Genomic DNA, 115,343 nt, shown 5'->3' with positions numbered 1-115,343 from the left:
CTGCTTCCCCGACCCCCGAGCCAGCAGCAACGGCGCAGCCGCGAGAAGGCCATCCGTATCTGCAATGCCGTCTGCGAATCCATCGAACGGAGAACGGCAGCGCACGAGGAAGCGCCTCGCAAGGAGGCCATCAGGGAAGTCGCCCCGCACTTCCATCTGGGTGTGCGTGCTGTTGAAAAGGCTTACGACGAGAACCGGCAGGCCGTCGAACTGATGCGGCAACTGGCTCGCGCTTACAGCGGTCATCAGGGATAACCCCACGAAAAATTCAAGGCACGCAGATTTTGCGTGGCCCTTCGTGTTCGTTTTCAGACGCTTCATCCCCGTCTAGATTTCCACTGATCGCGGTTCATTCGGAGCCGCCTGATATCAGGGAGATCGGGAATGGAACAGGAGCGCAATCTCAACGTCGCCGAAATCACCGAACTGACGCGCAATCTCACCATCCGTGAGTTCTGCGAGCTGATGCGTCAGTCGAGAACCAGCTATTTCAACAACCGCCGGCTTGGTCTCGGCCCTGACGAGGTGCGCGTCGGACGTCACGTTATCATCATCACGCCGCAAGCCGTGCGCGAGTGGCTGGAGCGGCACACGGTGCGCGCCGCCGAAGCGAAGCCCACGACCGAAGAAGAACCGGCCTGAGCGGGGGCTGCCATGGGACGCGGACTCTCACCCGAACAGCGGGCCATCCTCGGCCTTGCCTGCGCCGTCAATCGCGCGACGCAGACCGGCTCGCTGCGCGTACAGATGGGCGAGTGGTACTCGTTCGAAGGCAAGCCGTATCTTACGTGGCCGCGCGGCTGCGATGTCTGCGCGCCGCTCGCGATATGGGCCGTCCACGGCATCGCGCCCGACCCGTTCATGCGGCGCGGGGCGTTCTACCATTCGGCCGCCTACCTGTCCGCGAAGGCGTCAACGCTGCGCGCGCTCAAGCGCCTTGTTCAGCGAGGGCTGCTGACGGTTCCACTCGAAGGCTTCTACCTGCTCACCGGTGCCGGTATCGACGTGGGCGCTGCCTGCGAGTTCGCGCCTGCCGGCCTCGACATCGCGCTCGACGTGTTCTGCGTTCGACCCGGCGAGCGCCGCAGTCTGGACAGGGTGCGCGATCTGCTCGCGCTGTCGCTGCCGGCGCACGCCATCGAATGGCTCGACCGCATCCCGACATGGCGGCGTCCTGACGCAATCGACCGCTACGGCATGAGCGAGTGGCGCAGCGACTGGCCGAATGCAAACCGGAAAATAAAGTTTCCCCGGATAACCGTTAGCGCATCAAGAGAGCGCCAATTGTTGGTGCGGATAGCCGATAGCGGACCAGCGGAATTCCGGACACGGATAGCCGTTAGCAACGTCGCCGGAATGTCCACTTTGGTCGACACTGATAACCGTTATCGCGACGGAGGCCCGTCATGAGCGGCCGCGAATTCAGCGAACGCGCGAAGGCGCGCAAGTGGGCACGGGAACATCCACTGCGCGGTCCGGTGCGCCGCGCCCTGTTCGAGATTCTCTGCGAGATCATCGATGGGGACCGCGTGTTCCATGCTGGCGTGCGCTGGCTCGCGTGGCGCATCGGTAGCAATCACACCTCGGTCCAGAACCAGATCAACGAATTCCGCGACCGCGAACTGATCGTGTTCATCGACCGCAAAGGGCGCGGCGGCACGAAGCGTTATCGCCTCGACTATGAACGCTCGGTCGAACTCTATCCCGATAGCGTGACGCTCGAACAGTTCCGGCTGATGAACCCGGCCGAGCCGGAAGTGTTCAGCGAGATTGAACACTTCGAGCAAGCCGAAGTGTTCAGCGAGGTTGAATACTTCGACGCGCCGAAGTGTTCAACTTCGGGCACCGAAGTATTCAACCTGATGGGTCCGAAGTGTTCAACTTCAGGCACCGAAGTGTTCAACTTTTCGGGTCGAAGTGTTCAGCGAGACTGTACAAAGGGTTTTGAGGTTAACACGCAGTGTGAAACGCAGGGAAAAACAGAGAGGCCCTCAGTCGCCGGGCGGGCTGTCGGCTTTGCTTCGCAAAGCTCGACCTCTCACTCGCCACCCGCCGGGCACGAACACGAAGCGGACAAGGCGGACGGCATCGCCGCACTCGCGCAGGCGATGATCGACCAGTTCGACACGTACTGCGAAGCGAAGGATCACGACGCGGTCGAGGACGCGTTCATGCACTTCGCCAGGCGCGGCGCGCGTGTGGATGACCTGCACGAGGCGATCAGCACGGCGCAACGCCAGTGCAGCGACGGTCGCAAGCCGAGGCTGACAGCGGTGCGCAATGCGCTCGACATCCTGCTCGGGACGCGCGAGTCGGTCATCGACCACAGCTGCCGGTACGACGAGGAAACCAGACAGACGGCGCAGCAACTCGAAGCGATCTTCGCACGCTACCTCGACAAGCCCTCGCGCAATGCCGGATCGTCACGGGTGCATATGGCCGAGTGGCTTTGCTGGTGTGTCTCGAACGACAACGTGGACGAGGTCACGTTCGAGGCCGCGTGCCGCGAAGCGGCGAAAAAGATCAACAGCAAGACGCCTCAGTGGAAGACCGCGAGAGCCGCGCTCGATGCACGGGTCCGGGCTCGCGATGACGGCAAGGATTTTTTGACCGGCCCGCCCGCGCGGCGGGCACCTGCATGCCGGGTAACGACACGCGGCACTAACCCAAGGGAGGGAAGCCATGAACGACCTGATGACCGGCAGTACGGCACAACCGACGATGAGCAGCCGCGAGATCGCGGAGCTGACCGGCAAGCGCCACGACAACGTGAAGCGCCTGATCGAAACGATGGCCGAGCGCGGTACCATCACATTCCCTCAAATTGAGGAAATCTCCACGGCGACGAAGCCGCTCACGCAGTACGTGTTCGAAGGCGAGCGCGGCAAGCGCGACAGCATCATCGTCGTGGCGCAACTCTCGCCCGAGTTCACCGCCGCGCTGGTGGATCGGTGGCAGCAACTCGAAGCACAGACGGCAACGCATCCGGCGCTCCCCGACTTCACCGATCCGGCTGCATCGGCGGAAGCGTGGGCGCAACAGTATCGTCAGCGCGTCGCGGCGGAACGCGATGTCTCCGCGCTGGAACACCAGGTCGACGACTTGCAGCCGAAGGCCGACGCGCTCGATCACATCGCCAGTCTCGAAGGCTCGATGTGCATCACCGACGCGGCGAAGAATCTCGCCATGAAGCCGAAGCAGCTGTTCGAGTGGCTTTTCCTGCACGAATGGATTTACAAACGCGTCGGCAACCGCGACTACCTCGCGTACCAGACGAAGCTGCAGGCCGGGTTGCTGGTCCACAAGGTTCACGAGTACACCGGCACCGATGGCGAACTCCATTACGCGACACGGGTCTGCGTCACGCCGCTCGGCCTCACGCGTCTCGCCACGGCCATCAGGGCAGATATCGCCATCGCATCAGACGTCGACACCGAGTGAGCAGCGCCAACCGTGACCGGTGAAGCCGAACTCGCCGCGCGCATCGCTCAAACGGCGTGCCAGATACGCGAATGGTGTCAGCGCAACGACTACGCCATCACGATCGATGACTGCATCCCCGAGCGCGCAGCAGCGAGGGTACTCGGCTATCGCTCGCCCGATGCGTTGAGAAAGCAGGTCAGCGACGGCCGCAACCTGATGAACTACCGCCTGCGCGGCAACGTGCGCCACTACCCGGTGCTCGACGTGGCTCGCATCATCGAGGCAGGCTGGAACCGCAACGGCAAATAGTGCGGATAGCGCGGAAATGTCGGCATCGACTTCCGGCCTGCCCACGACGATCATCTGAAGCATTCCGAGCGTACCGGGAGCGCGTCATGATCGCTGGAAACAGCTTTGTCAAATTCATTCGCTGCATGGCAAAGGCGAACGGCGATCCGTTGCAGGCCGCCGAACTCTGCCGCAAGGATTACAGCGACGGTGCAGCGCTGTCGTTATGCCAGAAGGCGATCATCAGCACCGGTGACCTCGGCGGCGATGCCGCGTGGCGCGCGTCGATGGCGGAATTCATGGCCGGCGTGGCCACCTACGATCTGCTGCCGCGCGTCGGCGCAGTCAGTCCGCTACACATCATCCCGCTGCGCACGCGCGTGCTCGTTCAGGACGAGGACCCGGTCGCGATCTGGACGGGTGAAGGCGAGCCGGTCGTGGTGAGCGGCGCGTCGTTCACGGAAACGAAGGTCGAGCCGCAGAAGGCTGCAGGCCTGATCGTCGTGACGAAGGAAGTCGTTGCGCTCGCCAGCGACGCTGCCGAGACAGCACTGACCCGCTCGCTGCAACGCGCGGTTGCACGGATCACGTCAGCGGCCGCGTTCGCCGCGGCGCCGGTCGCTGGCGCGCCTGCCAGCCTCCTTGTGGACGCAACCGAAGTGCCGTCGACCGGCGACGTGAAGGCTGACATGGCCGCGCTGACCGCAGCGTTCAAAGGTGACATCGAGCGCGCGGTGCTGGTCATGTCTTCGAACACCGCGCTGTCGTTGTGCCTGCAGCCGTCGCTGGTGGGCAGCGCGGGCGGGCTCGGCGTGAAGGGTGGCGTGTTCTGCGGTCTGCCGGTCGTCGCATCGTCGGCGGTCGCTGACGATGTCGTGGCGCTGGTCGATGCTGGTGGCGTGACCTATGGCGATGACGGCGTGGAACTCGACGTGGCCACGCAGGCGGATGTCACCATCGATGGTGTCATGCACTCGTTGTGGGCCGAGAATCTGGTCGGCTATCTGGCGCGCCGTTTCGTGGCGTGGCAGGCCGCACCCGGCTCGATTGCCTATCTGTCGGATGCGGCATGGGCGACGACCGCTGCCGCAACGAAACGCAAGGGGCACACATCATGAGACAGGCCGACATCCAGCACGCCAGCACGCTGCTGGTCATCCGCAGCGCCAACGAGGACCTGCGCGAGATCAGCGGGACTGCCTCGACGCCGACCCCGGACCGTTATGGCGACGTGATCGTATCGAGTGGCGTGAAGTTCTCGACGCCGCTGCCATTGTTGATCGCACACGATCACACCAAAAGCGTCGGGTCCGTGATCCTCGGCGCGGCGTCGGAACTCGGCGTTCACTTCAAGGCCGTGATTGCGAAGATCGAGCAGGACGGGCCGCTGAAATGCCTGTGTGACGACGCATGGGCCAGCGTGAAGGCCGGTCTGTTGCGCTCGGTCTCGATCGGCTTCCGGCCGCTCGAATCGGAGTCGATGCAGGGCGGCGGCGTGCGGTTCACGAAATGGGAGTGGCTGGAACTGTCGCTATGTGCGGTGCCGGCGCAGCCCGAAGCCACGATCACCGACATGCGCAGCCTCACGCCCGCCGAAGCGCTGGTCGAACGTCAGCTGGCCGAAGATCGCGCGCAACGCCGGCAGGCCGGACTCACCGGGACCACGGCGTCATCGGTCGATACCGTGTTCGAGGCGCGGCTGGCCGAATATCGCAGGCGCTATCCGCGCGGAGTGCGCGTGCGCGACGACTAGAACACCACCGGCGCGGCGGTGGCTAATATCCGCGCATCCGCGAGTAGTCGGCTCTGGCCGTGCGGCGTCTCCTGAGTCGCACGGCTTTTTGTTGCGCCTGCCGTGAGTCCGGGTCCAGAATCCGTTGCAGGTGCAACCTGTCGGAGGCGATCATGGCGGATATCGGCGAGCAGGTGATACGGCAGGTTGTCGAGGCTATCGTAGCGGGTCGCATGCGCTGGGTGCCGCTGCCACGTGAGCGGTATGAAACCGCGGTTGCTGCCCCGGGTCTGACGCGTCGCGAACGCGACAGGCTGCGCAAACGCGGGCAGCGCAGTCGCCGCAGCGGGCGGCCGTCATGAGCGCCGACCGGCGTGAACCGACCCACAAGGGACAATCATGTCGCTCGATAACGGACAATCGATGCAGCCAAATGCAACTGCTTACATAGCGCCTCAAGTACCGAGCGCTTTTTTCAAAAAGGGTTTTAGAGTGGCCCACCGGAAAACCAGGGAATTCGCCGATTGGACATAGCCAGGCCGTTCGTAAAAGGACCTTGCCTGAAAATCATCCGTGTCGAGCGATACGTCATGACATCCACGTGCCAGCGCCTCCTCCTCGGCCAATTGCATGAGACGTTTGCCCACACCTTGGCCGCCCCCCTTTCCTGTTGCCGATAGGCCTTTCAATGAATACCAGGCTTACATCGGCGCGAACAGGTTACTGCCCGAGTCAATCCGTGTCGTGGGCACCTTCACGTTCTGTCCGAGACAATCGGCACGGTATTTCAACCTGAGGCGCGCCTGCGCCAACTGGATGTCCGATGGATAGTTGTTTTCGTCGCGAGCCGACGGCTCGTAGCCGACCGATTCCAGTTCGCTGAGTTCTTGCATCAGTTGAGCATGCGTGACCGGTTTGCTCAACGGTTGGAAAGGATAGTCAGTGCATTCGGCCGGCGTCAGCTTGCCGGCTGCCGACGCCACGCCGCTTGCCAGCAGAATGCAAAGCGCTACTGCGGATTTTCTCCAGAAGGGTTTCATGTCGTCGGTTCCTTGCGCGCTGTTGTGATGGTGCGATGTTGCGCTGCGCGACGTATCGAACTGCAATGAAACTGATGAACATTTTTCTAACTGGATCGTGACACTGGGGGTACTTCCAATGTCGACGATCCAGGCGACGTGGCCGAATGACCGAACCTGGCCGATTACTGCCCGATCAGCATCGGTTGCGGTTGGCATGCCGGTGGCGTGCGCCGCGGGTGGCGGGCGGTTCGCCCCCCGGTTGTCGAAGTGCGCACATGAGAGAAAAACTTTTTCGGGGGTTTCCGACCAGACCGGAGAAACTTTGGAGATACCCCCCACGGACCGGCCCCGGACTGACAAAGGACGGCGATGCCAGCGTCATGCGACAAGTGTCATCAGAGCATCGCCTGTCTTTTCAACTATCGGAATGTCGCTTAATACAGGCGAGCATCTCGGAAGCAACGAGGCGGCAGTCGTGAACTTCTCGCGAGATAGCGAGCGCTGTGAAGCCGAAGACGGATGCTGCCATTAAGCAAATGAGATTGGCGTCCTGCACACAGCCTTCTAGGGCTTCGGCCTGGGCGAACTCGGACATTTCAATCTCAGCGTATGGACCGCCATGTACGAACGACGACAGAAGCGCGTAGGCCGGAACGATTTGGGCGAGGAACGGCTGCTCTTTTGCAATCATGCCGGGCGCGGTTTCAGCTAGGAATCGAAGTATTGCGCGATACTTGAATTTGCCGGATTCGGCTTCGATCTGGCGCGCGCTCATTCCCTCAGTACGTGGGTATAGCTGGGTGAGCGCGTTCCGCACGTCTCCAACCAAGGTGTTCCCAAGCAACGCCTCTGCAGCCTTGACAGCAGACGCGTAGTCCATCGCCTCAGCAGCTCCGCAAAAGGAGTAGTAGTCATCGCCTGCCGCATCTGTCTTCTCGCTCAAGAATCGGACGAACACGTATGTGAAGCGCAGGTAATGCTCACTGAAACATCGGAATAGCAATTTGAAAGCATACGGGTTGTTCGAATCTACCATGTCGAACATCGCCGTCTTAAGGCTATTTATCTTGATGGCAAACGTTAACATCGCGCGGTACGTGTGAGGGAACTTCGTTTTCCCCAACGTCCCGATCAGTCGCGGCACGTGTTTTTCGATCAACGCAAAGAACTCTGTGTCCGCTTCGGCATAAGTCATGGCAGGTGATGTGTTTATAGGAGGCTAGACGTTCATTCGTCCCGGCTGGCTGCTTGCCGGCAACGGGAGACGTGAATGCTGGTCAAAACCATCCTACCATTAGCGACCGACCGCAGACCGACCGTTGAATTGCTGACGACGAAGCTCGAGCGCGCGAAGGTGATGTGGCTGAGAAGGCCCGCAGCCGGCGCCAAATTCGGTTCGTGGTGGCGCTGGCGCGCGCGAGCCGTGTGTCACAGCTATCTGCGAGCGCGGGACGTCCAGAAGGCCGCTATGCGCGCCGCGTTCGCTGAAACCCCGTCCAGCAGGGGACTCCGGCGATTCTGGCGGTCGCGCTGTGAACGCGCGGCAATAGTCCCCACGTAGTCCCCGCGCCGTAATTTTGCCCCTCGCCAACCGGCTATAATCGCCGTCGAGGCCTTGATGGATAAGGGTTCTGGCGATTTTCGCGTGAGACTCGACGTTTTCCCTGTGCGGGGCGGCACTCACTTTCTTTGCTGCTGCAAAGAAAGTAAGCAAAGAAGACAGCTCACACCGCCAATTCTTAAGCGGGTCCCTCGGTCCGCCTCCGGCAGTGGTGCATCTGGAATCCGTGCTCCCGCACATTCGGCGGTAGTGACAAAGCAGTCATTCTTCCGGCGGCGCTGCGCGCGCCGAAACCTCGTTCCAAAACCATCGGTCGGTTTCCCTGGCAGCCCCGTCCGCGACGCACGCAGTGCGGAGTGGGAAGGATGACGGCTTTGTCACCAGGGTGAAATGTGCGGGGGCACCGACTGCGGAGGCGAAATGGCAACAGAAAGACCGGAACCCGACCGGGCACACGGGGACGACGAATACGCGGGGGCGGGAAAAAAGAAAATCACCATCACTGGCGACCGCGATCTGCTCAGACGCATCGACACGCATGCCCGGCGGCACGGGCTCACGCGTTCAGCACTGTTTTCGGTCGGCGCCAGTCTGTTCGTGGACGATCTGTTGCGAAGGCGGGAATGAACGGCCGGAGCGTGATGACGGCCGATCTGATGCCCCGGCATGGCGGGCCCCTGCAAGCACCCGACGCACGATTCCGGCGGCGATGACACGGGACCAGGAGGCCGGCACCGCCGCGTGCTTACCGCAGGCGGCGACCCGGCTGCGAGGCATCGGAACCATCCGTGCGCAGGCGACGCAAAGGGAGGGCGAGCGTCATGATCGGGCAGCCGCAGTGCGAAAAGCGCGGACACCGTCCAGCGAGCCGTGCGGGCAGGCTCGTGACCGGCTCGCTTACCTGGCTGGTCGACCAGCTCCGCCCTTCACGCGAATACGATCTGGACCTGTGGCTTGCGTTGCACCACTCGGGCACGGGCGAGAGCATACGGCTGTACAGGATCAGGCGGGTCCAGTAATTCGCAGCGCCCCGCCGCACCGCGCGGGTCAGAACTGCGCCGTCAGGTGGAAACCGAGCGTCACGCGCGCAGTGGGAAAATCTGACGGCTCGTAGATCGGCGTCCCGGCGAACAGGGTCTCGGCAGATAGTTCTACTGCTGATCATCCGACAATGCTCGCCACAAAGTCCACTGTCGATTCCACCATCCGTGCGAAAAGCCCAGAATGACGGATGAAGAAAAACACCACCATCAAAAGAATGGTGCCGCACGTGACAAGGGTGTCCGTCGAACTCCAGCCCTTTTCCGGTGACAGCAGCATGCTGACCATCCAGAACGACGCGAGCGCGCCGACTTCAGGACCCAATAGCGGCCTGTAGCCGTATTCATCCTTCCATGACACGTCCACCGGAGCCGGTTCCTTCGCCACCAGATTCAGCGCGACACCCTGCGCGTGGCGCAACGCAATGAGCTGTGGCCCCTGGCCGAATTGCGCCATCTTCGCGGCCAGCGCCTGAATCACCCAGCGCGCCACGGGAGCCTGCGGACCGATGGCCGGCTCGAGCGCGTGCGCCTCTATCTTCAGGCCGGACTCCCTGACAGCGCCAAGGGTCGCATGCTGTGCCAGCCCCTTGAGTCCACTGTGCCAGAAGTGACGGATACTATCGGGGGGCACCTGTCCCGCTTTCAGCAGCAAGGCTAGCAGGCGGTCTGCCTGGTCGGCGTCGCCGTCAATCTGGCGCAGCAGCCACGCCTGGCGTTTCAGGTCTGGCTTGTCGCGCATGAGTGCGGGCGACCCCAGCAGCAGGGCCACCGCCGCTTCAGAATCGGTGCGCCCAACGTCTGGCCCGCTCTTGTTCAGATGCCAGGCGAGCACGAGGCGATACTTCGGCGTTGTGTCCTGCGAATGATAGGGCCAGTAACTGGCCTTGCTTTCGAACCACGTGTCCGCAAAGCCAACGTCGCGGCGGTTATCAAGCCACCGTACAACAGGCTTGCCCGGAAGCGTCAGCCTGGCCCACGCTTCCAGAACCTCGTTCGACAGTACCTGGTGGTCGCACTGCACCACGATCTCGAACGATCCGCCTTTCGCCGCCGACGCGAGCTTCGCGGCCAGCGGCGTAAGCAGGGCATCCAGCAGGCTGTTCAAACGCGAGCCGTCATCTGCTGCCTCTATGTCTGCCAGCGCCATGACCTTGCCGGGATTCTCGGGCGGCGAGCCTTCGAGCGACAGCATGCGCTCGGCCAGGTCCGGCTCGGGCGTGAGGATCACGCTGTCGAGCACCGCCACGCCCGAGCGGCTTTGCCGCTGCCAGCCGGTCATCTGGTGCCAGCGTGCCGAGTTGTGTTCTGCGGCCTGCGTCGCCGGGATGTCATACGATAACCAGTACACCGTACAACTTAGTGCCAGCCAGCAGAAAAACGGCACCGCGACCGCGTAATGCAGGACCGTGTCCCAAGGGATCGCCCCTCTTGGGAGGCCAGGCACCACCAGGGCGAGTGCGACACCCTCGACAATCAGGTACAGCAGCAGATAGAACCAGAGGGGCAGCGGCTTAAAGGTCGCCCGCTCGGACGGAAACTGCGGGTTCCAGCGAAAACTCATCCAGCCTCCTGTCAGTCAGCCGTCCACTCGTGCTGCGAGGCAAGCAGCCTGGGTTTCGGGTTACAGGCGCACAGGCAGAAGTCGTTCTCCAGCGCGGGCACCTTGCCGTACCAGTCCTGTTCGAAGCGCTCACCGTTACGGCCTATCCTTCCGGTAGTGCCGCAAGCAGGGCAGATTACCGGCGCGCCGATATAGCCCATCCTGCGTCCGTTGTAGCCGGTGCCATCGATACCATCGGCGACGGTTCCGCCAGCGGTGCTGCGGTCGCCTTCGAAAATATGGGCGCGTGCTCCCATCTCAGGCTCCCACCCATTCCCAATCGGCCCGCTCGCCCGCACCCTTGATCGAGGGCATCGGCTGGCCGCGCCGCAGCGTCACGAGGCTCGACAGGTCATGGCGGTATTCCGGGCGCAAGAAATCCGATCCCGTCGGGATGCGCGCCACCCAGCGCCCGCTGCGCGGACAGGTCGAACCCGCCCCGCAGAACTGCACGGTATCCTCGATCATGTCAAACGACCACTGCTTGACCGGTGTCGGCGCGGTAGCTTCCCACTCCCATTGCGCCGGCCCGTTGATGTTGACGCCGTTCCCGTTCTCCATCGGCATCTTCACGTTCTCGGTGGTGGCGACGTCCCCAGCCTTGAACGGCTTGACCTGGAGACTGCAATAACGGCCACCGTGAATCAGCGTCACCGCGCGATACAGACCGTCCTCCGCGAAAGTCTCGCCAGGCTTGACCGGCCGAAACGACATCTCGGCGCGTCGCGTCGCTTCCCACTGTTCGCGTTCCTCGGGTGTCGAAGGATAGTCGCGGTCGAACGTGATCCGGGTCGGCTTCTTGTAGTCTGAATGGAAATCGACACGCAACAGGCTGGACTGGATTCCGACGACCTCTATGTCCATGAATGCACCCGCGTTTAAATTGTATTCGCCAGCAGAAAATTTTTCGATGGAATTAGTCTTTAGCTTCACCACTATGAAGCTATGGGGGGCAAGTTCAATCTCTCCACTAGGAAATTGTGCTGAATCGACAAGAGGCTGGCCCGCCAACGCAAGGGCAAACTTATCTTTCCGAGAATTTACCTGCGCACCATTTACACCCAAAATAGCCATACGCTTCCCCATTCGAGTATCCCATTTATCTGGCGTCTTGAACTTGATAAGGTAGTCGCCGCTATTGCTAAAACTAACGGAAACCAGAAATCCATCTCTAGCACGCTCGATTGAAACAAGTGAAACGTCGAGTTTCACAACCTTTGTCCCTTGGACCCCCGCATTTGTAAGCGAGTCCACCAGATCAGCAATCTTGCTCACGACATCGCGATTAAAATCTCTCACGTAACTGCTTCTCATCTCCCCACCACATTTCGCGATGTAAAGATCGGGAATCGTCACATCGCTTTTCGGGTCTTTCGGCGAGCATAGCAATTCCGCAAGTTTCTTGGCATCTTCCAGATTCTGGTTCAACAGTTTCAACTCAAATATTCCGACCCCATTGATATTTCGATCCAGCGAGGAGTTACCAATCTGAACCCTTAAGGTATCGCCCGAAACTGATATTGAATTGTTCCCATAGGTGTTAATGCTGCCATCCGCAGCGCCATTTGTCGTATAGCTAAATTGCATCGATTGATTCTCCGCGTTTACTGCCTCAGCGTGTGCATTGCTTCCAAGCATATACAAGGCGAGAGCCGCATGCCCCAAATGCCTGATCCATGAATTATGATTCATAGCCAACCCTCCACAACTTGTTCGTCGCAAGCGAATACTGACGCCGCACATATTCCAGGTAATATGGCTTGATCGTCGCGCGACCCTTCTGCAACGGCAGGTTGGCGCCATAGCCCATCAGATTTGTCTGCGAACGCCCTTGCCACGCCAGGGTTCCTGCTTTTGCATCGACCAGTGAAAAATCGATCCGCCCATCCTTGATATAGGTTTCGTGAAGCCAACCGCCCTGGTCGTAGTATTCATCGGGGAAATTGAAATAATGGCCGCACTCATGCGCTTCGACATTCGCAATTGGATAATCATGTATTACCTGATTCTGGTCTTGCCATTTATGCTGCTCCCCCCATGAGGATGTATCCGCCCGAAGGACGGAGGGGTACAGATGGAGGGAGACGTGCTCCTTGAATCCGCTGACCGGCGCACCTCTGATCGATAAGCGGAAATCAACCTTGAAGTTGACCTTCACCCGGCATCCGCATGCCGCCCCCTTGGAGCAACCGTCCAGGATCAGCTTGTAGCCGCCCTGATTCAGCACCGCTTCGATACGACTTTTCAGCGCGATGAGATCGTATTTATCTCCCACCGAATCGCGATAGTCCATTTTGACACCCTTGCGTATAGAGCCAAGCGTCATTGTCGAATGAGCGGAAAAATTGTACGGAATCGTCTGATCGTCAGCCGTAAGATCACGCTTTCCAGTTCCATCAACCGGAAACAGATCCATCGGAATCAGCATCACACGAACGGTGCAGGTAATCGCCTTGTCCTGCTCGCTGTACGCAAATTCGAAATTTGAATCTCTCGAACCACCGCCCCGGTACTGCGTCGTTTTATCGTCGCTCATCCAAGGCGTCCGGTTATCCAGCATGCCCAAATACGATTTAGCTTCGACATGCTGCTCGACATCAGCTTTCAAATCCGTGCTTTTCCAGTCACAGGGAACAGCGTTCACCAGCTTGATGGGATCAGGCGCAACAGCAGCCTTCGGCTGATCGTCGGGACTATTCAGTGTGGTCTTGGCTTTAGGAATCCCTGAATCCACATTTGAGGGCTTCCCGTCAAACGGCGAATAAGCAGACGCGCCTGGCGGCAGAGCATCACTGGATTTACGCGAGAAAAAGTCGCCAAGCGGTGATGGTGCCACCCCGCCCGCATCGGGTGCAGGCGCAACCATGTTCTCCGCTGTGTCCATCTCGGGCGCAGGTGCGGGCGGAGGAACGAAAGCCGGGTTGGTGCGCCACACTTCACACGCTGTCGTGTACGGCACGAACGCAGGAGCGAACGCCGCGCCGCCCAGGTCCATCTGCGCGGGCCCGCTCCCCTTCACGCCAGCCGTGCGGAACAGCACGCCGCCGCGCGAACCGATCTCGACGCCGCCCCCGCTGATCTTCACGTAGGTGCCGTTCACGTTCAGGATGATTTCCTTCGCTGCCTTCACATGAACCACGCCGTTGACGGACTCGAAGGACATGTCTTCCTGCGAAGCAAGCTGCATGCGGCCACGCTGCGCCTGCGCGACGAAATCCCCCGCCGACGTTATGAGGCTCATGCCCTTCTGCGCGAACATCGACAGCACATCTCCGGCTGCGGCGGTGATACGCCTGAGCGTACTGAAATGCACGCCTTTCTTCGCGGTGCCGATGATAGGGCCGTCTGCGGCAAGGTGCATCCCGCCCCCCGAAACGACGCCAGCCGGCCCTGGACCCGTGACCAGGACGCCAGGCTTCTTCAGTTCCTTCAGGCCATCATGGATCGCCTGCTGCGCATCCATATCGGCAGGCGACGCCTTCGACGGCGTGGCGGCATCCGCAAGTGACCTGGCGAACACCTGGTGATCCGTCAGTTGCGCATCGGTCTCGTCCATGGCGAGCACCTTGCCGCTGCCACCGGCCTGGTTGTACGCCGTCACCATCACGCCGGCTCCTCCGCGCGTGACCGCGTGACCGGCCGTGCGAAGCTCCGCGCCCGCTCCCCGCTCTTTCAGTTCACCGTCCGGTATGAAACCGAGGTTGAGCTGCGAGCGCCCCGAGTGCTCGGTGCTGAGTTCGATTCCCTGCTGGTTGTCCCAGTCATCCATCCACAGCTTGTTGCCAGACTGCGTACGGATTTCGTTGCGCGACATGCGCCGCCGTGAGGAATTGATGAGGTCGGGACGCTGGCTGTTTGGCATGAAGCCCACCAGGATCGGCTTGTTCGGGTTGCCTTCGCGAAAGCCCACCAGAGCCTCATCGCCTTCCAGCGCGGGCATGTGCATGCCGGTGTTGTTCCTGCCCGAGAATGGCTTCGCCAGCCGCAAGGGAACGCTCTCGGCGCCCTTCGGCCATTGGCCGAAGTCGCAATGAAAGCGCGCAATGTACTCCCCCTTGTCAGTCAGGTAGGCAAACTTGTATTTATCAGGCGAACATATCGTTGCGCCGAGTGTGCCATGTATGCGGGGCCACCGGCTTTCATCGATCACCATCCGGTAGGGGCGGTCGGCGGGAACGGCGGTGAAGCGGTTCATGTAGCTGGCGTCCCGCGCACCACTATGCACGACCTTCGTAACGACCATGCCCGATTTCGTGTCTTCAAGCGCCCGGTCCGAGCGTACGAGGCGACCCGGCCTGAGTTCGAGCACGGTCGATTTGACCTTGTAGCGCACCTGCTGCGCACGCGCCGCCTCATGCCGCAACTGCGCCTCGCGCTTCGCACCTTTGGCGTCTCCGTGATGCGTGCCCCAGACGTACGGCTGGCCGATCATTGTCTGGTCGTCCCGGGCTGGCTCGCTTTCGTCACGAAGAACCTCCCAGGCGTTTTCCGGGTTGTAGTCCGCAACGACAAAGGACTCCGGCACGGTGCGGGTATGCACCCTGAAGGAAAAGATGGACTCCTCGAACGTTGACAACCCGGCAGTTGGACGGTCACGCACAGTGACGTGAGGCCGTTCGTAACCGTCGATATCATCGGCAATGACCAGCACTTCACCATGCTCGCCGGTCTTCGTGAAGCAGAACAGCCCAGCCTGTTCCATTTCCAGCCTGATATAGGCCCAATCGCCCATGTTGTACTGGAAACGGAAGTCATGTCTCCGATGCTCACGTCTCAGGCGAAATTCAACCTGCATCGAGAAGCGGATGTCGTGGCGTTCAAGGATTGACTTGATGATTTCCCACGATGCCATCCGCTGGTAGGTGACGCAGTTGCTCGGGCCGTCGAGCATGGCGAGTCGCTGACGAACCACCACGTGGTAGGTGCAACCATCACGCGATTCCGACACCAGATTAAACCGCGACACAAAGCCGCTAAATCTGCGCAGTCCGCGCCCATCCTCGGGCTGGATCGAGAACTCTGCGAACTGCCCGAGCACCTTCTTTCTGCTGACCGGCTCCGTCGTCGTGATCACGGCCTTGATGCGATACGGCTCACAGATTTCCTCATGCACTTCCCATGACACGACCGACGCAAGCGGCATCGGTTTCGGCTTGCCCGTCTCACGGTCAACCTTCTGCGGCTTGCGCGGCATGAACTTCAGATGCGCCGATTGCCGCCCTGTCAGATAGTTTGTTATTCGATCAGATTCCGCCATATCTAGCCCGTTAAAGCAGTGAGGTATTTACCAAACTCGCTACGTCACCATCTAACGCCTCCCGGGTCAACTGGTTTAAAACGAGATCGCCTGGAATTGACAATCATTGACAGATGCACGATGGAATAGATTCATGAGGCATGTTTCTGCATCGGCAGCGATGAAAAAAAGGCGGCATTGAGCCACCTTCTCCAGCATTGATTGACGCCGGTTAGTGCTTTGTCCATGAAGCGTCCATAGCCGCCAGTTTCCCGTTCGCGCCCTGCGCAGCGTCAGCAAGAATCGCTGCGGCGTCCGCCGGCGTCAGTTGGCGGTGAGGAAGTCCCTTGGCGTCGAGCGCAAGCAGCGTGAACAGTTCCTGATCGCAGCGGTTGGTCGAGTGATAGTTCTCGCCGATCTGGATCATCAGTTCCAGCAGGTTGCGGTGTTCGTGTCTTTCCGCGACAGTCACAGCAGGACTCCTGAACATCGAGGTCGCAAGTGTAATCAGATGTCGGAGTTGCTGCCCCTGCCGGTCGCAAAGATGGAAGGCGGCCAGCGCGAGCTGTTCATACTGGAGAGCGTCTACAGGGGGGCGGGACGGAGATTGCTGCTTTCTGGTGGATTTGGTCATGCGCGGTCCTGGTTATCGTGAAGGATCGCCCGGACACATAGGGAAGCAGGTGAGCGGGCACGTGACAAGGTTGGCAGACCGGCGTGAAAGCCAAAACCGGCAGACCCGAGGGTCTCCTTGCCACGGCCCGCCCATTGACAATGGACGTGCAGAAGCAAACGCAAACCTGCCGAAGCAGGTATGCGGGCTTTCACCTTTCCAGGCTGCCAAGCCTGAGCCGTCATTGTTTCGACGGCATTCCGATTATAAGCGGATGCTGGAGAATTCGCGATTATTGGGATTGTGCGCTGTCGCGAAGGCTCGAAGGGACTTTCACCGTGCCCGTATGACCTTCAATGCCGCTCACGGTGTTTGCATTGCCTTCGATGTGAATCACGGTGCAGCCCGTCAGCATCGGCACTGCGAGAAGGATCAAGGTCATTACAACGTGTAGCATGATGGGATTCTCCTGCGCTACAGGTAGACATCTACCGCGCTGTGTCCTCATCAACTGTATTCACGCATGACCAGCAGTCCGTCGCTGCCTCGGCCAGCCGTGAACGACCCGGAACTACCAAGTCCGCCACCGCCGCCCGCTCCGCGACCCGAGCCATCACGGACCGGCGTCGCCCCTGACGGACCATAGGCGGCGCCCATACCGCCAATGCCGTACATGGATTTCCTCGCCGGGGTGTAGTTCGATAGCGTGGTGCTGACAACGGCAGCGAACCCTCACCGCGCACGTTCAGGTCGCCGTTCACGCCTGTTCCACCCGGCGCACCGAGCAGCGTGGCAATCGTTGCCGAGCCCGCCCCGCCAGCGCCACCGGGTCGCGTAGGCAACGGGTGATAGCGGGCTGCCAAGATACGTATTCGCTCCCTGCCTGCCCGCGTTGCCCGAGTCCGGCACGATGCCACCCGCGCCAATGACGGTTTCAAGCTCGTCGGGCAGGCTCTCCGCATGGCGACGCAGCCACGCATAACCGCCAGCCCCTCCGCCCGTGGCAGTCCCTGTATTCGACGTACGGTTCGCCACGCCACCTGAACCGCCCGCGCCCTGAATGCTGGCTTCGACGATGGCCGAGTTACGGTCCGATTTGCGCCACGGCGGGCTGACAATCGCGTGCGTACCCGTTCCCGCGTCGGTCATCGATATGGGTGCGCCGCCCTGCGTGCCGGAAATCTGGAATGTGTTCTGGTCAGCGGATACCTGAACCACGAAATAGGTCGTGGCTGGCGCAATGCTGCCCGGTAACGCGTCGGTACTACTGAACGTCACCGGTGATCGATACCGGCATGCGCGACAGGGGGCCAGCCGAAGAAGTCAGACGGGAATCCGCGGCGCATGGATCGTCGCGCACAAGCAGCGTCAAGGAGCGCATGAAGAAGAACGCGACTACACGCAATGCAGCGCCGACGCTTGACGAGGTTCTGAAGGCCATTGCGGAAGCGACGAACAGCAGTGAAATGACGGCGGTTGGCGAACTCGCAACGAAGTTGCGCACCGATCAGGAAAAAGACATCGCACGCACAGCATATAGCGACAAGCTCAACGCCGAACGCGCTGCGGCACACGCGCAAGCCGCGCAGGACGATCCTGCTGGCGCAGGCTCGAAAGATGGCGGCGGCGGTGAAGTGGCAGCAATGACGTTCGCCCAGGTCATGGACGCGCTGGAAAAAGCGGAAACGCCCGACGCGCTCGATGTTGCCGCCGCCCTGATACGCACCGTGCAGGACGAAGGCCAGCGCGAAGAACTGGAAGAGTTCTTTGTAGCGAAACGCCACAGGATGGAGAGTGAGCAATGAATGCGGTAACGACTTCCAACTGAGGAGAACGCGATGATGACCTTCGAAAATCATCCTGTCAGGGTTGAGCACATCAACCGCGCACGGAATACCACGGCGATGACGAGGTGCTGGCGCTCGACCTGAAAATCACGACCGACCTTCCGAATACGTCCCTCGACCGCCTGTCGCCAACGCTACGCCGGTCCCTTTACGACGCGGACGGGACCAATGACCTGATCGACCCCGACAACACCCCGCACCTGCGCAATCCGCAGTTAGGCACGCTGCACTGGTCCGGCAGTTTCCCGGCCGACTTAACGTTCCGCGATAGCGGTCACGATGACGATTTGCCGTTTATCGACGCGAAGCTGGACAGAATCACGTTCGTACCCAAGGCCGGCGGGACGGTCCCGTAGACATTCCGCGTCAAGGTCTACCCGGAAGACGAACATGCGTCGGCGCGCGTCCTGTCGCTCCTGCACCGGCCGGACGTGCGCGGCACGCTCGAAGCGCTCGAAGCGACAGCGGACGAAGTTGAATGATCAACCTGTCTCGTCAATGCCTAAAACTGCCGCGCATCAAGGTCCGCTTCAGCGGGCCTTGATGCGCTCTGGCGGGTCTCACGTTACCAATGCCTGAGTAAGAAGCGGACCGAACAATTGCAATACAGATGCGCGGTTCTTGTCGAAGTGCCACTTCGAAAATAATTGAAAGAGTGCCTTTTGCACTTGCACTTCGCTTTCATTCGGCAGCGCCCCCGCAATGTGGCGCACGACTCGCTGCACCGCAGCTTTGCAGGCTCGCCGTTGCTCTCCGCCTGCCGCGGGAGGAATGTCCCCTATGTCTTGGGGACGAACTTGGAGGTGGTGATTGTTAAAGTGCTGCCGAATGTGTAACTGCGCGTCGCCTCCGTTACCCAAGTATTCGACCAGGCCGACTTCTGGCGTCCACGGAAGATAATCAATCGTACGTTCGTGAGCCTGAAACTCTGCCAAAGCAGCGTGGTTTTGTTGTGCTCTCCATCCCGCGATGGTCTCTGTTTTTACGTCGTTGTCGAGCAACGCGACTGAAACTGTCGTAGGAGGTAGGAGCGCTCTACTACGGGCGAGAAACCGCACAACACTGATGAACGGGCCAATGGGGACTACATGCACCGTCGGAAACAGCGACACCTCGTTTCTGAAACGGTGACTAATTGAGAGGCGCGCGAGCGCCTCGGTCGCGTAAAGCGCCGATTCGTCCTCCACGTAGATAACCAAGTCCGGCGCGCGCTCTTCGTCGTACGCAATGTTCCCCAATGCGTACGTCGGATAGCAGCCTTTCACCGTAGTTACCGCTCCGTTGCTTGCCTCCAAAAACAGGATTTGTTCACGCGGGACGCGTTTTAGCAGGCTTACCGAATGCGTCGAAAATATCACTGTGAGTCGCTTCTGCTCTGCCATTTCTTGCAAATAGCGCAACAGCTCAATTTGTGCGCGGGGATGCAGCGCAAGCTCCAGCTCGTCAATAAGTACTAGCGAATTGTTTGCGCAGTACATCAACTCCCGGACCAATTTCAGAATGCAGAGCTCGCCCAAACTGAAGTTCCGCTCAGAAACGTACTTCGCGCCAGGTGCCGGCTTGGACTGAAGGACGAAAGCAGAGTTTCCGCCGCCTCGCGTTAGGTTGATGGTTTTGAGGGCATCGAACTTATTCGTTCCCAAAATCCGATTCGCGGCTTCGCGGAGTTGCAGCGGAGCTTGTGCAACGCGACGAACGTTGAAATCTTCGGGCCGAGGCGTAATCCGGTCTGCCGTCGCGCCAATATAAAAGACTGAGGGATATCCAAACGCCGACAGCAAACGATTGTTCGAGCGAGGCCGGGGAACCCATCGCTCGCCGCCGTATGCATATGTGACCTCACGGCCATTGACGCAGTAAACAATTTCTGCCCCGTCGAAATTATCAAGCGAGTCGGAGTATTGTGAAGCGCGGAAATGCTGGGCGAATGCATTTCCTTGCCCAATGCGCCGCAGGCACGCAAGGACGGAAGTTTTGCCAGCACCGTTAGCGCCGGACAGCAGGTGGACCCCCGGGGGCGGGACATCAAAGGTAAGTTCCCTGATGTGCTTCAGATTGCGAATAGTGATTTTATTTGACATCTGATTGTCTTTTTCTATGGCGTAACCATGGACTTCGTCTAGCGTGTCCAAACTGGCATAGGTCTACTTGCCTATTATGGCATCAATTGTGCTCGGGTCGTCCCGCTGATGGGGTACAGACGCTAGTTATCCGACTGATTCACGCGCCTGTCGGGTGTCGCAAGAAAGCCGCAAATATTGTCCTCAGGCTGTCCTGCTGCAAATAAAAATCTTCTACTTTCGGCGGAAGGAATGCCGGAAAACCTTGCCAGACAAGGCAGAAAGTAGGCAAAGAAGACAGCTCACACCGCAAACTCTTAGGCGTGTCCCTCGGTCTGCCTCCGGCAGTGGTGCATCTGGAATCCGTGCTCCCGCACATTCGGCGCTTGTGACAAGGCAGTCGTTCTTCCGGCGGCGCTGCGCGCGCCGAAACCCTGTTCCAAAGCCATCGGTCGGTTTCCCTGGCAGACCCGTCCGCGACGCACGCAGTGCGGAGTGGGAAGGATGACGGCTTTGTCACTGACGTGGAATGTGCGGGGGCACGGATTCCAGATGCACCACTACCTCCTCCAAGCCAGGGGGCCCGCTTATGAGCTGGCGGTTTGAAGCTGTCTTCTTTGCTTACTTTCTTTGCAGCAGCAAAGAAAGTGAGTGCCGCCCCGCATAGGGGCAACGCCAATAGACCAATAACAAATCAAGGAAAGGCCAACAAAAATTGCCCAAGCCATCCCCGACGCGTACAACAGGCGTCATTCCCACTTACAGATAGCTGCAAACATAGTCCAACGTTTCAACCACATCGATATCGAAGCGGCTTTTGCCCGGCACCGAGAACGACTCGGCGGCACCATAGGTCTTCCACTCGTCGCTGCCGTCGAGGCGGATGCGGCATTGGCCCGCCTGCACTTCCATCAGTTCCGGCGCGTCGGTGCCGAAGTTCAGCGTGCCGGGCAGGATCACGCCGAGCGTCTTGCGCGTGCCGTCGGCGAACAGGACGGTGTGCGACACGCACTTGCCGTCGAAGTACACGTTGGCTCGTTTGACAACAGAAACCTGGTCGAATTGCGTTGCAGCCGTCATGGCGATCTTCCTCTAGGTCATCGTGAAGGGATGTTTTGCGGCCCGGTGGGCGCGGCAGACGGCGTGCGATCCGCGCAAGCCGCCCGCGCGAGGCTTCGGGCCGGGCGCGAGCCCGCCATCATACAGGCTGATTCGCCCAATGCGCTCCCCGCTACCGCAAACGCATCGGCACCGCGACTAGCGGCATGCACTACACTGGCATGCGGCTGCGACGTCCGCGCTGGCCCGACTCCACGTTGATCGCATGCGCGGCATCGTGCGCTAATGGAGAGGCTCGCGCGCGATTCAAACCAGGTGGTACAGGAGGACGTGTGAGAACAGAAAGCGCAAGCACCCTCATCGGCGCGATTGCCGCAGCACTCATTGCGATCGGCACAGCGACCTATGCAAACGCGCAAACCACTGGCGCAATGCCGAACGACGCGTCCGCGCAAAGCCAGTCCATCGCGGCCTCGCCGGCTCGCAACAGACCCGATAGCGAGCTCGCGCGCGAGGTGCGGCGCGCGCTCGCACGCACACCGAACCTGCATTCAACGGCGATTCACGTGCAGGCGCGTCACGGCATCGTGACGCTGACCGGTTGGGTGCCGCAGCGCGCTCAAGTGCAACGCGCCGGCAGCGTCGCCAGATCGGTGCGCGGAGTCAGACAGGTGAATAACCGTCTGAATGTACGCACGAGAGGTGCCGGCGGTCATTAGCGCAAAGCGAATAAATGAAAGTACTCGGCCCGCTACGAGTGCGCCGGGCTGAGTACTTTATATTGGCCGTTCAATCAATGCGTGCGAACCATCGCTGCGGCGCTCCATCGTTGCCGAACGCCGCCACGACTCGAGCCATACCTCAACGCCACGTACGATAGCTGTAGACCGGGGCGCGATACGCATACATGCGCGGCTGCGCCCAATAGACCGGCGGACGATAAACCTGGTAAGCGACAGGCGCGGCCGGTTGAACCACCGTTTCCACGACCGGCGACAGTTCATCGTATTCCGGCTGCGGATAAACCGGCACGTACTGCACGGGCGGCTGCGGATAGCCCTGCCGCACGTACACCGGCTGGTCGTCGGCATAGACCGGCTGGATCTGGGCGTAGGCCGGCGCCTGCTGATATTGCATTGGCGGCGGCGCGTATTGCGGCTGCGGGTACCCCTGCTGATATTGCGGTTGCGGCGGCGGTTGCGGCGCCTGACGTTGCGCGTACTGGACCGGCTGCGGCTTCCGAGGCTGCGGCGGAATGCTCGTGTACTTCGAGTGATCGTCTTCGGGAACGCCCGGTGGCAGCGGCGGCACGTCGACCCGCGCGACCTCGGTCTTCGCGGCTTGCCGCTGGCCGTGATTGTGCGCGTCGATCATGGCCTGGTAATCGGCCTGATCCTGTTTGCCGCGATTGATATAGCCATTGCGATACGCGCGGGCCACGTCCGACATCTTCGCGTTCGGATCTTCCTTCATGCCGTCTGCATTGACCTTGTACTCGTTCGCACTGAGCGAGCCGGCCGGCGCCTCGTCGTCGCTCGCATACGCGGCTTCGGGTCCGTCGGCCCACGCTGGATAACACTGCAGCGTTAGCGCCGAAGCGACCGTCGTCACCCCGAGCCCCCAAAGCTTCATTGTTCTCATGATCTACCTCGCGGCCGATTAAGATTATTGAAAGCCGAATTTTTTACTTGCAGGCGCGGCTATTCCCTGCGCGTGCAACTGTTATTTTTTAGCACAATCTTTTAACGTCGGCGTTATTTTTTCTTTGCAAATGAGCGGCGTAGCGCATGAGTGACACCGCGGATTTCAAGGCGGGAGAGGAGAAACCCTGAGAGTCAAAGTTGCCGAAATGGAGAGCTCGTCCTTAATCCGCTGCCTCTTTGCATGCGGCGTTCGTTCGTCACCCGGGAACGCGCCATGCTAGGGGAGGACAGGAGCTAGCGCGTGTGAGCGCGCCTGCGGTGCATTCACGCGCCAAACGGCGCAGGAGGTCGATGGGATGATCGGCGAAACCTCTTTCGCAACACACTGCCCGACTGAAAACGGACAGCCGATGGAGAACGCCGCATGACGATCGGCTGCCCCGAATGTGGCGCGCTCGAAGACATCCCGCCGCTCACCGCGCATACCTATGCGCGTTGCCGCACCTGTCACTTTCCGCTCGAGCGGCGTAGCGGCCGAAGCCAGGGCGCGGCGCTCGCCTGCGCGACGTCGACCTTCGTGCTGCTGTTTCCTGCCAACCTCGCGCCACTGATGGTCGTGCACATGCTCGGTATCGAGCACTCGTCCGTGCTGTCGTCGGGCATCGTGAAGATGTGGAACGACGGCTGGTTCATCCTTGCGCTGTTGCTCGGCACGTTCGGTATCGTGCTGCCGTTCATCCGTTTTGGCGGCCTCGTGGCCGTGCTGGTCGCGCTACGGCTCGGCAGGCGTACCCGCGGAATCGGCGCGCTGTTTCGCTGGACCACCTCGCTCGATATCTGGACCATGCCCGATGTCTACCTGGTCGGCTGCTTCGTCGGTTACGCGCGGGTGACGCAGAATCTGACCAGCTCGATCGGCCCCGGCGGCTACTGTTTCATCGCCGCGGCGCTGCTGTCGATGCTCACGCGCGCCTCGCTCGATCGACGAACCGTGTGGCGCGCGATCGTCGCCGACAATCCGCTGCCGGAACACGAAACGCCGTTGTGCTGCACGGTTTGCGATCTGGTCGTGCCGATGTCGCAGGAAGGGCGTCCCTGCCCTCGCTGCGGACTGACGTTGCGCGCTCGCAAAACCGACGCCGTCGTACGCGCATCCGCGCTGTCGCTCGCCGCGCTGGTTCTGACTATCCCGGCCAACTTGTTTCCGATGACCAGTTCGATGCAACTCGGGCGAATCCAGTCCCACCGGATCATCGACGGCGTCTACCAGCTGTTTCACGCCGGCCTGTGGCCACTCGGCATTCTGATCACCTGTACGAGCATCGTCATTCCGGTGGCGAAAATTCTCGGCATGGCGTGGTTCGTCGTTTCGGTTCAGCGCCGTTCGCGACGGCATCTGCGAGTCAAGACGCATCTGTATCGCCTGATCGACGAGTTGGGCCGATGGTCGTTCGTCGACGTGTTCACGATCGCGGCGTTCATACCGCTGATCCAGTTCGACGGCATCGCCTCGGCCCGACCGGCCATCGGCGCAACCGCGTTCGCGCTCGTCGTGTTGCTGACGATGGCGGCTTCGCACGCGTTCGACCCGCGCCTGATGTGGGACGTCCATCCGCGGAGCGAGCGATGAGCGGCACCCGCCCCCGTCGCTCGCACGCCCAGGTGCGCCGCAGCGCGTGGCCCGGCTGGATCTGGGCGGTGCCGATCGCAGCCTTCGCGATGGCCGGATGGCTCGGTTTTCGCGCGTTGATGCATCGGGGCGAGACTGTCACGGTCACGTTCGACAACGCGTACGGCATGAAGCCGCAAGACACGATCGTCACGCTGCGCGGCGTGAAGGTCGGCGACGTGTCGGACATTACGCTCGCGCCCGATGGCCAGCATGTGCAAGCCGAACTGAAGATAGATCGCGCCGAAAAAAAATATCTGCGCCGCGAGACAAAGTTTTATCTGCGCGGCGCACACGTGGACCTCAGCGATCCAGCGTCGCTCAAGGGCATGTTGTCCGGCCCCGAGATCGTCATGGAGCCTGGACCCGGCGAACCCGTGTCGCGTTTCGACGGAGTCGACCGCCGCCCGGCGCTCGCGCCGGGACACGGCCCGATCGTCACTTATCTGGTGCGATTCGACGGCGCCGTCGGCGAACTGAAGAACGGTGCCGTCGTGCAATTGCGCGGTTTCGACGTGGGCACCGTCACCAGCGTGCGCCTGAACTACGACGCCCGCACAGGCGCGCTGAGCACCCCGGTGCAGATCGCGCTGAACCCGTCGCAGCTCGGCATCGTCGGCGCGCCGGCGCCGGCCAACGGCGACTGGCGCCCGCTCGTCGACAGCATGCTCACCCGTCTCGTCGCCACGGGGTTGCGCGCGCGCTTGTCGCAAGATCCGCCGGTCGTCGGCGCCGACAAGATCGACCTCGACTTCGTGGCCGGTGCGCCAGTCGCGACGCTCGCGAGCGAGGACGGTCTGCCGGTGATTCCGAGTGTCGCGCCCGCGAATCTCGACACGACGATGGCCAAGGCCAACGAGGTGATCCAGAAAATCGACGATCTGCCGATCAGGCAAACCGGCGAACAGGTCCGCAGTATCGCCGCGCATATCAACGCGCTCAGTTCCTCGCCGCAGATCAAGGACAGCCTGACGCACATCGACCGCTCCGTCGCACAGATCGATCGCACGTTGCAGCAGGTCTCGCCGCAGATCGGTCCGCTCGTCGCGCAACTGCACGAGACCGCTAACGCGGCCGATCGCACGGTGGCCGCTGCGAATCGAACGCTCGGCGGCGACGCGTCGAGCCAGAACGACCTGCCTGCGGCGTTGCGGGAGCTGACCGACACCGCACGCTCGATTCGGGCGCTGGCCGACTATCTCGACCGCCATCCCGAGGCGCTGGTTCGGGGCAGGCAGCAGGAGGCTCAATGACGACGAGGTTCACTTTCTCCGTCAGGCGCGGCGTCGCGGCATCGGTCGGGACGAGCGTCGGGGCTGCGGCGTTGATCGCATCCGTCGCGGCCGTGGTGCTCGCCGGATGCGGGCACAGCATCCCGACGCGCTACGTGACGTTGAACGCGACGCCCGCCGACGCGCCGCCGGCCATGGCGCCGATGAGACCGATCCAACTGACTGCCGTGCATATTCCCGCGGTGCTCGATCGGCTCGAAGTCGTCACGCTGGCTTCGCAGAACCGCCTGACGATCGACGATAGCGAGCGATGGGGCGCACCGCTCGCGGAGATGATGCGCAGAACGCTTGCCCAGGACTTGCTCACGCGCCTGCCGGCCGGAGCGTTCGTCGTGCCGGATGCACCCGCGCCCCCCGGCACGCGCACGCTGGTCGTCACGGTGTTGAACGCCACGGCCGACGCGAGCGGCACGCTGACCCTGCAGGCGGAGTGGACCCTGTTGGCCGGGCATGCGGATCAGGCGACGCTGCGCCAGCAGGTGACGCTCGACTCAGCCATCAACGGACAAGGTGCGCCTGCGCAAGCCGCCGCGTTGAGCCGCGTACTCGGCAAGCTGGCCGACCGGATCGCGGCGTCGGTGGTCACGCACTGACCGAAGGCGCCATCAACCGCTTGACGGCGCTGCTTCGATGCACGCCTTCGACGCCCGACCTTTAGACGGCGTCGGGCACCTGACGGGTCTTCAGAAACGCTTCGAGCGTTTCGCCGCGCATGCTCGCGTACACGCCGAGATTCGTGATCTTCACCACGCGCGCGAACTTCTCCAGCACGAAGAAAGACACCCCGTAACGAATCAGACCGATCCAGTCGGTGTTGTCGACCAGCGTGCGTTCTTCCGGCGTCAGGCCGGCCGCATCGTAAGCGGCAGTGCGGTTTTCGAGCCACAGCGCGCGCGCCGACGCTTCGCGCATCTGCCAGAAAAAGCGGTTCAGGCGCATCGCCTTCATGCTCTGGCGGATATCGAACGGATACGTGCCGGTCAGTTCCTCGACGCCAATCAGTTGCGGATTCATGGGGCCACCTGTTCTTCGTAGATCGTCACGGCCATCGCGGTGCTGGTCGCGAGATAGTAGTTACGATGCAGTTCGCGGACCTTCCGGCCCAGCGCGCCGCGCATCGCGAGCCACATGATCGTCTCGACGCTTTCCGCGCCGCCCAGGCGCACGTAGTCGACGTGTTTCATCGCGGCAAGGCGCTCCGGATCGTTGACGATAAGGTCGAGAAACTCCATGTCCCATTCGGTATTGTTGAAACCACTGCGCTCGCCATGCACCTGGTGCGACAGCCCGCCCGTGCCGACCACCACGACCTTCAGATCCTGCTCGAACGATTCGATCGCGCGACGCAGCGCCTGGCCGAGCCGGTAGCAGCGATTCGCGGTCGGCAGCGGATACTGCAGCACGTTGACTTCGAACGGCACCAGCGACAGCGGCCAGCCGCCCTGATGCGGCAGCATCAGCGACAGCGGCGAATTGCAGCCGTGATCGAGCGCGCGGTCCTGAAAGACGGTCAGATCGAATTCGTCGGCGACCAGTTGCTCGGCCATATGAATCGCGAGATCCGGATGACCGGCGATGTCCGGCAGCGGACGCTTGCCCGCACCCTCATCGGCGAATTCGTGGTTGGCCGACACGCCGAGCGCGAACGTCGGATAGCAGTCGAAGAAGAAGCTGTTCGCGTGGTCGTTGTAGAACATCACCATCACGTCGGGCTTCTGGTCGGCCAGCCACTGCGCCACCGGTTCGTAGCCCTTGAAGAGCGGCGCCCATGCCGGTTCGTTCTGCTTGCCCTTGTCGTACGCCAACCCGATCGTGGGTACATGCGACGTGCCGATACCACCAATGATCCTTGCCATATTCGTTTTCTTCCGTCACTTCGTGCTGCTGCCAATCGGATAGGTCGCCGGATTCGATGCGCTGGTCAACGCGACCGTGTTGGGATACAAAGATAGAAATTTTGCCGTGATTCGGGAAGTCCGGGTATACGTGAGGTGGCGCGGGATTGATTGGTAGGAACGCCATGTTCTGGCGTTCAGCGAGCGGGTAACCCGCGCCGCGATCCGCGCCGCGCAGGGCTTACTCGGTATCCCAAAGCCCGTGCCGCAAGCCTTCCGCCCTGCCCTCGTGAATCGGCATCGATAAATAAAACAGATGGCTCGGAAAACAACTCGCAACGCACTTTTTAAGGCTTGGAGCGGCGCTGCTCGCGTGGCTATACTGCGGTGCTGCCGACGAGCGATGAAACGATGAACGAGACGACCCAGCAAGCGATTGTGCAGACGTTACGCGAAAGGATCCTGTCGGGCGAACTGTCGCCCGGTCAGCGTCTCGTCGAAGCGCAGCTTGCGCAATGGCTCGGCGTGTCGCGCACGCCGCTGCGTTATGCGTTGAGCGTGCTGTCCTCGGAAGGGCTGCTCGATCGCTCGGGCTCGCGCGGTTACGTCGTGCGCCGCTTCAGCGTACGTGACGTCCTCGACGCGATCGATGTGCGCGGCGTGCTCGAAGGACTCGCCGCGCGCTCGGTCGCCGAAAACGGCATGAGCCCCGCGCTTGCCGCCGCGCTCGACGACTGCCTGCGCGAAGGCGACGAGATTTTCGCGCAAAAGCATTTGCAGCCAGGCGACGACGTACGCTACGCGCAGATGAACGGCCGCTTCCATGCGCTGATCGTCGAAGCGGCGCAAAACCACGCGGCCGCGGCCGCGCTCAGTCTCAACGACAAGGTCCCGTTCGTGTCGCCGTTCACGATCGCATTCGACGAATCCGCGCGCGAGCGGCAATTCATGATGCTGCTGTACGCGCATCGCCAGCATCATGCGATCGTCGACGCGCTGAAAAAAGGCGAAGGCGCGCGCGTCGATGCGTTGATGAAAGAGCACACCCATATCTCGAAGGAAAGTCTGAATCTGTCCCTGCCGTCGTTGCATCTGATCGCGGGCGCCGCGTGAGCAAGGGCACGTTTTCCGCCGAAACCCGCCAGGCGGCCGCCAAAGCGCCGCTGTCGATCAGCAGCACGGACCTGCTCAATCTCGCGCAACTGCGCGCGTTCCGGCTCGTCGCCGATCTGGGCAGCGCGACGCGCGCGGCGGCCGCGCTGTTTCGCGCGCAATCGGCGGTCACGCGGTCCGTGCAGGAACTGGAGTCGGCGCTGGACGTCCCGCTGTTCGATCGCGGTCCCTCGGGCATGCTGCCGACCCCGGTCGGCCGCGCGGTGCTGCATCGCTGCGAGCGGATTTTCGCCGAACTCGAAGAGCTCGCCCAATGGTGCGCCGCGCGACAGACGCGCCGCCGGCCCGTCGCGGAAGGCGCATTGCCGGCGTATCTGCTCAACACGCGGCGGCTGCAACTATTCGTGGCGCTCGCGCGGCATCGGCATATGCCGAGCGCGGCGAAAACCTTCGGCATCAGTCAGCCCGCGGTGAGTACGGCGATCCGGGTGCTCGAAAGCGGCGCGGGGCTGAGTCTGTTCCATCGCAGCCCGCGCGGCATTCTGTTGACGGCCGAGGGGGAAACTTTTCTGCTGCACGTACGCCGCGCGCTGAACGAACTGCGGCACGTACCCGACGATGTCGCCGCATTGCACGGCAAGATTCAGGGCTCGGTGACGGTCGGCGCGCTGCCGCTCGGACGCACGCTGATCCTGCCGAAGGCGATCGCGAGGATGACTTCGGAGAATCCGGGCGTGCGCGTGATCACCGACGAAAGCGCGTACGAGACGCTCGTGGCCGGTCTGCGCGCGGGCGACATCGACTTCATTCTCGGCGCGCTGCGCAATAACGACGCGGCGAGCGGCCTGAAAAACGAGCGGCTGATGTCGGAAGACATGGTGGTGCTGGTGCGCCGCGATCATCCGCTGACCCGCGCGCGCAATCTGACCATCATGGGTCTGCGCGACGCGCAATGGATTCTGCCGCGCAGCAACGCGCCGGCGCGGGCGCTGTTCGAAACGCAATTCAAGCGGATGAAGGTGAAGCCGCCCCTGCCGACGGTCGAGACCGCCGACCTCGCGGTGATTCGCGGTCTGTTGCTCGGCACCGACATGGCGGCGGCCTTGTCCGCGCAGCAGTTGCATCACGAGATCCAGTCCGGCCAATTGACGGTGCTCGACGTACCGCTGCACAACACGAGGCGCGACATCGGCCTGACCCTGCGCGCGGCGGGCACGCCGTCGCCCGCCGCGCGGGCGTTGATCGACGCGATCCGGCTGTCGGTCGTCGACGTAACGCGCACGGTCAGCATCGGCCTGTATTGAGTGCTTCGACTTGATCGGTTGACGCGCAAAATGAAGCGTCGCCGTATCACCTGCGCCGACAATTCATCGCGCGCCGCCGAAGCGCTCCACGCACGCCTGCCGCACGCGCTCGACCGAGTTCGACCAGTCCTCGCCCGGCCCGCGCCGGAACAGACGCAGCGTGTGCGGATACCACGGCGAATCGTTGCGCTCGTGCATCCAGCGCCAATCGACGTCCCTGTCGGGCAGCATCACCCAGCACGGCTTACCGAGCGACGCGGCCAGATGCGCGATCGATGTGTCGACGCAGATCACCAGATCGAGCTGCGCGACGATCGCCGCGCTGTCGGCGAAGTCCGTCACGCGCGCGCCGAGGTCGAGCAGCGGCTGCGCGAGCGGCGGATTGCGCGCTTCGTCCTCACCCTGCCCTTTCTGCAAGCTCACGAAGTTCAGACCCGGCACGCGCCACAGCGGCGCGAGCGTGGCGAGCGACGGAATCGAACGATTCGCGTCGTTATGATGCTTCGCGTTGCCCTTCCAGACCAGACCGACTCTGTGGCCGAGCGGAAGCGCGTCGAGCGCGGGGCGCCAGGATTCGACGAGCGCGGCATCGACGCTCAACCGCACCGGGCGCGGAATCGTATCGAGCGTCGTACCCGAATGCAACGGCACGCTAAGAAGACTGGTCCAGTAATCGTAGGCCGCGACGCGCGCGAGCGCGCCGTTGTGATCGAGCACCGCATCGACGCCGTCCACCTTTGCGACCAGCCGATGCAACGCCGGCGCGCACGCAAACGCGATATGGACGGCCCCCAGCGCCTTCAGCAACGGCACATAGCGGCTGAACTGCAGCATGTCGCCGAGGCCGTCTTCCTGCCACAGCAGCAGGGACTTGCCTGCGAGCGGCTCGCCTGTCCATTGCAGACGACCGAGCATCGCCTTCGTCTTTCGATGAATGAAATGGGGCTGCTCATAGCGGCATTCATACAGGCGCCAGCCCTCCTCGAAGCGGCCCAGGGCCAGCAGCAATACGGCGAGGCCGAAACGTGCCTCGCCATAGTCGGGCTTGAAAGCAATCGCCTTTCGATACGCGCCTTCGGCCTCGGCCAGGCGCCCGAGTTGCGTCAGCGCGTTGGCAACGTTCGAGTGCGCCTCGGCGAGTTGCGGCGACAGCGCGAGCGCTTGCCGGAACGCGTCGAGTGCTTCCGCAAAACGCTCACGCACGCGCAGCACGCAGCCGAGATTGTTGTGCGCATGGGCAAGCGCAGGCTGGCAGCGAATCGCGTCGCGGTAGGCCTGCTCGGCCTCTTCGAAACGCTCCTGCCTGAACAGCGCCACGCCGAGGTTGTAATGCGCCTCGGCGTAATCCGCGCGATGCACGAGCGCTTCGCGGTACGCGGCCTCGGCTTCGCTGAGCCGATCGAGATCGACTAGCACCGCGCCGAGATTCAGATGCGCTTGCGCATACTCGGGCCGGATAGCCAGCGCGAGCCGGCAAGCCAGCTCCGCTTCCGCGAGACGCTGGGTCGCCTTCAGCACACTGCCGAGGTTATTGAGCGCTTCCGGATACTGCGGCTTTAAAGTCAGTGCCTCGCGAAACGCGGCGTCGGCTTCCGTGAGACGCCCGAGTTCGATCAGTACACTGCCGTGGTTGCAATGCGCCTCGGCATGCTCGGGGCAAAGCGTCACCGCCTGCCGATACGCCGCCTCCGCTTCAGCGCGGTAGCCGAGCCCGTGCAGCACGTTGCCGAGTTGATGATGGGCGTTCGCGTCGAGCGGGCGCAGCGACACCAGTTGCCGATACGTCGATTTCGCGGCCGACAGGCGGCCGAGCGTTCTGAACAGCGAGCCGAGGCTCGCGTAGACGTCCGCGTAATCGGGCTTCAGATACAGGCACTGACGCCAATAGTTCTCCGCGTCCGTCCACCGAAGCAGCGCGAACGAGCACGTGCCGGCGATGTTCAACGCCTCGGCGCGCTGATCGTTCGGCAAGGTGCCATCTTCGAGCAGCGGCGCGACGAGCGGCAATGCGTCGGCGAACTGTCCGGCCGCACATAACGACACGGCTCGCCGATTAATGTCGGCGATCGGAGAAGCAGACGTCTGCGTGGGTGTCATCTGTCGTGGCGATGTTTCAGCGGCGTGGTTGTGCAGCGGTCGCGCCGCCGTTGCGTTGTTGCGCTGTTGTTCCGATACGCGCAGTTCGGGCGATTTCACAGCATAAGTGATTCGCCTGCGTGTCAGCGCCCCGAAATAAGCGCATTTTCCCCGTCTAATCCGCCGCTATAGCCGTCATGACGAATGAAATGATCGCGCCGTGATGCTAGAATCGCCCCCGCCTTTTCTTCGACGATCATGACTCGACGCTCGCACAACCACTTGACCGCATGGCTTGGCCTCGTCGCCATGTGGCTCGTCGTGTTCGCGCCGCTCGTGAGTCAGTTGCTCGAATCGGGCCGCGCCCACGAGCCGGTTGCCGCGCTCTGTTCGGCGCTTCATCCGGCCGGCGCGAGCGATACGAGCAATGCAAGCGTCGCCGCTCAAACCAGCCCCGCGCCCGTGCACCTGAGCCACGACGATGCATTCGGCGCCTGCGGCTACTGTCATCTGCTCGAACATCACGTCGCGATGCCGATGCTCGCCGTCGTCGACCCCACGGCCGCGCTGCCGCTTGCCGGCACCGCGCCGCCCACGCTGTCCACCCGCTTCACGCCGCTTGGCGCGTTCCCGTCTGGACGTCCACGCGCCCCACCTGTCGTTTCCTGATCGCTGCCGGTCCTGATCGCGGATTCGTCGCTGATGTCGACGAGGCCTGCGATCGCCTGTTCAATGCATCGAGGAAACGCTCATGTTCAACTTCGCGCTGCGAAGGCTGTCTTGCGTCCGTCGTGACGCTGTTTATTGCGCTCATCGCGCGGGTCGTCGTCCCGTTCGTTGGTCCGCGCTCGTGCCGGCTTGCGTGCCGGCTTTCATCGCAAGCTCCGCGCAAGCGGCCGACGCCAACACCGACGCAATCCTGCCCGCCGTCAGCGTCAATGCGAGCGCAAGCAAGAGCGCCGCACCGCGTGCCGTCGACCCGAATCTCCCCGCCTCCGTCGAAACCGTCACGCGCGATCAGTTCGCGAACTGGAACGTCGTCGACAGCGAGGACGTGCTCAAGTACCTGCCGAACCTGGCGGTGCGCAAGCGCTTTATCGGCGACCTGAATTCGATCATCGCGGTACGCGGCACGAGCAATACGCAGAGCGCGCGCGGTCTCGTCTATGCGGACGGCTTGCTGCTGAGCGATCTGCTCGGCAATAGCTATTCGTTTCCGCCGCGCTGGTCGATGGTGGATCCGGACGAAATCCAGCAGGTCGACGTCATCTACGGGCCGTTTTCCGCGCTGTATCCGGGCAATTCGCTCGGCGCGACCGTGCTGATCGGCACGCGCATGCCGAAGCGGTTCGAAGCGAGCGTCGACGTCAAGGCATTCACGCAGCACTTCAGCCTGTTCGGCGTGAACCGGAGTTTCAACGGCAGCGAAGCGAGTGCGTCGATCGGCGACAGGATCGGCAAGTTCTCTTACCGGCTCGGCGTCAATCATCTCGAGAACACGAGTCAGCCGCTGCAATTCGCGACGCTCGCGCAATCGACCACGCCCGCAAAGGCCGGCGACACGCCCGTCACCGGCGCCTATTTCTACCGCAACCAGACCAATACGCCGACGGCCGTGCTCGGCGTGAACGGCGAAGGCATCGAGCACACGGTGCAGGACCAGTTCAAGCTGAAGATGCAGTACGACTTCACGCCGACACTGCAGGCCGGCTTCACGCTCGGCTACTGGCATCAGACGTACAGCAGCGAAACCTCGACGTTCCTGCGCGACGCGGACGGCAACGCCGTGTACAGCGGCAACGTGTCGATCGACGGTAATCACTACACGATTCCGGCGGCCGCGTTTGCGCCGAGTCTCGGGCACAGCGAGAACTGGCTCTACGGCGTATCGCTGAAAACGCGCAACGCGACCGGCTGGAACGGCGAGGCGATCGCATCGTATTACGACATCGGCAATAGCGTCGCACGCACCGCGAATGCCGGCGACCCCGGCCATGGTCCCGGCACCGTGCTGTTCGGCGACGGCACCGGTTGGAAAACGCTGGACCTGCGCGGGACCTATACGCCCACGATCGATCAGGCAGGACCACGCAATCACACACTGAGCTTCGGCTACCACTACGACAACTACTTCGTCGACAACCAGACGTACAACACGCTGGACTGGCGTGACGGCGACCCGACCTCGTTCGCCAACGCATTCACCGGCAAGACCCAGACGCAGGCCCTGTATGCGCAGGACGCGTGGCGCCTGGTGCCGCGCTGGAGGCTCGTCTTCGGCGTGCGCTATGAAGACTGGCAGGCCTACGATGGCGCGCAGTCGCTGCCGGGCACGACCATCGCCTACGGCAACGCCAGTCAGCGTCGCTTTTCGCCGAAGGCGTCGTTATCGTTCGATGTCAGCGACGATCTGACTTTACACGCATCGATCGGTCGCGCTTATCGCTTCCCGACCGCGAGCGAACTGTTCCAGGGGCAAATCAATGGCTCCGCGATCGTCAACAACAATCCGCATCTGCAGCCCGAAGACGACCTGTCGAAAGAGCTGAGCGCCGAATGGGCGCACTGGAATGGCGTGTTCCGCCTGTCGCTGTTTCAGGACGACGTGAAGAACACGATCTTCAGCCAGACCGACACCACCGTGATGCCGAACGTGACGAACTTCCAGAACATCGGCAAGGTCCGCTCGCGCGGCGTCGAAACGAGCTATTCGGGCGAGGACGTGTTCGTGCACAACCTTGATCTGCTGGCGAGCGTCGCCTACACGCAGTCGAAGATTCTCGAGAACGCGCAGAATCCGGCCTCGGTCGGCAAGTACTTTTACCGCATTCCGCTGTGGCGCGCGACGCTCGCCGCGACCTGGCACTTCGACGCGCGCGCCGCGCTGACGCTTGCAGCACGTTACTCGGGTCGCCAGTACAACACGCTGACGAATACCGACACAAATCCCAACGTGTTCGGCGGCACCAGCACCTACACGGTCGCCGACGCGAAGTTCACGTTCAAGCCGACGAAGCTCAGCGAAATCGGCATCGGCGTCGACAACCTGTTCGATGCGCGGTACTTCGTCTACCACCCGTATCCCGGCCGCACGTTTTATGTCGAAGCGAAGCTGCATCTCTGAGCAAGGCGCAACACGCTGCGAACCGCTTGTCGCACACGAACGCATCGCCCCATTTGCCCGACGAGGATTTCATGTCCACGACTCGAACCGCCGAACGCACGCGGCCGCAAAACAGTACGACACTTGCCGCGACGAGCGGCCCCGCACATCCAGGTTATCGAACACTATGGCGCTGGCATTTTTACGCGGGCCTCTTCGTGATGCCATTTCTACTCGTGCTTGCGATCACCGGCACGCTGTACTGCTTTCAGCCGCAGCTCGAACCGCTGCTTTATCGACAGCAAATGATCGTCGCACCGCAAGCAGTGCCGAGGCTGCCCGACAACGTGTTGCTCGCGAAAGCGCGCGCGGCGATGCCGCCCGGCTCGGTCGCGACGACCGCCGTGATCACGCGCGATCCGCAACGCAGCGCCGAATTCGTGTTTCGTCTCGCGGACCGCACGCAGCAGAGCGTCTATCTGAATCCGTACAACGGCGACGTGCTGGGCACGCTGAGCGTCGAGCATCGCTTGATGCAGGTGGATCGCATGCTCCATCGCAAGTTGCTGCTCGGCAAGCCCGGCGAACTGCTGATGGAACTGGCAGCATGCTGGACGCTCGTGATGATCGGCACCGGCATCGCACTGTGGTGGCCGCGCGGCAAGACGACCGCGCCCGCCTCGCTGCTGCCGCGCCTGGCGCTGAGAGGACGCCCGCTGTGGAAAAACCTTCACGCGGTGATCGGCATCTGGCTCGCGCTCGGCGCACTTGCGTTCGTATTGACGGGTCTGCCGTGGACCGGCTCGTGGGGCAAGCAGTTCAAGGCGTTCGCGACCGCGACGAAGCTCGGCGCGCCGCCGGGCGCGTGGGGCGGCTTGCCGTTGCGCTCCAGCGTGCCGGGAGCGCAAGCGGACCACGCCGACATGGACTCGATGCCCGGCATGGTCATGGACGACCTGCCGTTGCCGCTGAAGCCGTGGGCCGCGGGCAACGCGCGTGTGCCGTCTTCCGTCGCCACCGCTGCGGCACGGCCGCTGTCGCTCGGCGCTATCGTCGCGCTCGCCGCGTCGCTCGACCTCACGAACGGCTACAGCATCGTGCTGCCGGATTCGGCAACCGGCGTCTACACGCTTTCCTATTTCCCCGCGAATCCGCAAGATGAACGCACGCTGTACGTCGACCAATACAGCGGCGCAATCCTGCGGGACATTCGCTACGGCGATTACGGCGCGATCGCGAAAGCCGTGTCGTACGGCACGTCGTTGCATATGGGTCGGTTCTTCGGCGTCGCGAACCAGATAGTGTGCGCGGCCATTTCGCTCGGCCTCGCCGCGCTTGCTGTGACCGGCTTCGTGATGTGGTGGAAACGTCGACCGCAACGCTCGCTCGGCGCACCGTCGCGCGAGCGCGGCGCGCCGCCGATGCGCGGCTGGAAGGCCGGCCTCGTGCTGCTCGGCATCCTGTTCCCGCTGATGGGCGCGACGCTCGTCGCGGTATGGCTGCTCGACCGGCTGGTTTTCGCCCGCGGCTCACGACCGGAACTGAACGGCGCCGCGTGAGATCAGGACAGCCGTATCGCGCCGCTTGCATCGTCAGATCGTTTACGCTATGTTTTGCTCGGTTATGATCGGTTTACCCGGAACGGAGACGAGCCCCATGCAGCGAACCCGAGAAGAAGCGATCAACGGGCTACTGCCCGACCAGCGCGAAGCGCTGATTCTGGAGCGATTGCGCACGCATGGTCGCGTGCTCGCAGCCGAGCTTGCCGCCGAGCTGCAGACCTCCGAGCACACGGTGCGCCGTCATCTGCGCGATCTCGCGGACCAGGGCCACTGCAAGCGCGTATACGGCGGTGCATTGCTGATGTCGCCCGCCGACAAACCCGCGGCGGTGCGCATGCACGAAGCCGTCGATCGCAAGGCACGCCTTGCCGCGGCGGCCGTATCGATCGTTCGTCCGAAGCAGATCGTGCTGCTCGACGCCGGCTCGACGAACGTCGCGATCGCGGCAGCGTTACCCGAGAACGCCGGCTTGACCGTCGTCACGAATTCGCCCGAGGCCTGCGCGCGCCTGCTGAATCGCCCGGGGCTCGACGTGATATTGGTCGGCGGCCGCATCGCAAGCGGCGCGGCGGGCTCGCTCGGTGCGACCGCCCTGCTGCAAATCCAGCAGATTCGCGCGGACCTCTGTTTTCTCGGCGCCTGCGCCTTCGATCCCGACGAAGGCGTCGCCGCGTTCGACGCGGAGGATGCCGAACTGAAACGCGCGATGGTCAAAGCGAGTGGCCAGCTCGCCATCGCGCTGACTTCGGAAAAGCTGATGACCGCGGGGCGGTTCGCGGTAGCGCCGGTGTCGGCGGTCGATTATCTGTTCGTCGAAGCGGACGTGCCGGGTGCTCGTGTCGCAAGCCTCCGGGCAGTGTGCGACAACGTGATGGTGGCACGCCCATGAACCCACTCGCCAGGGAACGCATCGCGACGCTCGCCGTCTTTCTCGCCAACGGTTTCGGCATCGGTGCATGGGCGGTCGAGGTGCCCCGCATCAAGGAAAGCCTGGGGCTTGACGATACCTCGCTCGGCATCGCGCTGTTCTGCTTCGCGCTCGGCGCCATCGTGGCGATGCCGCTCGCGGGACAGCTCGCGCCGCGCGTCGGCAGCGGCCGCGCGACCGCGCTACTCGGCGCGGCATTCGCGATCGCGCTGCCCTTGCCCGGCGTCGCGCCCGGCATGCTGATGTTGTGCGTGGTGCTGTTTGCGCTCGGCGCGTCGAACGGCGCGCTCGACGTGTCGATGAACGGACATGCGAGCGCGATCGAAACCCGCTGGCGCGCGCCGATCATGTCGTCGTTTCATGCCGCGTGGAGCGCGGGCGGCCTGCTTGGCGCGGCGAGCGGCGCGGTGCTGCAGAAAGCCGGCATCGGCGTCGTGGGCGGGTTGCTCGCGCCCGATCTGTTCATCGCAGCCCTGCTCGTTGTCGCCGCGTCGTTGGCGTTGCGCGATATCGGTCCGCGCGCGGCCGCCGCGTCGAGCGGCTTCGCATGGCCGGACAGCAGCGTGATGAAATTGGCGCTGCTCGCGTTCATGTGCATGCTCGTCGAAGGCGCGGTGGCCGACTGGAGCGCGGTGTACTTGCGCTCCACCTTGAACCAGCAAGCGAGCGTCGCTGCGATCGGCTACTCCGCGTTCGCGTTTTCGATGGCGGCCTGCCGGATCGCCGGCGATGCGTCGGTGCGACGCTTCGGTTCGAGCAAGGTCGTCGCGCTCGGCGGTCTGATCGCGCTCGCGGGACTCGCGCTCGTGCTGAGTCTGCCCACCGTGCTGACCGCGTGCGTCGGCTTCGCGATGGTCGGCATCGGTCTCGCGAATATCGTGCCGGTGATTTTCAGCGCGGCGGGTCGTTCGAGCGCAACGCCCGCGGTCGGCGTGTCGATGGCGGCCACCTTCGGCTATGCGGGCTTTCTGGTCGGGCCGCCGCTGATCGGTTTCGGCGCTGGCGTGCTCGGCTTGCGCGCGGCGTTGTGCGTGCTCGTGATGGCCACGCTGATCGTGTCGCTCTTGGGCGGCAAGGCGGTGCGTGGCGCACAACCCGCTTAACCAGCGCTATTTCGCTTCCTTGTCGAGCACGGCGACCGGCTTGCGAGCCGGTAACGCATCGCGTCCCGCGTGCTGCCCCAACGGCCAGCTGAACGCGCCGAGCAGCGAGCGCGGTTGCGTGCCATCGTCGAGACCGGTGGGCGGCCATTCGTGCTTCGCGGGCACCCAGCGCGTGCCGAATACGTGATCCCACATCGGCAACAGCTGCGTGAAGTTGTGATTGACATGCTCGCCGCGAATCGAGTGATGCAGACGGTGATACTGCGGATTGTTGACCCATGTGACGTAGCGGCCGAGGTCCACGCGCAGATTCAGATGCGCGAAGTAGTTGCCGAACATGAACACGATCGACGTCGCGCCGACGATCCACGGCTCGACCTTGAACAGTACGCCGACGAGCGGATAAACCAGGCAGCCCTTGAGCAGCACTTCTATCCAATGATGCCGCAACGTGATCGTCACGTTGAAATCCACCGCGCTATGGTGCAGCGAATGCAGCTTCCATAGGATGGGCCACGTGTGCTGCAAGCGATGAAACGCGTATTCGAGGAAATCGATGGTCAGCAGCACGATCACGAACGAAGCGAGCGCGCCCCACCCGCGCGACACCAGCGCGACCATGCCGCCGCCGAGCGCATTCACGATCGCGACGCTCGCGGCCGCGGTCAGCGGCTTGGTGGCTTCCGCCAGCGCCAGATACAGGCCGGCGTACGCCAGGTTCAAACGCTGGTCCGCGCGCGACTGCAGCAACGCGGCCGGCCAGCGACGCTCGAGCAACGCGCAGAGGCCCATCACGACGAGCACCAGTGCATAGCCTTGCAGCCACAGGCTCGCGTGGTGCAGCAATGCGGGAAATGGGCTCGACGCTAACATGGAATTCCCTGGTGCGGCGGACGCGGATCGTCTAGTGCGGATCTGAAACGACAGCGGCGTTAGCGTGATCTTCGCAGCCCGCCAGCCGGCGCGCAAGCGCCCGTTTACGCGGCGCCGCCGCGACTTCGGATTCGCCCGCAAGCACGGGAAAAATGGCGGGGTCACGTCATGCGACGAGTTCGCGCCGAGTCGCGGAGACCGGCGTGTTGCAAAGCCGAAACGGCGAGCGACGTCTTCCGCGGCAGGTCGGATGTTCGACTCTGCCGCCGAAACGTCGACCTGATCAAGACAACGAAGCGAGCATGTTGGACAGGCGCCGGACGTGGGCTTTGAACGCGTCGCTCGTTTCGCGGTTCGTGGTGGAATTCAGAGGCGAGCTTTCGGCGAGTTGCGCCTGCTCGTGAAAATCGTTGGCGATGCTGCGCTTGATATCGTCAGGCAGCGACCGCACGATAGAGACCAGCAAAGCCTCTTCGGCGTGCAACATGCCGAGAATCGAATGGGTGTCCATAGCAGAACCTCCGGGGGAACGTCGGCGGTGCCGGCCGGCGTTCCTCATGTTACCCCGTTGGTTCCGCGTGGTTGGCAGCGCGTGTTACTCCGCGATCGAATAGCGCGACGCACGAGCACGCGGCGGTTTCGCCTCACGCTCGACGCGCGGACTCGCTCCGCGGATCAACAGGACCGCGCAAAGCGCGACCATGGCCCAGATACAAAGAATGACGGTCAAAGCGCTCATGTCGGTTTCCGGAACGTCGGGACGACGGGTGGGTACGGTGATGCTGCCGCGTAGGCAGTCAGTGCAGCGTGGATCGCTCGGGCGCACCGAACAGCAGTTCGTCGATCAGCGCGGTGGTGAAGGTCAGCTGCGTTTCGAGCGATTGGCGCGCGGCCTGCGCGGCCGCTTCGTCGCTGCGGGCGACGGCCGCGTGCGCCTGAGTGGCGAGACGCACGATGGCTTCGGAACCGCGTTGCAGTACGCGCATCGCGTCGTCGTTAGCGCCCGGTGTCGGCTGATCGCCTTCCGAGGTGGTGAATTCCGGCAGGTCGGCGTCGAACCGGCGGCGATTGTTGTGACGGGTAGACATCCGAGGCTCCTGACGGAAAAGCGCGCTATGCGCGACGGGACGAACCGAGTGTGCGCCGGCCTCCCGCGTTTCAATTTGCCGAACAGCGGCCGAATATGAAACCAATCCGACGGTTCGAGAAAAGCAAGGGTTTTTGCCGAGCAACCAGCGCTGATGAGCCACGAATCCGGGTCGGCGGAGGCGTCGGATTCGCGGCAGCGGGAGGGAAAACGTATACCTTGCGAAGCGAAAAAGGCTTTGAGCGGCCTTACGCTGCCGGCACAACGTCGAGGCGCAATGCCTCGCCGCCAGCGGCAATCGCCAGCAGGTGGTCGACGTTCGGATGCGCGCCCGGACGGTTGCGGGCATCGGTCGTATGCTCGGCGAACAGTGCGAGGCCGTATGCGGCCGCCTTCGCGTCGAGCGTGCCGAATGCGCTGCGCAGGTGGTTGTACACCGCGAGCGAGCCTTGCTTGCCCGGTTTGTTCTCGATGCTAGCGACCACGGCACCGTTGCCGTTGACTAGATCGATGCGCGCGATGCCGTCGATCGCCGGCATTCTGGCGAGATTATCCTTGAAAACGTTGCTCGGTTCGATCATTGAAACGACTCCTTCGGTCCTAAAAAATCCATGGCGGGCCGTATCTTATCCGATGGCCGGCGAGCAGGTGAAAATGAGGCGCTCGGCACCGCCGCATCGACCCAGGATTACTAGGACTACGAGCTAAATTTCTGCTCCCGACATCGCGACGATCCGTCGGGAAAACGTTTAACTTGAACGACCCGAAACCACGAAACAGCCCACCGTGTAATCGTTTTTGAAGGAAGCAAGCATGGAGACGAAAGCAATCCTTCGACAGCGCGACCATCAAATGCTTCGTGAATCTAACTAAATTTCAAACAATTAATCGGCTCGATAATCGCCTTGGCATCGCCTCGAGACTCACGCTTCAGGACCATGTTCAAAACGGGAATCACGTAGCCAAATATCCCGCCATTCCAATTTGGCCGCAAGTGGATCGCGATTCGATGGTATTTGACGGCGCTTGCAAAGTGCATTGAGATATGATCTCCTATGTCTTACAGAGCACGTGGCTAAGGCCCACGGCCCCAAAGCTAGCCATTACTTAGGGGGCCGCGGTTCGACGCTGCAGGACCGCGCCTTTCTGGCGGTCTCCGGTTATCTGACGACTGATGTTATCGTCAGTGCCGGATTATCCTTGCGCGTCACGGTTGATTTAATATTGACCCGCTAAAAAGGATAATCACCTACATTCGAAAAAGGTTAATCAGACCGACATTTAAATAAAAATTTCGGAGACAAAAATGCTTTCATCGAAGAAAACTACGCTTGCCTTTGCCCTGAGTGCCGCCACCGCGCTTTTATTCAGCGCCTGCGGCGACGGCGTGAACGACGCCTCGTCCTCTTCCGCCGGCAACTCGCCCACGAACTCACCCGCCCCCACGCCCGATCCTTCGAAAAACGGCGCCATTTCGCTGCACGGAATCGTCTATGGCGCGGCCGATACCAGCGTACCGACCGGCGCGGGCGTTCCGATCACGATGATGGGGCAAATGCGAGCGCTGTTCGATCTGATCAGAAAATCGTCCGATTTCACCCAGGTCGTGATGGATCTCGGCGACGGCAGCCCGGTCCACGTGCTTGATACGAACACCGGCGACAAATTCCTGCCCGGCAAGCTCGCGCTCGGTTTGTCGTGGATCCTGATCGACATGAAAACGAAAGGCGATCCGGCCTACGCCGACTATCTGGCGACGTACCAGAAAATCACGATCGCGATGATGACGCAGATGACCGGCTCCAACTACACGTATGCGAATACGTCCTGGGGCGAGTACTACTACCTGGTCGCGCTCAACAATTTCCAGGCTCACGGCATGCTCAATGAGGTGTTCAGCGACGCGATGCTGAAGACGCTGCAGGCACGACTGAACTTCTGCGACATGTTCGGCGCGGATGCGAGCGGCAAGACCGATACCTGCCCCGCCGCCGGCACGCCGATCGATGTCGCGTCGCTCAATACCGCGCAGAACTACTACGCGGTGTCGTATGGCATCGCGGGGTTGCGGCAGAAGCTCGGCTGGAGCAACCCGACGTTCTCATCGACCACCGACGCGACCGTGGCCACGATGAACGCGCGCGACGCGCTGCTGTACACGCTGACGAAGCACATCCGCAATGACTCGTCGGGCGGCTTCTCCGACGAAGCGTCGAACACCCATACGACCTATTACGACCAGGCACGATACGACCGCTACAGCACGTTGCTGATCGGCGAAGTGACCGAGCGCACGTTGGAAATGGGCAATCAGGCGAACCTGACGCCGGAGTTGAAATCGTATCTGCGCAACTCGGTCAACCTGATTCTTCCGCAGCTCAATACCAACGGCGAGGGCTTCAACTATGGCCGCTCGATCGGCCCGTACGGCGACTCGGCTTTCATGGAAGTGCTGACCGCGGCGGCCAATGCCGGCGTGCTGACTGATCAGGAAATGAAGGTCGCCTATACGTACATCTACAAGTCGGCTCTGCGCTTCAGCAACTTCTGGTACGACCCGACGCTGCCGACGCCGTCGGTCAACATGTGGGTCAAGGGCCGCGGCACCGACTCGTATCGCGGCAAGCCGCGCGTGATGGGCGAAAACTTCAGCCTGCTGCATCAGTACATGTACGTCAACGCGTGGTGGGACAAACTGGGTTTCAACGGCAAGGCGCCGCTGTCGGATACCGACATGCAGGCCTACCTCGACGCGTTGCCGCACTACACGCTGACCTGGTACAACCAGCCGACCGATACCGCGCATCCGTATAGCGCCGCGCTCATCACCGTGCGCGACGGCAAGCGCGTGATCAACCTCAACCTGAGCCAGGCGCCCGATTACAACTCGTACACGCCGTACTATCCGGCGCCGTCCTCGGACAACCTCGCGTACGGCACGACGGACCTCGGCTATGCGCTGCTGATTCCGCAGGTCACCTACAACGGCAAAACCTATATTCCGGTCACGTACTACAAGAACCTGAACGTGCAGGAAACCAATGGCCAGGTGGTCGTCACGTTCGACACCGCGAAGTTCAGACAAGCGGCCAAGAACGCCCTGTACACGACGGATCTCGACCTGCAGGTGCACACGGTGATGACGTTCAGCAAGGGCACGATGACGCGCACCGATACCCTGAGCTCGGGGACGCTGACGGGCAATCTCGCGGTGGAAACCGACTACACGTCGTTCGCGGACTTCCAGAACACGACGGCGAATAGCGACGGCTACTCGGTCAACTACACGAATAGCCCCGCGACGAACTACGCGGCCATGGGTTTCGATAGTTGCGCGCTGTCGCAGTTCGATACGGTGAACGGTGCAACCAACCCGCTGTCGACCACGCCGATTGGGCAGCTGCACTCCAATTTCGCGTGTACGACGAACCCGTTCGCGTTGACGGGCGGCGCCACCCGCAAGCTGTCGTGGACGCTGAAGTACGCTGATCCGGCCTGATAGCGGCAAGCGCCTTCCTTCCTGTTCTCAGGGAGGAAGGCCTCGTTTGCTGGCTGATGGAGGAACGCGGCGGCAGTCTACGCAGCGTGACCGCGCGCAAACCTCTTCACCCCTTCGTCGCGCCGAACGTCAAGCCCGCGACAAAATGCTTCTGCATCGCGAAGAACATCGCGACCGACGGCAGCGCCGCCAGAATCGATCCCGCCGAAACGAGATTCCACGCGGTCGTCCACTGCCCCTTCAGCGCGGCCACGCCGACGGTGATCGGTGCCGCGTCATCGCCTTGCGTCAGACACAACGCCCAGAAATAGTCGTTCCACACGAACGTGAACACCAGGATCGCCAACGCCGCGAGCGCGGGACGAATCAGCGGCAGCACGATCCTGAAGAACACGGTCCACTCGTTCGCGCCTTCGATGCGCGCCGCCTCCACCAGTTCGAACGGCAACTGCTTGATGAAGTTGCGCAGAAACAGTGCGCAAAAGCCGGTCTGAAACGACACATGAAACAGAATCAGCGCGCTCACGGTATTGAACAGCCCGAGTTGCAACGACAGGTCGCGCACGGGAATCATCAGCACCTGGACGGGTACGAAGTTGCCCGCGACGAACGTGGCGAATAGCGTCGAATTGCCCCGAAAGCGATAGACCGCCAACGCGAAGCCCGCCATTGCCGCGAGTGCGATCGAGCCCACCACCGAAGGCAACGTGATCAGCACGCTGTTCCAGAAGTAATGCAGCATCGGCGACGTCGTCAATGCCTCGCGATAATTGTCGAACATCGCGAAGTGCTTCGGCCATCCCCAGTAGTTGCCCTCGCTCAGCTCTTCGGTCGAACGCACGGACGTGACGAGTACCGCGATCATCGGCAGCAGCCAGATCACGAGTGCAATCGGCAGCGTCAGCTTGTACGCACGGCGCGTGGCCGGCTTCCATTTGTCGATCGGAATCGGAAACATCAGCGGCTCCTTATTGCTCGGCGCGCAGCATCCGCCGCAGGTGATAAACGATGTACACGAGCATGATGCCGAACAGCACCACCGCGATCGCCGCCGAATAGCCGATGCGGTAATACTTGATCGCCTGGTCGTACATGAAATAGGCGAGCACCGTCGAGCTTTCGAACGGACCACCGCCCGTCATCACCGAAATCAGATCGAAGCTGCGCAGCGCGCCGATGATCGTCACGACGATCGCCATGAACGTCGTGGGCCGCAATTGCGGCAGAATCACATGCCATAGCATCGACCACCCCTGCGCGCCTTCCATTCGCGCAGCTTCGATCTGCTCGGCGTTTAACGTCGTCAAGCCGGTCAGATACAGAATCATGCAGTACGCGGTTTGCGGCCACAGCGCGGCGAACACGATGCCGAACGTCGCATAGCGCGGGTCCCCGAGCACCGGCACGCCGTGACCGAGGATCATCGCGAGCAGGCCGAAGGTCGGATCGTAGAACCATGAAAATACCAGCCCGACCACGACGCCCGACAACACGAACGGCGCGAAAAACAGCGACTTGACGATACGGATGCCGGCCACCGCCTGATTCAGATACAGCGCGACGCCGAGACCCATTGGCGGTGCGAGCAGGAACAGCACCAGCCAGATCAGGTTGTTCTTCAGCGCCGTATAGAACGTCGGCGTATGGAGCAGCTCGATGTAGTTCGCGAGGCCGATGAAGGTCGGCTCGGTCATCCCATCCCAGTTGAAGAAGCTCAGGCGGATCGTCGAGACGATCGGCCACACCACGTACACCGCCACCATGAAGCAGGCCGGCGCGAGGAACAGGAACGCGGCGCGCCGCTGCCGCCGCGCGGTCGGTGTCGGCCCGCGCCGGCGCGATGGGACGGACGCACCGCCCAGCGCGCCGCCTGACGCCGGCAAGCCTGGTGCGCCCGCTTCAACAGGACCGCCGACGCTATGCCGGCTGACGGAATGCGACACGATCAATCTCCCGATCCGATGCATCGGACAGCGGCCTTGCGGCCGCCGCCGCTCACTTCTTGTAGATACGCTGACGCGTCTGTTCGAGCTGCGCGAGGATGTCGTCGACTTTCGACGGATCGGAGACGAACTGCTGCATCCCCTTCATCCCTTCGTCGGCCATTTCCTTCGTCATGTCGCGATCATAGAACTGCGCGATACCGCCCTTCGTATTCGACAGGATCTGGAAGCCGATTTTCGAAACCGCATCTTCAGGCTCGGGCGACTTGCTGTTCGCGGACAACGAGCCCAGTCCCTTCCCGAGTTGCGCGCCGATCTCGGGCGTCTCGACGAAAGCAAGGAACGTGTGCGCATCGGACTTGTTCTTCGCCTTCGATGGAATATGCAGCGATTCGACCGGCCCATCCTCGGCGGTCGGCACCTTGGCGTCGATGATCGGGAACTGGAAATATCCCATCTGCGGCTTCACGTTGTCGGGGAAACCCGCCGCAATGAAGGTCCCCATCAGCATCATGCCGGCCTTGCCCTGGAACAGGAACGGCTGCACCGCGTCGAGATCGTAGGACAGTGAATTATTGATGAAGTAGCCGTCGTCGATCAGTTGCTTCCACGTCGTATAGACCTTCTTCACGCGCGGATCGGTGTACGGGATCTCGCCGGCCATCAGCTTCTGATGAAACGCGTTGCCGTTCAGGCGCAGATCCAGATAGTCGAACCAGCCGGCAAGCGTCCACGCATCGCGGCCCGCCACCGCGATCGGCGTAATGCCGGCGGCCTTCAGCTTTTTCGAGGCATCGAGAAACTCGTCCCACGTTTTCGGCTCGCCCTTGATGCCGGCCTTCTCAAACAGGTCCTTGCGATAGAACATTCCCCACGAGTAGTACACGGTCGGCGCGGCATACTGCTTGCCCTTGTACGACGATGCTTCTTTCGTCGACGCATACATGTCGTTCCAGCCGTTCTTCTGCCAGTCGCCGGTCAGATCGTCGAACAGGCCGCGCTGCGCGTAATACGCCATGCGTTCGCCGTCATGCCAGTTGACGATATCGGGCGCGACAGTGGAAAGCCAGCCCGGTAACTGAACCTTATAGGCTTCTTCATCGATGAACGACACCTTCACGTCGATTCCGGGGTGCGCTTTCTTGAACTCGTCGACCACCTGCTGCCACACCGCGCGCTGGCCCGCGCCCTTGTAGGCGATGTTCAATGCGAGCGTGCTCGCCTGCGCGGTGCTGGCGACGGAGGTTCCCGCGGCAACCGCGGCCAGCGCGAGCGCCAGCAGAATCTTGCGTGGTTTCAATTTCATTCTGACTGTCTCCTTTCTTTGATGATTTTTGCGTCGTTGTCGCTTCGATGTCGAATCACTGCATGGGATTGCTACGGCCAACTTCTATTGCGAGCGGTAGACCGCCACACCTTGCGGCGCCACCTCGTGCGAACCGATCACGAATGCGTCGTCCGATACGTTGTCGAGCGTGTGGACTTGATCGCCGTAATTGAACACATAGGTCAGTCCGCCGCGACGGCTGATGCGCAGACTATCGCCGAGTGCCTGCGTGTCGAGGCCCGCTTCCTGCGCGATCCGCGCGAACAGGCGCATGGTCAAAGCGTCGTCGAACAGGCTCGCGAAGTAGTGATACGCGCCGCTTCGCACGTACGCCGGATGATCGTCCGCGAAACGCGCGCGCACGTCGAATGAAGCGGGCCCATCGCTGTCGATGAAATCGCGCCAGTGCCGCGCGACACCATCGGCCGTACCGCCTGTCTGTCCGAGCAGCACCGCTTCGGTCACGTTCGGCCGCATCGACTCGACGCGCCATACGCGCAGCGGCAGCACCGACGTCAATGCGCCAGGCGGCAGATTCGCCGGAATCCGCAGCTCGCGCGTCTTCGAACCGGTGCGTGGACCGAGCACGACTTGCGCGCCCGAGCGCGTCAGACGTTCGGCGAAATCGTCAGGCACGACCGGCAGCGGCGGCACGACGATAAGGCTATAGCCATCGAACGATGCATCGACCGGCACGACATCGACGTCGAGTCCTAGCGCGCGCAAAGCCGAGTAGTACTCGAACGCAAACCGCGGATAGTGAAAGTCCGCGCCCTGCGGATGAATCTCGAACAACCACTTCGCTTCGTAGTCGTAGACGAGCGCGACTTTCGAGCGGATCTGCGCGTTGGCATCGGCATGTGCGGCGAGCACCGTGTGGATTTCCGACGCCACCTGGGATGCTTCACTGCCGCCAACGTCGAGCCGGTTGTCGGGCGTATTGAGCCCCGCATGCATCTGCTCCTGCGCGAACGGCGCCTGACGCCAGCGGAAATACGACACACAGCCCGCGCCGTGCGCGAACGCTTCCCAGCTCCACAGCCGCACCATGCCCGGCAGCGGTGCCGGGTTCCACTGAGCCCAGTTCACCGGTCCCGGCTGCTGCTCCATCACCCAGAACGGCAGCTTCGACATGCCGCGATACACATCGTGATTGAACGATGCGAAATCCGGATGACCACTACGCAACCAGCGCGCCTTGACGTCCGGCGCGAACCACTGCTCTTCGAGCCCGCCGAGCGGATAGCTGTCCCACGCCGCGACGTCGAGATCGGCCGCGACCTTGTAATGATCGAACTCGGTGAAGAGCTGCATGAAGTTGTGCGCGACGGGCCGCCCCGGCGAGTGCGCGCGAATGATCTCGACCTGCATGCGGTTGTAGCGCGCCACTTCGTCGGAGGCGAAGCGCCGGTAGTCGAGCCGATGCGACGGATGCGCCTCGGTCACGGTGCCGACAGGCGCGTCGATGTCTTCGAAGCCGCGGTATTCCATGCTCCAGAACACCGTGCCCCATGCCTCGTTCAGCGCCTGGATCGTGCGATAACGCGCCTTGAGCCACTCGCGAAAGCGCGCGACCGCGGCCGGCGAATAACTGACGACGGTGTGATGACAGCCGAATTCGTTATCGGTCTGCCAGTAGGCGACCGCCGGATGCTGACCGTAACGCTCGGCCACCGCGCTGCAGATGCGCCGCGACGCCTCGAAATACGCGGGCGACGAGAAATCGTAATGACGCCGTGAACCGAAACCGCGCGGGCGTCCATCGGCGCCGACCGGCAGGATGTCGGGATGACGATCGATCAGCCACTTCGGCGGCGTCGCGGTCGGCGTGCACATGACGACCTTCAGGCCAGCCGCGCCGAGTACGTCGACGGCGCGATCGAGCCAGCCCCAATCGTATTCGCCAGGCGTCGGCTCGATCCGGCTCCACGCGAATTCCGCGATTCGCACCTGCTCGATGCCGAGCGCTTTCATCCGCCGCGCGTCGTCTTCCCACATCGACTCGGGCCAGTGCTCCGGGTAATAACAGACTCCGATACGCATCCCTATGTCCCCAATGTTCTTCAAGCGTAATGTTCGACGGATTCGAGCGATGCGGCCGCGAAGCCGTCCTCGGTAAACAGATGACAGGCCGTGCGCGACACGCGCAGGCTTGCGCGATCGCCGGGAACCAGGCGCGTGTTGCCGGGCGCCTTGGCGATCAGCACGGCGCCGCCCGGTTGATCGAGGTGAACATAGCTGTGCTCGCCGAGCTGCTCGACGAGCGACACGGTGCGCGCGAGCACGCCGTCTTGCGCGGTCGCCGCGAGCGTGGCTGCCGATGCATCGACGAACTCGAGATGCTCGGGACGCACGCCGAGCGTGACCGGTTGCGCCGGCTGTAATCCCGCGCTGCTCACCGGCACGCGCACGTTCTCGCCAGTGTGATCGAGCGTGATGAGCACAGCTTGCGCATCGAGAGACGTCACCTTGCCCGGCAGGAAATTCATGCGCGGAGAGCCGATAAAGCCGGCTACGAAGCGGCTCCTGGGCCGGTGATACAGCTCGAGCGGCGCGCCGATCTGCGCGATGCTGCCGTAGCGCTCGGTGTCCTTGCCCGAATGCAGCAGCACGATCTTGTCGGCCAGCGTCATCGCTTCGATCTGATCGTGCGTCACGTAGACCACGCTCGCCTTCGCAAACTGCTTATGCAGACGCGCGATTTCCACGCGGGTTTGCCCACGCAAGGTTGCGTCGAGATTGGACAGCGGTTCGTCGAACAGAAACACGCCGGGCTCGCGAACGATCGCGCGGCCGATCGCGACGCGCTGCCGCTGCCCGCCCGACAGCGCCTTCGGCTTGCGCTCGAGCAGCGCTTCGAGTTGCAGGACGCGCGCGGCTTCGCGCACCTTGCGCTCGATTTCATCCTTGGGGGTCTTCGCGAGCTTCAGGCCGAACGCCATGTTCTCGAACACGCTCATGTGCGGAAACAGCGCATAGCTCTGGAACACCATCGCGACGCCGCGCTGCGCGGCCGGCACGTCGTTGACGATGCTCCCGCCGATCGACAGGTCGCCGTCGGTCACATCCTCGAGCCCGGCGATCATGCGCAGCAGCGTGGACTTACCGCAGCCCGACGGACCGAGAAACACGCAGAACTCGTTTTCCCCGATGTCCAGATCGACGTTGCGAATCACCGGTGCACCGTCGCCATACGCCTTCTGCACGCCTCGTAACGAAATGCTCGCCATTGCATCGACTCCGTGATTTAATCGGCGCGAAGTCGGAGATTAAGCGCTTAATCAGCAAGACCAAAAAATCGATCGCAAGGCGATCGATAGGTCTGTCTCCGAGATCGTTTTGTACGTTTGTTCGCCGACAGATGTTGCCGCGCCTCGCGTTGCGATGCAAATGTCGGACAGCCATCCCAACTATTGAGAACATCATGCCCACACTCAGCGAAGTCGCGCGTCATGCCGGCGTCACGCCAGCCACGGTGTCGAACGTGCTGCGCAAGCGCGGCCGGGTTGGCGAAACGACCCGGCAACGCGTGCTCGACGCGGTCGCGGCGCTCGGCTATCGGCCGCATCTTGCAGCGCGTGCGCTTGCCGAGGGCCGCGCGCCGACGCTTGCGCTGATGGTGTCGAGCATCGCCAATCCGTTCTATCCGGAGTTCGCGCTTGCGGTCGAACGTGCCGCGCGCACGAGCGGCCACTTCGTGATCATCTGCAATACCAACGAAGATCCACTGAGCGGCCGCGCGTACCTTGACCAGATCGCCGGCACCTTGTCCGAAGGCGTGCTCGTCACGAACGCGAATCTCGATTTCGCCGATCTGCGCAACACCGAAGCGCGTGGCACGCCGGTCGTGCTGTGCATGTGGGAGCGGCCCAACGAGCCGCCTGGGCTGCCGTGCGTCGCGGTCGATTTCCGGCTGGCCGGCAAATTGGCCGGCGAGCATCTGCTCGAACTCGGGCATCGGCGTTTTGGTGCGATCGTCGGCAGCAAGGCGTCGGGCATTCATGCGGCGCGCTACGAAGGTTTCATCGATGCGTTGCGCGCGGCCGGCGTGACGAAGAATCGCGTGCGGCACGCGGCCGACACGATCCACGGCGGCTACCTCGCGGCGCGCGCGCTGCTCGAAGCCGATCCGCAACTGAGCGCGATCTTCGCGACCAACGACTTGCCCGCGCTCGGCGCGCTGCACGCGGCCGCGGATCTGGGCCTTCACGTGCCGCAGGACCTGTCCGTGATCGGCATCACCGACATCCAGCTCGCGCGCGAGTCGCGCCCCGCGCTGACGACGGTGGCCGTGCCGACGGTCGAGGTCGCCGGACTTGCGGTGGCACTGTTGCGCGAGCTGATCGAGACGTCGTACGGGCAGGCGGGACGCGGCGCGCGGGAGGTGGCGGCGCGCGTGCCGATGCGAATTTCGTCCGAGCCCAAACTGATCGTCCGCGCGTCGACCGCCGTGCCGCGTTCGCGTTGAGGTCGCCGTCACCACTGCGAGCTGACGTTGCGATCGACGGAGTTCGGTCAGCTTGCGGTGCGTCAACTCGCGTGACGCGGCTGGCGCGCACCGACCGCCAACGCAATAAAGGCCAATGCCGCGGAGACCACCGCGAACGCGACGTTCGCCCACAAATGTCCGACCCGGGTCGACAGCAGCGCAATGCCGACCGCCGGCAACGAGTTGCCGGTGTAGCAGCACAGCAGATACGCCGATAGCATTTCGGCGCGTTGGTCCGCGGGCGCGAGCCGGTTGATCTCCTGCAGACTGCCGCGAAACCCGAGCGCGGCTGCGATGCCACACAGCGCCGTCGCCGCGATCAACACCGCGATCGACGCGACCACCTGCGCCCACAGCAGCAACCCGAGGCTCGGGGGCAGCAGCCACAGTCCGGCGAGCATCGCGGTGCGGGCGGTGAGTGTCGGCGTGACGATCACCGTGATCGTGCTCGCGGCGAACAGTTCGGCGACGAGCGCCCCGCTCAGCGCGGGGCTGTGCAGATGCATGCTGTTAGCGATCAGATTGGGCAACAGCGCCGCGAAAAAGCCGAGCAGCGCGAAGGTCGCGAATGCGGTGACCGCGGGCACGACGAATGCCACGCGCAATTGCGCGGGCACACCGATGCGCGGCGCGAACGACACCTGCGCAAACGACCGGGCGCGCGCCTGCACCGTTTCGCACGCGAGCGCCGTCAACGCCGCGGTAAGCAGAAGCGTCAACAGATAAACGGCGAACACGGTGCGCAACGGCCAGGGCGCGAATTGCGCGAGCAGACCGGTCAGCAACGACCCCACTGCGAGCCCGGCCAGATTGACCGCCGCGGCAAGGCGGCTAGCGGGCGCCTTGTCGGCGCCGGGGTGCAATTCCGCGATCCACGCGGTTGCCGTGGCGGCGCCGACGCCGATCGCGAGACCGCTCACGGCGCGGGCGACGAACAGCCACGCCGCATGGGTGGCGAACAGGAAGCACAGCGTGCTCGCGATCGCCGCTGCGAGCACGACCAGACTGACCGATCGGCGCCCGACCTGGTCGGACACGCGACCGAAGAGAAACAACGCGCCGAGATTGCCGATCACGTAAGTCGCGTACACGAGCGTGATGGTCAGCTCGGACAAGCCGAACCGGCGTTGATACAGCGGATAGAGCGGCGTGACCATCGTGCTGCCCGCGTACAGCACGCCAATCACCACGGCGGCGGCGAGCAGTGATCCGCGAGCGCCGAGCCGTCGCTGCGACCCATGCACATCCATGCGCCTCTCCGACAGGTTGACGTTCTGTCGACGCGAGCAAGCGCTATTCCGCCGCGCCGGCTGCTCGGTATTCGGCGCTCAGCGAAAACGCGTGACGCGCCGCAAATTGCGCGGAAAGTCGCCATTAAGCATTCAAACAGCTTTCAATCGAGCCAGGGATTTTCCCGAAGCCGAGGCGCACCGTTGCGCACCGCAAGACGGCGTCAAAGCCTTGCCACACAAGGCTATCAGCCTGCACGTGATCGCCAGCGCGGCAAATTTCCGCGTTTCATATTGCCTTGACGACCGGCCGCGCACCTGCTGTACTAAATCAACCAAAGTGATTTAGGCGATTCCCTTCCGACGAACATTGCGTCGAAGCGTCATCGCCGAGCGCGGAGCACACGGCTTCGCAGCTTCGGTCCATCTGCAGTACCAAAAGTCGTTGCCAATAACCGGAGGAGCGTCTCATGAATCTGAATTCCCGCAGGCGTCCTGTCGCCAGGACAATCGTATCGATGTGCGCCGCGGCAGCGGCGCTGTGGTGCGCGAGCGCGAGCCAGGCCGCCGACCAGCCCGTCATCGGCCTGATCACCAAGACCGATACGAACCCGTTCTTCGTCAAGATGCGCCAGGGCGCGGACGCGGCCGCGTCGAAAGACGGCGCCAAACTGATCACGGCCGCCGGCAAGTTCGACGGCGACAACGCGAGCCAGGTCACCGCGATCGAAAACATGATGACGGCCGGCGCGAAAGCGATCTTGATCACGCCGAGCGACACCAAGGCGATCGTGCCCAGCATCAAAAAGGCGCGCGCGGCCGGCGTGATGGTCGTCGCGCTCGATACGCCGACCGATCCGCAGGATGCGACCGACGCCCTGTTCGCCACCGACAACTTCAAGGCCGGCGTGCTGATCGGCAAATACGCGAAGGCCGCGCTGAACGGCAAGCCCGCGAAGATCGCAACGCTCGATCTCGCGCCGGGCGTGTCGGTCGGCGTGCTGCGTCACAACGGCTTCCTGGAAGGCTTCGGCGTCAAGGAAGGCGATCCGTCGATCGTCTGCAGCCAGGACACGCGCGGCGATCAGGCGAAAGGCCAGACGGCGATGGAAAACTGCCTGCAAAAAGCACCCGGCATCAACGTGGTCTACACGATCAACGAACCGGCCGCGGCCGGCGCGTATCGCGCGCTGAAGGCAGCGGGCAAGGACAAGGACGTGATGATCGTGTCGATCGACGGCGGTTGCGAAGGCGTGCGCAACGTGAAGGCCGGCGCGATCGCGGCGACCTCGCAGCAGTATCCGCTGAAGATGGCCGCGCTCGGCGTCACCGCCGGCGTCGAATACGCGAAAACCGGCAAGAAGGTTTCCGGCTATCAGGACACCGGCGTCACGTTGATCACCGACAAGCCGATGTCCGGCATCGACAGCAAGGACACCAAGTTCGGTCTCGACAACTGCTGGGGCAACAAGTAACGCGCATTGCACAGCGGCCCGTTGCGCGTCGCATCGGGCCGCCATCTGATTTGCCGCGTGACCTTCGCGTCACGCTCATGTATCGAGGACTGCCATCATGTCGACTCCCTCCGCGCCCGCCGGACGGCCGCGCCCGTCTTTCACCGAACATCTGCCGTCGCTTTCCGAGATCGGACCGCTGATCGCGCTGGTACTGGCCTGCGCATTCTTTATCTCGCAGAGCAGCCGCTTTCTATCGTTCCAGAACCTGTCGCTGATCCTGCAACAGACGATGGTCGTCGCGGTCATCGCGATCGGCCAGACCCTGATCGTGCTGACCGGTGGCATCGATTTGTCTTGCGGCATGGTGATGGCCTTCGGCTCGATCATCATGACCAAGTTCGCGGTCGTGCTTGGCGTACCACCCGTACTCGCGATTCTGTGCGGCGTCGCCGGGAGCACGTTGTTCGGTCTGCTGAACGGTGTGCTGATCACGCGCATCAAGCTGCCCGCGTTCATCGTCACGCTCGGCACGCTGAATATCGCGTTCGCGCTCACGCAGATCTACTCGAACGCGGAAAGCGTGTCGAACCTGCCCGACGCGATCATGTTCTTCGGCAACACGTTCAGGCTCGGACCGGCGGAAGTCACGTACGGCACCGTGCTGACGCTGCTGATGTATCTGGCCACGTGGTTCGTGCTGCGCGACACGGTACCGGGCCGCCATCTGTACGCGCTCGGCAACAACGCCGAGGCCGCGCGGCTGATGGGCTTGTCCTCGCAGCGGATTCTGCTGACCGTCTACACGCTCGCCGGCGCGATCTATGGCATCGCCGCGCTGCTGTCGGTGGCACGCACCGGCGTCGGTGATCCGCAGGCCGGCCAGACCGAGAACCTCGACAGCATCACCGCGGTCGTGCTCGGCGGCACGAGTCTGTTCGGCGGACGCGGATCGATCGTCGGCACGTTGCTTGGGGCGTTGATCGTCGGCGTATTCCGCAACGGCCTGACGTTGATCGGTGTTTCTTCCGTGTATCAGGTATTGATCACCGGCATCCTCGTGATTCTCGCGGTCGCCGCCGATAAACTCTCGCACCGCGGCCGTTGAGCCCGCACAGGAGCCCTGTCATGTCGACGCCGACTTCTATCTCCGCTTCTACCTCCGCCTCCCCCGCCATGCCGGTTCTGCAGGCACGCGGACTCATCAAACGTTACGGCAACGTGACCGCGCTCGACGGTTGCGATTTCGAAGTGCTGCCCGGCGAGATCCTCGCGGTGATCGGCGACAACGGCGCGGGCAAATCGTCGCTGATCAAGGCGCTCTCGGGCGCCACGGTGCCCGACCAAGGCGAGATTCTGCTCGACGGCAAGCCGGTCAAGTTCCGCAGCCCACTCGATGCGCGCGCGCAAGGCATCGAAACCGTGTATCAGGAACTCGCCGTCGCGCCGGCCATGAGCATCGCCGAAAACCTGTTTCTCGCCCGCGAATTGCTGAAGCCCGGCTGGCGCGGTTCGCTCTTCAAGATGATCGACAAGCGCCGCATGCTCGAGGAAGCGACCACGGCCATGAAGGATCTGCAGATCGGCATCCGCTCGATGCGCCAGGCGGTCGAGACGCTCTCCGGCGGCCAGCGCCAAGGCGTCGCCGTCGCGCGCAGCGCGGCGTTCGCGCGCCACGTGGTGATTCTCGACGAACCCACCGCCGCGCTCGGCGTGAAGGAAGGCAACATGGTGCTCGAACTGATCCGGCGCGTGCGCGAGCGCGGCCTGCCCGTCATTCTGATCAGCCACAACATGCCGCACGTGTTCGAGGTCGCGGACCGCATCCATATCCAGCGGCTTGGCCGGCGCGCGGCGCTCGTCAATACGAAGGACGTGCATATGTCGGAAGCGGTCGCGATCATGACCGGCGCGAAGGAAGCGGACGTCAAGGCGATCGCATGACGCGCCGCTCAAGCCGCTGAGCCAGGGCCAGACACGACAATGGACCCTTCCAGCACCAGCACGCGTTCGCCGGTCAAACGCACGGTCGGTTCGAATCAGGTCGGCATGCGGCAATTCAACGAGCGCATCGTGCTGCAAACGATCCGCCTGCATGGACCACTGCCGAAGGCCGAGGTCGGCCGCCTCACGCGTCTTTCGATGCAGACGGTGTCGATGATCGTCGACCGGCTGATCGTCGACGGCCTGCTCGAAAAACAGGCGCGCGTGCGCGGGCGCATCGGCCAGCCGTCGGTGCCGATCGCGTTGTGCGGGGACGGCGCCTACACGATCGGCGTCAAGGTCGGACGCCGCAGTCTCGACGTGCTCGCGATGGACTTCGCCGGGCGCATCGTGTGCCGCGACGTGTTCGAGTATGCGTATCCCGATCCGCGTACGCTGTTCCCCGCGCTCGAACACAAACTCTCGCGCGTGAACGAGATGCTCGGCGCGAAGGCCGGCAAGCTGGTCGGCGTGGGCGTCGCGGCGCCGTTGTGGCTCGGTGGCTGGCGCGATTTTCTCGGCGCGCCGCCCGACGCGCTCGACGCCTGGAACGACATCGATCTGCGCGCGCGCATCGCGACGATGACCGGCCTACCCGTCGAGTTCGCGAAAGACACCACGGCCGCATGCGCGGCCGAGCTCGTGATGGGCCAGGGCCGCGGCATCCACAACTTCCTGTATCTGTTCGTCGGCACGTTCATCGGCGGGGGTCTGGTGATCGACGGCCGTCTGCATGGGGGCCCGCACGACAATGCGGGCGCGGTCGGTTCGATCCCGCTGCGCGAAGGCGGCGCACGCAAACCCGCGCGGCAGTTGCTGCACGCGGCGTCGGGCTTCGTGCTCGAACAACTGTTCAGCGATGCGGGCGCGCCGGCCGCCGCGGCGCACGATCATCGCGCGCTATCGCCCGAGTTATGGCGGCATACCGAGCAATGGCTCGACGGCGCGTGCCCGGCGATCGCGAACGCGCTAACCAATGCGGCCGCGTTGCTCGATCTCGAAGCGGTCGTGATCGACGGCGAGTTCGACCGGCTATTGCTGCGCGAGATCATTCGCCGCACCGAGCGCGTGCTCGATCGTTTCGAATGGGAAGGCATGGTGCGGCCGCAATTGCTCGAAGGTGCGATCGGCGCCGACGCGCGCGCGATGGGTGGCGCGATTCTGCCGCTGTATGCGCATTTCGCGCCGGTCCATGAACTGTTTCTGAAGCCGGCGGCGTCGGAGGCGGGTTACGACGAGCGGTGAGTCACGTTCCCGCTGTTCGCTCGCATCACGAGATGCATCATCGGTTCACTTCGACGCAAGCTTCGCCGCGGGCGGCACCGACTCCGCCTGCGGCGCGCTCACCGTTTTGTCAACCGGCGTGTCGAGCAACGGCTGCAACGCCGGTGCCATCGACTTCAGCAACTGCACGGCCAGCGCACTCGTGAAGTCGTAGCGCGCGGCATACGGCTCATGCACCCACGCGGTCAGCGTGCCGTAGAAACGGTCGCCGAGCGCGAACACAAAGGTCGCGCTGCGATTCACTTTGCGCGACTCGATGAGCCGCGCGCCCTTCGCATACACGTTCAAGCGCTGATCGCCGGTGCCGGTCTTGCCGTAGACGGCGAGCGTTTCGCCGTTCGGGAACGTCATGCCTTGCGCCAGACGCCGCGCGGTGCCGCCCGTCACGACGTCGCGCAATAGCATCCGCACTTCGCCGGCGATCTCCGGCGACACCTGCTGCTGCGGCGCGACCACCGCGCGCTTGAAATGCGTTTCGTACGGCGTATCTTTCGCGAAGTCGATTTGCGTCAGCGTTTCGGTCGGCACCTTGTTGCCGTCGTTCGCGATCACGCCGATCAGTTGCGCGAGTGCTGCCGGACGATCGCCCGACGCGCCGATCGCCGCCGCATACGACGGCGTCAGCGACGCGAACGGATAACCGAGCGCTTGCCACGATTTGCCGATCGCGTCGTACGCGCGCAACTCGACCATGCGCTTGATGCGGTGGTCCTGAGTCACGTGGTAGCGCGTCTTGAAGAGCCACGAGTAGGTGGACAGGCGCACGTCCTGGCTCGCGCTTTCGACTTGCGCGAGCGTCGCGTCGGGATGCGAGCGCAGATAGTTCAGCGTCCACAACTCCAGCGGATGCACGCTCGAAATATAGCCGCGGTCGTTCAGATTGAAGCGGTTGATGCCGTACTTGTCGTAGAGATTCGCGAGGTCTTCGTCGTCGAGCATCGAAGCCGCCGGCGTGTTTTTCAGCGCCGCGTACATCATTTTGTTGAACCACGCGTTCGATTGATCCGGCGCGACGCTGCGCAGCGCGGTCGCCACTTTCGGCGGCGACTTGCGTACGCCAAGCAGCAACAGCGTGATCTGCTGTTCAGGCGTCTTGCCGTGGTATTTCGTGTAGAAACGCTTCATGTACACGCGGCTTTCCTGATCGGCGAAGCGCGTCAAGTACATCTTGCGGGTCGCCGGATCGCCGAGCCATTGCGACGACGGCCCGGTGGTCTGCACCATTTCATAGTGCACGATATCGCGCATCAGCCGCACGAACACGAGGTTCACCGAATGCTGGAACGCGCGATGCACGGTCAGGATGCGGCTGTTGTCGTCGGACTCGAAGTTCGTGAAGCTCTGCGCGCCGCCGCCCGTAAAGAACGTTTCGCCCGGGCTCGCCGAGTATTTGCGCTCGACGGCCGCGTCAAGCATAGGTTGGAGCGAATGATCGCGGGTGTGCAGCAGATAGTCGATCGCCCAGCGCGTCAGCCGATCGTTCGGATCGGGCGTGATCGCCTTCAGCTCGGCCGTGCTCAGCGACGCGTAACGGGTATGCAATTCGGTGACGATCTGCAGATACGTGATGACGGTGCGGAGTTTCGCGGTCGAGCCGAGATTGAGGCGTGCACCCGAATTGATGTCGAACGGCTGGTTCACGCTGTCGGTCTGCACCCGCACCAGGTTCGCGTCGCCGTGCCGCTCGAACAGCGTGAAACTGTAAGCGATATGCGACGGATCGTCGGACGCGCGCAACATTTCATAGCCGACGATACCCGCGGCCTTCGCACCGTCTTTCGTCGCGGCCGCGGCGAGGCGCTCGGCAACGGCCTGTTGCACGTCATTGTTCAGTGTGCCGGTCGCCTGCGCGTCGAGGCGGTCCAGTTCATAGAAGCTGCGCACGCCGAGCGCGGCGAGCAGATGCGAGCGCATCGACGTGACGGCCTTGCGCGACACGAACGAGCCGATATCCGGTGTGCCGCGCGGCGCGCGATGAAGATCGGCGTGGGCCGCCAGCGCCGCATCGCGCAACTGCGCGGTGATCACGCCGCCACTTGCGAGCAACCGCAAATAGCTGTCGGTCAGCCGTTCGAGTTCGGGATAGCCGCGCTGCAGAAAAAACGACGGCGCACGCTGCGCAATCATCAGCGACAGCGCTTCGCGAAACGCGAGGCCCTGCTCGGACAGATTCGCGTCGGTGGACGGCGCTTTCAGTAGCCGGTTGGTCTCGCGGAAATCGCGCCCATACCAGGCGGCGAGGCCATCGCCGATCCCGTTGATTTCGCCGACGCCAGGCTGCGCGGCAAGCGGCACCGAGTTCAGATAATGGACCACGATCTGTTCGCGCGCGGGCAGCGTTTGCGGTCCGTTCAGATAAGCGCGCACCGACGCCGACGCGATTTGCCGCAGCTTTTCGGGCGGCGTCGCGGTGCGGCCGCCCGCCGAGTGACGGAATTTCTCGATCTGCGTCGCGAGCGTGCTGCCGCCCGGCGTCTGCTGATGACGATTGAAAACGCGCGCGCCCTGATCGACGAGCGCGCGGCTAAAGCGCCCCCAGTCGATCGCCGGATTGCGGTTCGGCTGATTCGGGTCGAGCAGATAGCGGTCCTCGATGAACAGAAGCGAGTTCACGAGCAGGGGCGGAATGGCGTCGAAGCTGTCGTACACGCGGCCCGGAAACCGCACGCTGTAGAGCGGCACGCCGGTGCCGTCGAACAATTGCAGGCCCGCCGTGTCTTTTTCGTCGTAAGGCAGGAACAGGCCGTCATCGGCTAGCGACAGCATGCGTTCCGAATCGCGCGCCTGCGAGCTGATTTCGAAGCCATGTTGCAACAGACGCTGCTGGATGGCAGGCAAGAGCGCATAGCCGAGGCGCGTGTCGTACGGTCCCTTGTCGGCTTGCGGAAAGCGGATGGAATGGCTGGGCCCGTCGGCGAGGGAAAAACCGACGTCGCGCGTCAGCTCGGAAAGGTATCGCGCCTGCAGCCGCGAGGTTTCGATCTCGATCTGCACGAGACGCGCGATCAGCGCCGCCGCCAGCAGCAGGAACGCGGCCAGCCCCCATTTGAGCCACCGCCAAGTCCGGACGGGCGCGGCACCGGTCGCGCGAAGCGGAAACCGAAGCGGTGGCCGATTCATGGCTGCTCTCCCCGAGCGATGGCCAGGGCATGGGGCCTGGCTCACTTCATTCAAATGAGTGTAGCTCGGATCCAGAAGCCGTCACCGGTTCTAATTTGCCCGTCAGTGTCGCCGCTACAACAACTGCCGACGGCGGATGACAAAACTCGAACCGGCATGAGATATTGAAAGTCTTTCAGAGCACTACCGAACCGCCTTTCCGGGCGGTTTTGCCGTTTCTGACGGGCCCTGCCGAAATCTGTCGCTTTTTGGCGGGGATTCTTACCGGCAAGCGCGCGGACGGCTTGAGGTCCCGTCCGGGCCACACCTAAGCTCGCGCTTTCGGTTGCGCTCGTTGTGTCTGCGCGCGCAGCAGCGCGATAAACCGTTCCGCCGGCGGCGACAGCACGCCGCCGTTGCGTGTGACGATGCCGAAAGTCTGCGATGGCGATTTGAGCCTGACCGGCACGATTCGCAGCATCTTGTGCCGCACGAACGGCCCCGCAATCGAGCTCGGCAGCAGCGAAACCAGCTCGGCGCTGCCTTGCAGCAGCGCAACGGTCACGAAAGTGGAAGCCGTCGAAATCGGATTGTCGGGCATGTCGAGACCCGCCAGATCCATCTCGCGTTCGAGCAGCGCGTGCAGCGGCATATGCGACGGATACATGACCCAGCGATGCCCGGCGAGATCACGCAGCGTCATCTCGCGGCGCGGCAACGGCGCATGCTGATAACCGACCACCACCGCCAGCGGCTCGTCGCCGAGCGGACGATACTGATACTTCGACGGGTCGGCGGCGACCGCCGCGCGGCCCACCACCAGATCGAGCCGGCCGTCGTCGAGCTGCGCGAGCATCCGCGCGCTGGTGTCCTCGACCACCTCGATCGACAGATCAGGTTGCGCCGCATGCAATTGATTCAGCGCGGGCACCACACAGTCGGGAATGGCGCCCATGATCGCGCCGAGCGCAAGCCGCCCGCCGCGCCCCGAACGTATTTCGGCGACGTCCTGACAGAGCGCGGTGAGATCCGTCGTGACGACGCGCGCGTAGCGAATCACGCAATGGCCGAGCTGGTTGGGGATCATGCCGCTTTTCGAGCGTTCGAAAAGCGGCGCGTCGAGCATCGATTCCAGTTCCTGCAGCGCCTTGCTCGCCGCCGATTGCGTCATGGCCATCACGCCAGCGGCCTTGTGCAGCGATTTGTGATCGTCGAGCGCGATCAGCAGATGCAGTTGCTTCATGCGCAGCTTCGACAGCAAGACGTTGAGCGTGTCTTTCATCGGTGGGGTGAGTCGCAAAAGCGATCACGGTATGGAAACAATTCAATATACCTGCGAGGCCTCGCGCCGTATAGTCAGCAACGGAGACGATCATCGCATTGCGCCGCTCGTTCGCTCGTTCGCGAGCCCACGCGCAACCCTTCCATTCCAGCACGGACCACATCGCCATGAGCCAACCGTCACAGTCCACCGCCCTGCGCGGCGTTTTTCCCGTCGTGCCGACTATTTTCGACGACGCCGGCCGCCTCGACCTCGAAGGCCAGAAGCGCTGCCTTGATTTCATGATCGACGCCGGCTCGAACGGCCTGTGCATTCTCGCGAACTTCTCCGAGCAGTTCGCGCTGTCCGACGACGAGCGCAACACGCTGATGCATGTCGCGCTCGAACACGTCGCGGGCCGCGTGCCGGTGATCGTCACGACCACGCATTTCAGCTCGTACCAGTGCGCGGAGCGCAGCCGCGCCGCGCAGGCCGCGGGCGCCGCGATGGTGATGGTCATGCCGCCGTATCACGGCGCAACGATCCGTATCGGCGAGCGCGGCATTCACGCGTTCTATCGGACGGTGTCCGATGCAATCCAGATCCCGATCATGATCCAGGATGCGCCGGTCAGCGGCACGCCGTTGTCCGCGCCGTTCCTCGCCCGCATGGCGCGCGAGATCGAAAACGTGTCGTACTTCAAGATCGAAACGCCGCAGGCCGCAAACAAGCTGCGCGAGCTGATCGAACTGGGCGGCGACGCGATCGTCGGTCCGTGGGACGGCGAGGAAGCGATCACGCTGATGGCCGATCTCGATGCGGGCGCGACCGGCTCGATGACGGGCGGCGGTTACGCCGACGGCATCCGCCTGATCGTCGATGCGTATGCGGCCGGCGATACCGAAGCCGCCGCCGCGCACTATCAGCAGTGGCTGCCGCTGATCAACTACGAGAACCGCCAGGGCGGCCTCGCATCGTGCAAGGCGCTGATGAAGGAAGGCGGCGTGATCCGTTCGGACGCGGTGCGTGACCCGCTGCCGCAGATGCATCCGGCGACGCGCGAAGGGCTGTTGAAGATCGCGCGCCGGCTGGATCCGCTCGTGTTGCGCTGGGGTCGATGACACGTTGAAGTGCAGCGGGGCGCCTGCCGACGTGCGGACTGACGCGGGGTGGACGGCGGCATACGATTGCCGCTACGCTTGGGTCTGTTTACAGGCTCGCGCCGCATGCAAAGTTTCTACGAAGCCACCGTCAGCCGTTCGTCCGCCTACGCCCCACTCACCGGCCGACGCAGCGCGCACGTCTGTATCGTCGGCGGCGGACTCGCGGGACTCTCCACCGCGTTGGGACTCGCGGAGCGCGGCGTCGAAGACGTCGTCGTGCTCGAAGCGCAACAGGTCGGCTTCGGCGCATCCGGACGCAACGGCGGCTTCGTGTTCGGCGGCTACAGCCTCGATTGCGCCGACCTGCTGAAGACGCTCGGGCCGACTCGCGCGCGCGAGCTCTATGCGCTAACCACCGACGCGCTCGAGCTGATGCGCAAACGCATTGCGCGCTACCGGATCGATTGCGACGCAACCGATGCCGGCGTGATCCTCGCGAACTGGTTCGACGAACCCGCGCGTCTCGAAGCGCAACGGCGTCTGATGCGCGATTCGTTCGGCATCGACTGGGAGCCGATCGCGGCCGGCGAACTCGCCGCGCTGCTGAAAACGAGTCGCTATCACGGCGGCCTGTTCGAGCGCAACGCATTCCATTTTCATCCGCTCAAATACGTTGTCGGCGTTGCCGCGGCGGCCGCGCAAGCGGGCGTGACGATCCACGAGCGCTCCCCGGTCGCGAGCTTGCGGCGCGAGGGTACGGGCTTCGTCGTCGAGACGCCGCAAGGCGGGTTCGACGCGCGCCACGTCGTGATGGCGGGCGGCGGTTATGCGCGCAACGTGTACGCGCGCGTCGAGCGCGCGGTGCTGCCGATCGCGACGTACGTGATGGCGACCGAGCCGCTCGGCGAACGATTGCACGACGCGCTCGCCACGCGCGCTGCGATCTACGACACCCGCTTCGCGTTCGACTACTACCGCCCGCTGCCCGACACGCGCATTCTGTGGGGCGGCCGCATCTCGGTGCGCGATCGCGAGCCCGCGGCGATCGCGCGACTGTTGCGACACGATCTGCTGAAGGTCTATCCGCAGTTGCGTGGCGTGCGCGTCGAGCATGCATGGGGCGGCCTGATGAGCTATGCGCGGCACAAGATGCCGCAGATCGGCCGCAGCGTGGACGGCGTCTGGTACGCGGTCGGTTTCGGCGGACACGGGATGGCGCCGACCACGGTGTCGGGCGAACTGCTGGCCGCGGCCATCGCCGGCGAACGGCCGGTGCCCGACGCGTTCGCGACCTTCGGCCTCACGCGCACGTACGGCGCGCTCGGTGTTGCCGCCGCGCAGCTCACGTACACCGCGATGCAAACACGCGACGCGCTCGCCGCCCGCCGCCGCCCCACGCGCCCGGTCGCGTAAGCGCCGCGCGAGCGCCTTCCAGATGCCTGCGCCGACGCCTCAGAGCCGCGCCAGAGGCCCGTTTCGCCATGCTAGAATGCGCCGTCACTGCCGCTCGAAACCACAATGAAAAAGGGAAGCAAGGCCGCCGAGCCTGATACCAACGGCATCGTGTCCCATGCGCCGCACGGCGAAGGCCGACGTGTCGACGCCCGACGCAAATACGATCCCGAGCAGACGAAGCGCAATATTCTCGACGTCGCGACCCAGGAATTTTCCGCGATGGGACTGACGGGCGCACGCGTCGACGCGATCGCGGAACGCACCAACACCACCAAGCGCATGCTGTACTACTACTTCGGCAGCAAGGAAGGGTTGTACCAGGCGGTGCTGGAAAAGGTGTATGGCGACATTCGTGCGCTCGAACAGGATCTGCACGTCAGCGAACTCGATCCGGTCGAGGGCATGCGCGCGCTGGTCGAATTCACGTTCGACTACCACGACCGCCAGCGCGACTTCGTGCGCCTCGTGACGATTGAAAATATTCACGGCGCGAAGTATGTCGAGCAGGTGAAGACGTTCAAAGGACGCAACGTCACCGTGATTCACACGATCGAGGATCTGCTCGCGCGCGGCATCGCGGCCGGCCAGTTCCGCAGCGACATCGATCCGATCGATCTGCATCTGATGATCAGCTCGCTGTGCTTTCATCGCGTGGGCAACCGGCATACGTTCGGCACCGCGTTTGGGCGGGATCCGTCGCATCCGCGGCTGCGGGCGCGGCATCGGGCGATGATCGTCGATGCGATCTTGCGGTTCGTAAAGAAGGACGATTGAGGCCGGTTGCGTAGCCGACGGCCGAAACGGAAACGGGATGTGGTGAAAGCCACATCCCGTTTTTTATCGCTTAGAGAGACGAAGCGCGCTCAACCATTTACTGTCCCGGCAAACCGGTGACGGCAGTCGACGTGGTCGCCAACGTCGGCACGAGGTTTGCCCCCGCGGCGTTCTTGATCGTGCTGTTGGTAAAGGTCCAGTTGCCCGCATTGGCGATCGAACCGGCGCCCACTGAGGTGCCCGACGATTTGACTGCCGTGATGTTCACGTTGTTGAACGTGAAATTGGTAAACCGGCCCTTTTCCGCTTCACCCGCGATCGTGTAACCCGCGACGCCGAACACCGCGCTCTCGACGTGCTTCATCGTGATGTTCTCGAACCTGAAGTTGCGGAAGATCGGATAGCCGTCCGACGCGTTGGCCGGCATCACGAGTATCGACGGCCAGTACGGCGGTTCCACATACGTCGTGCCGAACGCGGCCGGCACCGTGCCGCCGGCCGGCCAGTTTTCGTTGCCTTGCATGAAGTAGTACGCGTCGTCGACGTTGATGTCGTGGATATAGACGTTTTCCATCACGCCGCCGCGCGTCGGCGCGGACTTGAACACGAACACGCTGTAGACGGCCGGCCCGCCCGTCTTGTAGCCGACGTTGCTGTTGATCTGCGCGGTCAGCGGCGAGACCTGAATGTTCGACACCTCGATATTGTTCGCGCCTCCCGACGTTTCGCTGCCGATCGTAAACGCAGTCGCGCCGGCGCGCACTGTCGAGTTGCGGATCACGACGTTCGCTGTCGGCTTGTTCACGCGCAGCCCGTCGCCGTCACGGCCCGACTTGATGACGAAGCCATCGTCGTTCGCGACAATATCCGCGTTCTCGACCAGAATGTTCGTCGACGAGTCCATGTCGATGCCGTCGGTACTCGGCATGATGCCGGTCGCTGCCGTCGGGAAGTTGTAGACGTGGACGCCGTCGAGATGCAGTTGGTCCGAGTAGCACAGGTGAATGGTCCAGAACGGCGAGTTCTGCACGGTCACGTCCTTGATCGTGACGTTCGTCGACTTGTACGTTTCGATACCGCGCGGCCGCTGCTCGTCCCAGTTCAGCGCCCATGTAACACCCAGCGACGAATGGAAGGTCGTGCCGTCGGCGTAATAGTGCGACCACCACGATTGCCCGTTGCCGTCAATCACGCCCTTGCCGGTGATCGTCACGTTGTCGGCGTCGCGGACGTTGATGATCGCGGATGCCCAGTTCATCTCGATGCCCTGCACGCGGGTCGGCACCTGCGGGTACAGCGAAACACCATCGGGATAGAAACCGTTCGTCGCGCCAGACGCGATGGTGGTTTTGATGTTCCACCAGCTCTGCGCCTGGATGGCCTTCAGCGTCACGCCTTCATCGATCTGCAAGGTCGTGTTCGAACCGACGAACAGCGCGCCGGTCATGAACGTGCCCTGCGGAAATACGACCGTCCCCTTCGCGGCACTCGCGGCATTCAGTGCTTTCTGGATCGCGGCGGTGTCGTCCGTCGAACCGTCGCCTTTGGCGCCGAACTCCGCGACGCTGAACGTCGTCTTGACGCTCGGTGAAGACGCAGGCGTCGCGGGCGCGGCCGTCGCGTCGGAATCACTGTTCGATATTCCACCACCGCCGCAGCCCGCCACCGTCATGCATGCCAGTGCAATCGCCAACCATCCCGTCCTCATGTCCCCTCCCATGGTTTGAAGATACAACTTGCGATTAATGTTGTAGGCATTCTCTTCATTGATGGGATGTCATACAAGATGGTTTACCCTGCGCCTTGGCAGATCTTGCAGGGTCGCACAGATCAGATAAGACATCGTATAAGCAGATGCCACGACCCGGCCCCAAACGCAAAAATCCCCGGTTGCCGCCGCACTGCGACGACAACCGGGAATTCGAACGAAACAGCGACCGCGAGATGAAACGAGGCTCAGCGGAAAGAATTAATCCACCAGCACGATCCGCTTGATATCGCCGACGATGAAGATGTACGACAGCGCACCGATCAACGCGACGACGCCGATAAATACCAGCGCGCCCACGAACGAACCGGTCGCCGCGACGATCAGGCCCACCACGAGCGGTGTCACGATACCCGCCAGATTCGCGGCGAAGTTGAAGATGCCGCCGGTCACGCCGAGCAGACCCTCGGGTGCGATATCCGACACGAGCGTCCAGCCGAGCGCGGCCATCCCTTGCGCGAAAAACGCCACCGACAGAATCGCGATCACCGCCACGTTGCTCTGGACATAGTTGGCCAGAATGATCGTCGACGCGAGCAGCAGACCCGCGATGATCGGCAGCTTGCGCGCGACGTTCGCCGATTTGCCACGACGCAGCAGCCAGTCGGAGAACAGGCCGCCGAACATCACGCCGATCGACGCCGCAATGAACGGCATGATCGCGAAGAAGCCGATCTTCAGCCATGCCATATGACGCTCGGTGGCGAGATACGTCGGGAACCACGTGAGGAAGAACACCAGCGTCGAATTGCCCGCGAACTGGCCGAGGCAGATGCCGGTCAGCTGACGATGTTTGAGCAGCCGGCCAATCGTGCGCCATTCGAAGCCACTCTTCTTCGACGAGGCTGCGTCGGCCGCACCCGCGACCTCCTTGTTGCGTTGCGTCAGTCCACCGCCCGCCTCGATATAGTCGAGCTCTTCCTGATTCGCCGACGGATGATCGCGCGGCTCGCGATACAGCAACCACCACACCACGCCAAACGCGATACCGACGCCGCCGACCACGAGGAACAGCGAGCGCCAACCGAACGCGCCCATCAGCATGAACAGGAACGGGCTGAAAAACGCGAGGCCGATATATTCGCCGACCGTGTAGGTACCGGTCGCCATCGCGCGTTCGCTTTGCGGGAACCAGGTGGCGACCACCCGGCTATTGGTCGGAAAGCACGGTGCCTCCGACACGCCCAGTCCCAGACGGAACGCGAACAGGCCGCCGATGCCATGGACGAGCCCCTGCGCGAGCGTGCACAGCGACCAGAACGTCATCGACAGGAAGTACGTGAGCTTGCTGCCGAAGCGGTCGAGAAAGAGCCCGCCTGGAATTTGCGAGGCGACGTAGCTCCACGAAAACACGGAGAACAGCAGGCCCATCAGCGCGGCGTTGATGCCGAGTTCCTTGGTCAACTGCGGCGCCGCGATGCCGAGCACGGTGCGGTCGAGATAGTTGATCATCGTGCCGACTGCGAGCAGCGCGAGGATCTGATAACGGGCTTTCGAACGGCGCGCGGGGCTCGCCGTCCTGTTCGGCGCGGACGAGTCCGCGGAATTGGATTGGAACGATTGCGGCATGTCGTGCTTGTCTCCTCGATCAGCTTGTGTGCCGGTCTTTACGCGGCCGGTTAGCGTTGCAACAGCGATTGAAAGTGGGTGTAGACGCGCTCGGCGTCCGGCTCGAGGCCCGTGAAAATGCGCATCGCATCGACCGCCTGGTAGACCGCCATGCCGCCGCCGCTCAGCGTGCGGCAGCCGAGCGCCTCGGCCGCCTGCAACAGCGCGGTGCGGATCGGGAAATAAACGATGTCGGCAACCCACAGGTCGCGGTGCAGCAATTCGGCCGGCAGCGGCAGGCCCGGCATTTTGGCCATGCCGGTCGGCGTCGCGTGAATCAGCCCTTGCGCGGCCGCGAGCGACTCCGCTAGCGACATGCCGGCGCTGACCTCGGCTTTAGGGAAACGCGCCTGCAACTCGTCGGCGAGTGACTGCGCGCGCGCGGCATCGACGTCGAACAGCGTCAGCGATTGCGCGCCCAGGTTCAGCGCGGCGTGCGCAACCGCCGCGCCCGCGCCGCCGGCGCCGAGCTGCACGACGCGTTCCAGCGACACATCCGGCAGGCCGCGCTGGAATGCGCGCGCGAAGCCGGACCAGTCGGTGTTGTGACCGATGCGCTTGCCGTCCTTGAACAACACGGTGTTGACCGCGCCGAGCGCGCGGGCGTCGTCGGACAGTTCGTCGAGCAGCGGAATGACCGCCTGCTTGCACGGATACGTGATGTTCAGGCCGTTGTAGCCCATCCGTTCGGCTGCCGTCAGCAGCTCCGGCAGTGCGGCGATGTCGAGTTTCAGCGCATCGAGATCGATACGCCGATACACATAATGCAGACCGAGCTTGCCGCCCTCTTCCTCGTGCATCGCGGGCGTGAGCGAACCGCTAATGCCCGAACCGATCAGACCGACCAGAAAGGAGCACGGCGCGGCCCTCGAGCTCGCCTGCGCATTGGCCAACGCGGCGATCTCCGCGGCGCTTCGGGGAGCTCCCCGAGTGTTCGCTTCAGTGATCATTTCGCCGCCCTATTCTTAAGAATCGTCGCCATCCGTTCCAGCGCGAGCACATAGCCCTGCGTGCCGCAGCCGACGATGATCGCGTCCGCGACCGCCGACACGTACGAGTGATGCCGGAACGCCTCGCGCCGATGCACGTTAGAGATATGCACCTCGATGACGGGCTTCTCGATCGCGGTCAACGCGTCGGCGATCGCGACCGACGTATGCGTGTACGCGGCCGGATTGATCACGACGCCGTCGACCTTGCTACGTGCTGCGTGTAGCCAGTCGATCAGCTGATGCTCGGCGTTCGACTGGCAAAAGTCGACCGCGAGGCCGAGGCGCCCGCCCGCGTCGCGGCACAGCTTCGCGACGTCGTCGAGGGTTTCCGCGCCGTAGATGGCCGGCTCGCGCGTGCCGAGCAGATTGAGGTTCGGTCCGTTCAGGACCAGTACGGAGGCAAAACTCATAACAACGACTCCTGCGGAATTAGGTACGACTCGAACCGCGGCACCCGCGGCGGTTCTTCGACGTATAACGAAGTGTGCGCGCATCGGCCGTCGCCGTCATTCGGGGTTTCTACGAATTTGTACCATCTAGTTAGTTTGTATAGACTGTCGAAACTGCCGGCTAGTATGGGGAATTCTGGTCTGCATCTTGCTGCGTTGCGTAACGGAGCGACTCGATTTGCGCGTTGCAGCAAACCCGGCACGCAGCGCCCACAGGCGCGCCGCAGCGGCTTGCCTGTTCCTTTCTCCCCGTTTGTGCGTTTTCGCAGGAGCCGTTCATGCAACGTTCGATTGCCACCGTGTCGATTAGCGGCACCCTCGTCGAGAAGCTGAGCGCGATCCGCGCGGCGGGCTTCGAAGGCGTCGAAATCTTCGAGAACGACCTGCTGTATTTCGACGGCTCGCCCGCCGACGTGCGTCGCATCGCCGACGACCTCGGCCTGAAGATCATGCTGTTCCAGCCGTTTCGCGACTTCGACGGCGTCAGTCCCGAGCGGCTGGCGCGCAATCTCGATCGCGCCAAGCGCAAGTTCGACGTGATGCACGAGCTCGGCACGGACCGCATCCTCGTGTGCAGCAACGTCTCGCCGGACACCCTCTGCGACGACTCGCTGATGATCGATCAGCTCGGCGCGCTGGCCCGGGCGGCCGCGGCGGCCGGCGTCATCGCCGGTTATGAGGCGCTGGCGTGGGGCAAGCACGTGAAGACCTACCGCCACGCGTGGAAGCTCGTCGACGCAGTGAACCATCCGAGCCTCGGACTCGTGCTCGACAGCTTTCATACGCTATCGCTGAACGACACGCCGGAGGCTATCGCCGACATTCCAGGCGAGCGCATCGCGTTCGTGCAGATCGCGGACGCGCCGAAGCTCGCGATGGACGTGCTCGAGTGGAGCCGCCACTACCGCTGCTTCCCCGGCCAGGGCGACTTCGATCTCGCGAACTTCACCGCGCAGGTCGTCAAGGCCGGCTACAAGGGCCCGCTTTCGCTGGAAATCTTCAACGATGGCTTTCGCGCCGCCCCCACCACGATCACGGCGGCCGATGGCCATCGCTCGCTGCTGTTCCTCGAAGAGCAAACCCGCGCGCTGCTCGAACAGCAATCGCAGCCGCAGAAGACGACGAGCGAGCTGTACCGCTCGCCCGCGGCACCCGCGCACGTGGGCTATCAGTTCCTCGAATTCGCGGTCGATCACACGACGCGCGCGCAGCTCGCCGACTGGCTCGGCAAGCTGCGCTTCCGCCAGGCCGGCCAGCATCGCTCGAAGGACGTGACGCTGTATCAGCACGGCGCGGCATCGATCGTGCTGAACGCCGAGCCCGATTCGTTCGCAAACGCTTTTTTCCAGCAGCACGGCTTGTCGCTGTGCGCATCGGCGTTTCGGGTCGATGACGCGAGCCAGGCATTCGAGCGCGCGGCCGGCTTCGGCTACGCGCCGTTCTCCGGCCAGGTCGGGCCGAACGAGCGCGTACTGCCGGCCGTGCAGGCGCCGGACGGCAGCCTCAACTATTTCGTCGACGAAAGGCCGGATCAGCCCACGCTATTCGAAGCCGATTTCGTGCTCACCGACGTCAACGGGCCGACCGAGGTCGGACCGCTCGAGCGGATCGATCACGTGTGCCTGTCGGTGCCGGCCAATGCGCTCGATACGTGGGTGTTATTTCTACGCACCGCGCTCGGCTTCCTGGCCGAGCCGGGCGTGCTGGTGCCCGATCCATACGGCCTCGTGCGCAGCCGCGCGCTGCGCAGCCCCGACGGCTCGGTACGGATCGCGCTGAATGCGTCGGTGGATCGCCATACGGCAGTCGCCGAGGCGCTGCACACGTATCACGGCTCGGGCCTGAACCACGTCGCGTTCCGCACCAGCGACATCTTCAGCGCGATCCCCGAGTTCGTCGCCGACGGCGTGCCGATCCTGCGCATTCCGCGCAATTACTACGACGACCTCGCGGCCCGCTACGCGCTGTCCGACACGCTGCTCGAAGCAATGCGCGCGAACCATATCCTGTACGACCGCGATGAACGGGGCGGCGAGTTTTTCCACGCTTATACCGAGCAACTCGACCAGCGCTTCTTCCTCGAGATCGTCGAGCGGCGCGGCGGCTACGACGGCTATGGGGCGGCCAATGCGGCGGTGCGGCTCGCGGCGCAGGCGCAGCGGCGCAAGTGACGGGCAGGCATGAGAGGCACCACAGCGGCTTCTTCATCGGAACATCGGAACTCGCCGCGTCCATACGGACTTCGTCTTTGCAGGCACGCGACCTGCGTGCCGATCGGGGCAGGTTCGCCGTCTCGATATAATGGCGCCTGTTTTGCGGTCCGGTCCGCACGTTCGCCTGGCATCTCGCGCGATACCAGGCGATGCGATGCGGCGCATGGACCCTCACAAGCCGAATCAACGCCAGGAGACCTATGAAGACGTTCGTTGCAGTCCTGTCCCTTTCGCTACTGCTCAGCGCTTGCGCGTATTTCCAGAAAGATCCCGACTCCGGCGAGCCCGTCACGGACACGACGACCCAGCGTTCCGTCGACGACGTGGTTGCCTGTCTGACGCAGATGGCCAATCATCACAACGCCGCCTTCAAGTCGACCGGCATCCCGCAAGGTCAGATGCTTGACTTCGGCGACTCGAACATCGTCAAGGTACGCAGCGACAACGGCGCGACAACTTACCGTTTCTATGCGGGCAAGCGTCATGTAAGCAACCTGTGGATCGAATCGGCAGGCAAAACCTGCGCTCCATAAGGCTTTATGGCGCATCAAAGCGACGTTCCGGGCGCCGGAATCTGATCCGTTGAAACGATCATGTCACAGTGTTACAGGACAATGGAGTCTTAAGAATCGTTTAAGACTTCGTCCGCATGATCCTCGGACACGTCCCCGCACGAGGTGCGCTCCATGAACCAACCCAAACCGAATAGCAACGAACCACCTGCCAAGCGCCCCACGATCCTGCGCCGTCTCCTGAGCCATCATGAACTCGCGACGCTGCTGCTGTTGCTGCACGCGCCGATCGATGCATCCGCAAAACCCGAAATTCCGCAGCTTTACGAAGCCGGTCTCGTCGAGACGGTTTCGAACGATGCCGGCGAGCCGCATATCCGTCTGACGTCCGAGGGTAATGCGGTGTTGCGGGGGCTTGGGGTGAAGTAACGCACGACCGTCACAACCGACCGAGGCCGCGCAACGAATGACGTTGACGCGGCCTTTTTCATTCAGGCCGTTCAAACCTGCCACATCGCGGATCCCGCTTCGCGCAGCCGATCGCCAGCGCGACGTCCCTATCCTCCCCGTCTCTCCTGGTCACTCCGACACCGCCGCTGGGCGCCTCTCTGCGTTATCCCCGTACACTGAATCAGATCGCAGCGCGCGCCACCAGATTGCGCCCGCGACTGCGGACAGCAGTCCCGCTATCAGCAAACTCGTCTGCATACCCTCGCGGATCGTCGTGTGCCCGGCAAGCAGCGCGCCTGACCATGCCACGCCAAGAACCGCGCCGGTTTGGCGTGCTGCATTCAGCACCCCCGCGGCAATGCCAGCACGACCGCGGTCCACAGAGGCCATCGTTGCCGTTGTCGTTACAGGGGTAATGAGGCTCGCTGCCAGGCCAATCGCCGGCAATGGCAACGCAAACAGTGCATACGGACGTAACGGCGCCACTTCCATAAGACTGAAATACCCGCCTGCGGCCAACAGGAACGCGCCTACAACTAGCCGTCGAGGACCAAGCCGTTCCGTAAGCCGTTTCGAAAACAGACTTCCGGCGGGTACAGCAACTGTAAGCGGCAAAAACGCCAGTCCGGTCGACAGCGGGCTATAGCCGAGCTGTCGCTGAAACAGTAGACCCAGATCGAAGATCAGTCCGTAGAACGTGAATGCGGACACCATCGATACCCACACCGCGCCCGAAAATGCGGCGTTGCGAAACAAGTTCAGCGGCACCATCGGATCTGTGCGCGTAGCCTCTATCGCGAGAAATGCAACGCCCGTCGCAAGCGTTGCGGCCATACATCCGATGATCACGGGTGAGCGCCATCCGTAGTGCGGCGCACTGATCACCGATAAATTCAGCAACACCAACGACACGATCGCCGCGACCTGCCCGGCGAGGTCGAACTTGCCCGCGATCGCCGGTCGCGGTTTCGATCTTTCAGGCGAGACCCTGCACACCAGCCATATGCCGGCCAAACAGATCGGCACATTGACCAGAAAGATGCTGCGCCAGCCGATAAACCGGATCAGCATGCCGCCCACTAATGGCCCCGACGCCATCGCTACACCGCCGAGTCCCGTCCACAAGCCGACCACGGCCGCACGCGCCCCGGGATCCGGCCATGTTTCGTTGATAAGCGTTAGCGAGGCCGGGACCAGCAACGCCGCGCCGACGCCCTGAACCATGCGTCCCACGACAAGCAGTGCGACACTGGGCGCAAACCCACAAAATGCCGATGCCAATGCGAACGTCGCCAACCCACAGATGTAGAGGCTGCGTGCGCCGAGCCGGTCTGTCAGCGCGCCGCCTGTCAACAGCAGACTTGCAAAGCTGAGCGTGTATGCGGTCACGACCCACTGCAATGCGGCGATGCCACCAGCGAGTTTCTCGGCAATCCGTTCCAGCGCCACGTTGACGATAGACGTGTCCAGAATGACGATCATGTAGCTTACGGCCGTCGCCCACAGGACCGGTCGCTGCCGCTTACAGCTTCTCATTTTGGACGACCTCGCTTCGAGTGGTGGGAGTATTGCCGCAGTATCGAAGGCGCGAGGCGCCGAACGCTTCGACGCGTATCGAATCATGCGACTATCGAAGCGCTTTACGCTTCAGCTGAAACCCGGAGGCTTACTTGAACGCGCAACCCAATTTGTCCGCCACCGCATTTCTGATTGCCGATGCAGCACGGGCCGCGATGCTGATGTCATTGGCCGACGGGCGCGCGCTGCCGGCCGGTGAGCTGGCCCATGCCGCCGGTGTAACGCCGCAGACAGCCAGCAGCCATCTCGCCAAGCTGCTGCACGGAGGACTGGTCTGCGTCGAGAAACAAGGACGCCACCGCTACTACAAGATCGCCAGTCCGCAAGTTGCGGTGGCGCTCGAAAGTCTGGCTTCGATCGCGCCGCAACGCCCAAGTCGCCGAAACGCGCTTGGCCGTAATGCTGAAAGCCTGCGATTCGCACGTTGCTGCTACGACCATCTGGCCGGCAAAGCTGGCGTCGCCATCACGCAAAAGTTGATGACAAAGGGCTTCCTTTCCATCGCCGGCGATAAACGGCTAGATGTCACACCCACGGGCGCGGCGTGGTTCGCAACATTGGGGATTAATATCAGCGATATGAAGCGGGGTCGGCACGGGATCGCACATCAATGCATGGACTGGACCGAGCGCGAGCATCACCTCGCCGGACCGCTCGGAGTCGGGCTGCTCGATCTACTATGTGAAAAAGGTTGGTTCAGGCGGAGCCGGAGATCGCCGTCCGTGGAAGTCACGCCGGTCGGATGGACAGGGTTGTGGGAACAACTCGGGCTGACCTTGGGCGACATCGAGCGTTCACAAGAGGATGGTGCATATCCGGACGCCAGCGTCCGTAGATTACCTGTTAGGCATCCAAAGGAGGCAAACGATGACACGAGTTCGCGTTAACGGCTTTACCATCTCGCTCGACGGATACGGAGCAGGTCCGAATCAAGACATCGACAATCCGCTCGGCGTTGGTGGGACGGAACTGCACCAGTGGCTAGTCCCAACCCGCACGTTCCAGCGAGCCTTGTTCGGCAACGACGGCGGTACGACCGGGGTCGACGACGATTTTGCCGCCCGTGGCTTTCAGAACGTTGGCGCCTGGATCCTTGGGAGGAACATGTTCGGACCCATTCGTGGGGATTGGCCGGACACACACTGGAAAGGCTGGTGGGGAGCGAATCCGCCGTATCACGTTCCGGTCTTCATCTTGACCCATCATGCTCGTCCACCCATCGAGATGGAAGGCGACACGACGTTCCACTTCATAACAGGAGGCATTCGCGAGGCGCTCGACCATGCACGCGAAGCCGCTGCCGGGATGGACGTGCGGGTCGGCGGTGGGCCGGACACAATCCGGCAGTATCTTCGTGAGGGCCTCATAGATGAGCTGCATATTGCTATCTCGCCGGTCCTGCTCGGCCGCGGAGAATCGCTGTTCGAAGGGATCGACTTGCGGACTCTGGGATACGAATGCGTTGAATCCGCAGCGTCGGAGAAGGCCACGCATGTCGTCCTACGGCGCCGAGGATAGCGCCGACGGTGATGAATGGACCTGCGTGAAGCCAGCCTTGCGGCTGGCTTTTTTTACGTCTGTCGATCGTAGGGCGGCAGGCCGGGCAGGCGGAAAACGGGCAACGCTCGCTTACTCGTCACTCCCTCGACTGGCGTGACGACGATCGATGTCGTCAAGAAATCAAAAAACACGTCACATACGAATTGACAATCTGTTGTGTTGGAAGCCGTTACAGTGGTACGTCGGCCCGCGCACGGTCGCGCAGTGCAACGCTCTTTGAGTGACTTCGCGGTGTGGCCTGAAAACCCGCGCCTTGGGCAATACCTGGCATGACGAACCGAACTTGGGCGGCGGCCGTTGGCCAAGCCGCGTCGCGTTCAGGGTTGCGAGATATTGCGAGCGAAACGGATGATCGGATCGGAGTCGTCACGTTGAAGCACGCGAGCGGATCAAAATAAATGGAGGAAAAAGTCGAAGTGCGTTTAGTGTATTTTTGCACGTCGCCGCGAGCCAATGAGCACGCGGGCGGGGTTAAAGTCATCTACGACCACTCCAGCCGCCTGAATAACAGTGGCCTGATCGCTTCGGCGATCATGCATGACAGGCGTGGTTATGCGTACCCTTGGGCCGAACACGCTGTCCAGCTGATTTCCGACAGGGAACTGCGTCCGACAGATCATCTGGTGCTGCCAGAAATCAAAGCGGCGAAGCTCGCGCGAATCATAGCGCCGCGCGGATTAAAGTACTCGATCTTTGTCCAGAACGGATACTATCTGCGCGACCGCGACGGTGGCTGTACCGATGCCGACGTCGACCACGCCTATCAGAACGCGTCCGCAATCCTGTCTATCTCCGACGATACTTCCTCCCTGATTTCACTTCACTATCCGCATCTGACAAACCGGGTCAGGCGGGTGTTTTGTTCGGTAGACGACAACGTGTTTCATGCCGACGGCAACAAACGCAACCTCATCACGTATATGCCGCGCAAGAACGGTGCGCATGCGGCTGCCGTTGTCTTTGGATTGAAGAAGCGATTGCCCCCCGGTTGGGAAATGCGCGGGATCGACGGCATGAATGAGGCAGAAGTCGCAACACTGCTCAAGAAATCGCGGATCTTCATGTCGTTTTCAGGCTTGGAAGGACTAGGTTTGCCGCCAGTTGAGGCTGCGCTCTGCGGAAACTACGTGATTGGGTATCACGGCGGTGGCGGCCGGGAGTACTGGTCATCACCCAACTTTGAAGAAATCGCCGTTGGCGATCTTGGCGTTTTCGTCAGCAGCGTTGAGCGGCGCGCTCGTTCGTTGTCCGATTGCACGGACGACTTCGTTGAGCTCGAGCCAGGAATGGCTAGACTGCGCGCGCATTTTTGTCGAGAGAATGAGCTGGCCGCTCTCCAGCGGTTTGTCGACAAACTCATAGTAGACGCGCCACGCAGAGCGACAGCGTTCCCCCGCCGCAGGATTCACGCGGATCCGACTACAAAAGCGGATGTGTCTTGGATGGTGGCTGGCGCTGCGGCGAGTGCGCGCACAAACGCGTGCGTGAGCATAGCCACGGGGCAAATTCGCGGCGGCGGACTCGCGCCGGTCTCGCTGACATGTAAGTTGGAGCGAGGGATGAAATTTTTGGCAATGGTTGGCTTCGTTCTCGCAGTTCCGTTTGCGTTGCGTGCTGGTCGATGTCTGCTTGCCCGAAGACGGTTGCGGCGTGCAGTCGTTGCGAGCAAGTTTTGGCCCACGCTCACCACGGCGAGCGTCCCCGTGCCCTATCCCTCCAAGACCAGCGACCCTTCCGGGTATTGGTCGCAGATGAACTCGACGAACGCACGGACTTTGGGCGACGCAAGACGTCGCGAGGTGTGCAAGACCCAGAGCGCGGCTTCCACGTCTGAAACCGCTCCCCACTGTACCAACCGCCCTTGAGTAAGCGGGTCCCAGGCAATGGACTGCGGCAAGAGCGCGGCACCCGCGCCGGCGACGGCAGCGTCGCGGATCATCAGAAACGAGGAAAGTCTGAGCCGTGGAACGGGTTCGAGGATCAAGCGTCCGTCGTCGAGAGTCCAGTTGGTGGACTGGAAGCTCGAAAACACGATGGCCGGAACGGCCCTGACGGCGCCAGCACGCGGCATGGATACGGATGGCGCCGCCACGACAACGAGCCGGTCGCGGGCAAAACACCGGCCCACCAGGCTGCTGTCCGGGCTCGGATTGATCCGGATGGCGACGTCGAACTGTTCCTCGACAAGGTCGACCATGCGGTCCTCTCCCACCACCTCGATCGTGATCTCCGGATAGACGGCACAGAAGCCGGCGCAAATCCGGCCCATCGCAAGCTGCGAAAACAGTACCGGCGACGCGATACGTAAGCGTCCGCGTGGAGTGGACAGTCCCTCCCTCGTTGCGGTCATGGCCTCCTCCACTTCGTGCATCGGCCCTTCGGTTCGGGCCATCAGCATTTCGCCGGCTTCCGTAAGTTTCAGTCCGCGGGGGCCGCGCTCGATGAGTCGCACGCCGAGTTGCTCTTCCAGTTCGGCAATGCGCCGCGACAGCGTCGCCTTCGATTTGCCACTTGCGCGGCTTGCCTTCCCCAATCCTCCGTTCGTTGCCACGAGCGCAAAGTCGGCCAGAGCGTTGAGATCCATGCTGTTCCAATTTTGAAACGAGGTGTCTCCATTTTCGCGTCTTCGTTTTATTAGTGCAACCGCTTATCTTTTCCTCACCGCAACTCGATATGAGGAACCAGTAATGAACACGACTCAACGCGCTGTAGTGATTCGGGCGTTTGGCGACGTGAGCGCCGCTGAAGTGGCGCAGATCGCGACACCCGAAGCCGCAGAAGGCCAGGTACTCGTCCGCGTCCACGCCGCGGGCATAAACGGTATCGACTGGAAAATTCGTGAGGGCTATGTTCGCGACGCCTTTCCGCTCCAGTTGCCCGCCGTGCTAGGCATCGAACTGGCGGGTGTGGTCGAGGCCGTTGGCCCCGGCACCTCGCGCTTCCATGTCGGCGATCGCGTCATGGGCCCGCTCGGGGGTATCGGCGCCTATACCGATCTCGTGCCGGTCAACGAGGCAAACCTTTGCCGCACGCCCGACGGGCTGGACGACGTCCATGCAGCAGCGATCCCTGTGGCGGCGGTGTCGGCCTGGCAGAGTCTGTATCACGCAGGTCCGATTCACCCGGGCCAGCGAATCCTGATTCACGGCGCGGCTGGCGGGCTGGGCGGCTATGCCGTGCAATACGCAAGGCGAGCCGGGGCGGAAGTCTTTGCGACTGTGGCTACCGCTCACGTCGAATACGCACGCAGTCTCGGCGCAGACCATGTCATCGACTACCAGACCGAACGTTTCGAGGATCGTGCTCGGGACATCGAACTGGTGCTCGACTATGTCGGCGGTGAAGTACTCGATCGCTCGTGGCAAGTGCTGACGCAGACCGGCGCCATCGTCGGCACGTCGTCGCCCGATATCCTCGCGCGCACGCCTGCCGGCCGCCGCGGCCTGTGGTTCATGAACTGGCCGGACGCCGCGCTTCTGGAAAAGCTCGCAGCAGACATCGCACATGGCTCTGTGAAAAACAAGGTGAGCGAGGTGGTCGGCTTCGCGGACATCCCCGCCGCCATCGAACGCAATCGCACCGATTCCCGCACCGGCAAGATCGTGGCGGACTTCTCGCACTAACCCATTTCTGTTTGGAGATTGACATGAGCATTCTAGTTACCGGTGCTACGGGCACAGTGGGTTCTCTCGTCGTTCAACGCCTCGCCGAAGCCGGCGCGGACGTCAAAGCGCTGGTTCGCCAGCAGCGCAAGCTGAGCTTCCCCGCGGGCGTCGCTGAAGTGGTGGGCGACCTGACGGACGTGCCGTCGATGCGCGCAGCGCTGAGCTCGGTGCGGACGCTGTTCCTGCTGAACGCGGTCACGCCCGACGAAGTGACGCAAGCCCTCGTTGCGTTGAACCTGGCTCGCGAGGCAGGCATCGAACGCATCGTTTACCTGTCGGTGATTCACGCGGACAAGTACACGAACGTGCCGCACTTTGCGGGCAAGCACACGGTCGAGCGCATGATCGAGAGTCTGGACGTGGCAGCAACCATTCTGCGCCCCGCTTACTTTATGCAGAACGAGCGCACGATCCAGCAGGTCATCCAGAACCATGGCGTCTATCCGATGCCGATTGGCTCAGCTGGCGTCGCGATGGTCGATGGGCGCGATATCGCGGATATTGCCGTTGCAGAACTCCTGCGCCGCGACAGCGCTCCCGCTCCGTTGTCGCGAATGACGCTGGACGTGGTCGGCCCGCATGTGCTGACGGGCGTATCCGCGGCAGCAATCTGGGCAACGGCGACCGGACGCGAGGTGAGTTACGGAGGCGATGACGTGGCGGCCTTCGAAGCACAGATGGCGTCGTTGGGCCCGAGCTGGCTGGCGTACGACATGCGCTTGATGATGGCCGGCATTCAGAATCTCGGCATGCGTGGCGCAGATGGCACGGTCGAGCGTCTCGAAGCAATGTTGGGACGGCCCCTGCGCAGCTATGCTGACTTTGTCACGGAAGCCATTGGCGCGGGCTAGAGGGGGGACATAATGCACCGCGCATGGCGCTGATAGCGAATGGGATCGCTTGGGGTCTCGATTACTTACCGGATACGAGCGATCGCTTCCGATCACCACGCGGCGCGCAGCGCCTCATCGGCGACTGCGAGTCGCGACGCGATCGTCTTGATCAGAAAGCGGTGAAACTGCTGCGCGGTGACGGGGTCATCGCGTTCGAGCGAGAGAAGCGCGGACACCGACAGACGGTGAACGCGTGTCGGCGCCTCGGCGATCACGTCGGCGCTTCGCGCCCTCTGGGTGTACACAGCCATTTCGCCGACGATCGTGCCCGGACCGAAAGAGCGCAGCCGCACCGGCCGGCCATCGAGCAGCGGCAATGAAACGGCGACGCGTCCGCACTCGACGATATAAAGCGCATCGCCCGGCTCGCCACACGAGAACAGCGGCTGCCCGGCGTCGAGATCGCATACTTCGAGATATCCGCACAGCTTCTCCAGCGCGCACGGCGTGAAGTGCGGCGCGAGCGTCGTATGGAAATCGTGCTCACCGGAGCGATCCGTGTCCGCATCGGATTCGAGCAGTTGGTCTTCGATCCATTCGAGACCGGCATCGAGCGTTGGAAACTCGCGTATCCGCAAATGCAGCGTGCCGGTCTTTACGAGCAGATTGCGCGAGCGTATGGGCAACGCGGTCAGCACGAGATCCGCACCCGACGTTGCGCAGAGTTGCCGCAGCTTCACGAATGCAATCGATACCGATGCGTCCATGCCATTGGTCGACGCGAAATCGAGTACGACATAGCGCACGGGCAATGCGTCGTGTACGTCGAGGCGTTCTCGCACGCGTTGCAGGATCGAGTTGGCGGTGCCGAAGAACAGGAAGCCTTGCAGGCACACGCCGAATAGCTGCGCGCCGAGTTCGCGCAGCCGCGCGGCGTCTTCGATACTGCGCTCGACTGTCGAGGTACGCGTCGTAGCATCGAATTCCATCCGCACACAACTGACGCGTCCGTACAGCAGCGCGAACATCACGCACGCGGCGATCACGCCCGCAATCACACCCGCGACGACGCCATAGAACGCGACCACGGCGAGTATGCCCGGCACGAGCGCGTACTCGTACCAGTTCAGCCGCGCATACGCGCCAACCAGCCATTGCAGCATCAGGCGCAATCCCATGAAAAGCTGCAGCCCGACCAGCACGGGCACGGGAAACAGCGCGACCAGATCGGGTGACGCCGCGAGCGCAACGAGGCATGCGATCGCCGCGAACACGCCCGCCATCCGGCTCGTTGCGCCGGCGCGCGCGTTGAGCATCGAGCGGTTGTACGACTGATAGCCGACCATGCCGCCCAGCAATCCGCTCGCGATGTTTGCGAGTCCCGCCGCGCGCATTTCGCGGTTCAGGTCGATGTCTTCGCCCGTTACCGCGCCGATGGCCGTCGAGTTCATCAGGATGGTGATCGCCGATACAGAAGTCACGACGAGCGTCTCAGGCAGATGCGCGCCGATCGCGGCCCAGTCGATCGCGCCGCGCGCGAGCGGCGCAGGCATATGCAGATGGGCGAATAATTGCAGTTTCACATGTGGCAATAGCAGGCCCATGCTGCGCGCATCGTCGATCGACAGTCCGGCGAGATGCAGCAGCAGATAGAAGAGCGCGATTCCGCACAGGAGTACGATCGGCAGTGCGGCAATGTGCTGCCGACCGCGCGTAAGCGCAGTTGTGAGCACGCCGATGAAGACCGCGGGTGTCCATGCGAGCCAGTGCAGATGCGCTAGCAACCCGAGGTTTTGCCACTGCGGCGACGCGCCGGTCAGCACGCGAAACGCGCCGGCCAGCAGCAGATAACCCGTGCCCGCGAGAAACCCTCCGACCACGGGATACGGCAGGAACTGCAATGAACGGCTGCGCTTCGACGAGCCGATTGACAGCAGCACAATGCCCGTCAGCACCGAACACAGCGCGATGGATATCAGTACGGTCAGCAAAATGGTGGGTGACGAGCCGCCGTCGGCGCGTGCGCTGCTGGCGACGCCTGCCGCCACACCGGCGAGAAACGCCGTCGCGTTGCTGTCCGGCCCGGCGATATTCAGACGCATCGAGCTGGTCAGCGAGATCACGATCGCAGTGACGATACAACTGACGAGCGCCGTAGGTACGCCGAGTTGGGCATAGCGCGCGAGGTCCGCGCTGAAGACCAGCGTGCCCAGGCTCATTGCGTAGCAGAGCATGACGAGCGTCGAGACGGCGCCCGCCGCGAGGTCGCCAAGCAGGCCGGCGACCTTCGACGCGGACTCCGACGCAGACCCGGACGCAAAACCCGTGGCACCTTCCTTCACGGCGCTCTCCCGCAACGCGCGGCGCCGAGGCATGCCAGCGCGCCGCGCGACCCAGTATCCGCCGTCGTCCTTGCGCCTGTCAAACGGCCAACATGCACCTGTCGGTGCGCGCAACACCTACACTGAAACAGGCGAGCGCCGTCGTATTTCTTAAGCGCTCAGCGGGAAACAGGTTCCGGCGGTGACGCGATGGACATCGAACTGTGGCTGCGTGAACTCGGGCTCGAGCAGTACATGCAGGCATTTGCCGACAACGACATCGATGCGTCGATGCTGCCCGAGCTCACCGATGCGGACCTGAAGGAACTCGGCGTGCGCTCGCTGGGGCATCGCAAGCGGCTGCTGGCGGCGATCGTGCAGAAATCGTCGTCCACGGCACAGGCTTCTGTCGACCCGTCTGTCGCGCGAGCGGACGAGCGCAGGCAAGTCGCCGTGCTCTTCGCCGACATCTGCGGCTATACGGAGCTGAGCCGGGCACTCGATCCGGAAGAACTGCTCGCTGTGCTCGGCGGCTACTTCGAGCAGGTGGATGACATCGTCGTTCGACATGGTGGTCACATCGACAAGCATGTCGGCGATTGCGTCATGGCGGTGTTCGGCGCGCCGCGTTCATACGGAAACGATCGGGAGCGCGCAGCGCGGGCCGCACTCGCGATCATCGACGCGATGCCGGATCTGTCTCGAACGCTGGTGCGCCCGCTCTCCAGTCACATCGGTATTGCGGTCGGCCAGGTCGTCGCAAGCGACACGGGCAGCGCGGCGCACCGCGAGTACACCGTGACGGGCGAAACGGTCAACCTCGCCTCGCGTCTGACCGACGCGGCCGGACCGGGCGAAATCCTGATCTCGGAAACGTTGTGGCGCCCGCTGGCTGACCGCATCGCGTGCGAAGCCCGTGGCGAACTTGCCGTGAAAGGCTTCGCCGAGCCCGTTTCCGTGTGGCGTCTCACCGGCCTTCAACGTCCGTCTGCCAGCCGACCACTCTTTGGCCGTCTTGACGAACTGCGCCAGTTTCGGGCGATACTCGAATCATGCCGGCAGACGAGACGCGGCCGCGTCGTTCGTCTGCGGGGTGAGCCTGGTATCGGCAAGACGCGTCTGGTCGAGGAATTCCAGCGCGAGGCAAGCGGGCTAGGCTTCGCGTGTCACACGGCGTTCGTGCTCGACTTCGGTTCGAGAGCCGGTCGCGACGCGATCCGATCACTGGTGCGTGGGCTCCTCGCGTTCGACGACGCGAGCGATGAGGAAGCCGCCACGTCCGCCACGACGCGAGCCATCGCCGACGGTCTCGCGGACGCCGGTGATGCGCTGTTCCTCAACGATCTGATCGAGGTGTCGCAACCGCCCGAGCACCGGGCGGTCTACGAAGCCATGAACAACGCGATGCGCGTTCGAGGCCGGCAGGATGTGATGACTAGGCTCGTGCAACGCGCGAGCCGCGTGCAGCCTCGATTGCTCGTCGTTGAAGACATTCATTGGGCGGACCCATCGACGCTGCAGGACCTCGCCGAACTCAGCCGGGCAGCGGCGGATTGCGCGGCCGTGCTGATGCTGACAACGCGGCCGCAAGGCGATCCGCTCGACTCGTCATCGGGCGCAGCGGCAAACGCGCCGTGCTCGATATTCGATCTGGGTCCTTTGAACGACGGCGACTCCCGCCTGATGGCCGAGTCGTTTTCCTGTGCAACGGATCTGGTGGCGCGCTGCATCGAGCGGGCCGCGGGTAATCCGCTTTTTCTCGAACAACTGCTCAGCAATACAGAGAAAACGGCAGAAACGGGCGTGCCGGGTTCGGTGCAAAGTCTGGTGCAAGCGCGGCTGGATGGACTCGATGCCGTCGACAAGACCGTCTTGCGTGCGGCGTCGGTGTTCGGCCAGTTCTTCGAGCCGGAGGCGATCAGCCACATTCTCGAACGCACGGATGTGACGTTGGAACCGATGGTGACGGCGCGCCTGCTGCGCCGACAGGGCAGCGGATTCATCTTCCATCACGCACTCATTCGCGACGCCATCTATGACGGGCTGCTGAAGAGCCAACGCCGCGAGTTGCATCGACGCGCCGCGCAGTGGTTTGCGCAGCGCGATACCGTACTGCGCGCCGAACATCTCGATCGGGCTGGCGAGCGTGACGCGGCTCGCGCTTATTGCGACGCGGCGCGCTCGCAGGCGGCCGGCTATCGCCATGAATTTGCGCTTCGGCTTGTCGAACGCGGGCTTGCATTAGCAGATGCCTGTGCCGACCGCGTCGCGCTCGAATTGCTCCGCGGCAACATCCTGCATGACATCGGCGCCATGACGTCGGCACTCGGTGCATTCGAAACGGCGCTCGCGACGGCGACGACGGATGCAGAACGTTGTCACGCATGGATCGGACGCGCTACGGTGAAGCGGGTCATCGACGATCTCGACGGCGCGTGGACCGATCTCGACTGCGCGGCCGCAGTGGCCGCAGCCGAGCGTCTCTCGCGCGAACAGGCACGCATTCACTTTCTGCGCGGCAATCTGTGTTTTCCGCGCGGCGACAGCGACGGCTGCGTGCGAGAGCATGAACGCAGCCTTGCGCTCGCGCGCGAGGCGTGCGACTACGAACAGGAGGCGGCCGCGCTCGGCGGGCTTGGCGACGGTGAATACATGCGTGGGCGGATGATCAGTGCACATGACGCATTTAGCCTTTGCATCGAGCTGTGTCAGCGCCACGGCTTCGGCCGGATAGAGGTCGCCAATCTGCCGATGCGCGCGTTTACCGCGTGGTTTGCCGGCAACGCGAGCACCGGGCTCGACGCGGCCCTGGCAAGCGTCGCGGCCGCGGAGAAGGTCGGGCAGCTGCGGGCGCTGGCCGTCTCTCATCATGCCGCGTGGCATTGCCTGCACGATCTCGCGCAGTGGGACCGCGCGTGGGAGCATGTTGGTCCGGCGCTGAACTGCGCGCGCGAACTGAAATCGAGGCGCTTCGAAGGCGAGGCGCTTGCGTTTCGCGCTGAACTGCATCGGGTCGCCGGGCGCCGGCGGGAGGCGCTCGACGATATCGAACAGGCGCTGGCGATCAGCCGCGAGACGGGCATGGCCTACCTCGGCGCGTCCTATCTCGGCACGCTTGCGCGCGCGACCGACAATGTCGCCATCTTCGAGCGGGCTATCGAGGAGGGCGAGGCTCTGCTTGCAGCCGGGGCGGTGAGCCACAATCACTATCTGTTTCGACGTGACGCGATCGAAGCCTGTCTCGAGCGCGGATGGTGGGATGCGGCTGCAGCACATGCTGCGGCCCTTGAGGCGTACGCCCGTCGCGAGCCGTCGCCGTTTTCCGCATTCGTCGTTGCACGGGCGCGCGCGCTACTCGGCTGCGGGAAGGCAAACCAGGCCGCCGCATCGCTCGACGAACTTCTGCGCCTGAAAAAAGAAGCGCAAAGGCTTGGAGCACTGCACGCTCTTCCCGCAATAGACGATGCGCTGTCGCACCGTGAGTTCAGGTGACCTGGTACACGAGGCAACCCCGCTTGCATTGAGCCGTGAGTATTTCCGGAGGTCCCGCGCGGACATTTGAATGTCGGCTTCGCCCCAGGTACCGGACTTTGCGTTTCGACGACGCGCAACGTGCCGTCGCCGTTCTCAATTCGTTGGACGCTTGAGTTTAAGGACGGGAAACGGTCACCGTTGACCTGTCGTCGCCTCAAAGTCCTCTGAATAGGTGGTCAATCGCCCCTCTTTTCCCTCGTTTGGTTCAGCCCCAAGCTCGTATCATGGGCTGCACATGGGGTTAATGCAGTATGTCGGACAAGTTGTGGGTTACATAATCCTGACGTTTCTATCGAAGGAAAACATACATGTCAATTGCAAAGCGACGCGCGAGCTCGGCCAGATTGGCCCTCGTAGCCAACACATCGAGTGCTGTCGCGATTCCCGCGGACTGTAATGCAACGACATCCGGGCCGATCCCAAAAGCATGGTTCGAGGAAGAAGTCGGCTACATCGGCGAAATGCCGGCGTGTACCCGCATCCCGACTGACGCCCACCGTCAATGACCTGGGTGAACCTCACGTAAAAGTCATGCCGGCGAGCGCATTGTTTCGCCCCGTGTATCGCTCCACTGAAACGCGCCATTCATGAATGCTGTTCGAACTGAATTAACGGGTGATGCCGACCTTCCATCGATGCATCAGCCACTGGGACTGGCTGTGTTGCTCCGGGCGGCAATGGCTGGGAGCGATCTGACGCCGCTGGGGGAAAGCCTGCTCGAGCACGTAAAGCGCCATGACGACCCGTACGCTCTGCTCGATTTGTCGCTAGTGTTGCAATTGAAATACCAGAAGGCGGCCGCTCTCGCCGTCCAGCAGCAAGCGCTTCAAATGACCAGACATTATCGGTTAAAGAGCGCCCAGACGATCAAGACTCCTTTGAAGGTGCTGGTGCTCAAGGCTCCGGGCGATCTGATGGCGAACACGCCTTTTGAGTGCCTGCTTGAGAACGCCGACCTGCAGATAGAGGTCCTGTATGTCGACGCGCGGCCGCTGCGGAATGCCGAGTTGCCCGAGCACGACGTAATCTTCGTTGCGGCATGCGCGTCGGATGAAACCGCGGGCGTTCTTGCCCAAATCGCGTCGCTGACGAGCGGGACGGGTGGCCGCGTACTGAACCGGCCTGAACACATTGCGAAGACAATGCGTGACACCGCCTATGCTCTGCTGGGCGCTGCCCCCGGTATCTGTATGGCCCACACGGTGCGCCTTTCCCGTGAGCGGGTCAACGAAGCGGCTTCAGGAGCGTTGCAGTTGTCCAAGGTACTCGGCGCAAACTATCCGCTCATCATACGGCCGATAGGATCGCACGCCGGACAAGGTCTGGCAAAAGTGTCCGACGCTCAGGAACTCGCGCGCTACATGGCTGAGTCTGACGCCGTGGAATATTACATAGCGCCTTTTATCGACTACAGCAGCGCCGACGGTCTGTTTCGCAAATACCGGATCGTGATGATCGAGGGAACGCCATTCGTGTGCCATATGGGCATCTCGAAGGAATGGATGGTTCACTACCCTTACGCGGAAATGTCGACGCATCCCGACCGGCGAGAGGAAGAATCGCACTTGATGGCGAGCTTTGACACCGATTTTGCTGTGCGTCACCGCGAGGCGTTTCGCAACGTCGCCGAATTGACCGGTCTCGATTACGTAGGATTCGACTGCGCTGAAACGAGCGATGGCCGGCTGCTCATATTCGAGATAGCGACGGGCATGGTTGTGCATGACCTGGACGACCAGAGCATCTTTCCTTATAAGGTTCCGCAAATTCGCCGGGTTGCTCGCGCCTTTCATGAAATGCTGCGCCGCGCGGCTGCGAACGCATACAAAATCCAACGGCTGGCCTCGGAGGCATAGTGAAGTCCAATGCATTGAATTTTTCCGGTGGTCCAGGAGCGCTCCCTGAAACGGTGCTGGAACAGACGCGCATAGCGATTACCGCGTTACCGGAAACCGGCATCTCCGTACTCGGCATGAGTCATCGCTCGGACTGGTTTCGCTCCATACTGGACGAAGCGGAACAGAATCTGCGCGTTCTGCTCGGTATATCCGACGACTACGCCATTACCTTTCAGCAGGGCGGCAGTAGTCTGCAGTTCGCGACGATCCCGATGAATTTTGCCGCGAAAGGATTCGCCCCGCCCGAATATGTGACGTCCGGCTACTGGAGCGGTCGGGCGACCTCGGAGGCGGCCAAGGTGACCGAGAGGAAAATTGCGTGGGACGGCCACGCGACGGGCTACCGGCAGTTGCCCGCCCTCGATAAACTGGACATCTCCGGCTCTGCCGCCTATCTGCACTACGTGTCGAACGAGACCGTGGAAGGTTTGCAATTTCCGGTTTGCGAAGCGGCGACGCGGGTACCGCTGATTGCGGACATGTCGTCCGATTTTCTGTCGAAGCCCATTCGGCCAGACGCATACTCGATGATTTATGCTCACGCCCAGAAGAACCTGGGTCCGGCTGGGGTAACGGTAGCGGTAATCAAGCGTTCGCTGCTTGAACGGATCCCCGACGGCTTGCCGGCGATCCTCGATTTTCGCACCCACGTCTCGCACGGTTCCAACTACAACACGCCGCCGGTATTCGCGATCTATGTGCTGACGTTGATTACGCGCTGGCTGCGCTTCGATGTTGGCGGTCTGCACGCGATGCAAAGCATCAATGAGAGAAAAGCGCGGCGGCTGTATGACACGCTGGACGCTTTGGAGGGGGTCGTGACCGTCCACGCGGACCGTCGCTGGCGCTCACAAATGAACGCGGCTTTTAAATTCGGTGATTCTCGGCTCGGCGATGCGTTTATCGGGGCGGCTCGTGAACAGGGTATCGTTGGACTAGAGGGGCACCGTTCAATTGGCGGGTTGCGTGCGTCTCTATACAACGCCGTGACAGAGCAAGCCGTGGACATTCTGGCAAACGCACTGACGGAATTCAGTATGCAACGGGCCTGAACGGCAATGCCTGGTTTAGAGTCCGTAGTGGGTCGTGAGGTCGCGTCGATTGATCCATGATCTGAAGACGTGCTACTACGCTTCGCGGGTCATACGGCGTGCGACCAGGCCGGCTAGCGCAACGTCCGCAAGACCGAGGCCGAGCGACTTAAAAATTGTCACCTCGCCTCGTGCGCAATCCGCAATCTGCGGATTCGTGAGTACCGCGCCCAGTTCGACGACGCGGTCCCAGTCGACAACACCCGGCGCGGCCATCAGCAGATCGCCCGCTTCGGTACGCGCCTGCTCCAGCGACTCGACGACAAGCGTGCTCGCGCGCGCCAGCAGCGCGTCGTCGAGTTCGCGCGCATCGGGTTTGCTCGAACCGATCGCCGCGACGAATGTGCCCGGCTTCACACACACGCCGTCAAAGAGCGGTGTCGCGCTTCGCGTCGCGGTGACGATCACATCGGCGGCCTGAGCCGCTGCGTGCGCGTGGCTGCCTTCGATCAGTTTGTCGGGGACATACGCCTGCATTTCCGCAACCGTCTGCGCGACATGGTCGATTCCGGCATCAGCACACGTGAAACCGTTGCGGTGCGTGGATTCGATCGGCGGCGGGTCAGGAATGCTTTCCCAGGAACGCTAGCAGCGCATCGTTCATTGCCTTCGGATTACGCAACTGCACCAGATGGTCAGCGCCGGTTATGACCACCCGCTCGCTTCCGGCAATACAACGAAGGAGGACATTGTCGATTTCGCGAAAGAACGCAATGCTGTGGTCCCCTTCGATGATAAGCGTCGGTACCTTGATGGTCCCAACCTGGACGCATCCCACTGCAGGTGGCGTCGCAGCCATAAACGGTCCCATCGTCTTAGCGTTATCACTAAACATGGCAGTGAATGAGGGCGGCAGTTTATCCCAACCGTTTGAGTCTCCAAGCACCGAATCCAGCATGACTTGGGTAGCTTTCAACGAATCGCCCATCTTCAATGCGTCTTTTGCCAATGGCGCAGGCTTGAAAAAGTCCCCTGCGGCCGCCTTTCCTGCCGGAGAATCTAAAACCGTGAAGATGGATGCTTCCTCGAGGACCAGCGATTTCACCAGTTCCGGGTGCTCCATCGCGAGTTGCGCTGCCACCTGGCCTCCGAAAGAGTGACCGACTACGTGAACCGGGCCAACGTTGAGCGATTTGATAAAAGCCGCCAGGTCGGCTGTATGTGTTTGCATGCTGTAAAGGCTGCCGTTGTCTTGCCACTCGTTGGGGGTGTGGTATCGCATGCTGTACGCGACAAACCGGTAGTGTGCCGACACTGCATCGCGCTGTGCCGCCCATGCTCGAGTGTCAGACCAGGCCCCGTGCACGAAAACGACCGTCTCGCCCTCCCCGGCTTCGGTGTACGCGAGGTGAGTTCCATTAACCGAAGCGACCTTTTCAGGAGGATAAACCGACGGACTTTTACACGCGGAAAATGAAAGTGCCGCTGCAAAAAGAAGAGCCATCAACATTATCTGCTTAATGGGATTCATGGCACGCCTCGCTGAATTCAGTCGTTACACCTCTCCGCGTGCAGCAGCCGAGCCGAGACAGGGCATTGCGCACGTACGAACGCCTGCCCGTGCGAAGCGTCAGTAAAGGTTCGCCGCCGGACTCCAGGACCGGAGGACGCGGGCTAGGGCCACGCAGGAGAGAGCAAAGAGGCTAATGTGTGTCGCCTTTTGGCAACGGGCTCAGGTCGCGTAGTCGTGGCGCATGCAGTGCGCAGCCCTGCTGTCGTTATAGGCCTATCACCTGGACATTGCTAGACACATGGACAGCGCGAAACCTACCGTTTCCGCAATGGCCGCCAGGCCGTCTTGAAGCCGACGTCCACGCGATGTTCGGTCGTCCGGGCGCAGGGATCGAACTCGGCAATTTGGTACCGGGCTCAGTTAGCCATGAGCAGCCTTTCACCGCTCGCGGCGCTTCGTCGAGTCGGCATTCACACGCTGTGCTGCCCGGCCATGCACGGCCCGATATTTCACAAACTAATCACGCGATTGAACGAAGCACGCCCCCATCGACGCGCAACGCAGCCCCCGTCGTGGCGGACGCCTGCTCTGAGCATGCATACACAACCATGTTCGCCACTTCGTTCGTCGTGGCGAAGCGGCTGATCAGCGATGTTGGCCGTGAGGTTTTCAGGAACTGTTGTTCAGCCTGCTCTTGCCTGATCCCCTGCTCTTGCGCTGTCGCCTTCATCCAGTTCGAAAGGATTTCGGAGTTGGTCGGACCTGGCAGCACGGCATTGATGGTCACGCCCGTGCCGGCAACAAGTTCGGCTAGCCCCCGCGACACCGCGAGCACCGCGGTCTTGGTCACGCCGTAGTCGATCATTTCTTTCGGTATGTTCAGCCCCGACTCGCTGCTCAGGAACACGACGCGCCCCCAGCCCTGCTTCACCATATTTGGCACGTAATAGCGGGCGGTGCGAACGCCACTCATCACGTTGAGTTGGAAGAGGTCGAGCCATTCGCTGTCGTCCTGTGCGAAAAAATCATTTAACCGCGCTGTCCCTGCGTTGTTGACGAGAATATCGGCTACCGGTGCTTGTGCGAATAAGTCCGCGCAGCCTTCGGGTGTCGCAACGTCGGCGGCGACTCCGGTTAGTTCCGCATTCGGCAGGATCGCGCGTATTTCGCGCAGTGCGGCGTCGACCCGCTCTTGAGTCCGGCCATTGACTATGACCGCAGCGCCTGCGCGCGCCAGCCCTTCGGCAATCGCGCGGCCGATGCCGGCGGTAGAGCCCGTTACGATGGCCTTGCGGCCATTGAGTTCGATCTTCATGGCACTTATCTCCGTTCTGCTTCCGCTTCGGCGGCTCGGGCGAGGCATTCAACCCATTCCTGGTGATAGCGATAGAGCGCGCCGGGATGCCTGCTGCCGATCAGTTCCACGAAGAACGGGCCTTGCTGCGTCTCTTCGGTCAGCACATGACAGCCATCTTGGGTCGGCGTGATAACCCAGCCGTGATAGGCGCTCGAACCAGTTTCATCGCCATCGACCGTTGTTGCCCATGCCAGCCGGCGATTCGGCACGCATTCAGTGACGACGAGCGACATCGGATAGCCGACCGTCACGCGGCTGTAGCGTGTGCCCAGCGCGAGTTCCGGCTCGCCGGACAGTATCCTGACCTGATCCTCGGCCGGAAAGTAGCGCGACCAGCGCTCGGCGTCGACGAGCATTTTCCAGACCACTTCGGGCGGCGCTTTAACGTCGATGTCGTTGAGCGCGTAAATTGCCGAGGTACGCGGGTGATAGCGTTCCGGCCAGTTGACTGTGTCGATCATGTATCGAATCTCCGTTTTTCGGTAGGGTTAGCCGCGCGAACGCTCGCGCGCCGTGGCGATCTCGGCGAGATTTCCGAGCAGCTTCTCGTGGGTGAGCCAGAACACGTCGGGCGCCTGCTTCGCAAGCTCCAGCCAGTGAGGTCCCTGCATCGTCTCCTCGGTCCACAGATGGCACCCCCTTGCCGTGGGCGTGATGATCCACGCGTGGTAGGCCTTCGATATTTTGGAAACCTTTGGATAGCCGCCCCACGCGATGCGGGTCATCGGCTCGAACTCCTGCACGGTCGCGAAGACGTCCTGGCCGGCGAGGTTCGTCTCGAATCTCGTACCAAGGCCGAAGTTCTCGCCGCCGTCAAGCGACTGCACGTGTTGGACACCGGGATAGAAAGCTGGCCAGGACTTGAAATCGGTTAGCAGGGACCAGATTGTTTCGACGGATGCGGAGACCTCGAGCTCGTTGGTGAAATGGATTGGAGAGCGGCTCGGTTTCAGCTCCTCGGGCCACTGGATTGTTTCGTACATGGAGGTTCTCTAACGGGGTGAGCGGTGGATTCGAATGCTGCCGACGGATGCCCGGCGCGGGACTTACTCGGGCCTGACGAGATCCTGGAAGATGAGCGGCGCCCACGTGCGGCCCCTCGCCTGTACGAGCGAGCCGCCTTCCCCGAGCGAGCCCAGCCAAACCGACGCGAAGCCGAGCCGTTCAGCGAGGTTGACTACGGGTGGCACCGCTGCGTCGTCGTCGCTGGATAAAAACACGACGCGCCGGCCGCCGCCGACTTTAGGGTCGGCGGCCAGCACGTCTGCAGGCAGGTGATTGAATCCCTTGACGAACCGGGCACCGGGGAAGGCCCGAGCAATGACGGTCGATGAGGGCAAGCCCCCCAGTTCCTCGACGGGCACGCCGAACGCGTTGGTCGCGTCGATGAGGGTTTTGCCTTGCCAGTCCGGCAGGACCTCGGCGACGTTGCGGTGTTCCCAGAACGGCACCGCGAGGATCAGCGTGTCGGCTTGCACGGCATCCTGCAAGGTCTTGGGGCTGACCGTCGGACCGATGGCACGTGCTTGCGGCAGCAGCGCATCGGGTTCTCGCCGGCTGGCTACAGCGACTTCAATGCTTTGGCGCGCGAAGGCGCGTGCCAAAGCCTGGCCCACCGCGCCGAAACCGATGATCGAGTAGCTCATCTTTATTCTCCTGCTCAGAGTTAGCATGGGGAGAATGGTAATTTCGGCGAGATCAAATGATAATCGCGTCATCGAACATAGGATCTATTCCACGTTGGAATTAGTCCGAGACCTGATATAGCGGGAGTCGCCGGATGGATCGGTTTCACGAACTGAACGCATTTATCGCCGTCGTGGAGACGGGCGGCTTTTCCGCAGCCGCGCGCAGGATTGGCGAGTCGCAGTCCGCCATCAGTAAGGCCGTGAATGCGCTGGAAAAACGTCTCGGCGTGGCGTTGCTCCATCGCAGCACGCGCAAGGTGATTCCGACCGATCAGGGGCAGCTGTACTACGAGCGCACGCGGCCACTGGTGGACGAGATCCAGGTGGCGGACAGCGAGTTGACCAGCACCACGCTCGACGTTTCCGGTCTCATCAGGATCGCGGCACCCTCGACGTTCGGTCGCCTGCACGTGCTGCCGCTCATCCCCGGATTGCTGGCGCGACATCCTGGCTTGCGGATCGATATGGTGCTGTCGGACGCCGTACGGGATATGGTCGAAGACAGGATCGATCTTGCGATTCGCGTGAGCCCCATCGAAGAGCCCGATTCGGTGGCGCGTCGTGTGGCTGCGACCTCGCTCGTGTGCGCCGGATCGCGCCGTTACTTCGAGCAGCATGGCGTACCCCGGACTCCTGCCGAGCTTGCGGATCACAACTGCCTGGTCTACGGCGAGATGACGGACTGGCCGTTCGTCGGACCGGAAGGTCAGTTCAATTTGCCAGTGCGCGGCAATCTGTCGTCCAATAGTGTCGAAACGATTCTTGCGGGCGTGCTGGCCGGCGTCGGCATCGGGATGTTTCACCGCGCTTCGCTAGCGGGCGAGTTCCAGCATTCGGACATCGTCACGGTACTCGATGATTTCGTGCAGCAGCCAAGGGAGGTCAGCCTGATCTGGCCCAAGCGACGGTTTGTGCCGACCCGGGTGCGCAGTGCGACGGATTTTCTGGCGGGGGCGCTCGCGGGGCGGATCTAGCTCCATGACGCTTTCCGTTGCCGGCGATCTTTTCCTACCATTGCATGAGGCAGCACCCTCAGGAGACAGCCGGTGGGAAGCATTGCGGAGTGGTTAGCATCACTCGGCTTGTCCGAGTATGTCCAGGTGTTTGCCGAGAACGGTATCGATCGCTCCGTCCTCCCCGATCTCACGGACCAGGATCTCAAGGATGTTGGCGTGTTGCTTGGGCATCGCCGCAAAATGCTGCGCGCGATTGCCGAACTTGGCGACAGCGCCATTGCCATATCTCCGAGCGCGGCCGCGCCCGTCCCGGGCGATGACGCGGACCGACGCCAGCTCACCGTCATGTTTTGCGATCTCGCCGGTTCGACTGCCCTGTCGACGCGGCTCGATCCGGAAGACATGCGGCAGGTCATCGGCGCCTATTACAGGGATTGCGCAGATATCGTTACTACGGCCGGTGGTTTCATCGCCAAGTACCTGGGCGACGGTGTACTGGCCTATTTCGGTTATCCCCGGGCGCAAGAGGACGACGCGGAACGGGCGGTACGCGCGGGGCTGACCCTGGTGCGATCCATCGGCAAACTCGATTCCGGGACGGACGAAAGTCTGCGAGTGCGGATCGGGATCGCCACCGGCGTAGTGGTAGTCGGTGATCTCATCGGCGAAGGCGCAGCCCTGGAGCGTAGCGTTGTCGGTGAGACGCCTAATCTCGCTGCCCGGCTGCAGACATTGGCCGAGCCCGGAACAGTCGTGATTTCTACGAGCACGCAGCGGCTTACGGGCGGACTGTTTGACTACCGCGACATGGGCCTGGCCACTGTGAAGGGTATGGGCGAAGCAGTGCGGGTTTGGCAAGTGCTCGGCCCCAGCAGGGTCGAAAGCCGGTTCGAGGCGCTGCATGGAACCACACTGGCGCCAATCGTTGGGCGCGACGAGGAGATCGAGCTGTTGCTCCGCCGATGGCAGCGAGTGAAGAACGGCGAGGGGCAGGTTGTGCTGCTTTCGGGCGAGCCGGGGATCGGGAAATCGCGCCTGACCACCGCCCTTGAAGAGCGGCTTCAATTCGAACCGCACAGGCGCTTGCGGTATTTCTGCTCGCGCCGCCATGAAGACAGCGCCTTCTACCCGTTCATCGCCCAGCTCGAGCGGGCGGCGGCTTTGCGGCGCGACGATACTGCTGAACAACGTCTCGACAAACTTGAGGCGGTGCTCGCGTTGGCCATCGACAATCTGGGCGAAGCTGCTCCGCTGGTGGCAGCGTTGTTATCGATCCCGACAGAACGTCGATACCCAATCCTCAACCTCACGCCGCAGAAGCACAAGGAGAAGACGCTTAGCACAATTATTGCGCAGATCGTGGGTCTGGCAATGCGCCAGCCGCTGCTGATATTGTTCGAAGACGCGCATTGGGCCGACCCCAGCTCACTCGAAGCGCTGGACCAGCTCGTCGATCGTATTGCAACCCTTCCTGTCCTGCTGATCGTCACGTTCCGGCCTGAATTCATATCGCCGTGGATCGGCCGCGCAGAGGTGACGCTCCTTACGCTCAATCGTCTGCAGCCTCGGCAACAGGCGGAAATGATCGGGCGGATAACTGTTGGTAAGGCGCTACCGAAAGAGGTTACCGACCGGATCATCGAGCATACGGATGGAATACCGCTATTTGTCGAAGAACTGACCAAGACCGTGCTGGAGAGCAGCGTACTGCGCAAGCAGAACGGGTGTTACGTCCTCGACGGTCCGCTGCCACCACTGGCGATCCCGATGACGCTGCACGCTTCGCTGATGGCGCGTCTCGATCGCCTGGCGACGGCGCGGGATGTAGCGCAAATCGCCGCTGTAATCGGCCGGCGATTTTCTTATGAGCTCATCAGCGCGGTCGCGTCGATGCCCAGGGAGCGCCTGAACGACGCATTGGATCACCTCGTCAGTGCGGAACTGGTTTTCCAGCACGGGGCACCACCGGATGCGGAATACACCTTCAAGCATGCCCTGGTGCAAGACGCCGCGTACAGCTCCCTGCTGCGGGACAGGCGACAGCAACTGCATGCGCGCATCGCAACGGAGCTCGAAAATCATTTTTTTGACGTAGCGGAGCAACAACCGGAAATCCTGGCGGAACACTGCGCCCAGGCCGGATTGGCGGAGAAGGCGGCCCGGCTGTGGCTGCGTGCCGGTCACAATACTGCAAAACGCGCCGCGCATCGCGAGGCGTCGGCCTTGTTCGAGAAAGCGCTGAATGCCTATGCGGCCCTGCCGTCCTCGGCCGAGACAGTTGGTGAAATCATCGACACCCGATGGGAACTTAACCACTCGCTTTATCCGCTCGGAGAATTGACACGGGACCGAGCGAATCTGGAGAGCGCAAAACATCTTGCCGAAGGACTTGGCGACGAAGTACGCCTATCCCGCGTTCTATCAAGGTTGGCTTTCACGCTCGGTTCGTTAGGCGATCTGGTCGGCGCCGTCGAGGCAGGCGAGCGCGCCCTGACGCTGGCGGAGCGGCGAAGCGACCCCGATGCGAAGGCGTGGGCTGCGATGATGCTGGCGAGGTCGCGGTATGGGCGCGGAGACTATGAACGCGCGATGGGACATGCTCGACAGGCGCTAGATCTCCTCCAGGAAGGCCTTGATCACGGCCTCGGACCGCATGAGGATTACGTAAAATTCACGCGCGTCAACGGTCGTATCTGGTTGGTGCTGTGTCTCGCCGAACTCGGCCGGTTTGAAGAGGCCGCCGTCTTCGGACAGGAGGCGACCCGCATGGCCCGAGAGATGAATGAGCCAGAGGAACTGATCTTTGCTGGCCACGGTGTCGGACGGATGCACCTTATTCAACGCAATCCCGGCGTTGCCGTCGAGGCACTTGAGCCAGCACTGGCCATGTGCAAGAGCGCTGAGTTTCCAATCTACGTTCCGCGAATAGCCTCCTGTCTGGGGGCGGCGTATGCCCCACTGGGCCGGACCGATGAAGCACTGGTTCTGCTGGAAGAGGCAGTTCGCCAGGCGGCGGCCAGTCATTTAACGTTCGGACAGTCGCTAGTGCTCTCGATTTTCGGTCAGGTGTGCCAGCTCGCAGGTCGACAAGATGAAGCGCTCACTCATGCACAAGACGCCATTGATCTTGCTCGAGCCTCCGGCGAACGAGGCAACGAAGCCTGGGCCTGGTGCCTGTTGGGCGATCTTGTCTCGGATGGCAACGCTACCGCAGCTCGGACTGAGCAAGCTCGCAATCACTATCGCGTGGCGCTGATGATCGCCCAAGACCTCGGAATGCGTCCGTTGCAGGCACAGTGTCTGAATGGACTTTCCCGGCTCCATAAGGATGGTCGGAAATGAAGCATTGACGGAGCAACATGCAGCAGACGCCAGCTCGCACCGTTCGCCGCGAACCGTTCGTGCGCCAGTCTGTAGCGGATCTCAATTGCCACCATCGCATTACTTACCTAGCGACTGATTGGCCTTTTCGGCTGCCGCGTTCAGCGCCGCGGCGGGTTGAGCTTTTCCCAGGTAGACGGATTGCATCGCATTCGACACGGCCTTCCCGGTGTCTTCCCAGCCAGTGACAGCCGGTGCGAAGCGCGCGTTCGGCAACAACGCGATGAACGCTCGGGTGTCCGGGCCATTGAGCGCCGGATCGCTAGCTTCAGCCTCCGTCGTGGGCAGGAAGCCTTCCTTCTTCGAGAATTCGACGCGCGGGCCCTTTGTGAAGAGGAAGTCGAGAAACTTCCAGGCGCTCTTTTTGACCCTGGAGTTCTTGAACATCATGATTGAATCGGTCACCGCATAGGTGGCCTGCGTCGTTCCGCTCGGAATGGGATCGATACCGTACTTCAGGTCCGGTGCGTCCTTCGCGATCTGCTTCGACAGTAAGGGCAAAGAGATAACCATCGCCACACGCCCCTGCTTGAACAGGTTCTGTACGCCTTCACGGCTATACCCGGTGACCCCCGCTTCGGTCAGACCTTCGTCGATCATCGTTTTGTACAGCGTTGCGGCTTTCACGCCAGCCTGCGAATTGAAAGCAGCCTTGCCGTCCTTGCCGATCACGTCTCCGCCGTAGCTCCAGAGTGCATAGTAGAAGTAGACATCTGTCTCGATTTCTTTGCCTTGAAGACCAAAGCCCGCGATTCCCATCGTTTTCAGCTTCTTCGACGCATCGATCACGTCGTTCCACGTCTTCGGACCATTCGGATAACCAGCTTTCGCAAGCAGGTCCTTGTTGTAGTACAGCGCGCGTGTCGAAGCAGCGATCGGCAAGCCATACACCTTCCCTTTGATTTCACCCGGCGCCAGTATCTGGCCAATGAAGCGGTGCTTGAAGCTCACGTCCATGTAGCCATCAAGGGGCTCGGCGACGTCGTCCTTAACGAGGTCCAGCAACCAGCGAGTACCGACAATCGCCAGGTCCGAGTTCGCGCCACCCATGATGTCCGTCTGGAGCTTCTGTTGCAGCGTGTCCCAGTTTACTTCTTCGACCTTGATTGTCGTACCGGGGTAAGCTTTTTCGAACTCCTGAGCCATCTTGTTGAAGTATGGGCCAGTCGCGTCACTGTAGTGCGAGACGGTGATCCGGACCGTGTCGGCGTGTGCCGCTACTGCAATACCTGCAAACGCAAGCCCTGCGGCAATGTTGCTCAGCGTGAAAACCACAAGTACATGCTTGCGCCGGAGAATCAGCCTGCTCATGGGTCGCTCCCGCTTGTGCGCCCTTGCCCCATAGGCAGGGAGCGCTCCCTCTAGAATAGTCCGGGCCAGCACGCGGCCTCCGCCATTTTCCCGCGTAAGAACAAGATGGCGGGGAGCGCTGGGAGACGGCAACACGCCGGAAACCGCGCCTGCTGCCGGGGTCGTCAATGTCGCTGACTGGTATCAGGCATTGCGTTTAATGCGAGCTATACGCGATAACGTTACTTGTCGGGCAAGTGACTGATTCCCAAACGAAGCTCGTGAGTAACGGTTTGATAACCGCCCATCGTAGCAGCCGCCATGTGAGTTTTCCCAGCAAATAGGCTCGGCTTTGGCCTTGGCCCGACACAATGAGCTGCTGATTGCTGCTGTCTATGCCGGTCGCGTCATCCGCCGCTCGAGCTTCTGGTGAACGTCGGTCAGGGCGCGATGAAAAGTGTGGAAGCTGCGGGCGGTTGCCTGAGTCCATTGCTGGGCGGATCGCTTGCCAGCCGCTTCGGCTACCCGAATGCTTTCATTGCGCTTGGAAGCCTCGCGTTTATCGCTGGCTCTGTGGATCACCCAAGGCGCGACGAACTGGACAAAATGGCCGACGTCGACACCTCGGCGTTGTTTTCATAGATTTTCCGCCTTGCATCAGCAACAAAAGATGCGAAGCAATGGCGGGTATGTCTTGAAAATCCTCACTACGATCAGTGACATAAGTTAAAACGAATTTTTCCCTTATACGTCGCGAGTTTCGCCTATTCTTAGTTTGGCTTTCGACCGGTTCTTCTAAAAGACGGTCGGATTAGCTGGATTCGTCGTATCAAACGAAAGTGAACTGAAGCTCGTAAGGATTATTGAAATTTCCCAATTCATTTACTTAGGGCTACAAACCATGGACAGACGAGAATTTATCAAGAAGACGTCGGCCGTCGGCGCAGCCGTCGCTACGGCCAATGTCACCGCTCAGGCCGCGGATGGCACGCAAGGCGGCGACTCTTCGAACAGCAAGCCTAATATTCTGTTCATCCTGCTCGACGAGATGCGCTTTCCTCGCGTCTTCCCGGACGGCATCACCGATGTGCGCGGCTTTCTCAAAGCCTATATGCCGAAAACATTCGATCTGTGGAGAAAGGGTGTCAAATTCTCGGGCCATTACACGGCGGCTTCGGCATGCAGCCCGGCGCGTGCCGCGCTGGTCACAGGACTCTATACGCAGCAGAACTGGCTGCTAACAACTATTCTGGATTCGCCAGATACGAGGGTATCGATACAACCGGTGCTGCGCCGCGAGTATCCGACCTACGGGAAAATCCTCCAGTCGCTCGGCTATTTGACGCCGTACATCGGCAAATGGCATTTGTCGATCGTGCATAAAGGGCCACGCCCGCTCTCGCTGTATGGTTTCGAGGGCATGACGTATCCCGATCCGACCGGCAGCAACCTGCAAGGCACGATCGGAAATCCGGGAGAAGGCTATCTGAGCGATGCGAATATCGCGGACCAGGCAACGCAATGGTTGCAGGGACGCAAGCCGGGCGATTCACCGTGGTGCCTGACTGTCGGCTTCATCAATCCGCACGACAAGGAGTTCTTTCCCGCAGGCACAGAGTTCAAGCGCTTTACCGCGTTGTTCAGTTCAAATCGGTACAACCCGAACGGCTATACGCAGTGGGTCGATTACACCAAGGGGCCGCCTGCTTACGACTGGGAATCGAACCCGCTGCGCAGTCCGCCCCGGCTCGACTATCCGGCGACTGCGCCCAACTGGGAGTCCGGCTCTCAACTGGCAGCGAACAAGCCGCCGATGCAAACCTTCAACCGCACGATTCAGGAAGCCGTATGGGGCGGTGTCCAGGATACGCGTGGTACCGACTTCGAGATCACGGCTTATCCGGTCAATCCGAACTATCCGCCGCCGTCCGTGACCAGAGGCATCGCCAAGGCGCCTTTCCATTACTGGAAGCGAGGCCTCGATTCGTACACGCAGATCATGTCGATCGTAGATGCGAAGATAGGCGCCGTCGTCGACGCGTTACCGCACGCTGTCGCGAGGAAAACGATCATCATTCTCACGTCGGATCATGGCGACTATGCGGGCGCGCACGGTCTGATCTCGGGGAAGACCGGGACGTGCTACGAAGAAGCGTTCAACGTCCCGCTCATCGTGGTCGATCCGACCGGGCAGTACAACGGCGATCTCGACACCGTGCGCGGCGCGCTGACGTCGTCAGTGGACATTCTTCCGCTGCTCGTCACCATCGGCAACGGAGGTCAACGGAACTGGCTGACCGGGGACTACGCTCAGATGTACGGCAACCGGCACGACCTGCTCCCAATGTTGAAGAGTTCGAGCGCGCCAGGCCGGCCGTATGTCGTCTTCTCGTCGGATGAGACCGTGCCCGAGAGCCTGAACTTCAACAATGCGGCGCCGCACATCATCGGCGTCAGGACCGACAGCGGCAAGCTGGGAACGTACTCGCACTGGGCGCCGTCCACCACGACGATCACCGGTTCGAGCGACCTGGAGTACTACGATTACTCGACTGAGCAGGGAAGGCTGGAACTCGATAACCGCTACCGCGACCCCGCAGCGCAGGCGCTCCATGATCAGTTGATATCGGACATTCTTCCGAACGAGTTGCAAGCGCCTTTGCCGGGCTATCTGGTCGCAGCGCAGAATCTCGCACACGCGCGATACCTCGAGTACGTGCAGTTGATCAACAGCGGCGGCAATTTCGAGCTGCCGTTCAAAATTGGGGATGTGTGAACGCGTTGACCGCTCGGCGAGCCGGCTCCGCCACATTGAAGAAGCGCACGAGGCCAGGCCGGCGATGACGATTCATCCAGCCGTCATCCACACGCATGCGCTACGCGGCGGCAATGAAGCGATCACCGTTCCATCGGCGGCGACAACGAGCCTTGAGGCGCCGTGGCCTGCCGCGGCGCGATTCGCGAGCCCGCGGCGTCGCTGTCCGAAGGATTGATGGCCACGATGGCGGTCGTCGACTGATACATCGTCTTGACGCGAAAGCGCCAGGGCCCGCGCTGTTCTGCTCGAGGATCGCGGGCGTTCCGCGTAAAAACGCTTGCCGCGATCGCGGTCGCGTTCCTTGTGGCGTGCGGCTCGCGAACGGACGTATTTCGCATGACAGCCTCGCCATGTGCAGTCGAGTTGCTCGAAGTGTACGACTGCGCAGCCTCTACGTCAGCTTCGTGTTTGCGAGTAGGACCCACACACGCACGAAATAGCCCCGTGTAGATCTGGCCCAATGGAGCAGCCGCCAGCGGATCGCACCTCGTACATTTGCTCGGCAGTGAAACGTCGCTTTGGTGCCCTCTTTTATCCCGCTCACGTCGCGTTCGCTGACGTTCGTATCGACCTCCGATCTTCGTGAGGGCGCGCTTCTCGTGCGACGGGCCGTCGCGAGGCCCGATGCGCCTGTCGGGGCGCCGCATGCCGGACTTGCGGGCCGCGGCACTCGCAACAGGTCGCCGGCCTATTTGCGAAAATATGAACGTCGTTTATGATATAGAATGAATGGCCGCAGTCTGGCGGCGATCTAACGCTAGTCATATGCGGGTGCTCTGTCATCTCGCAGGTGTCCGGCTCGGCTTTAACCTTTACGCCGAAAGTTGTGGGTGGTTACGAGGTGTGGGCCACACTACAGGAGGAGTTCGCCGTGCCACGCGAAGCCGTCACCGCCTGCCGCATCTGCGCCGGCAACTGTTCACTGCGCTTGACCCTGGACGACGCCGGACGCGTCGTTGCTGCGCGCGGCGACCGCGACAATCCGCTCACGCGCGGCTACGCCTGCATCAAGGGCGCGTATCTGCATGAGGCGCATAACAGCGCGGAGCGGCTCTTGCACCCGCTGAAACGGCAACGCGATGGCAGTTTCGTGCAGATGCCGCTTGACGTGATGTTGGCCGAGATCGCGGCGCAACTCCAGACCCTGATCGAGCGCCACGGCGCCGATGCGGTCGCAGCCTTTCGCGGCACCATGAACTACTCTAACCTCGCCGCCAATCATATGTTGCCCGCCTTCCTCGCGGCGCTGGGTTCGAATTCGTTTTTTTCTACAATGACCATCGACCAGTCGGCCAAATGGGTGGCATTTGAGCGACTGGGCGGCTGGGCTGCCGGCAAAGATCCGTATGCGCTCGCCGACGCGCTATTGTTCGTCGGCACCAATCCGCTGGTGTCGCTATCCACGTTCAACTTTGCATTGCAGAATCCGGTCAAGCAGCTCCACGAAGCGAAGGAGCGCGGCCTGAAGCTGGTGGTGATCGATCCACGAGAGACAGAGACCGCCCGCCATGCCGATGTCTTCCTGCAGGTGCTGCCGGGCGAGGACCCGACCGTCCTGGCGGGCCTGCTGCGCATCATTCTGTGCCGCGGCTGGCACGATGCTGAATTCTGCGCGCGCTACGTCAAGGACCTGCGACGACTGGCGCGCGCGGTCGAGCCGTTCACGCCCGAATACGTCGCCCAGCGCGCCGGCGTAAGCGTCGAAGGGCTCGAAGCCGCCGCTGCGGCCTTCGCGGAACCCGTCCGGGAGGCCGGCGGCCTGCGCCGCAAGCGCGGCTCGGCCGCGTCGGGAACCGGGCCTAACATGGCGCCGCACTCCAATCTGGCTGAGCATCTGGTCGAATGCCTCAACGTCGTGTGTGGCCGCTTCGCTCGCGCCGGCGACCCTGTACCGAATCCCGGCGTGCTCGCCCCACGCTATCAGCGCCGCGCCGAAGTGATTGCGCCACGCCGTTCCTGGGAATCCGGTTGGAAGAGCCGTGTCGGCGGCTATGGCATGCTGTTCGGCCAGAAGATGAGCGGCACGCTGGCCCAGGAAATCACTACGCCTGGCGCCGGCCAGATCCGCGCGCTGTTGGTCGACGGCGGCAATCCAGTTAATGCCGTGCCCGACCAGCGCCGCATCGCCGATGCGCTGCGCCAACTGGAACTGCTGGTATGCATCGAGCCATTCATGACTAACACCGCGCGGCTCGCGCACTATGTGATTCCACCGAAGCTGATGTTCGAGCGCGCCGACCTGCATTCGCGCGACTACGAGTCCTACATCATGTTCCAGCCTTACGCACAATACTCGGCCGCCGTGGCGACGCCGCCGGAGGGATCCGAAGTCGTGGACGACTGGTTCGTATTCTGGGATCTGGCGCGGCGCCTGGGCAAGCCCATCCTATTCGACGACGTTCCGCTCGATATGCGCGCAGCGCCGAGCACCGACGAGTTGCTTGCGATTCTGGTTCGCCACGGCTCGATCTCCTTTGACGAACTGAAGCTGTACCCACAAGGGAAAGTCTACGAAATCGAACCGATGATCGTGCAGCCCGGCGAGCCCGGGAACACCGCGCGCTTCGACGTGATGCCCGACGACGTCGAGCGCGAACTGGCGGACGTACTGAACGAAGCGGGCGAGCCGCCGGGGTTCACGCATCGCCTGGCGGTGCGGCGCGTGCGCGACGTGCAGAACACCATGTACCACCACCTGCCTGCGATCCGCCGACGCATGCCGTTCAATCCGGCCTTTGTGCATCCCGATGACCTGGCTGCTCAAGGACTCACCGAAGGCCAGTGCGTGGCCATTGTTTCGCCGCATGGCCGCATTCGAGCTATCGTCAAAGCGGACCCCGCACTGCGCCGAGGCGTCGTGTCCATTCCGCACGGCTGGGGACCGATGCCCGATGAGGAGCCCCAGACTTACGCCGGCGCCAATCCAAACCAGTTGCTCAGCACTTCAGTTGACCTCGATCCGATCAACGCCATGCCGGTAATGAGCGCGATGCCGGTACGCATCGAAGCTATAGACTGAATTGCAGGAGAGCCCCCCTTTCGAATCGAACGGTTTGTTTTCGAGCACGAGGATGCAGCCACCCGGCAGTCCTGCCTTGCCCGAAATCTGGCGAGCGAGCGAACGAAAGACAGGACGCCACCGCAACGTCCGCCAGCTCTCGCACCTTCGCGACATTGGCCCAGCGTCGGTGGCAAGCAGACCGTTGCGGCGGATGCGATAGAACCCGCCGGGCAGCCGCTGTGGACGCGCTGCGTCACTTCATTGGCAACCCTCACATCGGGCTGGGCATCTAGCGCCGGACATCACCGGATGCGCCGTCAAAGCGGACGCGCGCGGCATCGATGTCGGGATAACGACGATCGGCCCAATCGATGAGAGCCGCCATCGGGTCCAACAGCGATTGGCCTAGTGGTGCCAGACGATATTCGACGCTTGGCGGGCTGGTGGGAAAAACATGGCGGGTGATGAGTCCGTCGCGCTGCAGATCGCGGAGCGTCTGGGTAAGCATGCGCTTGGAAATGTCCGGGATGGCTCGGTGAAGCTCACTGAAGCGCTGCGACCGCGTCGCGAGCTCCATGATCACGAGCATGCTCCATTTGTCGCCGATGCGGTCGAGCACGTCCCGAACCGCGCAGTGTGCGGGCTGGGCGTCGCCCACCTGACGTTGATATCGGCTGAATCTCTCGATCGCATTCTGAGCGGTGCTCATTCGGGTTCCCTTTAACTATTCTGGTAACAAAAAACTGCCTCCTTACGGCGCGAGGCGTAGGTCTCTATGATAGACCTGCCCTCAAACAAAGACCGTTCCTCAGGGAGCTCGGATGTCGAAGCACTGCATCCAGCCGCAGTCGCAGAAATGTTGGCGTTTAGGGGCAATACTAATTCCAGGAGAAACACATGTTTTTGGTAATGGGAATTACGGGACGCGTAGGCGGCGCAACGGCCCAACATCTGTTAGCGCAAACCAGGAAAGTACGGGCGTTGGTCCGCAATCGCGAGAAGGCTGCGAATTGGGCGGATCAAGGTGTGGAACTTGTCGACGGCGATCGGAATGATGCGGCCGCCGTAGAGAGGGCGCTCGAAGGGGTGGAAGGTGCATTTGTCATGCTGCCAGCTGTCTGGGCACCCTCGCCTGATTTCAGGGAAGCAAAGAGCGTAATCGCGAACTATGTCGAGGCGCTGACCCGGGCAGCGCCGCCGCGGGTCGTTGTGCTGTCGTCGATGGGAGCGAACAGAACCAGCGGGCTGGGTATGATCACGGCCCTGTCGCTTCTCGAGCAGGGACTGCGCCACCTGCCGTTGCCGATCGCCCATGTGCGAGCTGGCGGGTTTTTCGAGAACTTCCTTTACGGCTTGCACGTCGCCCAGGGCGGCACGCTACCCGTCTACTACACCCCGACGAGTCGGAAGTCGACCATGGTCGCGACCGACGATATCGGCGCCGAGGTGGCGACGCTGCTCACCGGGCCGGCGTGGTCCGGGCATCGCGTCGTCGAGCTTGGCTCGATGGTCAGCGCGGACGAGGTCGCAGCCCAGCTGGGCGAAGTCTTGCAGCGCGACGTCAAGGCCTTTGCCATCCCGCGGGCCGGGTGGCCAGCAGCGTTCGAACAGTTCGGCGTCCCGAAGGGCCGGACCGGACCGGCCGAAGCGATGTTCGATGCCGTCAACGCGGGCTGGATGGACCTCGGCGTCGCGGGTACGGAGCACGTAGCGGGCACGACGTCCCCTCGCGATGTCTTTGCGGCGGCCCACAAGGCCACTACGGCATGAACAGCGGAGATCGGCCAGCTCGTCGACCAGGCGGCCACACCGGTCCTCGGCAGCGCCCTCATCGGAGAAGGTAAAACGAATGTCCAAGGTTTCCTCGCGCCAGGTATTACCTTTGGTTCTCGCCGGTTTTTTCGTCGTGGGATCGCTCAGCAACATCGTCGCCCCGCGATCCATTTTTGAGGAATATCTGAAGTGGGGATATCCGCACTGGTTCCATTTCGTGACTGGTTCGCTGGAACTCATGACCGCCGTTCTGCTGGCGCGAGCACGGACGCGGCTGTGGGGCTCGGTGCTCGGCTGCACTGTGATGTTGGCTGCGCTGGCAACCGTCGCAGTCCACGGCGAATATGGACATGGGGTGGCGCCACTCGTCGTGGCGACACTATCGATTGTTGTCGGTTGGATTGCTTGGCGCAAGCGGCTCGCTGCCGGTTCCATGGCTCGGGCCTAAACCTTATGCGGCCATCAAGAGCTTAAAAGCACGCTGGAAGTGCTATTACCAGCCAGTTATCGGTTTCAGATCTCAGTTGGAACGGGCACAACCCATGCTGCGAACATGTCGAAGGCAGCGCGCAGGCGCTTCCCGAACAGGAGACGATCATGAAGCGGATATTGGCAGTAATCCTCGCAATTTCCCTCACCGCTGGTACTTCTGCGTTTGCGCAGACCAATACCGGCAACGCGAAGCCAGCAAACCAGGATAGTCAGAATGCGCAGCCCGGTACCGCTGGCCAGAGCATGGGCCGCGCGGCTGACACCGGCAGCGGCAAGCCCGCGAGTGGCACATTGATGCAGAAGCGCGAGAAAGCCCTGTCGCCCCAAGGGGCCTCGAACTCCAATGCGACGGGGACGATGAAACAGTGACGAAGATGCGCCAGGGGTCATGGCTGGCCAGGCGCTAATCCGGTCCTTCGTGTTTCAGCCGCTGCGACGCTTCCTGCGCAGTCGGGCAGTGCCGGGCCCAGTCCTGTCATCAGCCGGATTTCGAGCAGTGCCGCCCGCGCACTGCTGCGATTAGTCGTCCTCCAGTCCTTAGGTGGTTCGCCTGCCGCCAGGGTCGGCGTGCGCGCACCAATCATGACACGTGCGATGCCGCTCAGCTACGCAGCGTACCGTGCAGCAACATCCGGTATTCGGTCGGTGTGACGCCGACGGTCGCCTTGAATTGCCGCGTGAACGCGCTGTGATCGGTGTAGCCGCAGCGCGCGGCGACGTCGGTGACCTTGTCGTGCGAAACCAGCAACGCGGTCGCCGCATCGAGTCGCGTTTTCAACAGCACCTGGCGCGGCGTCAGATGGAACACCTTGTGAAAGTAGCGTTCCAGCTGCGCGACCGACATGTCCGCCATCGCCGCCAGCTGCTTCAGGTTCAGCGGCTGCACGTAATTCTCCTGGATCGACTGCACGACCGCGGCGAGCCGGCTGTAGGCCGGATGGCTGCTTTCGTCGGCTTTCAGATCGCGGGAGATGCCGGCGAGGCCGACCACCTTGCCGTTCGCATCGCGCAACGGCTGTTTGCAAGTCAGGCACCAGCCCGGTTGACGGCCCGGATACAGGTGCAATTCGAGCTGATCCAGCATCTGGTTGCCGACGCCGATGATCGCCTTGTCCTGCGCGGTATAGATGCGCCCGAAGCGGCGTGGGAACACGTCTTCCGCAGTCTTGCCGAGCAGCGCCGCTTTTTCCTTGAAGCCGCAGCGCGTAGCGAGCGTGCGGTTGACGAGCGCATAACGCGCGTCGGCATCCTTCACGAAGAACACGACGTCCGGCATCGCGTCGAATACCGGCTCAAGCAACCTGAAATGCGACAGCATGCCGGACAACGTCGTATCGTCCGGTTCGAGCGGATGAGCCAGCGTGTTCATCGTGCGGTTCCGTTGGGGCGTGCCTGGTTGAATGCGTTGGGTCGCGTTCGCGGATCGCTGCGCCGATACGGCCCGGCAGCGTGCCGGTGCGGTCGAATGCGGTCGATTATAGAGCCGCGCGGCGCCCGCCAATATCGACCGCGGGTAAGCGCGGAGCCGTCATGGCGCCGCTGTCGGCGCTTCGGCCGCGCTCATCAGCGTGCCAAGTTGCGCGGGGCTGAACGGCGGACGCGGCTCGGCGGCCGGCCAGCCGAAGTACAGGCTTGCGGCCGCGCCGCAGATACGCCCCTGGCAAGGCCCCATACCGTAGCGCGTGTGCAGCTTCGCGTCGCGCCAGTCGGCGCAGCGGCGCACCTCGCCGACGCTGACGTCCTCGCAGCGGCACAGCAGCGTCGCATCCGCGGGCGGCGTGCGCGCGGCCTCGCCCAATGCGAACGACGCCGCAACGCGCGCGCCAAAGGCCCGCCAGCGCGCGCGTTGTGCGACGAGCGCCGGCAGCGCGGCGGGTAACGCATCGGCCACGCCGCTCGCGACGAGACCGGCAATCTCGCCTTCCACGCAAGCGAGCTCCGCGCCGCCGATGCCGGTGCACTCGCCCGCCGCATAAACGCGCTCGATCGAAGTGCGCTGCTGATCGTCGACGACGATCTCGCCGGCGTCGTTGATCGCGCAGCCGAGCGCCTGCGCAACCGTGATGTTCGGCAGCAGTCCGTAGCCGCACGCGACGCGGTCGCAAGCGAGCGTCACATCGCGCTCCCCGCGCCGGATTGTCACCTGCTGCACGCGTTGCGCGCCCCGCGCTTCACGCACGATGCTGCCGGTCCAGTAGCGCAGTCCCCTAAAGCCGCGCGTGAGACCGATCGCCTGACGCAGCTTCGCAGGCTCGCGCAGCAGCGACACGCCAAAACGCGCGACATCGGCCGCCCACGCCTGCTCGACCACCGCGATCACGCGCGCGCCGGCCTCGCGCGCGGTCGCGAGCGCGGCTATCAGCAGCGGACCGCTGCCGGCGATCACGATCCGCTCGTCGCGCACCGGCATGCCGCCCTTGATCAGCGCCTGCAACGCGCCCGCGCCGGTCACGCCGGGCAGCGTCCAGCCCGGGAACGGCAGAAGACGCTCGCGAGCGCCGGTCGCAAGAATCAGCCTGTCATAGGTGATCGACATGCCGCCGTGTTCGGCGGATTCGAGCAGCAAGCCTTGCGCGCCGAGCGGCGCAATCACGCGGGTCGATGGCCAGTCAGTGAAGTTGGGCTGCGATTGCAACGCCGCGAGCAACGCATGCAGCGGCGCCTGCGGCGGATGGCCGGGCCCTTGACGCCAGACCTGGCCGCCGGCGCGCGGATTGTCGTCGACTTGCGCGACCGTCGCGCCAGCGTGCGCCGCCGCCCGCGCGGCATTGAGCCCAGCCGGACCGCCGCCGATCACCACGATGTCGAAGTGCTGCGTCATACGTGTGCTGTCCCGTTTCGTGTCTGCACGCGCTGACCGTCGCGGCATAGCGTCTGGCACGCGAGCGCGTGCGCGCGGCCGTCGATCGTCACCCGGCACTCCTGGCATACGCCCATTCCGCACAAGGCCTCCCGCGGTTCGCCGCCGACCGACAGCCGCGAGCCGCTCACCCCGGCGATCGCGAGCGCCGCGGCCACGGTCGTGCCGGCTTTCACTTCGACGCCGCGGCCGTCGACCGTCAAACGGATGCGGGCCGCGTCAGTGTCAGTCATGAGCCACCTGCTCAGCAAAGCGGACCGGCAGATAAGGTTCGACAGGAATCGGCGCGGCGTGACCTGCGATCTGCGCCGCGAGCAGTTTCGCGGTCGCGAGCGAGGTCGTCACGCCGAGCCCTTCGTGACCGACCGCGAGCCACACGCCGGACGCCGAACGACAGGTAACGTCGGACGCGAATTCGCCGGCCGGTCCGATCAGCGGCAGGCCGTCCGGCGACGCGGCACGAAACCCGGTCCACGCGCGGACGCCGCTGAGCGTCGGCAACCGCGGCAGATACTGCGCGGCGCGTTGCAGCATCTGCGCGAGCACCGGCATCTCGACGGTGGGATCGATCGTTCCGAACTGGCGCGACGAGCCGATCAGCAGTTGCCCGGTAGGACGCGGCTGCGCGTTGAACGCGACCGACGTGCCGGTCGCGTGATGCGCGCTCTTGATATAGCCAAGTTCGAGCAGTTGATGACGCAGGAGCTCCGGGTAGCGGTCGGTGATCAGCAGGTGACCTTTCTTCGGCTGCAGTGGCAGCGGCAGCAACTGCGCAGCCCCGAGGCCGTTCGCGACGACCACGTGAGCCGCGCCGATGCGCTCGCCACTCGCCAGCGTCACGCCCCCCACATCGATCGATGCGACCGGCGCACCGAGCCGCACGCCGATGTTCGCCGCGTGCGGCGACTGCGTGAGCAGCCATTCGGCGACGGTCGGCGCATACACGATGCTGTCGTGCTCGATGCGCAAGCCGCCCGCCATCGATGCGGCGAGCGCCGGTTCGCAGGCACGCAGTTCCGCCGCGTCGAGCAGTTGCGCGGCGACGCCTTGCGCCGCAAACGCCGCTTGCATCGCGCGCGCGGCTTGGCACTCTTTGTCGTCGGCGGCGACCCATAGCGTGCCGCAGCGCGCGAAGGCGTCGCACCCGCGCAGCTGCGGCGCGAGCTCGAGCCAAAGCTCGCGGGAATAGCGGCTAAGCGCGAATTCGGCGGGCGAGTCGTTCATCACGACGATATGGCCCATGCCGGCCGCCGTCGCGCCGCCGCCGATGCGCTGCGCGTCGAGCACGTCGACGCGCAGGCCGAGCGCGGCCAGTTCCGCCGCGCACGCGGCACCGACGATACCCGCTCCGATGATCAGCACGTCCGGACTCATGCGGTACGAATACCCCACACGAAAGGATCACGCTCGTCGAAGCACAGCCGTCCCTCGGCCATGATGTGCGCGTGACCGGTGATGGTTGGAATCACGTGGATGCCGTCGCCCGCCGCGCGATAGCTCGCCTCGAACACGCTGCCGATGATGCTCTGCTGGCGCCACACCGCGCCCTCGGCGAGCTTGCCGTCGGCCGCGAGACACGCGAGCTTCGCGCTGGTGCCGGTGCCACACGGCGAGCGGTCGTACGCATTACCGGGGCACAGCACGAAGCTGCGGCTGTCGAGGCCCTCGCGGGAAGCCGGTCCAAACAGCTCGATATGGTCGATCAGCGCGCCGTTCGCGCCGGTGATGTTCTGTGCGATCAGCGCGTCGCGGATCGCCGAGCTGAACGCGGTAAGGCTCGCGATGTTCGCCGCTTCGAGCTCGTGCCCGTGCTCGGCGACGAGGAAAAACCAGTTGCCGCCCCAGCCGATGTCGCCGGTCAGCACGCCGTAGCCCGGCACATGGACCTGCACCGCCTTGCGGTGGCGATACGCGGGTACGTTGCGCACGGCGACGCTGCCGTCTTGGTTCAGCGTCGCCTCGACCACGCCGACCGGCGTTTCGATGCGGTGACGTCCCGGCCCGATCCGCCCCATGTGGGCGAGCGACACGACGAGCCCGATCGTGCCGTGCCCGCACATGCCCAAATAGCCGACGTTGTTGAAGAAGATCACGCCGGCCGCGCAGGTCGGATCGTCGGGCTCGCAGAGCAGCGCGCCAACCACCACGTCCGAGCCGCGTGGTTCGGTGACGATGCCGGCGCGCCAATCGTCGAAGCGCGTGCGGAACACGTCGAGCCGTTGCGCGAGCGTGCCGCCGCCCAGCGCCGGGCCACCCGACACCACGAGGCGGGTAGGCTCACCGCCGGTATGCGAGTCGATAATGTTGAGGGTTTTCATGTCGCCCATGGTAGGAATAGCGGGCCCATGGGTCTTGGTGCGCGTGCGCGCGGATTGTGGCGATTTCGGCATAACCGCGCGGTGCATGATCCGCGGCACGCGCAGCGCGCGAAACCGGCCGAGATTCGGTATCGCTCCCGGCAGCACACACGTGAGGATAATGAACACCGCTGGCGGGCACGACGGGCTGCAACGCGGATTCCAGCATATCCCTGAGCGCCGCGACCTTACGGCCTCCGCGCCGACTGCCCAGGTTTACTCCCGGACGTCTGTTCGCCGAGCCACAGCAACCGGTAGCCGCTCTTGTACACGGGCTCCAGCCGGACACCATTATGCGGCTCCAGCGCGAGCAGCAGACGCAGCCGCGAAACATGACTGTCGATGGTCCGCGTGAATTCAAGCAGTTCGCGGCCCCACACGGTCTCGAAGATATGCTCGCGCGACATGACGCGGTCGATGTTGGAAAACAGCAGCGCCGCGATCCGGTACTGCGTGGGCGACAGCGGCACCGGTTCGCCGCGCAGCGCGACTGCCCCGCAAACGGTGTCGAAGCGATAGGGACCGATTTCGAAACCGGTCGCCGCGCTGAAGCGATCCGGATACGCGCGCCGCAGCAGCGCCGCGACACGCGCGCGAAACTCGGCGTCGCGCAGCGGCGACGCGAGGTAGTCGTCGGCGCCGCCGGCCAGCGCGCGCACCATGCTTTGTTCCGACCCGTCGCTCGATACGACCATGATCGGCACGCGCTCACCCGCCACGCGGCGCACCGAGCGCAACAGGTCGGCGCCGGCTGACCGCGTATCCTGCCAGTCGAGCACCAGCAGATCCATCGTGGAGCGCGCTAGCCCCCTCGACATGGCGAGCCCGTTCTCATAGGCCGCGCAGAAATGGCCGGCTCTCACCAGAATCGTTTCAATCGACTGCCGCATGACCGGGTCACGCTGAAGCACAGCAACGCGCATGGGATGCACTCTCGACAAAGACACGCGGACCATTCTCGGGGGCGCATCCGGTCCCGCCCGTCGGAGCATTCTTAATTTCCGCGGCTTTCGTCGCCCAACCAGGCGCGTGCGCGGGGCTCCCGCTTTCATCCTGTAAAATCCGCGCCGGCCTCTGTCGTCAGCGCGCCCGCCCTATCCCAACGGCGCGCCGTGTCCCGTGCTCTACCCAGCGCCTGCCACACTTCTCGCCCGACGACCGCCGTATCTCCACGCGTCACGCGCGTGACTTCCAATTCATCGAACGACACAGCAATGCAAGCGACAAATCTGGGTGGAGCGCAGGCTGTCACCCCACGCCCGCTCGGGCACAGCGATTACAAGACACTCGGTCTCGCCGCGCTCGGCGGAGCGCTCGAGTTCTACGACTTCATCATCTTCGTTTTCTTCGCGCCGGCGATCGGCCAGCTGTTCTTCCCGGCGGCGATGCCGGACTGGTTGCGTCAGGTGCAGACTTTCGGCATTTTCGCGGCCGGCTATCTGGCGCGGCCGCTCGGCGGCATCATCATGGCGC

Annotated in this window: 101 protein-coding genes (2 of these 101 only partly in view); 51 read left to right on the top strand and 50 right to left on the bottom strand. The window is 62.7% G+C overall.

What is annotated here, in order from left to right:
* The 8 genes from BJG93_RS19870 to BJG93_RS19835 form a co-directional block, all read left to right on the top strand.
* Window positions 1-255, top strand: partial view of a hypothetical protein gene (locus BJG93_RS19870; protein ID WP_027196006.1) — the final stretch only. Its footprint begins 339 nt before the window's first position; the window shows 255 of its 594 coding nt (coding positions 340-594); its start codon lies off the left edge, out of view; the stop codon is at window positions 253-255.
* 129 nt (window positions 256-384) lie between these two features.
* Window positions 385-642, top strand: coding sequence for a hypothetical protein (locus BJG93_RS19865; protein WP_034478236.1), 258 nt, complete (start codon window positions 385-387; stop codon window positions 640-642).
* A gap of 105 nt (window positions 643-747) precedes the next feature.
* Window positions 748-1,410, top strand: coding sequence for a hypothetical protein (locus BJG93_RS19860; protein ID WP_154671756.1), 663 nt, complete (start codon window positions 748-750; stop codon window positions 1,408-1,410).
* On the top strand, window positions 1,407-2,828 hold the full coding sequence (locus BJG93_RS19855; protein WP_027196004.1) for a hypothetical protein: 1,422 nt from the start codon (window positions 1,407-1,409) through the stop codon (window positions 2,826-2,828). The genes BJG93_RS19860 and BJG93_RS19855 overlap by 4 nt, the downstream gene beginning before the upstream one ends.
* The gene (locus BJG93_RS19850; RefSeq protein ID WP_231337569.1) at window positions 2,722-3,441 is read left to right on the top strand and encodes a phage antirepressor KilAC domain-containing protein; all 720 of its coding nucleotides are present in this window, start codon (window positions 2,722-2,724) and stop codon (window positions 3,439-3,441) included. The genes BJG93_RS19855 and BJG93_RS19850 overlap by 107 nt, the downstream gene beginning before the upstream one ends.
* Window positions 3,442-3,453: 12 nt before the next feature.
* Entirely contained in the window at window positions 3,454-3,732 is a 279-nt protein-coding gene (locus BJG93_RS19845) for a hypothetical protein (RefSeq protein ID WP_027196003.1), read from the top strand.
* Window positions 3,733-3,818: 86 nt separating this feature from the next.
* Window positions 3,819-4,829, top strand: coding sequence for a phage major capsid protein (locus tag BJG93_RS19840; protein WP_027196002.1), 1,011 nt, complete (start codon window positions 3,819-3,821; stop codon window positions 4,827-4,829).
* Complete coding sequence (locus BJG93_RS19835) at window positions 4,826-5,464, top strand: HK97 family phage prohead protease (protein ID WP_051374283.1); 639 nt, start codon at window positions 4,826-4,828, stop codon at window positions 5,462-5,464. The genes BJG93_RS19840 and BJG93_RS19835 overlap by 4 nt, the downstream gene beginning before the upstream one ends.
* Window positions 5,465-5,898: 434 nt before the next feature.
* Here BJG93_RS19835 and BJG93_RS19830 read toward each other — a convergent pair whose 3' ends face one another.
* The 3 genes from BJG93_RS19830 to BJG93_RS19820 all read right to left on the bottom strand — a co-directional run bounded on the left by BJG93_RS19830 (window position 5,899) and on the right by BJG93_RS19820 (window position 7,660).
* Entirely contained in the window at window positions 5,899-6,075 is a 177-nt protein-coding gene (locus BJG93_RS19830) for a GNAT family N-acetyltransferase (protein WP_407675312.1), read from the bottom strand.
* A gap of 69 nt (window positions 6,076-6,144) precedes the next feature.
* A complete protein-coding gene (locus BJG93_RS36230; protein WP_322786942.1) occupies window positions 6,145-6,681 on the bottom strand; it encodes a DUF4148 domain-containing protein in 537 nt (178 codons plus the stop codon).
* A gap of 199 nt (window positions 6,682-6,880) precedes the next feature.
* Window positions 6,881-7,660 (bottom strand): hypothetical protein, encoded by a 780-nt coding sequence (locus BJG93_RS19820; protein WP_027196000.1) that lies wholly within the window; start codon window positions 7,658-7,660, stop codon window positions 6,881-6,883.
* A gap of 786 nt (window positions 7,661-8,446) precedes the next feature.
* Between BJG93_RS19820 and BJG93_RS19815 the strand changes: the two genes are divergently transcribed.
* Window positions 8,447-8,653: a type II toxin-antitoxin system HicB family antitoxin gene (locus tag BJG93_RS19815; RefSeq protein WP_154677411.1), complete on the top strand. Its 207-nt coding sequence runs from the start codon at window positions 8,447-8,449 to the stop codon at window positions 8,651-8,653.
* Between the two features lie 534 nt (window positions 8,654-9,187).
* Here the strand turns inward: BJG93_RS19815 and BJG93_RS19810 are convergent.
* From BJG93_RS19810 to BJG93_RS19780, 7 genes are all read right to left on the bottom strand, one after another.
* Entirely contained in the window at window positions 9,188-10,630 is a 1,443-nt protein-coding gene (locus BJG93_RS19810; RefSeq protein ID WP_051374282.1) for a hypothetical protein, read from the bottom strand.
* 11 nt (window positions 10,631-10,641) lie between these two features.
* On the bottom strand, window positions 10,642-10,926 hold the full coding sequence (locus BJG93_RS19805; RefSeq protein ID WP_027195998.1) for a PAAR domain-containing protein: 285 nt from the start codon (window positions 10,924-10,926) through the stop codon (window positions 10,642-10,644).
* 1 nt (window position 10,927) lies between these two features.
* Window positions 10,928-12,361 (bottom strand): hypothetical protein, encoded by a 1,434-nt coding sequence (locus BJG93_RS19800; RefSeq protein WP_027195997.1) that lies wholly within the window; start codon window positions 12,359-12,361, stop codon window positions 10,928-10,930.
* Window positions 12,351-15,926 carry a type VI secretion system Vgr family protein gene (locus BJG93_RS19795; RefSeq protein WP_071336628.1) on the bottom strand — a complete coding sequence of 1,192 codons (3,576 nt, stop codon included), beginning with the start codon at window positions 15,924-15,926 and terminating at the stop codon, window positions 12,351-12,353. Before BJG93_RS19795 ends, BJG93_RS19800 begins: the two co-directional genes overlap by 11 nt.
* 211 nt (window positions 15,927-16,137) lie before the next feature.
* Window positions 16,138-16,539, bottom strand: a complete 402-nt coding sequence (locus BJG93_RS19790; RefSeq protein ID WP_051374280.1) for a hypothetical protein — start codon at window positions 16,537-16,539, stop codon at window positions 16,138-16,140.
* A gap of 271 nt (window positions 16,540-16,810) precedes the next feature.
* Window positions 16,811-16,975: a hypothetical protein gene (locus tag BJG93_RS19785; RefSeq protein ID WP_154671755.1), complete on the bottom strand. Its 165-nt coding sequence runs from the start codon at window positions 16,973-16,975 to the stop codon at window positions 16,811-16,813.
* 275 nt (window positions 16,976-17,250) lie between these two features.
* On the bottom strand, window positions 17,251-17,796 hold the full coding sequence (locus tag BJG93_RS19780; protein WP_071336627.1) for a hypothetical protein: 546 nt from the start codon (window positions 17,794-17,796) through the stop codon (window positions 17,251-17,253).
* A 101-nt stretch (window positions 17,797-17,897) separates the two neighbouring features.
* Between BJG93_RS19780 and BJG93_RS19775 the strand changes: the two genes are divergently transcribed.
* The gene (locus BJG93_RS19775) at window positions 17,898-18,323 is read left to right on the top strand and encodes a hypothetical protein (RefSeq protein ID WP_154671754.1); all 426 of its coding nucleotides are present in this window, start codon (window positions 17,898-17,900) and stop codon (window positions 18,321-18,323) included.
* A gap of 107 nt (window positions 18,324-18,430) precedes the next feature.
* A complete protein-coding gene (locus BJG93_RS19770) occupies window positions 18,431-18,721 on the top strand; it encodes a hypothetical protein (protein WP_027195995.1) in 291 nt (96 codons plus the stop codon).
* Between the two features lie 204 nt (window positions 18,722-18,925).
* Here BJG93_RS19770 and BJG93_RS19765 read toward each other — a convergent pair whose 3' ends face one another.
* Window positions 18,926-20,446 carry an ATP-dependent nuclease gene (locus BJG93_RS19765; RefSeq protein ID WP_027195994.1) on the bottom strand — a complete coding sequence of 507 codons (1,521 nt, stop codon included), beginning with the start codon at window positions 20,444-20,446 and terminating at the stop codon, window positions 18,926-18,928.
* Between the two features lie 738 nt (window positions 20,447-21,184).
* Window positions 21,185-21,505, bottom strand: coding sequence for a pyrimidine/purine nucleoside phosphorylase (gene ppnP, locus BJG93_RS19760; RefSeq protein ID WP_027195993.1), 321 nt, complete (start codon window positions 21,503-21,505; stop codon window positions 21,185-21,187).
* A gap of 311 nt (window positions 21,506-21,816) precedes the next feature.
* Between ppnP and BJG93_RS19755 the strand changes: the two genes are divergently transcribed.
* Window positions 21,817-22,203: a BON domain-containing protein gene (locus tag BJG93_RS19755; protein WP_027195992.1), complete on the top strand. Its 387-nt coding sequence runs from the start codon at window positions 21,817-21,819 to the stop codon at window positions 22,201-22,203.
* A gap of 142 nt (window positions 22,204-22,345) precedes the next feature.
* On the opposite strand, the gene BJG93_RS19750 is transcribed toward BJG93_RS19755, so the two are convergent.
* The gene (locus BJG93_RS19750) at window positions 22,346-23,125 is read right to left on the bottom strand and encodes a hypothetical protein (protein WP_034478231.1); all 780 of its coding nucleotides are present in this window, start codon (window positions 23,123-23,125) and stop codon (window positions 22,346-22,348) included.
* A gap of 426 nt (window positions 23,126-23,551) precedes the next feature.
* Here BJG93_RS19750 and BJG93_RS19745 point away from each other — a divergent pair, with 426 nt between their 5' ends.
* The 3 genes from BJG93_RS19745 to BJG93_RS19735 are packed head-to-tail and all read left to right on the top strand — an operon-like array spanning window position 23,552 to window position 26,681.
* Window positions 23,552-24,757 (top strand): paraquat-inducible protein A, encoded by a 1,206-nt coding sequence (locus BJG93_RS19745; protein WP_027195990.1) that lies wholly within the window; start codon window positions 23,552-23,554, stop codon window positions 24,755-24,757.
* Window positions 24,754-26,049, top strand: a complete 1,296-nt coding sequence (locus BJG93_RS19740) for an MlaD family protein (RefSeq protein ID WP_027195989.1) — start codon at window positions 24,754-24,756, stop codon at window positions 26,047-26,049. Before BJG93_RS19745 ends, BJG93_RS19740 begins: the two co-directional genes overlap by 4 nt.
* Window positions 26,046-26,681: a PqiC family protein gene (locus tag BJG93_RS19735; RefSeq protein WP_027195988.1), complete on the top strand. Its 636-nt coding sequence runs from the start codon at window positions 26,046-26,048 to the stop codon at window positions 26,679-26,681. Before BJG93_RS19740 ends, BJG93_RS19735 begins: the two co-directional genes overlap by 4 nt.
* Before the next feature lie 61 nt (window positions 26,682-26,742).
* On the opposite strand, the gene BJG93_RS19730 is transcribed toward BJG93_RS19735, so the two are convergent.
* Both BJG93_RS19730 and BJG93_RS19725 read right to left on the bottom strand, forming a co-directional pair.
* On the bottom strand, window positions 26,743-27,102 hold the full coding sequence (locus tag BJG93_RS19730; protein WP_027195987.1) for a protocatechuate 3,4-dioxygenase: 360 nt from the start codon (window positions 27,100-27,102) through the stop codon (window positions 26,743-26,745).
* On the bottom strand, window positions 27,099-27,944 hold the full coding sequence (locus BJG93_RS19725) for a gallate dioxygenase (RefSeq protein ID WP_027195986.1): 846 nt from the start codon (window positions 27,942-27,944) through the stop codon (window positions 27,099-27,101). Before BJG93_RS19725 ends, BJG93_RS19730 begins: the two co-directional genes overlap by 4 nt.
* A 390-nt stretch (window positions 27,945-28,334) precedes the next feature.
* Here BJG93_RS19725 and BJG93_RS19720 point away from each other — a divergent pair, with 390 nt between their 5' ends.
* Window positions 28,335-29,036 (top strand): GntR family transcriptional regulator, encoded by a 702-nt coding sequence (locus tag BJG93_RS19720; protein ID WP_027195985.1) that lies wholly within the window; start codon window positions 28,335-28,337, stop codon window positions 29,034-29,036.
* 56 nt (window positions 29,037-29,092) lie between these two features.
* Window positions 29,093-30,340, top strand: coding sequence for a LysR family transcriptional regulator (locus BJG93_RS19715; RefSeq protein ID WP_034478618.1), 1,248 nt, complete (start codon window positions 29,093-29,095; stop codon window positions 30,338-30,340).
* 63 nt (window positions 30,341-30,403) lie between these two features.
* Here BJG93_RS19715 and BJG93_RS19710 read toward each other — a convergent pair whose 3' ends face one another.
* Complete coding sequence (locus BJG93_RS19710) at window positions 30,404-32,437, bottom strand: tetratricopeptide repeat protein (RefSeq protein WP_027195983.1); 2,034 nt, start codon at window positions 32,435-32,437, stop codon at window positions 30,404-30,406.
* 237 nt (window positions 32,438-32,674) lie between these two features.
* Here BJG93_RS19710 and BJG93_RS19705 point away from each other — a divergent pair, with 237 nt between their 5' ends.
* From BJG93_RS19705 to BJG93_RS19685, 5 genes are all read left to right on the top strand, one after another.
* A complete protein-coding gene (locus BJG93_RS19705) occupies window positions 32,675-33,085 on the top strand; it encodes a DUF2946 domain-containing protein (protein ID WP_027195982.1) in 411 nt (136 codons plus the stop codon).
* An 82-nt stretch (window positions 33,086-33,167) separates the two neighbouring features.
* Window positions 33,168-35,540, top strand: a complete 2,373-nt coding sequence (locus BJG93_RS19700) for a TonB-dependent receptor (protein ID WP_027195981.1) — start codon at window positions 33,168-33,170, stop codon at window positions 35,538-35,540.
* Between the two features lie 71 nt (window positions 35,541-35,611).
* Window positions 35,612-37,078, top strand: a complete 1,467-nt coding sequence (locus tag BJG93_RS19695; protein WP_027195980.1) for a PepSY-associated TM helix domain-containing protein — start codon at window positions 35,612-35,614, stop codon at window positions 37,076-37,078.
* 97 nt (window positions 37,079-37,175) lie between these two features.
* The gene (locus BJG93_RS19690; RefSeq protein ID WP_027195979.1) at window positions 37,176-37,970 is read left to right on the top strand and encodes a DeoR/GlpR family DNA-binding transcription regulator; all 795 of its coding nucleotides are present in this window, start codon (window positions 37,176-37,178) and stop codon (window positions 37,968-37,970) included.
* Window positions 37,967-39,112, top strand: coding sequence for an MFS transporter (locus BJG93_RS19685; protein ID WP_027195978.1), 1,146 nt, complete (start codon window positions 37,967-37,969; stop codon window positions 39,110-39,112). The genes BJG93_RS19690 and BJG93_RS19685 overlap by 4 nt, the downstream gene beginning before the upstream one ends.
* Window positions 39,113-39,118: 6 nt before the next feature.
* On the opposite strand, the gene BJG93_RS19680 is transcribed toward BJG93_RS19685, so the two are convergent.
* The 5 genes from BJG93_RS19680 to BJG93_RS19660 all read right to left on the bottom strand — a co-directional run bounded on the left by BJG93_RS19680 (window position 39,119) and on the right by BJG93_RS19660 (window position 41,653).
* The gene (locus tag BJG93_RS19680) at window positions 39,119-39,985 is read right to left on the bottom strand and encodes a sterol desaturase family protein (RefSeq protein ID WP_027195977.1); all 867 of its coding nucleotides are present in this window, start codon (window positions 39,983-39,985) and stop codon (window positions 39,119-39,121) included.
* 283 nt (window positions 39,986-40,268) lie between these two features.
* Entirely contained in the window at window positions 40,269-40,496 is a 228-nt protein-coding gene (locus BJG93_RS19675; protein ID WP_027195976.1) for a hypothetical protein, read from the bottom strand.
* Window positions 40,497-40,580: 84 nt separating this feature from the next.
* Window positions 40,581-40,724, bottom strand: a complete 144-nt coding sequence (locus tag BJG93_RS19670) for a hypothetical protein (RefSeq protein ID WP_167544173.1) — start codon at window positions 40,722-40,724, stop codon at window positions 40,581-40,583.
* Between the two features lie 58 nt (window positions 40,725-40,782).
* Entirely contained in the window at window positions 40,783-41,073 is a 291-nt protein-coding gene (locus BJG93_RS19665) for a hypothetical protein (protein WP_027195975.1), read from the bottom strand.
* A 247-nt stretch (window positions 41,074-41,320) separates the two neighbouring features.
* Window positions 41,321-41,653, bottom strand: coding sequence for a DUF2322 family protein (locus tag BJG93_RS19660; protein ID WP_027195974.1), 333 nt, complete (start codon window positions 41,651-41,653; stop codon window positions 41,321-41,323).
* A 725-nt stretch (window positions 41,654-42,378) separates the two neighbouring features.
* Between BJG93_RS19660 and BJG93_RS19650 the strand changes: the two genes are divergently transcribed.
* Window positions 42,379-44,571: a hypothetical protein gene (locus tag BJG93_RS19650; RefSeq protein ID WP_027195973.1), complete on the top strand. Its 2,193-nt coding sequence runs from the start codon at window positions 42,379-42,381 to the stop codon at window positions 44,569-44,571.
* A gap of 106 nt (window positions 44,572-44,677) precedes the next feature.
* Here BJG93_RS19650 and BJG93_RS19645 read toward each other — a convergent pair whose 3' ends face one another.
* The 5 genes from BJG93_RS19645 to BJG93_RS19625 form a co-directional block, all read right to left on the bottom strand.
* Window positions 44,678-45,529, bottom strand: coding sequence for a carbohydrate ABC transporter permease (locus BJG93_RS19645; RefSeq protein WP_027195972.1), 852 nt, complete (start codon window positions 45,527-45,529; stop codon window positions 44,678-44,680).
* A 10-nt stretch (window positions 45,530-45,539) separates the two neighbouring features.
* Entirely contained in the window at window positions 45,540-46,514 is a 975-nt protein-coding gene (locus tag BJG93_RS19640; protein WP_027195971.1) for a carbohydrate ABC transporter permease, read from the bottom strand.
* A 52-nt stretch (window positions 46,515-46,566) separates the two neighbouring features.
* Window positions 46,567-47,820 (bottom strand): ABC transporter substrate-binding protein, encoded by a 1,254-nt coding sequence (locus BJG93_RS19635; RefSeq protein WP_027195970.1) that lies wholly within the window; start codon window positions 47,818-47,820, stop codon window positions 46,567-46,569.
* A gap of 84 nt (window positions 47,821-47,904) precedes the next feature.
* Window positions 47,905-49,884 carry a beta-galactosidase gene (locus tag BJG93_RS19630; protein ID WP_027195969.1) on the bottom strand — a complete coding sequence of 660 codons (1,980 nt, stop codon included), beginning with the start codon at window positions 49,882-49,884 and terminating at the stop codon, window positions 47,905-47,907.
* A 20-nt stretch (window positions 49,885-49,904) separates the two neighbouring features.
* Window positions 49,905-51,071: an ABC transporter ATP-binding protein gene (locus BJG93_RS19625; RefSeq protein ID WP_027195968.1), complete on the bottom strand. Its 1,167-nt coding sequence runs from the start codon at window positions 51,069-51,071 to the stop codon at window positions 49,905-49,907.
* 194 nt (window positions 51,072-51,265) lie between these two features.
* Between BJG93_RS19625 and BJG93_RS19620 the strand changes: the two genes are divergently transcribed.
* Window positions 51,266-52,309 carry a LacI family DNA-binding transcriptional regulator gene (locus tag BJG93_RS19620; protein ID WP_027195967.1) on the top strand — a complete coding sequence of 348 codons (1,044 nt, stop codon included), beginning with the start codon at window positions 51,266-51,268 and terminating at the stop codon, window positions 52,307-52,309.
* 62 nt (window positions 52,310-52,371) lie between these two features.
* On the opposite strand, the gene BJG93_RS19615 is transcribed toward BJG93_RS19620, so the two are convergent.
* A complete protein-coding gene (locus BJG93_RS19615) occupies window positions 52,372-53,580 on the bottom strand; it encodes an MFS transporter (RefSeq protein WP_027195966.1) in 1,209 nt (402 codons plus the stop codon).
* Here BJG93_RS19615 and BJG93_RS19610 point away from each other — a divergent pair.
* The 5 genes from BJG93_RS19610 to BJG93_RS19590 all read left to right on the top strand — a co-directional run bounded on the left by BJG93_RS19610 (window position 53,579) and on the right by BJG93_RS19590 (window position 58,241).
* Entirely contained in the window at window positions 53,579-53,908 is a 330-nt protein-coding gene (locus BJG93_RS19610) for a hypothetical protein (protein WP_154671752.1), read from the top strand. The two genes, BJG93_RS19615 and BJG93_RS19610, sit on opposite strands and share 2 nt — an antisense overlap.
* A 121-nt stretch (window positions 53,909-54,029) precedes the next feature.
* Window positions 54,030-55,034 carry a sugar ABC transporter substrate-binding protein gene (locus BJG93_RS19605; protein WP_027195965.1) on the top strand — a complete coding sequence of 335 codons (1,005 nt, stop codon included), beginning with the start codon at window positions 54,030-54,032 and terminating at the stop codon, window positions 55,032-55,034.
* Window positions 55,035-55,131: 97 nt separating this feature from the next.
* Complete coding sequence (locus BJG93_RS19600; protein ID WP_027195964.1) at window positions 55,132-56,121, top strand: ABC transporter permease; 990 nt, start codon at window positions 55,132-55,134, stop codon at window positions 56,119-56,121.
* 38 nt (window positions 56,122-56,159) lie between these two features.
* Complete coding sequence (locus BJG93_RS19595) at window positions 56,160-56,957, top strand: ATP-binding cassette domain-containing protein (RefSeq protein ID WP_407675329.1); 798 nt, start codon at window positions 56,160-56,162, stop codon at window positions 56,955-56,957.
* Between the two features lie 39 nt (window positions 56,958-56,996).
* On the top strand, window positions 56,997-58,241 hold the full coding sequence (locus BJG93_RS19590; RefSeq protein WP_027195962.1) for an ROK family transcriptional regulator: 1,245 nt from the start codon (window positions 56,997-56,999) through the stop codon (window positions 58,239-58,241).
* A gap of 45 nt (window positions 58,242-58,286) precedes the next feature.
* Here BJG93_RS19590 and BJG93_RS19585 read toward each other — a convergent pair whose 3' ends face one another.
* Together BJG93_RS19585 and BJG93_RS19580 are read right to left on the bottom strand one after the other, a co-directional pair.
* Entirely contained in the window at window positions 58,287-61,400 is a 3,114-nt protein-coding gene (locus tag BJG93_RS19585; protein ID WP_027195961.1) for a biosynthetic peptidoglycan transglycosylase, read from the bottom strand.
* A 307-nt stretch (window positions 61,401-61,707) separates the two neighbouring features.
* Window positions 61,708-62,661 carry a LysR family transcriptional regulator gene (locus tag BJG93_RS19580; RefSeq protein ID WP_027195960.1) on the bottom strand — a complete coding sequence of 318 codons (954 nt, stop codon included), beginning with the start codon at window positions 62,659-62,661 and terminating at the stop codon, window positions 61,708-61,710.
* 167 nt (window positions 62,662-62,828) lie between these two features.
* On the opposite strand from BJG93_RS19580, the gene BJG93_RS19575 reads away from it, so the two are divergent.
* The 3 genes from BJG93_RS19575 to BJG93_RS19565 all read left to right on the top strand — a co-directional run bounded on the left by BJG93_RS19575 (window position 62,829) and on the right by BJG93_RS19565 (window position 65,972).
* Entirely contained in the window at window positions 62,829-63,761 is a 933-nt protein-coding gene (locus BJG93_RS19575; protein ID WP_027195959.1) for a dihydrodipicolinate synthase family protein, read from the top strand.
* 105 nt (window positions 63,762-63,866) lie between these two features.
* On the top strand, window positions 63,867-65,156 hold the full coding sequence (locus tag BJG93_RS19570; RefSeq protein WP_027195958.1) for an NAD(P)/FAD-dependent oxidoreductase: 1,290 nt from the start codon (window positions 63,867-63,869) through the stop codon (window positions 65,154-65,156).
* A gap of 105 nt (window positions 65,157-65,261) precedes the next feature.
* Entirely contained in the window at window positions 65,262-65,972 is a 711-nt protein-coding gene (locus tag BJG93_RS19565; protein WP_027195957.1) for a TetR/AcrR family transcriptional regulator, read from the top strand.
* A 97-nt stretch (window positions 65,973-66,069) separates the two neighbouring features.
* Here the strand turns inward: BJG93_RS19565 and BJG93_RS19560 are convergent, their stop codons facing one another.
* From BJG93_RS19560 to aroQ, 4 genes are all read right to left on the bottom strand, one after another.
* On the bottom strand, window positions 66,070-67,680 hold the full coding sequence (locus tag BJG93_RS19560; RefSeq protein ID WP_167544172.1) for a glycoside hydrolase family 28 protein: 1,611 nt from the start codon (window positions 67,678-67,680) through the stop codon (window positions 66,070-66,072).
* 261 nt (window positions 67,681-67,941) lie between these two features.
* The gene (locus tag BJG93_RS19555; protein ID WP_027195956.1) at window positions 67,942-69,309 is read right to left on the bottom strand and encodes an MFS transporter; all 1,368 of its coding nucleotides are present in this window, start codon (window positions 69,307-69,309) and stop codon (window positions 67,942-67,944) included.
* A gap of 50 nt (window positions 69,310-69,359) precedes the next feature.
* Entirely contained in the window at window positions 69,360-70,298 is a 939-nt protein-coding gene (locus BJG93_RS19550; RefSeq protein ID WP_027195955.1) for a shikimate dehydrogenase, read from the bottom strand.
* On the bottom strand, window positions 70,295-70,750 hold the full coding sequence (gene aroQ, locus BJG93_RS19545; protein ID WP_027195954.1) for a type II 3-dehydroquinate dehydratase: 456 nt from the start codon (window positions 70,748-70,750) through the stop codon (window positions 70,295-70,297). The genes BJG93_RS19550 and aroQ overlap by 4 nt, the downstream gene beginning before the upstream one ends.
* 317 nt (window positions 70,751-71,067) lie before the next feature.
* Here aroQ and BJG93_RS19540 point away from each other — a divergent pair, with 317 nt between their 5' ends.
* From BJG93_RS19540 to BJG93_RS19530, 3 genes are all read left to right on the top strand, one after another.
* Window positions 71,068-72,960 (top strand): bifunctional sugar phosphate isomerase/epimerase/4-hydroxyphenylpyruvate dioxygenase family protein, encoded by a 1,893-nt coding sequence (locus tag BJG93_RS19540; protein ID WP_027195953.1) that lies wholly within the window; start codon window positions 71,068-71,070, stop codon window positions 72,958-72,960.
* 242 nt (window positions 72,961-73,202) lie between these two features.
* The gene (locus BJG93_RS19535) at window positions 73,203-73,535 is read left to right on the top strand and encodes a hypothetical protein (protein WP_027195952.1); all 333 of its coding nucleotides are present in this window, start codon (window positions 73,203-73,205) and stop codon (window positions 73,533-73,535) included.
* 153 nt (window positions 73,536-73,688) lie between these two features.
* Window positions 73,689-73,943 (top strand): hypothetical protein, encoded by a 255-nt coding sequence (locus BJG93_RS19530; RefSeq protein ID WP_027195951.1) that lies wholly within the window; start codon window positions 73,689-73,691, stop codon window positions 73,941-73,943.
* A 150-nt stretch (window positions 73,944-74,093) separates the two neighbouring features.
* Here BJG93_RS19530 and BJG93_RS19525 read toward each other — a convergent pair whose 3' ends face one another.
* Complete coding sequence (locus tag BJG93_RS19525) at window positions 74,094-75,446, bottom strand: MFS transporter (protein WP_231337568.1); 1,353 nt, start codon at window positions 75,444-75,446, stop codon at window positions 74,094-74,096.
* Window positions 75,447-75,634: 188 nt separating this feature from the next.
* Between BJG93_RS19525 and BJG93_RS19520 the strand changes: the two genes are divergently transcribed.
* Both BJG93_RS19520 and BJG93_RS19515 read left to right on the top strand, forming a co-directional pair.
* Window positions 75,635-76,429, top strand: a complete 795-nt coding sequence (locus BJG93_RS19520) for an ArsR/SmtB family transcription factor (RefSeq protein WP_082194541.1) — start codon at window positions 75,635-75,637, stop codon at window positions 76,427-76,429.
* Window positions 76,410-77,060: a dihydrofolate reductase family protein gene (locus tag BJG93_RS19515; RefSeq protein ID WP_027195948.1), complete on the top strand. Its 651-nt coding sequence runs from the start codon at window positions 76,410-76,412 to the stop codon at window positions 77,058-77,060. The genes BJG93_RS19520 and BJG93_RS19515 overlap by 20 nt, the downstream gene beginning before the upstream one ends.
* A gap of 1,750 nt (window positions 77,061-78,810) precedes the next feature.
* On the opposite strand, the gene BJG93_RS19510 is transcribed toward BJG93_RS19515, so the two are convergent.
* Window positions 78,811-79,686 (bottom strand): LysR family transcriptional regulator, encoded by an 876-nt coding sequence (locus BJG93_RS19510; protein WP_027195946.1) that lies wholly within the window; start codon window positions 79,684-79,686, stop codon window positions 78,811-78,813.
* A gap of 103 nt (window positions 79,687-79,789) precedes the next feature.
* Between BJG93_RS19510 and BJG93_RS19505 the strand changes: the two genes are divergently transcribed.
* Both BJG93_RS19505 and BJG93_RS19500 read left to right on the top strand, forming a co-directional pair.
* The gene (locus BJG93_RS19505; protein WP_027195945.1) at window positions 79,790-80,725 is read left to right on the top strand and encodes an NADP-dependent oxidoreductase; all 936 of its coding nucleotides are present in this window, start codon (window positions 79,790-79,792) and stop codon (window positions 80,723-80,725) included.
* Window positions 80,726-80,748: 23 nt separating this feature from the next.
* Complete coding sequence (locus tag BJG93_RS19500; protein WP_027195944.1) at window positions 80,749-81,618, top strand: SDR family oxidoreductase; 870 nt, start codon at window positions 80,749-80,751, stop codon at window positions 81,616-81,618.
* Between the two features lie 92 nt (window positions 81,619-81,710).
* Here BJG93_RS19500 and BJG93_RS19495 read toward each other — a convergent pair whose 3' ends face one another.
* Window positions 81,711-83,942: a SulP family inorganic anion transporter gene (locus BJG93_RS19495; RefSeq protein WP_027195943.1), complete on the bottom strand. Its 2,232-nt coding sequence runs from the start codon at window positions 83,940-83,942 to the stop codon at window positions 81,711-81,713.
* Between the two features lie 189 nt (window positions 83,943-84,131).
* Here BJG93_RS19495 and BJG93_RS19490 point away from each other — a divergent pair, with 189 nt between their 5' ends.
* The 3 genes from BJG93_RS19490 (at window position 84,132) to serC (ending at window position 90,405) form a co-directional block, all read left to right on the top strand.
* Entirely contained in the window at window positions 84,132-87,413 is a 3,282-nt protein-coding gene (locus tag BJG93_RS19490) for an adenylate/guanylate cyclase domain-containing protein (protein WP_027195942.1), read from the top strand.
* A 629-nt stretch (window positions 87,414-88,042) separates the two neighbouring features.
* A complete protein-coding gene (locus BJG93_RS19485; RefSeq protein ID WP_154671750.1) occupies window positions 88,043-89,311 on the top strand; it encodes an ATP-grasp domain-containing protein in 1,269 nt (422 codons plus the stop codon).
* Complete coding sequence (gene serC / locus BJG93_RS19480; RefSeq protein WP_027195940.1) at window positions 89,311-90,405, top strand: 3-phosphoserine/phosphohydroxythreonine transaminase; 1,095 nt, start codon at window positions 89,311-89,313, stop codon at window positions 90,403-90,405. Before BJG93_RS19485 ends, serC begins: the two co-directional genes overlap by 1 nt.
* Before the next feature lie 75 nt (window positions 90,406-90,480).
* Here the strand turns inward: serC and BJG93_RS19475 are convergent, their stop codons facing one another.
* The 6 genes from BJG93_RS19475 to BJG93_RS19450 all read right to left on the bottom strand — a co-directional run bounded on the left by BJG93_RS19475 (window position 90,481) and on the right by BJG93_RS19450 (window position 94,900).
* Window positions 90,481-90,921 (bottom strand): hypothetical protein, encoded by a 441-nt coding sequence (locus BJG93_RS19475; RefSeq protein WP_231337567.1) that lies wholly within the window; start codon window positions 90,919-90,921, stop codon window positions 90,481-90,483.
* 85 nt (window positions 90,922-91,006) lie between these two features.
* On the bottom strand, window positions 91,007-91,915 hold the full coding sequence (locus BJG93_RS19470) for an alpha/beta fold hydrolase (protein WP_051374278.1): 909 nt from the start codon (window positions 91,913-91,915) through the stop codon (window positions 91,007-91,009).
* 502 nt (window positions 91,916-92,417) lie between these two features.
* Window positions 92,418-93,212, bottom strand: a complete 795-nt coding sequence (locus BJG93_RS19465; protein WP_027195939.1) for an SDR family NAD(P)-dependent oxidoreductase — start codon at window positions 93,210-93,212, stop codon at window positions 92,418-92,420.
* Between the two features lie 5 nt (window positions 93,213-93,217).
* Complete coding sequence (locus BJG93_RS19460) at window positions 93,218-93,715, bottom strand: SRPBCC domain-containing protein (RefSeq protein ID WP_027195938.1); 498 nt, start codon at window positions 93,713-93,715, stop codon at window positions 93,218-93,220.
* Window positions 93,716-93,742: 27 nt separating this feature from the next.
* Window positions 93,743-94,237 carry an SRPBCC domain-containing protein gene (locus BJG93_RS19455; RefSeq protein WP_027195937.1) on the bottom strand — a complete coding sequence of 165 codons (495 nt, stop codon included), beginning with the start codon at window positions 94,235-94,237 and terminating at the stop codon, window positions 93,743-93,745.
* A 63-nt stretch (window positions 94,238-94,300) separates the two neighbouring features.
* Window positions 94,301-94,900 (bottom strand): NADPH-dependent F420 reductase, encoded by a 600-nt coding sequence (locus BJG93_RS19450; protein WP_027195936.1) that lies wholly within the window; start codon window positions 94,898-94,900, stop codon window positions 94,301-94,303.
* 134 nt (window positions 94,901-95,034) lie between these two features.
* On the opposite strand from BJG93_RS19450, the gene BJG93_RS19445 reads away from it, so the two are divergent.
* The gene (locus tag BJG93_RS19445; protein ID WP_027195935.1) at window positions 95,035-95,916 is read left to right on the top strand and encodes a LysR family transcriptional regulator; all 882 of its coding nucleotides are present in this window, start codon (window positions 95,035-95,037) and stop codon (window positions 95,914-95,916) included.
* A gap of 72 nt (window positions 95,917-95,988) precedes the next feature.
* Window positions 95,989-99,240 (top strand): adenylate/guanylate cyclase domain-containing protein, encoded by a 3,252-nt coding sequence (locus tag BJG93_RS19440; RefSeq protein WP_027195934.1) that lies wholly within the window; start codon window positions 95,989-95,991, stop codon window positions 99,238-99,240.
* Window positions 99,241-99,339: 99 nt separating this feature from the next.
* Here BJG93_RS19440 and BJG93_RS19435 read toward each other — a convergent pair whose 3' ends face one another.
* On the bottom strand, window positions 99,340-100,590 hold the full coding sequence (locus BJG93_RS19435) for an ABC transporter substrate-binding protein (protein ID WP_051374277.1): 1,251 nt from the start codon (window positions 100,588-100,590) through the stop codon (window positions 99,340-99,342).
* 408 nt (window positions 100,591-100,998) lie between these two features.
* On the opposite strand from BJG93_RS19435, the gene BJG93_RS19430 reads away from it, so the two are divergent.
* From BJG93_RS19430 to BJG93_RS19420, 3 genes are all read left to right on the top strand, one after another.
* Entirely contained in the window at window positions 100,999-101,211 is a 213-nt protein-coding gene (locus BJG93_RS19430) for a hypothetical protein (protein WP_027195932.1), read from the top strand.
* Window positions 101,212-101,470: 259 nt separating this feature from the next.
* Window positions 101,471-103,345 carry a sulfatase-like hydrolase/transferase gene (locus BJG93_RS19425; RefSeq protein WP_027195931.1) on the top strand — a complete coding sequence of 625 codons (1,875 nt, stop codon included), beginning with the start codon at window positions 101,471-101,473 and terminating at the stop codon, window positions 103,343-103,345.
* Between the two features lie 913 nt (window positions 103,346-104,258).
* Window positions 104,259-106,406: a molybdopterin-containing oxidoreductase family protein gene (locus BJG93_RS19420; RefSeq protein ID WP_027195929.1), complete on the top strand. Its 2,148-nt coding sequence runs from the start codon at window positions 104,259-104,261 to the stop codon at window positions 106,404-106,406.
* A gap of 271 nt (window positions 106,407-106,677) precedes the next feature.
* Here BJG93_RS19420 and BJG93_RS19415 read toward each other — a convergent pair whose 3' ends face one another.
* Window positions 106,678-107,097 carry a winged helix-turn-helix transcriptional regulator gene (locus BJG93_RS19415; RefSeq protein WP_027195928.1) on the bottom strand — a complete coding sequence of 140 codons (420 nt, stop codon included), beginning with the start codon at window positions 107,095-107,097 and terminating at the stop codon, window positions 106,678-106,680.
* A gap of 188 nt (window positions 107,098-107,285) precedes the next feature.
* On the opposite strand from BJG93_RS19415, the gene BJG93_RS19410 reads away from it, so the two are divergent.
* From BJG93_RS19410 to BJG93_RS19400, 3 genes are all read left to right on the top strand, one after another.
* Window positions 107,286-108,158 (top strand): NmrA family NAD(P)-binding protein, encoded by an 873-nt coding sequence (locus BJG93_RS19410; RefSeq protein ID WP_027195927.1) that lies wholly within the window; start codon window positions 107,286-107,288, stop codon window positions 108,156-108,158.
* A gap of 79 nt (window positions 108,159-108,237) precedes the next feature.
* Window positions 108,238-108,609, top strand: a complete 372-nt coding sequence (locus tag BJG93_RS19405) for a DoxX family protein (RefSeq protein ID WP_027195926.1) — start codon at window positions 108,238-108,240, stop codon at window positions 108,607-108,609.
* Window positions 108,610-108,758: 149 nt separating this feature from the next.
* Entirely contained in the window at window positions 108,759-109,022 is a 264-nt protein-coding gene (locus BJG93_RS19400) for a hypothetical protein (protein ID WP_027195925.1), read from the top strand.
* A 232-nt stretch (window positions 109,023-109,254) separates the two neighbouring features.
* Here the strand turns inward: BJG93_RS19400 and BJG93_RS19395 are convergent, their stop codons facing one another.
* From BJG93_RS19395 to BJG93_RS19370, 6 genes are all read right to left on the bottom strand, one after another.
* The gene (locus BJG93_RS19395; RefSeq protein WP_027195924.1) at window positions 109,255-110,022 is read right to left on the bottom strand and encodes an AraC family transcriptional regulator; all 768 of its coding nucleotides are present in this window, start codon (window positions 110,020-110,022) and stop codon (window positions 109,255-109,257) included.
* Between the two features lie 159 nt (window positions 110,023-110,181).
* A complete protein-coding gene (locus BJG93_RS19390) occupies window positions 110,182-111,474 on the bottom strand; it encodes an FAD-dependent oxidoreductase (protein ID WP_027195923.1) in 1,293 nt (430 codons plus the stop codon).
* Window positions 111,471-111,746 carry a (2Fe-2S)-binding protein gene (locus BJG93_RS19385; RefSeq protein WP_027195922.1) on the bottom strand — a complete coding sequence of 92 codons (276 nt, stop codon included), beginning with the start codon at window positions 111,744-111,746 and terminating at the stop codon, window positions 111,471-111,473. Before BJG93_RS19385 ends, BJG93_RS19390 begins: the two co-directional genes overlap by 4 nt.
* Complete coding sequence (locus tag BJG93_RS19380) at window positions 111,739-112,887, bottom strand: NAD(P)/FAD-dependent oxidoreductase (RefSeq protein ID WP_027195921.1); 1,149 nt, start codon at window positions 112,885-112,887, stop codon at window positions 111,739-111,741. Before BJG93_RS19380 ends, BJG93_RS19385 begins: the two co-directional genes overlap by 8 nt.
* Window positions 112,884-113,840 carry a 4-hydroxyproline epimerase gene (locus BJG93_RS19375; protein ID WP_027195920.1) on the bottom strand — a complete coding sequence of 319 codons (957 nt, stop codon included), beginning with the start codon at window positions 113,838-113,840 and terminating at the stop codon, window positions 112,884-112,886. The genes BJG93_RS19380 and BJG93_RS19375 overlap by 4 nt, the downstream gene beginning before the upstream one ends.
* Before the next feature lie 218 nt (window positions 113,841-114,058).
* Window positions 114,059-114,793: a response regulator transcription factor gene (locus BJG93_RS19370; protein ID WP_027195919.1), complete on the bottom strand. Its 735-nt coding sequence runs from the start codon at window positions 114,791-114,793 to the stop codon at window positions 114,059-114,061.
* A gap of 291 nt (window positions 114,794-115,084) precedes the next feature.
* Between BJG93_RS19370 and BJG93_RS19365 the strand changes: the two genes are divergently transcribed.
* Window positions 115,085-115,343 carry the beginning of an MFS transporter gene (locus BJG93_RS19365; RefSeq protein WP_027195918.1) on the top strand. Its footprint extends 1,043 nt past the window's final position, so only the first 259 of its 1,302 coding nucleotides appear in the window; it begins with the start codon at window positions 115,085-115,087; the stop codon falls past the right edge of the window.

Origin of the sequence: Paraburkholderia sprentiae WSM5005 (genome assembly GCF_001865575.2) — a bacterium.
In the GTDB taxonomy this organism is placed as follows: Bacteria; Pseudomonadota; Gammaproteobacteria; order Burkholderiales; family Burkholderiaceae; genus Paraburkholderia; species Paraburkholderia sprentiae.
The sequence above is the reverse complement of the archived record's forward strand: the minus strand, read 5'-3'. Positions and strand labels throughout refer to the sequence as shown.

Bases quoted from the DNA above. Each gene is read 5' to 3' on its own strand.
- BJG93_RS36230 (WP_322786942.1), bottom strand. From the start codon at position 6,681: ATGCCAACCGCAACCGATGCTGATCGGGCAGTAATCGGCCAGGTTCGG.
- BJG93_RS19865 (WP_034478236.1), top strand. From the start codon at position 385: ATGGAACAGGAGCGCAATCTCAACGTCGCCGAAATCACCGAACTGACG.
- BJG93_RS19390 (WP_027195923.1), bottom strand. From the start codon at position 111,474: ATGACGCAGCACTTCGACATCGTGGTGATCGGCGGCGGTCCGGCTGGG.
- BJG93_RS19565 (WP_027195957.1), top strand. From the start codon at position 65,262: ATGAAAAAGGGAAGCAAGGCCGCCGAGCCTGATACCAACGGCATCGTG.
- BJG93_RS19625 (WP_027195968.1), bottom strand. From the start codon at position 51,071: ATGGCGAGCATTTCGTTACGAGGCGTGCAGAAGGCGTATGGCGACGGT.
- BJG93_RS19530 (WP_027195951.1), top strand. From the start codon at position 73,689: ATGAACCAACCCAAACCGAATAGCAACGAACCACCTGCCAAGCGCCCC.
- BJG93_RS19665 (WP_027195975.1), bottom strand. From the start codon at position 41,073: ATGTCTACCCGTCACAACAATCGCCGCCGGTTCGACGCCGACCTGCCG.
- aroQ (WP_027195954.1), bottom strand. From the start codon at position 70,750: ATGAGTTTTGCCTCCGTACTGGTCCTGAACGGACCGAACCTCAATCTG.
- BJG93_RS19370 (WP_027195919.1), bottom strand. From the start codon at position 114,793: ATGCGCGTTGCTGTGCTTCAGCGTGACCCGGTCATGCGGCAGTCGATT.
- BJG93_RS19860 (WP_154671756.1), top strand. From the start codon at position 748: ATGGGCGAGTGGTACTCGTTCGAAGGCAAGCCGTATCTTACGTGGCCG.
- BJG93_RS19490 (WP_027195942.1), top strand. From the start codon at position 84,132: ATGGACATCGAACTGTGGCTGCGTGAACTCGGGCTCGAGCAGTACATG.
- BJG93_RS19535 (WP_027195952.1), top strand. From the start codon at position 73,203: ATGAAGACGTTCGTTGCAGTCCTGTCCCTTTCGCTACTGCTCAGCGCT.
- BJG93_RS19800 (WP_027195997.1), bottom strand. From the start codon at position 12,361: ATGAATCATAATTCATGGATCAGGCATTTGGGGCATGCGGCTCTCGCC.
- BJG93_RS19425 (WP_027195931.1), top strand. From the start codon at position 101,471: ATGGACAGACGAGAATTTATCAAGAAGACGTCGGCCGTCGGCGCAGCC.
- BJG93_RS19435 (WP_051374277.1), bottom strand. From the start codon at position 100,590: ATGAGCAGGCTGATTCTCCGGCGCAAGCATGTACTTGTGGTTTTCACG.
- BJG93_RS19550 (WP_027195955.1), bottom strand. From the start codon at position 70,298: ATGATCACTGAAGCGAACACTCGGGGAGCTCCCCGAAGCGCCGCGGAG.
- BJG93_RS19835 (WP_051374283.1), top strand. From the start codon at position 4,826: ATGAGACAGGCCGACATCCAGCACGCCAGCACGCTGCTGGTCATCCGC.
- BJG93_RS19580 (WP_027195960.1), bottom strand. From the start codon at position 62,661: ATGAAAGACACGCTCAACGTCTTGCTGTCGAAGCTGCGCATGAAGCAA.
- BJG93_RS19560 (WP_167544172.1), bottom strand. From the start codon at position 67,680: ATGAGGACGGGATGGTTGGCGATTGCACTGGCATGCATGACGGTGGCG.
- BJG93_RS19485 (WP_154671750.1), top strand. From the start codon at position 88,043: ATGAATGCTGTTCGAACTGAATTAACGGGTGATGCCGACCTTCCATCG.
- BJG93_RS19445 (WP_027195935.1), top strand. From the start codon at position 95,035: ATGGATCGGTTTCACGAACTGAACGCATTTATCGCCGTCGTGGAGACG.
- BJG93_RS19460 (WP_027195938.1), bottom strand. From the start codon at position 93,715: ATGATCGACACAGTCAACTGGCCGGAACGCTATCACCCGCGTACCTCG.
- BJG93_RS19415 (WP_027195928.1), bottom strand. From the start codon at position 107,097: ATGAGCACCGCTCAGAATGCGATCGAGAGATTCAGCCGATATCAACGT.
- BJG93_RS19540 (WP_027195953.1), top strand. From the start codon at position 71,068: ATGCAACGTTCGATTGCCACCGTGTCGATTAGCGGCACCCTCGTCGAG.
- BJG93_RS19795 (WP_071336628.1), bottom strand. From the start codon at position 15,926: ATGGCGGAATCTGATCGAATAACAAACTATCTGACAGGGCGGCAATCG.
- BJG93_RS19555 (WP_027195956.1), bottom strand. From the start codon at position 69,309: ATGCCGCAATCGTTCCAATCCAATTCCGCGGACTCGTCCGCGCCGAAC.
- BJG93_RS19590 (WP_027195962.1), top strand. From the start codon at position 56,997: ATGGACCCTTCCAGCACCAGCACGCGTTCGCCGGTCAAACGCACGGTC.
- BJG93_RS19400 (WP_027195925.1), top strand. From the start codon at position 108,759: ATGAAGCGGATATTGGCAGTAATCCTCGCAATTTCCCTCACCGCTGGT.
- BJG93_RS19765 (WP_027195994.1), bottom strand. From the start codon at position 20,446: ATGTCAAATAAAATCACTATTCGCAATCTGAAGCACATCAGGGAACTT.
- BJG93_RS19820 (WP_027196000.1), bottom strand. From the start codon at position 7,660: ATGACTTATGCCGAAGCGGACACAGAGTTCTTTGCGTTGATCGAAAAA.
- BJG93_RS19405 (WP_027195926.1), top strand. From the start codon at position 108,238: ATGTCCAAGGTTTCCTCGCGCCAGGTATTACCTTTGGTTCTCGCCGGT.
- BJG93_RS19410 (WP_027195927.1), top strand. From the start codon at position 107,286: ATGTTTTTGGTAATGGGAATTACGGGACGCGTAGGCGGCGCAACGGCC.
- BJG93_RS19730 (WP_027195987.1), bottom strand. From the start codon at position 27,102: ATGAATCCGCAACTGATTGGCGTCGAGGAACTGACCGGCACGTATCCG.
- BJG93_RS19725 (WP_027195986.1), bottom strand. From the start codon at position 27,944: ATGGCAAGGATCATTGGTGGTATCGGCACGTCGCATGTACCCACGATC.
- BJG93_RS19670 (WP_167544173.1), bottom strand. From the start codon at position 40,724: ATGAGCGCTTTGACCGTCATTCTTTGTATCTGGGCCATGGTCGCGCTT.
- BJG93_RS19465 (WP_027195939.1), bottom strand. From the start codon at position 93,212: ATGAAGATCGAACTCAATGGCCGCAAGGCCATCGTAACGGGCTCTACC.
- BJG93_RS19475 (WP_231337567.1), bottom strand. From the start codon at position 90,921: ATGCAGGCGTATGTCCCCGACAAACTGATCGAAGGCAGCCACGCGCAC.
- BJG93_RS19710 (WP_027195983.1), bottom strand. From the start codon at position 32,437: ATGACACCCACGCAGACGTCTGCTTCTCCGATCGCCGACATTAATCGG.
- BJG93_RS19850 (WP_231337569.1), top strand. From the start codon at position 2,722: ATGAGCAGCCGCGAGATCGCGGAGCTGACCGGCAAGCGCCACGACAAC.
- BJG93_RS19645 (WP_027195972.1), bottom strand. From the start codon at position 45,529: ATGTTTCCGATTCCGATCGACAAATGGAAGCCGGCCACGCGCCGTGCG.
- BJG93_RS19510 (WP_027195946.1), bottom strand. From the start codon at position 79,686: ATGGATCTCAACGCTCTGGCCGACTTTGCGCTCGTGGCAACGAACGGA.
- BJG93_RS19385 (WP_027195922.1), bottom strand. From the start codon at position 111,746: ATGACTGACACTGACGCGGCCCGCATCCGTTTGACGGTCGACGGCCGC.
- BJG93_RS19830 (WP_407675312.1), bottom strand. From the start codon at position 6,075: ATGCAATTGGCCGAGGAGGAGGCGCTGGCACGTGGATGTCATGACGTA.
- BJG93_RS19395 (WP_027195924.1), bottom strand. From the start codon at position 110,022: ATGAACACGCTGGCTCATCCGCTCGAACCGGACGATACGACGTTGTCC.
- BJG93_RS19660 (WP_027195974.1), bottom strand. From the start codon at position 41,653: ATGATCGAACCGAGCAACGTTTTCAAGGATAATCTCGCCAGAATGCCG.
- BJG93_RS19735 (WP_027195988.1), top strand. From the start codon at position 26,046: ATGACGACGAGGTTCACTTTCTCCGTCAGGCGCGGCGTCGCGGCATCG.
- BJG93_RS19700 (WP_027195981.1), top strand. From the start codon at position 33,168: ATGTTCAACTTCGCGCTGCGAAGGCTGTCTTGCGTCCGTCGTGACGCT.
- BJG93_RS19675 (WP_027195976.1), bottom strand. From the start codon at position 40,496: ATGGACACCCATTCGATTCTCGGCATGTTGCACGCCGAAGAGGCTTTG.
- BJG93_RS19740 (WP_027195989.1), top strand. From the start codon at position 24,754: ATGAGCGGCACCCGCCCCCGTCGCTCGCACGCCCAGGTGCGCCGCAGC.
- BJG93_RS19450 (WP_027195936.1), bottom strand. From the start codon at position 94,900: ATGAGCTACTCGATCATCGGTTTCGGCGCGGTGGGCCAGGCTTTGGCA.
- BJG93_RS19455 (WP_027195937.1), bottom strand. From the start codon at position 94,237: ATGTACGAAACAATCCAGTGGCCCGAGGAGCTGAAACCGAGCCGCTCT.
- BJG93_RS19605 (WP_027195965.1), top strand. From the start codon at position 54,030: ATGAATCTGAATTCCCGCAGGCGTCCTGTCGCCAGGACAATCGTATCG.
- BJG93_RS19815 (WP_154677411.1), top strand. From the start codon at position 8,447: ATGGCAACAGAAAGACCGGAACCCGACCGGGCACACGGGGACGACGAA.
- BJG93_RS19375 (WP_027195920.1), bottom strand. From the start codon at position 113,840: ATGGGCGACATGAAAACCCTCAACATTATCGACTCGCATACCGGCGGT.
- BJG93_RS19720 (WP_027195985.1), top strand. From the start codon at position 28,335: ATGAACGAGACGACCCAGCAAGCGATTGTGCAGACGTTACGCGAAAGG.
- BJG93_RS19685 (WP_027195978.1), top strand. From the start codon at position 37,967: ATGAACCCACTCGCCAGGGAACGCATCGCGACGCTCGCCGTCTTTCTC.
- ppnP (WP_027195993.1), bottom strand. From the start codon at position 21,505: ATGACGGCTGCAACGCAATTCGACCAGGTTTCTGTTGTCAAACGAGCC.
- BJG93_RS19500 (WP_027195944.1), top strand. From the start codon at position 80,749: ATGAGCATTCTAGTTACCGGTGCTACGGGCACAGTGGGTTCTCTCGTC.
- BJG93_RS19525 (WP_231337568.1), bottom strand. From the start codon at position 75,446: ATGATCGTCATTCTGGACACGTCTATCGTCAACGTGGCGCTGGAACGG.
- BJG93_RS19600 (WP_027195964.1), top strand. From the start codon at position 55,132: ATGTCGACTCCCTCCGCGCCCGCCGGACGGCCGCGCCCGTCTTTCACC.
- BJG93_RS19855 (WP_027196004.1), top strand. From the start codon at position 1,407: ATGAGCGGCCGCGAATTCAGCGAACGCGCGAAGGCGCGCAAGTGGGCA.
- BJG93_RS19635 (WP_027195970.1), bottom strand. From the start codon at position 47,820: ATGAAATTGAAACCACGCAAGATTCTGCTGGCGCTCGCGCTGGCCGCG.
- BJG93_RS19805 (WP_027195998.1), bottom strand. From the start codon at position 10,926: ATGGGAGCACGCGCCCATATTTTCGAAGGCGACCGCAGCACCGCTGGC.
- BJG93_RS19585 (WP_027195961.1), bottom strand. From the start codon at position 61,400: ATGAATCGGCCACCGCTTCGGTTTCCGCTTCGCGCGACCGGTGCCGCG.
- BJG93_RS19680 (WP_027195977.1), bottom strand. From the start codon at position 39,985: ATGTTAGCGTCGAGCCCATTTCCCGCATTGCTGCACCACGCGAGCCTG.
- BJG93_RS19575 (WP_027195959.1), top strand. From the start codon at position 62,829: ATGAGCCAACCGTCACAGTCCACCGCCCTGCGCGGCGTTTTTCCCGTC.
- BJG93_RS19570 (WP_027195958.1), top strand. From the start codon at position 63,867: ATGCAAAGTTTCTACGAAGCCACCGTCAGCCGTTCGTCCGCCTACGCC.
- BJG93_RS19790 (WP_051374280.1), bottom strand. From the start codon at position 16,539: ATGACCAAATCCACCAGAAAGCAGCAATCTCCGTCCCGCCCCCCTGTA.
- BJG93_RS19690 (WP_027195979.1), top strand. From the start codon at position 37,176: ATGCAGCGAACCCGAGAAGAAGCGATCAACGGGCTACTGCCCGACCAG.
- BJG93_RS19630 (WP_027195969.1), bottom strand. From the start codon at position 49,884: ATGCGTATCGGAGTCTGTTATTACCCGGAGCACTGGCCCGAGTCGATG.
- BJG93_RS19470 (WP_051374278.1), bottom strand. From the start codon at position 91,915: ATGAATCCCATTAAGCAGATAATGTTGATGGCTCTTCTTTTTGCAGCG.
- BJG93_RS19750 (WP_034478231.1), bottom strand. From the start codon at position 23,125: ATGAGAACAATGAAGCTTTGGGGGCTCGGGGTGACGACGGTCGCTTCG.
- BJG93_RS19840 (WP_027196002.1), top strand. From the start codon at position 3,819: ATGATCGCTGGAAACAGCTTTGTCAAATTCATTCGCTGCATGGCAAAG.
- BJG93_RS19650 (WP_027195973.1), top strand. From the start codon at position 42,379: ATGCTTTCATCGAAGAAAACTACGCTTGCCTTTGCCCTGAGTGCCGCC.
- BJG93_RS19785 (WP_154671755.1), bottom strand. From the start codon at position 16,975: ATGCTACACGTTGTAATGACCTTGATCCTTCTCGCAGTGCCGATGCTG.
- BJG93_RS19505 (WP_027195945.1), top strand. From the start codon at position 79,790: ATGAACACGACTCAACGCGCTGTAGTGATTCGGGCGTTTGGCGACGTG.
- BJG93_RS19810 (WP_051374282.1), bottom strand. From the start codon at position 10,630: ATGAGTTTTCGCTGGAACCCGCAGTTTCCGTCCGAGCGGGCGACCTTT.
- BJG93_RS19705 (WP_027195982.1), top strand. From the start codon at position 32,675: ATGACTCGACGCTCGCACAACCACTTGACCGCATGGCTTGGCCTCGTC.
- BJG93_RS19775 (WP_154671754.1), top strand. From the start codon at position 17,898: ATGAAGAAGAACGCGACTACACGCAATGCAGCGCCGACGCTTGACGAG.
- BJG93_RS19615 (WP_027195966.1), bottom strand. From the start codon at position 53,580: ATGGATGTGCATGGGTCGCAGCGACGGCTCGGCGCTCGCGGATCACTG.
- BJG93_RS19695 (WP_027195980.1), top strand. From the start codon at position 35,612: ATGTCCACGACTCGAACCGCCGAACGCACGCGGCCGCAAAACAGTACG.
- BJG93_RS19380 (WP_027195921.1), bottom strand. From the start codon at position 112,887: ATGAGTCCGGACGTGCTGATCATCGGAGCGGGTATCGTCGGTGCCGCG.
- BJG93_RS19745 (WP_027195990.1), top strand. From the start codon at position 23,552: ATGACGATCGGCTGCCCCGAATGTGGCGCGCTCGAAGACATCCCGCCG.
- BJG93_RS19515 (WP_027195948.1), top strand. From the start codon at position 76,410: ATGACACGAGTTCGCGTTAACGGCTTTACCATCTCGCTCGACGGATAC.
- BJG93_RS19620 (WP_027195967.1), top strand. From the start codon at position 51,266: ATGCCCACACTCAGCGAAGTCGCGCGTCATGCCGGCGTCACGCCAGCC.
- BJG93_RS19610 (WP_154671752.1), top strand. From the start codon at position 53,579: ATGCGCCTCTCCGACAGGTTGACGTTCTGTCGACGCGAGCAAGCGCTA.